We start from the raw sequence: 114,243 nt of genomic DNA, 5'->3' as shown, positions 1-114,243 counted from the left end.
ACCCGTGCCGATCGCGCCCGTCGCACCCGCCCCGCCTCCCCCGCCGCTCCGACCGGACGAGCCGGGAGAGCCGGGAGAGGCGGGAGTTCCGGAGGAGCCGGTCCGCCCCGTGGACCCGGAGCCGGACCCGGACGCGGCCCCTTCCCCGTCCGTCACCCCCACCGCACCGAGGCCGAAGCCGACGCCCACGCCCACGCCGACGCCGGTCACCCTCCCCGCGCCCGCCCCCGTACGTCCGGCCCTCCCCCGGATTCCCGCCGCCGGCCCGGGCGTCGGGCAGGACTTCGGCGGCCTCCCGGTCGTCGGCCGGATGTTCCTCGTCAAGGGCGGCGGCTCCTATTTCTGCACCGCGAGCGTGGTCGCCTCCCCCGGCCGCAACCTCATCATCAGCGCCGCCCACTGCCTGACCGGCGCCGACACCCAGCAGGTGGCCTTCGTACCGCAGTACACGCGGGCCAAGCCGCGGCCGTTCGGCATGTTCCCGGTCCTGCGCACCGCGGCCGGACGCTCCAAGATCTGGATCGACCAGCGCTACCGCACCCAGGGCGTGAACCGCGCGGCCGCCCTCGACGTGGCCTTCGCGCAGGTCGGGCCCGGCCCGAAGGGGTTCCGCGTCCAGGACGTGGTGGGCGGCAACCGGCTGGTCACCGGCGCCGGTTACGCCCACGCGCGGGCCACGCTGATCGGGCACCCGTCCACCGCCGCCCGGCCCCGCCTGTGCGTGAACCGGACGACGAAGTACACCAGCACCGACTCCCGGATCCCGGGCTCGTTCCTGCGCATCGCCTGCACCGGCTACCCGGGCGGCACCAGCGGCGGCCCGTTCCTGCTCCGTCTCGACGGGCGCACCGGGACCGGCGACGTGGTGGGCGTGATCGGCGGCTGGAAGACGGGCGGGGACCGGCCCGACGTCTCCTACAGCTCGTACTTCGGCGCGGACATCAGGAAGTTGTACGAGAAGGCGGTTGCCGGGGCGAAGGCGCCGTAAGGGCCCGTACCCACCGGGTCCGGCGCGGGTTGCCCACCGTACGCGGGGTCGCCGGGAGCCCGTCGCCGGTCAGCGGCTCGGCGGGAGCGAGGCCGAGGCGGCGGCGCAGGTCGGCCAGGGCCGCGTGGACGGGCGCCAGCACGACCTCGGCGCCCGGGGCCGCGGTCGCGAGGGCGTACGCGGTGGTCTCGATCGCCTCCGCGGCGTCCTCGGCGGCGGTCCGGCTCCACCCTCCGGGCGCTCCGGGCCCCCAGGGTGCGACGGTGTCGTAGAGGTGGCAGGCGGCATCGGCCGCGGCGTCGGCCCGTTCCCCGACGCCCGGCGCCGCGATGGTCGGCAGTTCCATACCGGTGCAACGAGCCGCTCCCGCCCGGGGGTACGTCGGCGTTGCTACGGTTCTGCACGCCCGCCGGTCAGGTGGCGACCGTCTGCAGCCAGAGCGGCAGGAGTACCAGCGAGACGAGCGAGGTCTTGATCACGACCGAGGCGGAGAGGCCGACGCCCACGTCGTAGCGCTGGGCGAAGATGAACAGGTTCTGCGGGGTCGGCATCGCGGCGATCAGTACGAGGTACGCCAGCCAGTCGCCCCGCACCCCGAAGAGCAGCCCGCACACCGCCCAGGTCAGCAGCGGGAACACCAGGCACTTGAAGCCGATGAGGGCCAGCTCCTCGCGCGTGGTGGCCCGCAGGTGGAGGCCGACGCCGCCGAGGTGGAGGCCGAGGGCGAACAGGGCCACCGGCGAGGCGCTGTCGCCGACGAAGGCGGCTCCGTCCAGGACGACGGCCGGGACCCGCACCGAAAGCAGGTTGAGCAGGATGCCCGCGTTGCAGGCGAGGACCAGCGGCGTGGCGAGCGAGGCGCCGACCGCCCGGGACAGCCGCCGGCCCGGGCCGGCCCGGCCGCCCCCGGCTGGGCCGGCCCGGCCCAGCTCCATGACGGCGATGACGACCAGGGAGAGCACGCAGACCTGGAAGAGCAGGATCGGGAAGATCGGCGCGGCCGTCCCGAAGACCGTGATGAACACGGGGACGGCGAAGTAGGCGGTGTTCACCTGGACTCCCGCCATCACGCGCAGTGCCACCTCGCGGGGCTCCCGCAGGCCCCGGGCGACCGCCGCCACCGCCACGGCGGCCACGGCGACGCCCGCGGCCGCGGCGTATCCGCCGATCGCCCGCCGGTCGAACAGGGCCGCGAGGTCGCCGGCGTAGATGTTGCCGAAGAGGTAGCAGGGCACGGCGAAGAGGAACGCGTAGTCGGAGAAGGCCTTGGAGGCCTCGGCCGGAACCACCTTGCGGCGTGCGAGGAGGACCCCGCCGCCGAAGGCCAGCAGCACCGGCACCAGCTTCTCCAGCGCGGCCGCCCCGCCCATGCGAACACCTCCCCCATGATCGACTGATGCGCACCCTACCCCTGCGCCCGTGCGGGCCCGCTGGGGCATAGGCTGGGCCGATCATGAGCGACGACGCCCGCGAACGGACCGGAGGACAGCCGGGAGGACAGCCCGGAGGACGGCCCGGAGGGCGGCGGCCCGGAGGGCGGCCCGGACGAGGGACCCCGGCAAGGGGTCCCACCCGCACGGCCGACACCCGGGAGCCCCGCCCCCTGGCTCAGCTCGCCGCGGCCCTGCGCACTCCCGCCGCGGCGGCCCAGCCACTCTTCGCCGAGGCTCCCAAGGCCTGGCAGCGGGCGCTCCCGTACCTCGTGGTCGGACTCTTCGTGGTCTCCCTGCTGCCGACGACCATCGCGGTACTGGCAGGCGACTACGGGATGGACGGCGGCTGGTCGGGGGCGCTCGGGGTGGCACAGACCGTGCCGCTGCTCCTGGCAGTGACGCGGCCGGTGCCCGCGTGGCTGCTCGTCACGGTCGCGGACACCGTCGGCGCGATCCTGCTGACCCAGGCCGACAAGGTGGCCGGGCACCCCTGGCCGTGGACGCCGATGGTCATCGTCGGCAACCTGGTGCTGATGGCCTGCCTGGGGCTGCGCGAGTCCGTCCGGACCCTGGTCGGGGTGTGGCTGGTGACCGGCGCGCTCGGCGCGGTGCTGGGCTTCTTCCAGCCCGCGGACACCATGAACACCGCGGCACTGCTCTTCGTGCTCGGTGGTGTCGTGCTGGCCCTGACGGGCGCGCTGCGCGGGCTGGGCGACGCCCGCCGGCGGATCGCGGAGCAGGAGAGCATCAGCGAGGCCGAGCGGTCCCGGCGCACCCTGCTGGAGGAACGCGCCCGTATCGCGCGCGAGTTGCACGATGTGGTGGCCCACCACATGTCGGTGATCACCGTGCAGGCCGATTCCGCGCCCTACCGGCTGCCGGGCATGCCGGAGCCGGTGCAGCAGGAGTTCGCGGCGATCGCGGCCAGTGCCCGGGAGTCCCTCGGCGAGATGCGACGGCTGCTGACCGTCCTGCGGGCCCCGGACGGCGCGGGTGGCGGCGCGGGCGACGGCGGTGCGGGCGACGGCGGTGCCGGCGGCGTACGGGCTCCGCAGCCGGGGATCGGCCGGCTCCAGCAACTGGTGGAGGCGACCGTACGGGCCGGGCAGCCGGTGGTGCTGTCGCTGGCGGCCGGCGCCGCGAAGGCCGTGCCGCCCGCGGTGGACCTGTCGGCGTACCGGATCGTGCAGGAGGCGCTCGCCAACGTGGTACGGCACGCGCCGGGCGCACCCACCCGGGTCTCGGTGACGGTCGACGACGAGGTGCTGATCCTGGTCGTGAACGGTCCGGCGGCCCGGGACGCGGTGGTGGAGCCGGAAGGGCCGGGCACGGGGCACGGTCTGGTGGGGATGGGAGAGCGCGTACGGTTGACCGGCGGGACGCTGGACACCGGGCCGCTGCCCGACGGGGGGTTCCGGGTCGCCGCGCGCCTGCCGCTGGGCTCCGGTGGCGCGGCCGCCGGTCGGCACGACATGAACGGTACGAACGGGACGAACGACACCAACGAGGAGCGCAGTTGACCATCCGCGTGGTCATCGTCGACGACCAGGCCATGGTGCGGGCGGGGTTCGCCGCGCTGCTGTCCGCGCAGGCCGACATCGACGTGGTGGGCGAGGCGCCCGACGGGCGCCAGGGGGTGCAGGTGGCCCGCTCCACGCACCCCGACGTGGTGCTGATGGACGTACGGATGCCCGAGATGGACGGGCTGACGGCGGCCCGGGAGATCCTCGGCCCGCCGCCCGGCGTGGTGCACCGGCCGAGGGTGCTGATGCTGACCACCTTCGACATCGACGACTACGTGTACGAGGCGCTGCGCGCCGGGGCGTCCGGCTTTCTGCTCAAGGACGCCCCTCCGGCGGACCTGATCGCCGCGGTGCGGGTCGTCGCCTCGGGCGAGGCGCTGCTGGCGCCCTCGGTGACGCGGCGCCTGATCGCGGACTTCGTCCAGCAGCGGCCGGCGCCGCGCAAGGATCCGGCGCTGCGGCTGAACGGTCTGACGCCGCGCGAGACCGAGGTGCTGGAGCTGATCGCGCGCGGGCTGTCGAACCAGGAGATCGCGGCGCGTCTGGTGCTGGCGGAGCAGACGGTGAAGACGCACATCGGGCGGGTGCTGGCCAAGCTCGACCTGCGGGACCGGGCCCAGGCCGTCATCTTCGCCTACGAGGCCGCCCTGGTACGCCCGGGCGACTCGGCCTAACCGGCGGCCCTGCCACCGACTCCCCTTCCCCGTCGGCCCGTCGGCCGGTCGGCCGGTCGGTCGGTGCCACGCGTCCGGCACCCGGCCGCCGTCTCCTCCACCCCCTACCGGGGTATGACATCGGACTTGGCTCCACGGTCCGACGTCCGCGGTGGTGCCGTCTTCCTACCTTCCCCCTCGTCACGAGGAGAGGAGAAGGGGCATGCGCCGCTTCGGAAGGACGCTGGTCACGGCCGCGCTGGCGGTGGCCGTCGTCGGGGGGACCGCCGGATGGGCGTCGGGCGGCAGCCAGTCGGCGGTCACCGGGCCGCCGCCGGGAGCCGTCGCCTGGCGGGCCGACACGGCGTACGGCCGGGCGCTGCCCGATCCGGCTACGGCGACGCCGTCCGAGGTGGCCCGGTTCTTCGCCGGGCTGGACGACACGCAGCGCGCGGCGCTCGTACGGTCCCACCCGCTGGTGGTGGGCAACCTCGACGGGGCGCCGCCGGCCCTGCGGTACGAGGCGAACCGGCTGGCCGTGGCCGCCACGGGTGAGGCGCGGTACGCGTCCCTGGCCGCGCCGGACCGGCGGATCCTGGCCTTCGACCCGCGCGGCCGGGGCCAGGTCGCCGAGGTCTTCGGGGAGCTGGAGCACGCCGCGCACGTGGCGGTGATCGTGCCCGGCAACGACAACGACGCCACCTCGTACGACTCCCGGCGCGCGCCGCACACCGGCCCGGCCGGCATGGCCCGGGCGCTGCACGCGGCGACCGTGGGCGCGGCGTCCGACGGCACGGCAGCCGAAGGGGCCGCGACCGGCGGGCCGGTGGCCCAGGGCTCGGTGACCCAGGGCTCGGTGACCGACGGGCCGGTGGCCCAGGGCTCGGTGACCCAGGGCTCGGTGACCGACGGGCCGGTGACCCCGGGCTCGGTGACCGACGGGCCGGTGACCCCGGGCTCGGTGACCGGCGGGCCGGTGGCCGTCGTCGCGTGGACCGGGTACACCACTCCGGTCGGCGTCGGCCTCGATGCCGCCGACGGGCGGCTGGCCGCGGCCGGGGCGACCCGCCTGGCCCGCTTCACCGCCGGGCTCGACGCGGTCGGCGCACCCGACCCGGTGCTGTTCTGCCACAGTTACGGCTCGGTCGTCTGCGGACTGGCGGCCCGGCACACCGACGCGACCGACCTCGTCGCCCTCGGCTCGCCCGGCATGCGGGCGGACACCGCGGAGGCCTTGCGCACCGGGGCGCGCGTCTGGGCCGCCCTGGGCCCCTCGGACTGGATCGCGGACATCCCGAACGTCCGCTTCGCCGGGCTCGGTCACGGCGCCGACCCCACCTCCGCGGCGTTCGGCGCCCGCCGGGTACCCGCCGCCGACGTACGGGGCCACGCGGGCTACTTCACCCCCGGAACGCAGTCCCTCGCGGTGTTCGCCGCGATCGCGAAGGGAGAGGCCCGATGAGCGCGTCGGCCGTCCTGGCCCCGTTGCGCGAGGCCGCCGAGCGGATCGACCGGCGGACCCCCGCCCACCGCGACCGGGCGGTCGACGGGCTGCGCGCCCTGGCGCTGCTGGCCGTACCGACCGGCCACTGGCTGCTCGGCGGCTTCACGCTCGACGCCGACGGCGGTCTGCACAACGCCAGTCCGCTGTCGTCCCTCGGCGCGCTCGCGCCGGCCGGCTGGGTGCTCCAGATGCTGGGCGTCTTCTTCCTCGTCGGCGGCTACGCCTCGGCGCTCTCCAACCGGCGCCGTCCGGGGTCGGCGGGCGCGTGGCTGAAGGGCCGGGTGGTACGCCTCGGGCGGCCCGTGCTCGGGGTGACGGCGGTGTGGGCGCTGGCCGCGCCGCTGCTGTACCTGGCGGGGGTGCCGGAGGCGTCGCTGCGGACCGGCGCGACGCTGGTCGTCCAGCCGCTGTGGTTCGTCGGGGTGTACGTGGTGGTCACCGCGCTGACCCCGTACTGCGTGCGGGCCGCTCGGCGGCTCGGCGGCTGGGCGGCGGCCCCGCTGCTCGCCTCGGTCGCGGTGGTGGACCTCCTGCGCTACGGGCCGCTCGCGGAGTCCGTGCCGTCCTGGCTGTCGCTCCTGAACATCCTGCCGGGCTGGCTGTTCGCGTACCAGCTGGGCGTGGCCTGGGGCGAGCGGCGGATCGGGCGCCGCGGGGCCTGGCTGCTGCTGGCCGGCGGGGCGCTGCTGTTCGCGGCGCTGCTGGTGGTGTTCCACTATCCGGCGTCGATGGTGGGGGTGCCGGGTGCGGCCCGGACCAACTCGCACCCGCCGTCGCTGCTGGTGCTCGCCCTGGCGGCGGCCCAGTCGGGTGCGGCGATCCTGCTGCGGGACCGGCTGGCGCGGCTGCTGGGCCGGCCGGCGCTGTGGGCGCCGGTGGTCGTGATCAACCTGAGCGCGATGACGATCCTGTGCTGGCACCAGACGGCCATGCTGGCGGCGGCGGTGCCCGCCTCGTTCGCGGGTGGGGTGGCCGGGCTGACGACGGCGCCGGACAGCCTGGGCTGGATCGCGGCGCGGGTGGCGTGGATGCCGGTGTTCGCGGTGCTGCTGGCGGGGATCGCCCGGTACGCGCGGCGGTTCGAGCTGCCGCCGGTGGAGGGCCGCCGGGCCGGCGCGGTGCGCCGCACGGTCCGCGGTGCGGTGGCGGGGCTGCTGGCGGTGGGCTTCGGGGCGTTCGCGCTGGGCCTGGCGTAGGCCGGGGTGGGGTGATGCCCGCGGAGGGGCCGGGTGCGCGAAGAGCGCCGCTCCCCTGACGGAGCGGCGCTCTCTACGCGTACGGGTGCTCCCGCGTCAGGCGATCGACGCGGCCACGATCGCGGCGACGGCGAGGTTGCAGGCGCAGGAGACCCAGACCGCCGGGTGGGGCTGCGGGTCGACCACTATGGCGCCGAGCTTGCCCGGGGTCACCAGGTCGAGCACCAGGAAGGCCAGCGCCATCAGGATCAGGCCGAGGAGCCCGAAGGCCGCCGTCGACGCCAGGCCCTTGCCGAAGTCGTCGTAGGTGGTCCAGATCGACGTGAAGACGATGCCGCCGATGCCGAGGAGCGCGGAGCTGAGGAAGAGGGCCGCGTTGCGGTTGCGCTCCTCCCAGATCTGCTTCGGGAGCTTCCCGGGCGTCAGCACGTCCACGAGGACGATGCCGAGGATCAGCAGGACCAGGCCCAGGGCGCCGTAGGCGCTGGTGCGGCCAAGTCCGTTGATGATGTCGCTCATTGAGAAGCCTGTCTCCGATGGGTGGGAAAATACCTGCCGTGGGGAGGCCGAATCTATCGCACGGCCCTCCCGCAGACCATGGGGAGGTCGGCGAATGGTAAAGGTCAGGGCCGCGCGGGCGGCCGAGGCGGAGGCTCTGACCGGGCTGGTGATGCGGTCCAAGGCGCACTGGGGGTACGACGCCGGATTCCTGGCCGCTTGCGCTGCGGAACTGCGGATCCGGCCCGACGAGGTGACGGCGCGCAGGATCGTGGTGGCCGAGGACCCGCAGCACGGGGTGCTCGGGGTCGCCTCCCTGGAGGGCGCCGCCCCGCTGGCGACGCTGGGGCTGCTCTTCGTGGAACCCGCCGCCATCGGGCAGGGGGTGGGCCGGCTCCTGTACCGGGAGGTGCTGCGGCGGGCTGTGGAGCAGGGGGTGCGCAGGCTGGTCATCGACGCGGATCCGCACGCGGCCGGCTTCTACCGGGCGATGGGCGCCGTCCCGGTACCGGCGGCCGGGCGGGACGCGACGCCCGGACCGGCCGGTACGGTGGCCGGGGGCGGGCCGGCCTCGACAAAGCCCGGGTGGCCGGGGGCCCTGGTGCGGTTCGAGGTGGCCCCGGCCCCGCTCGCCGACTGGGCACGTGCCTGGACGGGCGGCGGGCGGGCCGTGCACGTGGGGAACGTCGCCGAGTTCAACGTGCAGTTCGCCGACTCCTCCCTCGACCGCGAGCAGTCGGCCGCGCACCACTACTCCTGCCTGGCCGCCTTCTACAGCCCCCTCCCGTCCGCCCTGGTCCTGCCCCGGGCGGTGCCGGCCGGCTGGACCGACCTGGTCGGCCGGCAGCTGGGCTGGACCGGGGTCGAGGTGTACGACGGCCTGGTGGAGCGGGGGCCCGGGCTCGCCGACGCGGTACGGGCCCGGCCGGCGCTCGCCGCGCGGCTGACGGGGGCCGGGGAGCCGCTCGTACCGTGGGGGCTCACCCGGCCGTTCGCTCTGCTGACGGGGCGGCCGTGGCGGCCCGGGGAGCTGCGCCACGAGTCGAAGGCCGCGGCGCACGGCCTGTTCGAGCGGATCCTGGCGGACGGCGGGCATCCCGGGATCGTGCTCCCCTCGCAGGTACGGGCCGCCACCCGGTGGGCGGCCGCGCGGCTGCTGACCGCACGGGCGCGAGCGGGGAAGAGCACCGTTGTGAAATCGGAGCACGGGGTCGGGGGTTCGGGCACCACCGTGGTCACGGCCGGGCAGGTCCGGGCCGCGGGCGGCGCCCGCGCCGTCCTGCGGCGGCTGCCGCGAGGGCCGCTGCTGGTGGAGGAGTTCGTCGAGGGGCCGACGGATCCGGGCGCGGCCCGGGACCTGACGTACGACGGTTTCGTGGACCCGGCCGGCCGGGTCCACGAGGTCGGCGCGGCGCTGATGGACGTGACGGAGGGTGCCTACCGGGGGGCCACGGTCGGCCCCGGAGCGGTGCCGGAGCGGGCGGAGAAGCCGCTGCTCGCCTTCGGTGCGGCGGTGGGCCGGGAGCTGGCGTCGTCCGGCTACCGGGGCTGGTTCGACGTGGACTTCGTCGTGGACGCCGAGGGGCGGCTCGCGCCGACCGAGACGAACCTGCGGCTGACCGGGCCGGCGATCGCCTTCATGGTGGCGGCCCGGCTCGACGCCCTGCGGGGCGCGGGTCACCTCGTACGGATCGCCGACCGGGTGGAGCTGGGCGCGCGGCTTCCCGAGGCGCAGGTGGACGAGCTGTGCGCGGACCTGGCGCGGGCGTGCGGGGAGATCGGGGCGGTGTTCGTGCCGGCGATCCCGACGGGCGCCTTCGATCCGGCGCCCTGGCTGGGTGTCCTGGTGGCCGCGCACAGCCCGGAGACTCTGGACGCGGCCGAGGCCCTGGTCCGGTCCGGGGCGGCGGCCGTCGGCGCCCTGTTCGACGCCGCGCCGGCCGCCGCCCGCTGACCGGAGCGCCGGGTCCGGTACCCCGGTGGCGGGGCCGGGTCAGGTCCGGTCCTCGTAGTCGAAGGGTGAGTCCGGTGTGCGGGCCAGGTGGACGGCCACGATGAGGCCCGCGATCATCAGCGGGATGTTGAAGGCGTAGACGAGGAGGGCCTGGAGGGGCCAGTCCTGTTTGGCGGCCAGCCGGTAGGCGTTGTCCTGTGGCCACCAGGCGAGCAGCAGGTAGCTCGCGGCGAGGTGGACGGCCCTGACACGGCCCGCGGGCCGGCCGCGTTCCCGGCGTGCCATCAGCCGGTATCCGGTGAACAGGAACGCGAGGCCCGCTCCGAAGGACAGGCTTTCGGCGAGGTAGAGCAGGAAGAACAGGGCCGCCCACGGGCCGGGCACGGCGGACAGATCGGTGGAGCCGGGCCACACGACGTCGGTCAGGGCGAAGGCGAGGAAGGACAGGACGACGGTCAGACAGCCTGCGGCGACGACGCGCCCGGCCTCCGGGTCGCCAGTGCCGGTGGCGGAGCGGGCGAACTTGCTCCCGTATACGGCGGGCCGTTCGGAGACGGGCTGCGTGGGCAGCGGCAGGGCCGAGCGGTCCTCCTGTCCGCCCCGCCCCCGCGGCAGGGCCCGGAGCCGGACGAGGATGGTCGGCGACTCCTCCTTCGGGACGGTGCCGGCCAGGTGGTTGCGCAGGCCGTGGATCTCGGGCAGCGGCGCGGAGGCGTCCCAGGCCGGGTCGCCGGGCGGCGGGGACACGTAGGCGACGAGCCGCTGCTCCCCGTCCTTGTCGACCGCGGCGACGAGGGCGCCGCCGACGCCCGGGTGGGTGCGGATCGCCGTCTCGACGGAGTGGGGGTCGAAGGAGCAGCCCCGGACGGAGATCCGGTCCCGGAGCCGGCCCGCGTACTCCAGCAGGCCGTCGGGGCGGAGCACGCCGAGGTCGCCGGTGGGTATCGCGTCTCCGCCGCCGGGCGGAGTGAGGTGTATCTCCCCGTTCCGCACGTGGACCTGGCATCCGGCGAAGGGGGTGCCCAGCAGGGAGAGCCGTTCCGGTTCGGCGACGGGTGCGGGCAGGTGCGTGAGTTCGAAGCAGGTGCCCGCTCCGGCGGTCTCGGTGAGGCCGTAGACGTCGAGGATCCGTACGCCGGGACGCAACCGGGTGTGCAGGGCGTCCAGTTCGTCGAGGTGGAGGCGGTCGCCGGTGACGGTGGCCAGCCGCAGCGAGCGCAGTGGCCGGGGGCCGGTCCTGCGGTCGGCCGCGATGGCGGGCCGGGGGCCGTCGACCACCAGCGCGGCGATCCCGGCGGGGTCGGTGTGCAGGACGGTGACCTTCTGGGCTTCGACGGCCGTGCGGATCTGGTGCGGGTGCCCGGTGCGCCAGGAGGCGTCCGGTGGCAGGACAAGAGCGCCGCCGGTGCACAGCACCCGGGTCCAGCCGGCGGCGAAGGAGGTGATGTCCGGGCGGGCGGTGATGAGGTGCCGGTCCTGCGGGGTCGGCCGGGCCAGCTCGGTCCATCCCGCGTGGGCGGCGAGCAGCACGGCCTGGCCGACGGGCACGGGGCGCGGTTCGGCGCTCGCGGTGAACAGGACGGCCGCGCCGCCGGTGGCCGGCCCGCCGGCGGCCGGTGTGGCGCGGCCGTCCGCCGACTCCGCGAGGTCCGGTGCGTAGCCTGGCCGGGCGGCGATCTCGGTGGCGTCGTCGTCCGTCCGGATCGTGCGCAGGCCCGTCCCGGTGTCGAGGGCCGCCCGGTGGGGCGAGTGGGTGAGCAGGGCGAAAGGCTCCAAGGGCTGGAGCGCGGTGAGCTGTTGCCGGCCGGTGCGGGGCGTCTCGGCGTCGACGACGGCGTAGACCCCGCCGGCTTTGAGGACGGCGAGGACGGCGACGAGGCGTTCGTCGTGGCGGGTGGTGCCGATGGCGACGAGACCGCCGGGCGGCAGACCGCGGGCCAGCAGGTGGTGCGCCAGCCGGTTGGCCCGGGCGTCGAGCACCCCGTACGGGAGCCGGTACTTCGGGGCGGCGATGAGGGCGGGCGCTTCGGGCGTGTCCCGTGCCCAGCGTTCGAAGTGGAGCAGGACGGTATCGGTGGTGTCCTTGGTGAACCGGACGGACTCGGATCCCTGCGTCATGGACCGATGATGCCACCGGGCACCGACATCGGAGGGCCCCGAAGTCACCTCCCGTCGAACGCAGTTGCTCCGGTCGAGGGGTCCGGAGCCGAATCCTTGACCTCAAGCTTGGTCGAGGTCCTAGCGTGCGGGTCATGGACATGGAAGTCACCGCTTGGACATCGCTGCACAGCGCGATCAACGCACAGCAGGACCGTCGCCCGCTCTCCCGGGCCGGTCTGCGCCGCGTGGCCGCCTTCGCCCGCCCGCACCGCCGCGGGCTCGTCTCCTTCCTGCTGCTGAGCGTGGTGACCGCCCTGCTGGCGGTGGCCACGCCGGTGCTCGCCAGCCGGGTCGTCACCGCCATCGTGGACGGCCGGGACGGCGCCGTGGTGACCCGGCTCGCCCTGCTGATCGCGCTGATCGCGCTCACCGAGGCCGGGCTCGGGCTGCTGGCCCGCCGGCTCTCCGCCACCCTCGGCGAGGGGCTGATCCTGGATCTGCGGACGGCGGTCTTCGACCACGTGCAGCGGATGCCGGTCGCCTTCTTCACCCGGACCCGCACCGGCGCCCTCGTCAGCCGCCTCAACAACGACGTCATCGGCGCGCAGCGGGCCTTCGCCAACACCCTGTCGGGAGTGGTCGCGAACACCGTGACGCTGCTGCTGACCCTGACCGTGATGCTGAGCATCTCCTGGCAGATCACGCTGCTGGCGCTGGTGCTGCTGCCCGTGTTCGTGCTGCCCGCCCGCCGGATGGGTGCGCGGATGGCGGCGATGCAGCGGGAGGCCTCGGCGCTGAACGCCGCGATGGGCACGCAGATGACCGAGCGGTTCTCGGCGCCCGGCGCGACGCTGGTCAAGCTGTTCGGGCGGCCCGCCGAGGAGTCGGCGGAGTTCGCGGTCCGGGCGGCGCGCGTACGGGACATCGGGATCCGTACGGCGATGGCCCAGTCGGCCTTCATCACGGCCCTCACCCTGGTCTCGGCGCTGGCCCTCGCGCTGGTCTACGGCCTCGGCGGGTACTACGCGCTGCGCGGGACCCTGGACGCCGGTTCCGTCGTCGCCCTCGCCCTGCTCCTGACCCGGCTGTACGCCCCGCTGACGGCGCTCGCCGGTGCCCGCGTCGAGGTGATGAGTGCGCTGGTGAGCTTCGAGCGGGTCTTCGAGATCCTCGACCTGAAGCCCCTCATCGCGCAGAAGCCGGACGCCCGCCGGGTGCCGGAGGGGCCGGTGACCGTGGAGTTCGACCGGGTGTCCTTCGGCTACCCGGCCGCCGACAAGGTCTCGCTCGCCTCCCTGGAGGAGGTCGCGGCCCTCGACGCCCGGGGCGGTACGCAGGTCCTGCACGAGGTGTCGTTCCGCGCCGAACCCGGGCAGATGATCGCCCTGGTGGGCTCCTCCGGCGCCGGCAAGTCGACCATCGCGCAGCTGCTGCCGCGGCTGTACGACGCGGACGCGGGCGCGGTCCGGCTCGGCGGGATCGACGTACGGGACCTGACGGCCGACTCGATCCGCGAGACGCTCGGCATGGTCACGCAGGACGGACACCTCTTCCACGAGTCGGTCCGGGCCAATCTGCTGCTTGCCCGGCCGGAGGCCACGGAGGAGGAGGTCTGGGAGGCCTTGCGCCGGTCCCGGCTGGACGGCCTGGTCGCCTCGCTGCCGGACGGTCTGGACACGGTGGTCGGCGAGCGCGGCTACCGGCTGTCGGGCGGTGAGCGGCAGCGGCTGACGATCGCCCGGCTGCTGCTGGCCCGGCAGCGGGTCGTGGTCCTCGACGAGGCCACCGCGCACCTGGACTCGACCTCGGAGGCGGCGGTGCAGGAGGCCCTGGGCGAGGCGCTGGCGGGCCGGACGGCGGTGGTGATCGCGCACCGGCTGTCGACGGTGCAGGCGGCCGACCTGATCCTGGTGGTCGAGGACGGCCGGATCGTGGAACGGGGCACGCACACCGCTCTGCTGGCGGCGGGCGGGCGCTACGAGGAGCTGTACCGCACGCAGTTCGCCCCGGCGGACACGCCCGCCGACGCGGAATCCGACGGCGTGGCACCGGTGCGGGGCGCATGATGCTGTGATGGACATCAAACTGGAACTCGTCGCCGTCCCCGTCACCGATGTCGACCGGGCCAAGGCCTTCTACGAGAAGATCGGCTTCAACGCCGACCACGACGTCACCGTCAGCGAGGACATCCGCTTCGTGCAGCTGACCCCGCCGGGGTCGGCCTGCTCGATCGCGATCGGCCGGGGTCTCACCCGGATGACCCCGGGGTCCCTCGACAACATGCAGGTCGTCGTGACCGACATCGAGGAGGCGTACGAGGACCTGCGCGGCCGGGGGGTCGAGGTGACGGAGATCCAGGACCTGCCGTGGGGCTCCTTCGTCTACTTCTCGGACCCGGACGGCAACGGCTGGGCCGTTCAGCAGACCACGCCGCGCAAGCCGGCGGAGTAGGAGCCCCGACCGGCGGCGCGGCTGCGGTCAGGCGGTGGGGCTCAGACCTCCGCCGCGGCGTGGTGGTGGTCGAGCTCCCAGGCGTGGTGCTTGAACTCGTGGCGGAAGTCCGCGTGGTCCTCCCACTGGCGGGCGATGCCGCGCAGCACGTCCCAGTTGTGCTCCACGGACTGGTCGATGACGCGGCGCGTGGCCGGTTCGGCGGCTTCCCGCTTCTCGATGAGGCCCTTGACGGCCGAGGCCTCCAGGACGGAGTTGCGCAGTGCGCGCAGCGCACGGGAGGTGTCGTCCATCGCGAAGCCGTGCTCGCTTCCCGTCGCCTCGTCGAACAGCGGGGTGAGCCGCGCCTCGATGAAAGCGGTGATCCGCTCGAAGTGCTGCACGTCCATCGGGGGGCTCCCTCTCCTGCCGGACCACCATGTGCCCCGGCGTCTCCGCTGCTTCTGCCGTTCGCGGTCATTATGCCGAAGCGGCCTGCGTGTGATCCATTGCGAAGCCGGCCGCCCCTCGGCCGTCCGAGGCCGGGGCCCACGCAAGCGGCCGTAGCGATTCCGTGTCGCGGCCGCCCCTTGGGGGCCCGGCGCCGCGCTCCCATACTGGCGCCGTGACCGACTTCGTCAAGCACCTGCCCGAGGCGTCCATACCCGAGGGCGCGGTCCGGTTCTGGGACGTCGTCGGCTGCGTGTGGGCGTTCACCGGGGCGCTGCTGCGCCTGCGCGCCCGCCGCCGGCAGCGTCGGCTCTCCCTCGGAGCGGCCGGGCCGGCCGGTTCGCGCTGCCGTCCCCCCTGCCGGCGGCCCACGCGCGCCGCGGGCTGGTGGGCATCGTCCTCGGCTCCCTGTGCTGCGCCGCGGCGGCCCGGGTCCTCGCGGGGACGGAGGCGGGCCCGGACCCGTACGCCCCGTCCGGCCCCTGGGTGTTCGCCGGTGCGCTGCTGGTCGCCGGTTCGGCGCTGCTCGGCCGGGGCGTGGGCCGCCGCCTGGCGGCGCGGCGCCTGCACGCCGGGCCGCAGCCCGCGCTGCTGGTGGGCGTACGGTCCGCCCCGTCGGGCCACCTCTGGCTGTACCCGGACGCCGTCGGCCGCCCCGGTACGCCGCTCATCGCGTACTCGGCGCTGTCCCGGAACTCCCGCGCCGGGCAGCGCCTGCTGGTGACGGCCACCGAGCACACCCTGCGCACCAGGCACCACGACGTGCACCGCGATTCGGAGCCGGTCGAGGCCGTCCTGTACGGGCCCGTGTACGAGGGGGCCGAAGTCGTCGTCGAATGCGCCGTCCGCGAAGGCAGCACCCGGCTGGTCACACACGTCACCGCAGCCCCGCTGCTCGCGCGCCGCCGCCACGGGCTGCGCCCCTGGAGCCCGTCGGGCAGTTCGTTCCGCTTCACCGTACGGGAGCAGGAGCGGCAGGACCGGGAACGCCGGGACCGGGAACGGCGGGCGGGTCAGGGACGGCGGCCCGAGGGGTCCCGGGGCTCCGGCACCGCGGCGGGCGGCTGCGGAGGCGGCTGCGGTGGTGGGGGGTGCGGCGGCTGCGGCTGCGGCTGACCACGGCTCAGGGGGCCAGGAGGACGTCCAGTTCCTCCAGCGCGCCCACCGCGATCCGCCGGGTCAGCGCCTCGGCGCGGGCGGCGTCCCCCTCGCGCACCGCCTCGGCCACCTGGACGTGCAGGGTGACGGCGGCGGGGTCGGGGTCGTGGAACATCACTTCGTGTTCGGTACGCCCCGTCAGGACCTCGGCGACGACGTCTCCGAGCCGGGCGAACATCTCGTTGCCGGAGGCGTTCAGCACGACGCGGTGGAACGCGATGTCGTGGTGCAGGTAGTCCTCGAGCCGGTGGCCGCGCGAGGTGCGGACCATGCCGAGGGCCGCGGCGGTGAGGTCGGCGCAGTGCTGCGGCGTGGCCAGGGTCGCGGCGAGCCCGGCCGCCACCGGTTCGACGGCGGAGCGCAGCACGGTGAGGGAGCGCAGCTGGCGGGGCCGGTCGGGGCCGGCCAACCGCCAGCGGATCACCCGCGGGTCGTAGACGTTCCACGCGTCGGCCGGCCGCACCGTGACACCGACCCGGCGGCGGGACTCGACCAGGTGCATCGACTCCAGGACGCGGACGACCTCGCGGACCACCGTGCGGGACGCGTCGAAGCGTTCGGCGATCTCGTCCGTGCGCAGGACGCTGCCCGGCGGGTACTCCCCCGCCGCGATCGCGAGGCCGATGGTGTCCAGCACATGGGAGTGGAGCCCCTGGCCGGCGGTGCTTGCGGTACCGCTTCCGGCGCCTTCGGTGGTCATGGCGCAAGAGTACGGTGACACCATCCAGGCAAAAGATGTGATGTTTTCGACCTGAGGCTTGAATACGTAGTACTTAATAGGCTTCAGTGGTGCCGCACGAACCGATGTCGACGAGGACAGCGAGGTGGACGTGAGCACCCAGCGCGTCATTGTGGTGATGGGCGTGGCCGGCACGGGCAAGACGACCGTGGGCCGGCTGCTCGCGGAACGGCTCGGCCTTCCCTACGCGGAGGGCGATGCCTTCCACCCGGCGGCCAACGTCGCCAAGATGGCGGCGGGCCGTCCCCTGGACGACGCGGACCGGTGGCCCTGGCTGGACGCCGTGGGCGAGTGGATCCGCAACCGGGCCGGGACCTGCGGCGGCGTGATCGCGGCGTCCTCGCTCAAGCGCGTCTACCGCGACCGGCTGCGCGCCGCGGCCCCCCGGGCCGTGTTCGTGCACCTCACCGGCGAACGCCCCCTGATCGAGGAGCGGATGGCCGCACGCCGGGGCCACTTCATGCCGGCCACCCTGCTGGAATCGCAGTTCGCCGCGCTGGAGCCGCTCCAGGACGACGAGACCGGGGTCGAGATCGACGTGTCCGGCCCCCCGGAGGACGTCACCGAACGGGCCCTGGCCGCGCTGCGCCGGCTCCCCACCCCCGGGAACTGAGGCGACGTCACCGTGACCAGTCTCAGCGTCCCGGCCCTGACGGCCGCCGCCGGCACCGGACCGATCACCTCCGCGGGCACCGCGCAGCTCGGGATCGCCGTCCTCGCCGCCGTCGCCCTCATCGTCCTGCTCATCACCCGCCTCTCCCTGCACGCCTTCCTGGCCCTGACGATCGGTTCCCTGGCCCTGGGGGTCCTGGCGGGCGCGCCCCTGGCCAGGACGATCACCAGCTTCACGGCCGGACTCGGCACCACCGTCGCGGGCGTCGGCGTGCTGATCGCGCTCGGCGCGATCCTCGGCAAGCTGCTCACGGACTCGGGCGGCGCGGACGAGATCGTGGACACCGTCCTGGCCCGGGCCGAGGGCCGGGCCATGCCGTGGGCGATGGTGCTCATCGCGTCGGTGATCGGGCTGCCGCTCTTCTTCGAGGTCGGCATCGTCCTGCTGATCCCGGTAGTGCTGCTCGTGGCCCAGCGGGGCAACCACTCCCTGATGCGGATCGGCATCCCGGCGCTCGCCGGGCTGTCGGTGATGCACGGGCTGATACCCCCGCACCCCGGACCCCTCGTCGCCGTCGACGCGCTCCACGCGAACCTGGGCGTCACCCTCGCGCTCGGCGTGGTCGTCGCGATCCCGACCGTGATCATCGCCGGGCCGCTGTTCTCCCGGTACGCGGCGCGGTGGGTGGACATCCCGGCGCCGGAGGACATGATCGCCCGGGCCCGCCCGTCGGCCGAGCCGGAACACCGTCCGCGGTTCGGGGCCACGGTGTTCACCGTGCTGCTGCCCGTGGCCCTGATGCTGCTCAACGCACTCGTCGACATCGTGGTCGACGATCCCGCCGACCCGGTGCAGCGCGTGACCGACGTCATCGGCTCCCCGCTGATCGCGCTGCTCGCGGCGGTCCTGGTGGGCATGTTCACCCTCGGCCGGGCCGCCGGCTTCACCCGGACACGGCTGTCGGCCACGGTGGAGAAGTCCCTCGCCCCCATCGCGGGCATCCTGCTGATCGTGGGCGCCGGCGGCGGCTTCAAGCAGACCCTCGTCGACGTGGGCGTGGGTCAGATGATCCTGGACCTGTCGAAGAACTGGGCCGTGCCGACCCTGCTCCTGGCCTGGCTTATCGCCGTGGCGATCCGGCTGGCCACGGGCTCGGCGACCGTGGCCACCATCTCGGCGGCCGGTCTGGTGGCCCCGCTCGCGGCGGACATGTCCACCACCGGGACCGCGCTGCTGGTCCTCTCCGTCGGCGCCGGCTCACTCTTCTTCAGCCACGTCAACGACGCCGGTTTCTGGCTGGTCAAGGAGTACTTCGGGATGACCGTCGGGCAGACCGTGAAGACCTGGTCCGTCATGGAGACGGTCATCTCGGTGGTCGGCCTGGGCTGCGTCCTCCTGCTGTCCCTGGTGCTGTAGGTCCCGCCGGCCGCGGTCCCGCAGCCGTCACGGGCCCCGCAGCCGTCACGGGTCCTGGAGTTGGGTGGCGGCGAGGGCGAGGCCGCCCGCCGCCGTCGCGCAGCGGGCCGCGAGGTTCTCGACCTCGGCGCGCAGGGCCGCGGTCTCCCGGCCCTGCCAGCCCGGCGACCAGGCCGCGGCCCCGCGCAGCCGGACCGCGTGCGCGCGCAGCGCGGCGGCGTGGTCGCGCAGGCTGCCGCCCGCGGGCCGCGGCGCCGGCCGGAGCGGGCGGGGCCGCTGGGGCGGTCTGGCTGCGGCACGGCGCCGGACGGGACCGCTATCGGGTACGGGCCCGGCCGGGGGGCGCACGGCCAGACCGGGGCCCTGGTCGCAGAAGGCCCGCAGGGCGGCTCCGAGGCCGAGGAGCGGTGGTGCCGTCTCGGGCCGGCCGGTGGCGACCTGCCAGCCGGCGTGGTCGTTGAAGGGGTTCGCGTCGGTCAGGGCGTTCCAGGCGAGGATGTCGGCGAACGACGGCGCCAGCAGGGAGAACGCGTGCTGGTTGCCCCGCTCGCGCACGATGTCGCGGAACAGCCGGACGGCCTCGGCCTGGCGGCCGGCCTCGGCGGCCCGCAGCACCGCCGCGGAGCGGGGGTCCTCCAGGAGTTCGGGGCGGCAGGCGCTCGCGGCCCGGATCCGGGCCTTCAGTCCGCAGACGGCGATGCTGATGGCGAGGCTCTCCCGGCCGGCCAGTACCCCGGCGAGCCGGCCGGCCCGGGCCGCGCCCCGTCCGCGCGCCGCCCAGCCGAGGCCCGCCGGGTCGGTGAGGGTGCGCAGCAGCGTGCGCCAGCCGCGTCTGCTGCGGCCGCCCCGGGCGAGCGCCGCCGCGGGCAGGCGGGCGCCGAAGGCCAGGCCGGAGGCGTAGCGGGCGGCCTCGCCGACCGCGTCGGCGGCCTCGGCAAGTGCGCGGCACGGGGCGTCGAGCTGGTCGACGTCCGGGGCGGTGGACGCGGAGGTCGCGGCGTCGGACATGGGTTCCTCGTGGGTTTCGGCAGGGATCTGATGGCGTACGGAGCGGGGCGGAACGGGTGGGGCGGGTACGACGGGTGGCGTCGGCGCGGCGGCCGGCTGTCAGCGGCGGGTGAGGGTGAGCCGGACGCCGTGCGGGTCGAGCGTCACGGGCAGGGGCCCCACGGGGTCCAGGACCGGCCGGGTGCCGGTGATCCGATGGCCGCGCAGGACCTCGGCACAGAAGGCCGCGGTGATCATCAGTCCGAGCTGGTCGCCTGGGCAGCGGCCGCCGCCGTGGCTGAAGGGCGCCATCCGGATGTCCTGGTCGGCACCCGGGTTCTTCCAGCGGCCCGGTACGAAGACATGGGCGGCCGGTACCCGCTCGGGATCGCGCTGGTGGAAGGCGGCGGGCAGGAGCACCGAGGTGCCGGCCGGGTGGCGCACGCCCCGCCATTCGGTCTCGGCGCGGGTGACGCGGACCAGGTCGGGCACTACCGGGTACAGGCGCAGCGACTCCCGGACGCAGGCCCGCAGCCTGGGCAGTTCGCCCCGGGCCGGACCGGCGGCGACCTCGGCGGCCGCTTCGGCCGCGGCGGCGTCCTGTTCGCAGGGGTGCGCGCCGAGCAGGAGCAGGGTGCGCAGCAGGGTGTCGGGCACGGCGTCCATGGCCAGCAGCCAGAGCCGTGCCTCGTCGCCGGGGTCGGCGGCCCCGTCGGTACCGGCGGAGGCGGCGGCGTCGGCCAGGCGGGCGGCGCGGCCGGCGAGGGTGTCCTCGCCCGCGCGGCGGACGTACTCCCGGATGCGGGCGCGGGCCTTGTCGTGGACCGAGCGCGCGGCGCGTCTCGGGCCGCCGCGCAGGCGCTTGTCCTCGGCGCGCAGTTGGGTGAGCCATCCGGCGAGTTCGTCGTCCTCGGCGGCCGGGGCGCCGAGCACGATCCGGCGGGCGGCCCGGCTCACGGCGTGCCGGGCGCGGGCGAGTTCGAGGGTTCCTGCGGCGCTCAGGTGCCGGGCCTCTTCCGACACGACCGTGAGGATCGGCCCGGCAGCGGGGTGCACGGGCTGTCCCGGGGCCAGCACGTCGGCGCTCATCCGCCGCCGCTCGGCGCGCTGTTCAGCGCGGGCGCAGCCGGTGCCGTCCCCGTCGGGGTCGGGCTCGTGCGTGTCCAGGCCCCGGCACTTGCGCGGCGGGTCGGCCGCGAGGACGGTGACGGGTTCGGCGTAGAAGCGGCGCAGGTCCCGCGGGTCGAGGAGGACGAGCAGTGTCTTCCCGGACCGGGTGCGTACGAGCGCGGGCGCCTCCCCGTGGCGTGCGCGCAGGGCGCGCAGGGCGGCGGCGGAGGCGTGCACCTCCTCGGACCGCCGGCGGAGGGTGCGCGGCCGTCCGGTGCCGGAGAGCAGGGCGACGAGGGCGGCGTACACGGTGGTCACGGCCGTGGGGGACACGGCGGGCGCGGTGAGGACGGCGGTACGGGCGGGCGCGGCCGGCCGGCGTCGGAGCGGGGCGGTCACGGATGTCCGCCGGGCGGGGGTGTCCGTGCCCGGCGGCGGCGCGGCCGGTCCGGGGTCCGCGAGCGGCGCTCCGCCCAGGGGTGTGCGGACCGGTCGCTCCGCGGGACGTGGCCGGACGGCCGGTCCGCCGTGCGTGCGTTCGCCCCGCGTGGACCGCACCGGCATCCCGGTCCGTTCCGCGAGGGCCCGTACCCGGGCCCTGAGCCCGTCGAGGGCGGCCCCTTGGACCGTACGCATCCGTGTACCTCCGCGACGGGAACGACGACAACGGCCGGTGACATCGGCATCACCGTACGTCCCGCCCGCGGAGTGCGCGCTCCGAGCGCTACACCCGGGGGATCCCGTCCGGCCGGCCGCGCCGCGCGGATGCGTCCGGGGTGAAGACGGCCTCGCGGAAGGTGGTGCGCAGCGGGCTGCGGACGGCGGGGAGGAGGACGGCCCAGCGGTGGTGGCGCGGGGAGATCCAGACGGCGGGGCCCGGGTCGGCCGGGGCGTGGTGCGTCCAGACGCCGTGGGGCGCGGGGTGCCAGAGGAGCCCCCGGGCGGGGGTGAGTTCGCCCGTGCGGATGCGGAGGGACTCGGCCGTCCAGGCGCGGGTGAGGGGTGCGGGGCGGGACGCGTCGCCGCGAACGGCGGGAGCACTCGGTTCGGCCGGACCACCGGGGCCACCAGGGCCACCAGGGCCACCAGGGCCACCAGGGCCACCGGGGCCACCGGGGCCACCTGAACTGCCGGGGTCGCTCGGTGCGCTCGGGTGCAGGAGGTTCCGCAGGAAGAGGACGAGGTCGGCGAGGGGCGCGCGGAGGGTGCCGTCGGCGGCGAGGCGGGTGCGGGTCATGCCCAGCGGGGCCCAGACGCGTACGGCCGCGAGGTCGGCGACGGTGCTGCCGGAGAGGTGTTCGACGAGGCGGGTGAGGGCGGCCGTGCCACCGGGCTGCGTGAGGAGCTGGTGGGCGGTGGTTCCGGCGGGGGTGCCCGCCGCGGCCTCGTCCCCGTACGCGGCCAGCGGGGTGTGCAGGCTCAGCGCGCCCTCGTCGACGAGGGTCCCGACCGCCGGCCACAGGGCGAGGACGGTGGTGAGGCCGCCGACGTCGAGGACGTCGTCCGCGCCGTCCGAACCGGCGCACGGACCGTCCGGTCCGCCGACGGCCCACACCGCCCCGGGATCTGCGGACTCCACGAGGGCCCGGACGGCGTCTGCCTGGTCGCTCAGGAGCGTCATGGTCGTTCACGCTAACCACCGGCGCCTCGGGCCCGCGGCAGGTCGCGCGGATCCGTCGCTCCCGCCACCCGAATGGGCCGGAAGCCACCGGGCCCGGACCGGAAGCAACCGGCCCGGGACCGGAAGGAACCGGCCCCGGGCCGGGAGGAGGGGGCGGGGCCGGTGGCTGCCCCGCCCCCTCACCGCGTCGGCCGGTCAGCCCTGGTCGGGCCGGTCGGTCACCCGGAGGGTGTTCAGCAGGGGCTTGCCGAATCCGGAGTGCGTCACGAAGCGGACGTTGAGCACCCCGTCCGTGACCGTGACCATGTACGTGCGGGTCAGGGCCTTGTAGGTGCCCGCCTCCAGCGCGATGTCGAGGGAGGGCAGAACCTGTGTGCCCTCGGCCAGGACGTCGAAGACGCGCTTGTTCGGCTTGGTGGAGGAGAGCTCCGCGAAGCCGAGCTCCACCGTGTAGGTGCCGTTCGGCACGTTGTCGAAGCGGTACTCGTACATACCCTCACGGGCGTTGCGGAAGAGCCGCTGTTCGTCCGTGCCGGCGATGGTGCGGCCGGTGGACTGCACGCTGCTGTTGCCCTGGTATCCGTACGAGCCCGCCGTGTACTTGCGGTCCGGGGACCAGGCGTCGCCGAGGGCGTCGGTGGTGCCGTAGCCGGACCCCGCGTCCAGGGCGACCTGGTAGCGGGGGACGACGACCTTGACCGGGACGGTGAGGACCGGGGTGCGGCCGCTCGCCGAGGCGATCTTCAGGTCGGCGGTGAGGACCGTGCCCGGAGCCATGCCGGTCGTGTCGACCGAGAGGGTGAGCGGGACCTTCCCGCCGGTCGGCAGGTCACCGCTCGCCGGTGTGGCCGCCAGCCAGGCCGCGTCCTCGGACACCGTGAACGCCGTGCCGAGGCCCGGGTTGGTGAGGTCCAGGGTCCGCGTGCGCTGCTGGTCGGCCGGGAGCACGACCTCCAGCGCCGGCCGGGAGGCCGTCACCCGGCCGGTGCGCAGGGACTGCGTCACCGTCGTGACGTCGGCGGCCCTGACGTCCACCGTCGCCGTGGCGGCCTGGTACTGCGGCGCCGCGAGGGAGACGCTCCGCGGGCCGGAGGGGCTCTGGACGACGTACCCGCCGTCGGCGGCCGTGGTCGCCGACACGGCGGCGTCGCCGGTGCCGACGGTCACCGTGGCGCCCGCGATGCCGTTGCCGTCGTTGGCGTCGAGCACGCGGCCCGCCACCACGCCGCTCTTGGTGGTGCGGAAGGCGATGGACAGGCCGCCCGTGATGACCGGGGTGTTGAAGGAGTACTTGAAGGCGTCGGTTCCGGTGGCGTTCTCCACGCCGACGGTGGCCGTGGAGCCGCCCTTGATGCCGGTGCCGCCGGTGCCCTTGTAGGAGTAGGTGACGGTGCCGTCCTCGCCGATCGCCGCGGAGAAGGAGAACTTGTCGGCCTGCGCCGACCAGTGGGACACCTCGCGCCACTCGATGACGTAACTGCGGTGCGGGGCGGTGCCGGTGACCGCGGTGAAGACGCCCGAGCCGCTGCCCGCCGCGCCGACGACCAGGTCGTCCCAGAAGGGGTAGAGGGCCGCGTTGGGCGTGGCCGTGCTCGGCAGGTCGCCGTTGATGTCGCCGGTGTGGTTGCCGCCGAAGCTGACCGTGCCGTTCGTGCCGATCCAGGCCTGGGCGTACGTCTTGCCGTACAGCGGCAGCGGGAAGGGCAGGTCGACCCGTTCGGTGGTGTTGTCGCCGGTGAGGGCGAGCTGCCGGCTGCCCTCGGCGTACGGGCGGTCGCCGGCGGTCGCGCAGGCGTAGCCGTAGCCGTCGGTGCGCTCGGGCAGGTTCACCGCGACGGTGGTGTCGCCGCCGACGGTGACCTCGGCGGTGCCGGGGCTGAGGCAGCGGGAGGTGTGGGTGGCGTTCACCCGGTAGGTGCCGTGCGGCAGGGTGACCTCGAAGCGGCCCTGTGCGTCGGCGGTGGCGGTGACCGGGGTGTCCGCGATGGTGACGGCGGCCCCCGCGGCCGGGCCGGAGGCCGAGGCCACGGTGCCGGTCACCTTGCCGGAGGCGGCCTGGGTGAGGCTGAAGTCGCCGGTGGCGGTGGCGTTCTCGGTCACGGTGGCGGTCGTGGTCTGCTGCCCGTAGCCGAACTTGGCCGCGGTCACGGTGTACTCGCCCACCGAGAGGGCCGGGAAGGAGTAGCTGCCGTCGGCGGCGGTGGTGGCGGTACGGTCGATCGGGCCGTCGGCGGTGACCTTCACGCCCGCGAGGGGCAGGCCGTCGGAGCGTACGGTGCCGCCGAGGGCGCCGAGCGCGCCGCGCGGGGCGGCGTTGACGGCGGCGAGGACGTCGAGGCGGCCCTCGCCGAAGACGTTGTTGTCGGCGGCGTTGCCGCCGCACTGGCCGCTGTCGGTGTCCAGGGCGGTGCCGTCGAGGAGGGACTCGGTCTGCGCGATGTCGCCTTCGAGGGCCGGGGCGGCGGACCACAGCAGGGCCACGGCGGCCGCGGTGTGCGGCGAGGCCATGGAGGTGCCGGAGAAGGCCTCGTACGCGCCGCCGGGAACGGAGGAGCGGACGTTCACGCCCGGGGCGGAGATGTTCGGCTTGACGATGCCCCCGGGACCGGCGCCGCGCGAGGAGAAGGACGCGATGGCGTTGTTGATGTCGAAGGCGCCGGAGCTGTAGGAGCTCGCGTAGTCACCGGGCGAGCCGCTGGTGGAGCAGCCGGGTCCGGCGTTGCCGTTGGAGAAGGCCGGGAAGATGCCGGCGGCCCGCCAGGTGTCGACGATCTGCTGGTACCAGCTGTCGCCGCCCGCTCCGCCCCAGGAGTTGTTGACGATGTGCGGGGCGAGGTCGGGGCGCGGGTTCTGGCCGTTCAGGTCCGTCGGGGCGACGATCCACTGGCCGGAGGCGAGCAGTGAGGCCTCGGAGCAGGAGTTGGACTCGCAGCCCTTGGCGGCGATCCACTTGGCGCCGGGGGCCACGCCGATCTTGTTGGCGCCGCCGTCGTCGCCGACCATCGTGCCCATGGTGTGGGTGCCGTGGTCGTTGTTGTCGCAGGGTGCGGCGCCCGCGCACACGCCCGCCGGGTCGAACCAGTTGTAGGCGTGGGAGTGACTGCCGTCCGCGTTCCGGCCGCGGTACTGGCCCGCCACGGCCGGGTGCGTGAAGTCGACGCCGCTGTCGATGTTGGCGACGACGATGCCCTCGCCGCGGACCCCGGTCTGATCCCACACCTGCGGGGCCTTGACCCGGTCGATGTTCCACTCGACGGCGTCGGCGACGGCCTTCTCGCGCGTACCCTCGGCGGGCTTGGGGAGGTCGACCTTGTCGTCGGCGTCGATCCGGGCCACCTCGGGGCGCTGCGCGAGGGTCCCGGCGAGCTTCTCGCTGCCGACGACGCGGACGGCGTTGACGATCCAGTACGAGGTGTACTCGGCCCCGGCGCCTTCCAGGGCCTTGATGACGTCGGCCTGGCTGCGCGCGGCGTGGTCCTTCTTCGTCCTCAGCACGGTCTCGGCCTTGGCGGCGCGGGTCTGCTGTTCACCCGCGGCGGTGAGGTCGGCGGCGCTGTCGAGGTAGACCCAGAAGACGGCCTTGGCGGAGCCGTCGAGCTGGGCGCGGAGCTTGGGTTCGATCTTGCGCTCGGCCGCGCTGGGCGCGCCGGTGCCGGGGTCCGGTGCGGCCGCGGCGGCGCCCGCGCCGAGCGGGAGCAGCAGGACCGAGGTGAGGGCGGCGAGCGCCGTGCGTAAGGACCGTGCGGGCCGGCCCGGCCTTGTGGGCCGTAGGGCTCGTGAGGACCGTTTGTCGCGTCGGACCACGTGTTGTCTCCTCGTACGCCGTGTGCGGGATGTGCGGGAAGGGTGCGCGTGACGTGCGCGGGTCATGGTGAACGCGGCGTCATGTTCATTACAAGAGTGCCTAATGAGCCGTCGTGAGCCGTCGTGAGCCGTCCCGAGCCGTCTTCGCCCCCGCGGACGGGGCGCCCCGCTGGCCCTTCGGCGCGCGGCGGGCCAGCCTGAAGGCATGACCGTGCCCGCCGAGTCGCCCGACGTGCCGCCCGAGCCCGCCGTACCCCTCGCCTCGGCGCGCGGCCGGTGGATCCTGCTGGCCACGGTGCTCGGGTCGACCATGGCCATGCTGGACTCGACCGTGGTGAACGTGGCCCTCCCGCGCATCGGGGAGGATCTCGACGCCGATCTGGCGGTGCTGCAGTGGACGGTGAACGCCTATCTGCTCACCCTGGCCGGCCTGATCCTCGTCGGCGGGGCGCTGGGCGACCGCTTCGGGCGCCGCCGCGTCTTCGTACTCGGCACGGTGTGGTTCGCGGTGGGCTCCCTGCTGTGCGGGATCGCGCCGAACGCCGGGGTGCTGGTGGCCGCCCGGGCCCTGCAGGGCGTGGGCGGAGCGCTGCTGACGCCCGGCTCGCTCGCCCTGATCCAGGGCTCGATCCGGGCCGGGGACCGGGGCCGCGCGGTGGGTCTGTGGTCGGGGCTGGGCGGCGTCGGCGCGGCGGTGGGACCGTTCCTCGGCGGCTGGCTGGTGGACGGGCCGGGCTGGCGGTGGGTGTTCCTGCTGAACGTGCCGGTGGCCGCGCTGTGCGTACCGGTGGCGCTGCGGCACGTACCGGAGTCGCGGGACCCGCAGGCGCACGGACGCTTCGACGTGGCCGGGGCGGTGCTCGGCGCGGGCGCCCTGGGCCTGGTCACCTACGCGCTGATCGAGGCCTCGTCGGGCACCGCACCGGTGATCGCCGCGGCGGTGGGCGGTGTGCTGCTCGGCGCCGCCTTCGTGTGGGTGGAGCGGCACCGGGCCGATCCGATGGTGCCGCCGGACATCTTCGCCTCCCGGCAGTTCACGGCCGTCAACCTCGTCACCCTGTGCGTGTACGCGGCGTTCAGCGGCTTCTTCTTCCTCGTCGTGCTCCAGCTCCAGGTGGTCGCCGGGTACTCGGCGCTGGCCGCCGGGGCCGCCCTGCTCCCGACGACCCTGCTGATGCTGCTGCTGTCGGCCCGCTCGGGGGAGATCGGCGAGCGGATCGGGCCGCGTGTCCCGCTCACCGTGGGGCCGCTGCTGTGCGCGGCGGGGACGCTGCTGACGCTGCGGATCGGCCCGGGGGCCTCCTACGGGGGGGACGTGCTGCCCGCGATGGTGGTGATGGGGCTCGGGATGGTGGCCCTGGTGGCTCCGCTGACGGCGACCGTGCTGTCCTCGGTGGACCCGGGGCGGGCGGGCCTGGCCAGCGGCATCAACAACGCCGCGGCCCGCGCGGCCGGGCTGCTCGCGGTGGCGGCGCTGCCGCTGCTGGCCGGGATGGGGCCGGAGTCGTACCTCTCGGCCACTCAGTTCGACGCCGCTTTCGGACGGGCGATGCCATGGTGCGCGGGCGCCCTCGTGGCCGGCGCGGCCGTGGCCTGGGCGACCGTGCGCTCCCCCGCGCCCGGGGCGTGCCACCCCCAGTGCCACACGCACTGCGCACTGTCCTCCCCGCCGCTCGAACCCCGCGAGCGGGGCGACCGTACGGCGCCGGGCTGATCCCGTGTGCTGGAGCGCGACGGCCGATCTGGTGGCGGGCACGGCCGTCGCCGCCGTCGGCCTCGTGTGCGTGGCCCGGGTGCGCCGGGCCCGCGACCTGCCCGTCGCGGCCCTTCCGCTGCTGCTGGGCGCGCACCAGCTGGTGGAGGCCGCGGTCTGGGGCACGGGCGGCGGCTGCTCCCCGGCGGCCACCGCCTGGGCCGTGATCGCCCTGCCCCTGCTGGCGGTGTGGGTGCCGGCCGGGGTGCTGCTCGCGGCGGCGCCCGCGGCGCGGCGCCGCCTGTGGGGGCCGGTGGCGGTGGGTCTCGCGACCGCCGCGGCGCTCGCGTACGGCCTCGCGAACGGGCCGGTGACCGCCGAGATCCGGGGCCGCACCCTCGGCTACGGCGTGAATGTTCCGTGGACGCCCCTGGTCCTGACGGGCTACCTGTTCGCCACCCTGGGCGCACTGCTGCTCGGCGGGGACCGGCGGCTGCGGACCCTCGGCGTGGTGCTCGCGGTGGGGGCACTGGCCTGCTCAGCGCTGTGGCGGCTGGAATTCGCCTCCACCTGGTGCGCCTTCGCGGCGGTCGCCTCACTGCTCGTCCTGGGCTGGGTCCGGGGCCGGGAACCGGCCGCCGGGGGCCCCTGATCGACCGAAAGTTACCTAGACGTATGTAGTGACTTCACACGCGGGCAGCAGTAGAACTCGTTCCCATTCCATCGAGAGTGAGGAACGTCACATGGGTGACAACACCCTGCCCAAAAAGGGCTCCAATGGAATTTCACGTCGCGGATTCCTGGGTAGAACAGGTTCCATCATCGGGGCTGTTGCGCTGGCCGGCGGCCACAGCACCCCGGCCTCCGCCGCCGCGGCGGCGGAGGCCGGGGCCGGGCCGATCACCGACGGCGCCCGGGTAGCGGCCCTGGTCATCGGCACCGGCTACGGCGGCTCGGTCGCGGCGCTGCGGCTGGCCCAGGCCGGAGTGGACGTGCAGATGGTCGAGATGGGCATGAACTGGGACACCCCAGGCCCGGACGGCAAGATCTTCCCGAAGGTGACCAGCCCGGACTACCGCTCCTTCTGGCTCCGCACCCGGACCAAGGCCCCGCTCAGCAACTTCCTCGGCTTCCCCATCGACAAGGACGTCCCCAAGTACACGGGGATCCTGGACGCCGAGGACTTCGCCGGCATCACGGTCTACCAGGGCCGCGGCGTCGGCGGCGGCTCGCTCGTCAACGGCGGCATGGCGGTCACGCCCAGGCGGGCGAACTTCGCCGCCGTCCTCCCGTCGGTGAACGCCGACGAGATGTACGACACCTACTACCCGCGGGCCAACGCCGGGCTCGGCGTCGGAATGGTCGACCCGGCCTGGTTCGACACCGCGGACTGCTACCAGTTCTCCCGCGTCGGCCGCAAGCACGCCCAGCGCTCCGGCTTCGCGTGGACCTTCGTGCCCGACGTGTACGACTGGGACTACATGAAGCAGGAGGCCGCCGGCACGGCCACCAGGTCCGCGCTGGCCGGGGAGATCCTCTACGGCAACAACCACGGCAAGAAGTCGCTGGTGCAGACGTACCTGGCGCAGGCCAGGGCCACAGGCAGGGTCACGATCTCCCCCCTGCACAAGGTCACCACGGTCTCCCCCGCCGCGGGCGGCGGCTACACGGTCGCCATCGACCAGATCAGCACCACCGGGGACACCGTGGCCACCAAGACCGTCACTGCCGAACGGGTGTTCTTCGCGGCCGGCAGCGTCGGCACAGCCAAGCTCCTGGTCAAGCTGAAGGCGACCGGGGCGCTGGCGAACCTCAACGGCGAGGTGGGCAAGGGCTGGGGAGAGAACGGCAACGTCATGTGCGGCCGCGCCAACCACATGTGGGACCCGACCGGCAAGCTCCAGTCGACCATCCCCTGTTCCGGTATCGACAACTGGGACGCCGGCGGTGCCTTCGCCGAGGTCGCCCCGCTCCCCACCGGGATCGAGACCTACGCCTCCTTCTACCTGTCGATCACGAAGAACCCCCACCGCGCCGAGTTCACCTGGAACGCCGCGGTGGGCAGGGCCGACCTGAGCTGGCAGACGGCCTGGAAGCAACCGTCCATCTCCATGGCCAGGACCATCTTCGACAAGATCAACTCCAAGGAGGGGACGATCTACCGCACCGATCTGTTCGGTGGTAACAGGATCTGGCACGACACCCTCACCTACCACCCGCTCGGCGGCGCCGTCCTGGACAGGGCCACCGACAACTACGGCCGTCTGCACGGCTACACCGGTCTGTACGTGATCGACGGCGCGCTGATCCCCGGAAACGCCAGCGTGAACCCGTTCGTCACCATCACCGCGCTCGCCGAGCGCAACATCGAGAAGATCATCGCCACCGACCTCCCGTAGGGCCGCGTCCTCCCCCCAGCGGCCGGGGCCGTTCGGATGTCCCGAACGGCCCCTTTTTCGTGCCCCGCCCGCGTCCGGGGGCCGCTCAGTGCCCGGGCAGCACGCAGACGCTGTCGAGGCCCAGCACGTGGTTGAGCCGCCCGAAGGCCAGCCAGGACCCGAGGCTCATCGTCAGCTCCACGATCTCCGACTGGCTGTAGTGCGCGGTCATCCGGTCCCAGAACTCCTCGTCGAGCCCGTGGTGGTCGAGGGTGTACCGCTCCGCGTACTCCGCCGCCAGCCGAGTGCGCTCGTCGAACGCCTCGGTGGTGCGCCACTCGGTGACCGCGTCGGCGAACTCCTCCTCGACCTTCTCCCCGTCCCGTTCGGTCCGCCAGTCCAGGCAGAACACACACCCGTTGATCTGCGCGACGCGCAGCCGGGCCGCCTCGAACTCGCGCAGCCCCAGGGTGGTGTGGGCGTACACCGACAGGGAGAAGTTGGCGGCGGCCATGCCGATCCCGGGCACCATGTCGCCCCATACGTACTCGATCGGGTGCTGGCCTTCGGGGATGTCGATCCTCATGACGGTTTCCTTCCGAGTCTGCCGGTGGCGGGGCGCAGCGGGACGTCGAGGGCGTCGTACAGTCCGGGCTCGGCCTCGGTGAGCCAGTCGATGGCGCCGACGAGACGGCCGACGGCGGTGGCGTTGCCCCCGGCCGAGCGGTTCTCGCCCTCGTCGGTGGCCTCGACGGTGACCTCGATACGGGGGCGGCCCTCAATGACGACCCGGTGGGCCCCGTCGCCGCCGTCCGGCACCGCGGGCCAGTCCGGGGCGCAGGAGGCGTGGATGCGGGTGACGTGCTCGATGACGATGCGGGGCTCGCCGGCGACGATGCCCTGGACCTCGAAGCGGATGGCGCCCTGGGTGCCCGCCTCGAAGGTGCCCATGGTGCGGGTGGTCACGGTGGTGTCGAGGGCGCGGCGCTCCGACGTCTCGCGGATCTCGTCGAGTTCGACGCCGAGCGCCCGGGCCATCATCCGTATCTGGCCGCCCCAGACCATGGTGGGGATCGACGGCATGAGCATCATCGGCTCGAAGTCCATGGGGTGGCCCATACCGACGAGGTCGCGGACGGAGTCCGGCTGGTCGTAGGTGGAGTAGTCGAAGATCTCCTGGCAGCGGATGGCGTCGATGGTGGTGCCGAGTCCGCTGAGCAGGAGCGGGAGTATGTCGTTGCCCCAGCCGGGGTCGACGCCGGAGGCGAAGAGCGAGCCGCCGCCCTCCGCGATGGCCGCCAGTACCGGGTCGCGGAACTCCGGCGGGGCGCTGCGGTGGTCGTAGAGCGGGTAGAGGGCCGGGCTGACGACGACCGCGCCCGCCCGGATCGCACGGGTGATGTCGGCGAGGGCCTCGTCGGGCCGGACGTCCCCGGACGCGGCGTACACCAGAGCGCGGGGCCGGCCGGCCAGGACGGCTTCGGCGTCGTCGGTGGCCTCGACACCCAACAGGTGGTCGAGGCCGCCGAGTTCGCCCGCGTCGCGGCCGACCTTGGCTGGATTGTGGACGATGACGGCGGAGAGTTTCAGCGCGGGATGGGCCGCGACGGCGCGGATGGCCAGCCGGCCGACGTTGCCGGTACCCCAGACAACCGTGGGAATCATGCGCGGAGGGTAGCCACCGGCCCCGCACCTTTCCATAGCCGCGCGGCCCGAACTCGTGCGCTCGGGGCGGTTACTGGTTCTGGCCACCCAGGACGAAGAGGAGGTAGACGAAGAAGGCGAAGAGGTGGCCGACGAAGAGGTAGGCGATCAGCCGGATGATCAGGCCGCGCGGGAACTTGGCCTCGAAGCGCGCGCGGACGCCGACGGGCTTGTCCGCAGGGGGCACGGGGGTCATGGGTGGCTCCTCGCCTATCGGTGGTGCGTGGTGGTCGGGGCCCCGCCGAGGCACAGCCCGGCGAGGCTGCTCTGGAGCAGGGTGTGGACGAACAGCAGGTCGGCCCCGCCGGAGGAGGCCGCGCCGATCCGGTGCGGGGTGAGGGAGTCGAAGTGCGCGCTGTCCCCCGGTTCCAGCAGGTACTCGGCCTCGCCCAGGTGCAGGCGCAGCCGCCCCTGGAGGACGTACAGCCATTCCTCGCCGGGGTGGACGCGGACCAGCTCGTCCGGGCCGCGGCCGTACGGGACGTGCACGCGCAGCGCCTGCATCCCGCGGCCGGCGCCGCCCGCCTGCCAGTACGTCCAGCCGTCGGCCTCGCGGGCACCGGGACCGCCGGCCCGTACGATGGGATCGGCGACGGGGGAGGTCTCGCCGAGCAGTTCGGAGACCGTCGTACCGTAGGTGCGGGCGAGCCCCAGCAGGAGCGGCAGCGAGGGCTGCCGCCTCCCGGTCTCCAGACGGGACAGGTGGGCGGGCGAGAGCCGGGCCCGGGCGGCGGCGGCCTCCAGGGTGAGGCCTGCGCGGCGGCGCAGCTCGCGCAGCTGCGGTGCCACGGCGGGCAGCTCGTCGGCCGTGTCGTCGGAGCCGTCGGGGGCGGGACCGGGGTTCATGCCCCCGATTGAGCCAGAGTCTTGCCTTCCTGGCAAACCTGCTTGCCTCTGGGGCAAAAGGTCGGGCGCGCATCGGCCGCGGCCGCCTCGGCTACCACCAGCGGACGGGGTACCGGGACGCCGACCGGTGCAGGCGGGAGGCGGCGAGACCGCCGAGGACGAGGACCACCGTCGCGCAGAAGAGCAGCGGGACGAACCGCTCGGGGGCCGGGGCCTGGAACACGACGACGACGGCGGTGGCGCAGGCGGGTGAGTGCTGGGTCCGGGTGAGGCTCGTGGCGGCGAAGGTCAGCCCGCCGGCCAGGGCCGCGCTCCAGGGGCTGCCCGGCAGGGCAGCGAGGACCGCGTAACCGGCCGCGGCGCCGAGGAGGTGGGCGACGACGACGGTCCGGGGCTGGGCCGTGGGCAGGGCCGGGGTGTAGTGCAGGACGGCGGCGCTGGCGGCCAGGGAGGGTATGAGGACGGGTTCGCCGAGGACCGCGCCGATGGCGGCGATGGCGAGGAGGGCGGCGGCGACGGCACCGGAGCCGCGGAGGACCGCGGCAGCGGCGGCCCGGACCCGGTGCAGGCGCCTGGGCCTCTTCGGGGGCGCTGCGTCGCGGGGCACCTCCGGGCCGGGTGACGGCCGGCGGGTCAGCACGGAGTCGAGGTCCACGATGGCGGCTCCTGGCACGGCGGGGTACGGACACGGGCACGGTCGAGCGGGTGACGGGGGCGGGGGCGGACCCGTCGTGGTGCGTGCCGTCCGACAGGGCCCGGCATGTGGACACCCACCTTGACCCGCGCGTCCATCGCCGTCCTACTACGCTTCCATGACGCGGCCGGCCGGGATCCGGGCCTGCACCGCGGATGTCCGCCCCCGGTGCCCGGCGGGCGGTGGAGCGGCGCTCCGGCCGCCCGCCGGGGTGCGGGGCTTCGGGCACGCCGGACCGCGCCCTCAGGAGGTGTTCCGCCGGCCCAGCACGGTCTCGACCGTGTCGGCCTGCTCCGCCGTCTTGTCCGGGCGGTGCCGCAGCACGCGGGCGAAGCGCAGGGCCACTCCGGCCGGGTAGCGCGGCGAGCGCTGCAGGCCGTCGTAGGCGATCTCCACCACCAGTTCGGGCCGGACCCGTACGGTGAACCCGTCGTCCGAGGTGGCGAGCGCGCGCAGCGCCTCCGTCTGCCAGCGCAGCATCTCGTCCGTGAGGCCCTTGAAGGTCTTGCCGAGCATGGCGAAGGTGCCGTCGGCGGCCCTCGCCCCCAGGTGCAGGTTGGAAAGGAATCCGGTGCGCCGGCCGTGGCCCCATTCGGCGGCGAGCACGACCAGGTCCAGGGTGTGCACCGGTTTCACCTTCAGCCAGTGCCTGCCGCGCCGGCCGGCCGCGTACGCCGAGTCCAGGGCCTTGACCACCACGCCCTCGTGGCCGCGGCGCAGGGTCTCGGCCCAGAACGCCACGGCCTCGGCCTCCTGGGCCGCCGGATCCCGCACCTCCAGGCGGCGGACCCGGGCGGCCTCGGGCACGAGGGCGGCGAGGGCCTCGTACCGCTCGCGGACCGGCAGGTCGAGCAGGACGTCGCCGCCGGCGGCCAGGACGTCGAAGAAGTAGGGGACGACCGGCAGCGTCCGCCGGGCGGCGGCCACGTCCACCCGGGAGCCGACCCGGCTCGCGATCTCCTGGAAGGGGACGGGGCGGCCGTCCGCCGCCTGCCCGATGACCTCTCCGTCGAGGATGAACCGCTCCCCCGGCAGCGACCGGGCCAGTTCCGCCACCTCCGGCAGCCGCCCGGTGATCTCGTCGAGGAAGCGCGTGTAGACCCGTACGTCGTCCCCCTCCCGGTGGACCTGCACCCGGATCCCGTCGAGCTTCTCCTCCACCGCACACGGGCCGAGCGCGGCGAGCGCCTCGGTGACCGATCCGGCGGTGCCCGCCAGCATGGGCTGGACGGGCCGGCCCACCCGCAGGGTCACGGCGCGCAGCGCTTCGGCGCCCTCGGCGAGCACCGCCTCGGCCACCCGGGGCAGGGAGCCGTCCAGCATCACCGCCCGGCGCAGTTCGGCGGCGGGTACTCCGGCGGCCGCGGCCACGCCGTCCAGGGCCACCGCGTCGAGTGCGCCCTGGCGCACCTCGCCGGAGAGCAGGCTGCGCAGGAAGGCCTGCTCGGCCTCGGTGGCCGCGCCCAGGAGGCCGGCGACGAGGGCGCCGCGGCGGGCGGCGGAGCCGGTGCCGGCCTCCGCGGCGAGGGCGCTCACCGCCGCGTCGACGTCGCGGACGGTGAGGGTGGGCTGCGCTGCCGGTGCGCTCTCCTGGGCCAGGGTGCGCCACCCGATGCCGGGCCGGCCCTGCGGCAGACGTCCGGAGAGGTAGGAGATGACCAGCCCGGCCTCCTCGGGCGGGGCGGCGGCGAAGAGTTCCGCGAGCAGCGCGGTCTTTCGGGAGCGGGCGGAAGTGGCGGCGACTTCCCTGGACACGCGGGCGACCTCGGCCAACAGCATGCGGCCATCCTCCCGCCCGGCGCCGGGGTGTGCAGGTCGGACGGATGTACCGCAGGTGCGGTACGCGCCGGAGCCGGAGTACTCCCTGAGAAGGTCCGGAGTTCCGCCTGTGGGTGCTCCGAGGCCGGCTACCGGCCGTTTAGGGTGCCCGTATGAAGCTCCGAATGCCCCGGCGGCGCCGAGACCGACTGCTCGCGGGCGCCGCCGCGCTGGCCGTCGTGGCGGGTGCCGGTACGTGGACGGCCGCGTCCGCGTCCGGCGACACGCCCGCCGTGCACCGCCAGGACCAGGTCCTGAACATGCCCGGTGCCGACATCGACACCTCCTACTTCGTCGCGGGCGGCGGGCAGGACGGTGGGGCGAGACGTCCCGCCGTGCTCCTCGGCCACGGCTTCGGCGGCAGCAAGGACGAGGTCCGCGAACAGGCCGAACGGCTGGCCCGCGACGGCTACGCCGTCATGACCTGGTCGGCGCGCGGCTTCGGCCGCTCCGGCGGCCGGATCGGGCTGAACGACCCCGAGCACGAGGTCAAGGACGTCTCGCGGCTCATCGACTGGCTCGCGGCGCGGCCCGAGGTGCGGCTCGACGCGGCCGGCGACCCGCGCGTCGGGGTGTCCGGGGCCTCCTACGGCGGGGCCGTCTCGCTGCTGGCCGCCGGTCACGACCGGCGCGTGGACGCGATCGCCCCGGAGATCACCTACTGGAACCTCGCGGACTCCCTCTTCCCGGGCGGCGTCTTCAAGAAGCTGTGGTCCGGGATCTTCTTCACCACCGGCTCGACCGGCGGGATGCAGCAGGCCGGGACGGCGCCGCAGGACAGCGGGAACGGACGGCCGCAGGACGGCGGCGGACGGCCGGATTCCACGACCGGAGCGGCCGACGCGAACGCCGACGCGGACGCCGCCGCGAAGGGTGGCGCGACCGGTGCCGGTCCCCAGGACGGCGTCCCGGCCGGACCCGGCTGCGGGAGGTTCACCCCGGAGCTGTGCGCGATGTACGAACGCGTCGCCGTCACCGGAAAGCCCGACACCCAAGCCCGCGAGCTGCTGGAACGGCGCAGCCCGTCGGCGGTCGCCGACCGGATCGAGGTGCCGGCCCTCATCGTGCAGGGCCAGGAGGACTCCCTCTTCCCGCTGGACCAGGCCGACGCCATGGCCGCCGCCATCGCGGCGAACGGCGCTCCCGTGGCGGTGGACTGGGCGGTCGGCGGACACGACGGCGGCATGCGCGAGGCGGACCGGGTGGAGGCCCGGGTGGCCGCCTGGTTCGACCGTCACCTCAAGGGTGACGAGGGCGTGGACACGGGACCTGCGTTCCGGGTCTCGCGTTCCGGCGGCATCGACTCCACCGACGGCGAGGTGATACTGCGCGGCGCGAGCGGCGACCGCTACCCGGGGCTGGCTTCCGGCCCGCGGGAGTTCGCCCTGACCGGACGGGAGCAGACGTTCACCAACCCGGCGGGCGGCGCGCCGCCCGCGCTGTCCTCCCTGCCCGGCATCGGCGGGCAGCTGGCCTCCTTCGGAGCCGGGCTCTCGCTGGACTTCCCCGGGCAGAACGCCCGCTTCGAGTCGGCGCCGCTGGATGAGGACCTGCAGATCACAGGGGCCCCGACCGTCACCCTGAAGCTGAGGTCGACGGCCGCGGACGGGTCGGCCGTGCTGTTCGGCAAGGTCTACGACGTGGGGCCCGACGGGCGGCAGCAGGTGCTGCCCTCCCAGCTGGTCGCCCCGCTGCGGGTCGAGAACGCCCAGCAGGGTACGACCGTGCGGCTGAGGCTGCCCGCGATCGACCACTCCTTCGCGGCCGGACACCGCCTGCGGCTGGTGGTCGCGGCCACGGACCTCGGCTACGCGAGCCCGGCCGCCTCGGCCGCCTACACGGTCTCGGTGGACGGCCCCCTGGCCGTGCCCGTCGCCCCGCAGGTGCGGACCGCCACGGCGGGACTGCCCGCGTGGACCTGGGGACTGCCGCTGGGTGCGCTGCTCCTGGCCGCGGCACTGCTCGGGCTCCGCCGGACGGGGACGGGCTCCGCCGGGGCGCGGGCCGGCGTACCGCAGCCGGATGCGGCACTGGCCGACGTACCGCTCCAGATCACGGGACTGACGAAGCGGTACGCGAAGTCGCAGGACCGGTACGCGGTGCGGGACCTGTCGTTCCGGGTCGAGAAGGGGCAGGTGCTGGGGCTGCTCGGACCCAACGGGGCCGGGAAGACCACCACCCTGCGCATGCTGATGGGGCTGATCTCGCCGGACGCCGGGGAGATCCGGGTGTTCGGGCACGCGGTGCGGGCCGGAGCGCCGGTCCTGTCGCGGGTCGGGGCCTTCGTGGAGGGCGCGGGCTTCCTGCCGCACCTGACGGGCCGCGCCAACCTGGAGCTGTACTGGCAGGCCACCGGCCGCCCGGCCGAGGACTCGCACATGGCGGAGGCCCTGGAGATCGCGGGGCTCGGCGACGCGCTGGAACGCGCGGTACGCACGTACTCGCAGGGCATGCGGCAGCGGCTCGCGATCGCGCAGGCCATGCTCGGGATGCCGGACCTGCTGATCCTCGACGAACCGACGAACGGTCTGGACCCGCCGCAGATCCGCGAGATGCGCGACGTGATGATCCGCTACGCGGCCGGCGGGCGGACCGTCATCGTCTCCAGCCACCTGCTGTCGGAGGTCGAGCAGTCCTGCACGCACCTGGTGGTCATGGACCGCGGGCAGCGGGTGGCGGCGGGCGAGGTAGCCGAGATCACCGGGGGCGGCGACACGCTGCTGGTGACCCTGGCCGAGCCGGTGGACGAGGTGACCGTCGAGAAGGTGGCGGCACTGGAGGGCGTGGGTTCGGTGGTGGCCGCGGACGACGGTCTGCTCGTACGGCTCGAAGGCGCGACGGCGGCCGGGCTGATCGCCGAACTCGTACGGCTGGAGGTGCCGGTGACCGGAGTGGGGCCGCACCGCAGACTCGAGGACGCGTTCCTCACCCTGATCGGAGGTGCGGCGTGAGTACGGCGACGACGGCGCGGGAGGTGGCCCCGGGCTACCGGGCGAGCCGTACGCTGCCGCTGCGCGTGGAGGCGCTGCGGCAGTGGCGCCGGCGGCGGACGCTGGTGATGGGCGGGGTGCTGGCCGCACTGCCCTTCATCATGATCATCGCGTTCGCGGTGGGCGGCGGTCCGGAGGGCCGGCGCGGCGGCGGCAACCGGATCACTCTGATCGACACGGCCACGGCCTCGGGCGCGAACTTCGCCGCGACCTGTCTGTTCGTGTCGGCCGGTTTCCTGCTGGTGGTGCCGGTGGCGCTGTTCTGCGGGGACACCGTGGCCTCGGAAGCGAGCTGGTCCTCGCTGCGCTATCTGCTGGCGTCGCCGGTGCCACGGGCACGGCTGCTGTGGAGCAAGCTGGTGGTGGCGCTGGGCTTCAGCCTGGCGGCCATGGTGCTGCTGCCGGTGGTGGCGCTGGCGGCGGGCACGGTCGCGTACGGGTGGGGGCCGCTGAAGCTCCCGGCGGGCGGCGCGCTGCCGGCCGCGGACACGGTGCCTCGGCTCGCGCTGGCGGTGGCCTTCGTCTTCGTGTCGCAGCTGGTGACGGCGGGGCTGGCGTTCTGGCTGTCCACGCGGACGGACGCACCGCTGGGCGCGGTGGGCGGCGCGGTCGGTCTGACGATCGTCGGGAACGTGCTGGACGCCGTGACGGCGCTCGGCTCGTGGCGCGAGTTCCTGCCGGCGCACTGGCAGTTCGCGTGGGCGGACGCGCTGCAGCCTCAGCTGGAGTGGGGCGGGATGGCCAAGGGGGCGGTGGTGTCGGTGTCGTACGCGCTGGTGCTCTTCGCCCTCGCCTTCCGGGGTTTCTCCCGCAAGGACATCGTGTCCTGACCCGGCGGCGGCCGCCGTCTCGCCCGCGCGACGAGCGCTCCCCATGCCCTGCGGGGCGCGGGGAGCGCTCGTCGGCGTGTACGGCGCTTACGAGGGGACGCCGGGGGCGATCGCGTCGATCTCGGCGAGCAGGTCGGCGTCCAGCGGGCGTTCCCCGGCGGCGGCGTTCGCACGGATCTGCTCGGGGGAGGTGGCGCCGGCGATGACGGAGGCGCAGCCGGGCCGGGCGGAGAGCCAGCCGATGGCCAGTTCGAGAACGGTGCGGTCGTGCTTCTCGGCGATCGCGGCCAGGGCCTCGACCACGTCGAGGCGCTCCTCGGTGAGGTAGGAGTCCCTGCCTTCGAGGCGGGAGCCGGCCGGGAGTCCAGATCGCGGGGTGCGGTGGCCGCGCGTCGAATTCGGCTTCCGGCCGTGCTGTGCGGAATCGTTCATCTCAGCCGCTGCACGCCATCTCCCGCCCCCTCGTGACCGGCTGATGTTCGGAAACGACAAAGAGCCAGCCTAGAACGGCCGAGTGGGGTGCATGCCACCCCACTCCCCCGTTCTGCCGCGTACCTGCGGCCGGATCAGGTCGATCGGTCGCCACCCCTCGGGGACCGCAGGCGACCGCCTCATGGCGCACATTGATCATTCGCCGCGGCAAGGGCGGGCCGGGAGTGTTCAAACCGTCTGGACGGGTGAAGCCCGCTGATCGCCCCCAAGAGAGCAGATGTCCTGATATGGGCTACGGGGTGCACCGGCCGGGCTAGAACAAGTCCCCCACGGCACCGACCGGTCCGCCCGGTCGGCGATTTCGAGAGGACGGCTTCGTGAGCCACTCGCAGGACGACAACCCGATCACTCCGGTCACCGCGGCCCAGCTGAACCGGATCTCCGGGCAGGGCATCTACACCTCGGCCACCTCCGTGGACCCGGACGCCGTCAACGTCGCCGAGGCGCTGGTCGCCACGCTGAACGGGACGGCCGAGACTCCGCTGCTCACCCCCGAACTCCAGCAGCTGACGGAACAGGTGCGGGCGAAGGCGACCTTCGGCTTTCCCCGCATCACCGCCGACGACGGCGTGCGGCTCTCCGCCCACACCATCAAGCTCAACACCTCCGAGCCCCGCCCGGTGGTGATCGTCCCCGCGGGCTGGACGCCGTTCGGCTGGATCATCTTCGAGTACGCCTACCTCCAGCTGGCGCTCCGCGGCTACCACGTCCTCGCCTACACTCCGCGCGGCATCGGCCTCACCGTCCCCGTCGCGGGCGGCTCCTTCATCGACGCGCCCTGGACCTCGGGCGGCACGATCGACGTGGCCGGCCCCTCGGACCGGGCCGACGGCTCCACCGTCATCGACTACGCCCAGGAGTACTTCGAGCCGAGCAGGATCGCCTTCCTCGGCGAGTCCTACGGGTCGGGCATCAGCCAGCTGGTCGCGGCGCACGACCCGGCGGCCCGCGTGGACGCCGTCGTGGCCCTGAGCACGTGGGGCGACCTGGCCGACAGCCTCTACCAGAACGACACCCGGCACCTGAAGGCCGTACAGGCCCTGATCGACTTCACCGGCGGCCCCATCGAGCGGAAGTTCGACCCGGCCACCCGGCAGGTCCTCGAGGACTTCCTGGCCGGCCGGAACCTCGACCGCGTGGTGGCGTGGGGCAAGGAGCGGTCCCCGTCCTCGTACGCCGACCGGACCAACGCCCGCGGCGTCCCCACCTTCATCTCCAACACCTGGCACGAGACGCTGTTCCCGGCCAACCAGACCATCGAGCACTTCGAGCGGCTGACCGTGCCCAAGCGGCTCAACCTCTGGATCGGCGACCACGCCGCGCCCGAGGGCGCCGGCCTCACCATCCCGTTCAGCGGCCCGAATCTGCCCGTCGAGGAGGCGTTCGCCTGGCTCGACCACCACGTGCTCGGGGCCGACAACGGCGTTCCCGGCTGGGAGCCCGTGAGCAGCCAGATCATGTTCACGTACCGGACCGAGCCCGACCCCGGGACCGGCCAGAACGTCATCACCGAACCGGCCGTCCGCGAGACAGCGCCGTCGTGGGCGGACGTCACCACCTCCACCGAGACCTGGTACCTCACCGCATCCTCCACCGACCGCCGTGACGGCGGCCTCGGCACCGCGCCGGAAACGGGCTGGAAGCGCGAGTTCACGGCCGGCCAGATCACGGCGGCCACCGCGGTGGACGCCATCATCACGACGGGCCAGGCGGAGTGGAAGGGCAACCCGAAGCCCTACCCCACGGGCACCTTCGACCGCCGGCACCTCGCCGTGTGGACCAGCGGCCCGCTGCAGACCGGCCGCCGCATCCGTGGTGTCCCCGGGCTCACCCTGACCGTGCGCAGCTCCGCCCCCGCCGCGACCCTGGTGGCGTACCTGTTCGACGTCGCCCCCGACGACACCGCCCGCATCATCACGCACGAGCCCTTCACCCTGCGGGAGCTCTCCCCCGACGAGGACCGCAGGGCCACCTGGCGGCTCCAGGCCGCCGGCTACGACCTCGCCCCGAACCACCGGCTCATGCTCGTGGTGAACAGCCAGGACCAGCTCTACTCCGACGCGGGCGACGGTGTCGCCGCCGCCATCACGTTCACGTCCGCCGAGGACACCTCCGCCCGCCTGGTCCTGCCCCTGGGGTAGCCCCGCGCGGCAGGAGCACGCGACCCGCGCCTCGCTTCCACCGTCCGTCGGGGCGGTGGAAGCGGGGCGCCCAGGGTGACATAGCGTGCCCCCATGGATCAGGAGCACACGGCCGGGCCGGCCGGGGACGGCGCGGGCGCGGGCAGGCGGCGGTTCCTCGCGATCGCCACGGGGGCCGCGACAGCCGCGGGACTCGGATCGGTGGCCGGCTGCGCCGACGGGGACGGGAGCGGGAACCTCCGCGCGAGCGAGAAGGGCGGCACCGCGGCCCCCGACAGCAAACCGCCGGCGGGAGCGGCGCAGGGCTTCGACGTGAAGGCCGAGAACGCCCGCCCGGGCAACCCCGACTGGGCCGTGACGAAGGCCGGCCCGGCCCGGGCCGTCGAGGGCTTCGCCGACAGGGTCAGCGTGCTGCCCGGCGAGTCCTTCGGCCTGTACGTGTCGACGACCGCGCCCCGGTTCACCGTCTCCGCCTACCGGATGGGCTGGTACGGCGGCGCCCGCGCCCGCCTGGTGTGGCGTTCGGAGGCCCTGCCCGGAGTGCGCCAGCCCGAGCACACGGTGGACTCCGACACCCGGATGGTCCGCACCCGGTGGGCCCGTACCACCACCGTCGGGACGAAGGACTGGCCCGAGGGCAGCTACCTGCTGCGCCTGGACGCGCAGGGCGGCGAGGGCGGCCAGCGCTTCGTACCGGTCACCGTCCGGTCGGCGGCGACGGCCGGGCGCACGGTCGTGGTCAACGCCGTCGCCACCTGGCAGGCCTACAACCGGTGGGGCGGCTACGGCAGTTACGACGGCCCCAGTGGCGGCTACGCCTCGCGCTCCCTCGCGGTGTCCTTCGACCGGCCGTACGAATACGACGACGGCGCGGGCCTGTTCCTGGTGTACGAGGCCCCGCTGATAGCACTGGCCGAACGGCTCGGCATACCCCTCGCCTACGCGACCACCACCGACGTGGCGCGGGAGAAGCGGCTGCTGGACGGGGCCGCGGCGGTGCTCTCGCTCGGGCACGACGAGTACTGGTCGCCGGAGCAGCGCGCCCACGTCACGGCCGCCCGCGACGCCGGCACGAACATAGCGGTCCTGGGCGCGAACTGCTGCTTCCGCCGGATCCGGCTGGAGGCCTCCGAGCTGGGGCCGGACCGTACGCTGGTCTGCTACAAGTCCTCCTACGGCCAGGACCCGGGGTTCACACGGGGCCATCCGGCGACGGTGGACTTCCGCTCGGCTCCCGGCGCGGACCCGGAGAGCTCCCTGCTCGGTGTGATCTACGACGGCTATCCGGTGGACGCCCCGTACGTGGTGACCCACCCCGGCCACTGGCTGTTCGAGGGCACCGGCGCGACGGCGGGCGACCGCTTCGAGCACCTGGTCGGAGTGGAGTACGACAAGGTCAACACCGGTTTCACCACGCCCCGGCCGATCGAGATACTGGCCCACTCCCCCGTGGTGTGCGACGGCCGCCCCAGCCACCAGGACACGGCGTACTACACGGTGCCGAGCGGGGCGGGCGTCTTCGCGACCGGCACGATGCGCTGGGTGGAGGCCCTGGACGCGACGGGCGACGGACGCAGCGGGCGCAACCACGGCCTGGACGCGCGCTCCGGGGCGCTGACGACGCGCGTGACGGAGAACCTGCTGCGGGTCTTCGCGGCGGGCCCGGCCGGCCGCTCCCATCCGGCGCAGGACAACGTCAAGGCGGTGTACGGGGGTTCATGATCCCGGTGCGCGGCGGAAAGGGGCTTGGCGCCGCCGCGGTGGGCTGCCTAGGATCGAGATCACGGCATCGCGTGTCGGTCACCGACCGGGTGAGGCATGGAGGTGCCCGTGATGTGCCTTCCGGAGGCATTCACCCATGTCCGTACAGCTGAACCACACGATCGTCCACTCCCGTGACAACCGGGAGTCCGCCGAGTTCCTGGCGCACGTCCTCGGTCTCGAGGTCGGGGCCGAGTGGGGCCCGTTCATCCCCGTCGACACCGCCAACGGCGTCACCCTGGACTTCGCCACCATTCCGGCCGAGAAGATCACCCCGCAGCACTACGCCTTCCTCCTCTCCGAGGAGGAGTTCGACGTGGCGTTCGAGAGGATCCGCTCGGCCGGAGTGCCGTACTTCGCCGACCCGCACGGCAGGTTCCCCGGCGAGATCAACCACAACGACGGGGGCCGCGGCGTGTACTTCACGGACCCCGCCGGGCACGGGATGGAGATCATCACGCGCCCGTACGGCTACCAGGAGCCCGCGGCGACGGGCAGGTAGACGACGTTGGGCGAGCCCGTGTCGGGATGGACCTCGACACGGGCCCGCACCCCGTACACCTCGGCCAGCAGGTCCTCGGTGAGCACCTCCCGCGGGGGCCCGGAGGCCGCGACGCGGCCGCCCGCGAGCACGTACAGCCGGTCGCAGAAGGCGGCGGCGAGGTTGAGGTCGTGCAGGACCAGCAGGCTGGTGGCGGGCAGCGCCCGGACCAGGCCGAGGACCTCCAGCTGGTAGCGGATGTCCAGGTGGTTGGTCGGTTCGTCGAGGGCGAGCAGGCCGGGGTCCTGGACGAGGGCGCGGGCCACCAGGACGCGCTGGCGTTCGCCCCCGGACAGCTCGTCGAAGCGTCGGGCCGTGAAGGCGCCGGCGCCCACGGTCTCCAGGGCGTCCGAGATGCGCCGTGCGTCTTCGGGGCCGTCCTGCTCCCAGAAGCGCTTGTGCGGGCTGCGCCCCATGGCGACGACCTCGCGCACGGTCAGCCCGAAGGTGCCGCTGGCGTCCTGCGGGACCACCGCCACGCGCCGCGCGCGTTCCTTGACGGTGAGTGCGTCCGCGTCCGCGCCGTCCAGCAGCACCCGGCCGGCGGTCGCCCGCAGGGTGCCGTAGACGCAGCGCAGCAGGGTGGTCTTGCCACTGCCGTTGGGGCCGACCACGCCCACCGTCTCCCCGGGCCCGGCGGTGAGGCCGATTCCGTGGAGCAGGGTGTGCCCGTCGGTCTCGTAGCGCAGGTCCTGGACGGCGAGTCCGACCGGCCGCACCGGTCCGTTCGCCTCCGTCATCCGGTCACCCCTTCACTCCGGCCGGCACGGCGCAGCATCCAGAGGAAGAACGGCCCGCCGACGAGTGCGGTGACGACCCCCACCGGTATCTCCTCCGGAGCGGCGGCCGTACGGGCGATCAGGTCGGCCAGGAGCAGGAACACCGCCCCGCCCAGTGCGGCGACCGGCAGCAGCGCCCGGTGTCCGGCGCCCACGACCATCCGGGCGGCGTGCGGAACCATCAGCCCGACGAAGCCGATCGCCCCGCTGCAGGCGACGAGCACACCGATGACGAGGGAGGTCAGGACGAAGACGGCGGCGCGGAAGCGTCCGGTGTCCAGACCCAGGGTGTGCGCGCCCTCCTCCCCGGCGAGGAGCAGGTCGAGCGGCCGGGCGAGGGTGAGCAGCAGTGCGCCGCCGACGAGCAGTGCGACGGCGGGCAGGGCCAGTTCGTCCCAGCGCGCCCCGCCGAGGCCGCCGAGGGTCCAGAAGAGGACGGAGCGGAGCTGGTCGGGGTGCGCGGCGAGCACGAGGACGAGGCTGGTGAAGGCGGACAGGATGTACTGGACGGCCACGCCGGCCAGGATCAGCCGGCCGGTGGTCATGGTCCCGCCGCGCCGGGCCATCGCGTAGACGGCGACGAGCGCGGCGAGGGAGCCCGCGAAGGCGGCCAGCGGCACGCCCATGCCGAATCCGGCCGCGGCCGAGCCGAAGACGATCACGAGGACGGCTCCGGCGGAGGCCCCGGAGGAGGCTCCGAGGAGGAACGGGTCGGCGAGCTGGTTGCGTACGAGGGCCTGGAGCACGGTGCCCGCCACGGCGAGCCCCGCTCCGACGACGGCGCCGAGGAGGATCCTCGGCATCCGCACGTCCCAGACGATGGTGGCGAAGGCCCCGGTGGGCCGGTTCCCCGACAGGCCGCCGATGACGATGTCGACGACGCGGCCGGGGGCGATCCGTACGGGGCCCAGCGCGAGGCCCGCGATCGCGGAGACGGCGAGCGCGGCGGTGAGGACGGCGAGGACCGCGCCCGTGCGCAGCCTCACGCGGGGTTCGGGTGGAGCTGGCCGCCCAGCGCTTCCACCGCGTCCGCCACGCGGACGCCGAGGACGGCCGAGGAGAGCGGCAGGACGACGAACCGCCGGTTCTTGACGGCGGGGACCTCGGCGAGCGCGGGGTCGTTCAGCAGGCGCTGCTTCTTGGCCTCGACGGTGGTGCCGCCGTAGTCGTAGATGAGGACGACCTCGGGCCTCCGCTCGATGACCTTCTCCCAGGCGACGTCGCCGAAGGTGTCGTCGAGGTCGGCGAAGACGTTGGTGCCGCCGGCGAGGGAAATGATCTCGTTGCCCACGCCGTTGCCTCCGGAGGTGGAGGCGGTGGCCTCGCCGGAGTCGTAGGCGAAGACGGTCGGGCGGGGCCGGTCCTTGACGCGGGCGGCGACGGAGTCGATGCGGCGCTGCTCGTCCTCGATGAGCTTCGCGCCGCGGTCGGGTACCCCGAAGGTCCGGGCCACCTCGGTGATCTCGGTCTTGAGCTGGTCGAGGCCGACCTTCCCCTCGGTGCAGTACTCCACGTTGAGACGGGAGTTGATGCCGGCTTGCGCGAGGCCCGCGCGGTCGCGGCCCTGTGCCTTGTCGAAGGCGCTGGCGTAGCCGCCGTAGACGAAATCCGGGTCGGCGCCGAGCAGGATCTCCTTGGAGGGGTACTCCTCGGCCAGCACCTTGATCTTGTCGTAGGCCGGCTTGTAGGCGGGCAGTACGGCGTCGTCGAGGTAGGCGGTGCCGACGACCCGGTCGCCCAGGCCGAGGGCGAGCATGACCTCGGTGGCGTGCTGGTTCATGGTGACCGCCCGCCGGGGAGGGGCCTGATAGGTGCTGCTCACACCGCAGTTGGTGACGGTGTAGGGGAATCCGGGCGCGGGGGCGGCGTCTGGCGCGGCCGTGTCCTGCCCGGTGCCGGGTGAACCGGCGCAGGCGGTCAGGGACATCAGGAGCGCGACGGGGGTGAACGCGCGCAGGGCGGCGCGGGAACGCGACATGGCAGGGCCTCTCCGGGGGATCCGCGTCCCCTGGTCGACGTGAAGGAGCAGAGGCGGTGCGTCAGTGTCTGACTCCCGGCACCCCTCGCGGGGCGACCGGTCACAGTGGCGGGACCGCACCGGAATCGCACCGGTTTCCTGTCCTGCACCGCCTGGTTGTGCGTCCCAGTCTGCCAGAAGCCGCAAGTGGGGCGGGGTGGGGGCCGGTTACGGCCGCGGCCCTGCCGGCGGGCGGGCGGGCGGCGGCGAAGCCCGCGGCGCGGTCTCCCGGCGCCGGGAGTCGTCCGTGGCCCGGCGGTTCGTCTCGCTCGGCGACGTTCCGGCGACGTTCCGGCGTCGTTCCGGCGTCGGTCCGGCGTCGTTCCACCGCGTCCGGGGACGCGGTGGGCACGGCGGCCCGGGCCGTTCACCGGTTCGTGACGGGGCCCGGTGGCAGGGGCGCGTGCGCCAGCACCAGGGCCAGGACCGTGTCATCCGCCCGCCACACCATCGCGCGGCGCAGCCCGGCGAGGAGGGGCGGCTGGAGGCGGAGCATCACGACGCGTCGCGGGGCCTGGCCGAAGACGGAGCGGCGGTCCGCCTTGACCGCCGCCTCCTTCAGGGCCCAGGCGGCGGCCGCGGCCTCGGGCCGGTCCATGCCGATCAGGGAGATCTCCTCAGGTGACAGGACGTGGTCCGCGGCGCGGCGCACCGCAGCGGCCGAGGCCGTCCCGCACAGGTCCACCCCCACCGGTTGCGGTGCGAGGGCAGCCGCCGCATGGCCGACGGTGTGACTGACCGACACGTGCAACCAGGGCGTCGGCACGCCCTCGACCACGACGCGGGGGCTGCCGTCGTCGCGGGGCAGGACCTCCACCGCCTCCGGCGGCACGGCGAGTGCGTCCCCCACCAGGCGCTTGGCGAGCAGCCGGCCCTGCGCCCACTCGGCCCGCCGCCGGGCCGGCAACGCCTCCAGCACCCTCCGCTCCGCCTCCGAGAGGGGCGGTGACCGGCGCAGGTCCGGGCGCCGGGCCACCACGAGTGCCGCTCCGCCCCACCGGTGGACCGGGCCCTGCGCGATCGTCGGGAAGGCCGGGTGCCCGGCGCCGCGGATCACGCGGCGGCCACCGGGTCCAGCTGACGCAGCTCCTGCGCCAGTGCGGTCACGGTGTGCCGGATCTGCCCGGGGGTGTGATCCCGCGTGACGAAGAAGCGCAGCCGCGCCATCTCCTCCGGTACGGCCGGGTGGAGGATCGGATTGACGCTGACGCCCCGCCGGAGCAGGGCCTGCGCCAGACGCAGTGCCTTCAGGGAATCCCCGACGATGCACGGGACCACCGGCGTGCCGTGGCTGTCCCCGGTGTCGACGTCCGCCTCGCGCGCGAGGCGGACGAACAGTGCGGCGTTCTCCGCCAGCCGGGCCACGCGCTCCGGCTCGTCGCACAGCAGCCGCAGCGATGCCAGGCACGCGGCGGTGTCGGCCGGGGTCATGCCGGCGCTGTAGACGAAACCCGGAGCGGTGTAGCGCAGGTACTCGACGACCGGACTGCTCGCGGCGACATAGCCGCCGCAGCTCGCCAGGGCCTTGGACAGCGTGCCCGACCACAGGTCGACGTCGCGGCGGTCGACGCCGAAGTGCTCACCGACGCCGCCGCCCGTCGCGCCGGTCGTTCCGATGCTGTGGGCCTCGTCGACCATCAGCAGCGCGCCGTGCCGCTGCTTGACCGCGACGAGGGCGGGCAGGTCGGCCATGTCGCCGTCCATGCTGTAGACGCCCTCGATGACGACGAGTACGCGCCGGTACTGATGGCGGACCTGCCCGAGCAGGGCGTCGAGGGCGGCCGCGTCGTTGTGCGGGAACGGCCGCCGGGTCGCGCCGGAGAGCCGGCAGCCCTGGAGGATGCTGTCGTGGGCGAGGGCGTCGTGCACGACGAGGTCGCCCGGCCCGACGAGATGGCCGATCACGGTGACGTTCGTGGCGTGCCCGTTGGCCAGGGTGACCGAGGCCTCGCACCCGAGGAGGCGGGCGAGTTCGGCCTCCAGTTCCGAGTGGAGGGGACGGCTGCCGGACAGCAGGCGGCTGGCGGACACCGAGGTGCCGTAGGTGTCGATCGCCTCCTTGGCGGCCTCGCTGACCCGGGGATGCGTAGCCAGGCCCAGGTAGTTGTAGCCGGAGAAGGAGATGAACTCCCGGCCGCCGATGACGGTCGTATCCGTCAAACCACCCTCGTGGACGAGGAAGTACGGGTTGGACAGTCCGGTGCCGACGAGGGCGCCGACGCGCTCGGCGTGGGCGGTGACCTCCGGAAAGCGGTCGATGCGGGTGTGCTCCTCGGGCCGCGGCGTCGGGGCGCCGGGGTCGGCGGGCGGGTCCGCCGCAGGGGGCGGGGGCGGCGGTTCGTCGCCTCCCGCGCGCTGTTCGGGTACGGGCCCCGGTGCGGGCTCCGCGGTGAGGCGCGCGACTCCGGCGACGGCCGCGGCGACACCGCCCACGGTCGGCCGCTCCGCGTCGTGTTCGTCGAACGTCCACTGCGGCCACTGCCGCCGGAGGGCCGTGAACAGGTCGGTCAGCATCAGTGAGTCGAAGCCGAGGTCGTCGGTCAACAGCTGCTCGGGGCGCAGGTGGTCCACGGGGAACGCGGAGATCCGGGCTATCTGCGCGAACACCGATTCGGTGACTTCGACGACGGCGTCGGCGGCGTCGGCGTCAGCGGCGTCGGCGTCGGCGTCAGCGGCGTCGGCGTCGGCGTCAGCGGCGTCGGCCGGAGCGGGCTCCTCGCCGGCCGGGGCGCGGGAGGCCCCGGGGCAGCGGGACATGAGCTCCGCCTGGTCCCGGACCAGCTGCCGCAGATCGTCCATGGGGCGCACCACCGGGCTGTCCACGGGCACCTCCCCGGGTGCCGCCGGCCGGGCCTGAAGCGTCTGGGCCGGGTCCGCCTTCGACGGGCACGCGTGCGAGGGGTCCGCGTCCGCCGGGGCCGCATGCGACGGGTCCGGCGGTGGGGGCGCCGCCTTCGGCGGAGCCGTCCGCCCGGCCCAGTACGGCTGTCCGGCAAGCCTCGCCACCGGCAGATCGACCGGTCGGGCGTCCTCCGCCGGAACCAGCACGCGCGGGTCGACCGGGACACCCAGGACGGCGAGCCGGGCCAGGGCCCGCACGAAGTCCCGCCCGCCGTCCGGCGTCGTGCCGGTCGCGGCGACGACGTGCACGTCCTCCCGGTCCGCGAGGTTGCGGCGGACCGGGTCGAGGAGCGAGGCGCCCCCGCTCACCTGGAGGAACAGGCGCGCCCCCGTGTCGTACGAGGCGCGGACGGCGTCGCCGAACCGCACCGGCGCGGACGCGTGCCGGACCCACAGCTCCCGCAGTTCCTCCGGGTCGGTGCACGGGGCCCCGCTGACGGACGAGACGAACGCCAGGCGGGGAGGGCTCACACGGCGGCCGGCGAGGTCGGCGCGCACGGCCTCCTCGGCGCAGGCCAGCAGCGGTGAATGGAAGGCGTCGGAGACCTCCAGCGCCACGGTGGCGATGCCCGCGTCGGCGCAGACCCGCCGGACGTGGGCGAGACCCTGCGGCGTGCCGCTGAGTACGACCTGCCGGGGGTGGTTGAAGCAGGCGAGCCATACGTCGTCGGTCCCGGCGGCGAGCCTCCGGCAGGTCTCCGGGTCGCTCTGCACGGCGATCATGCCGCCCCGCGGGCCGTTCCCGGCCCGCCGGAGGGCCGCGCCCCGGTGCGCCAGCAGTCGTACGGTCTCCTCGCCGGTGAGGGCCCCGGCGGCCGCGGCCGCGGCGAACTCCCCGACGCTGTGGCCGAGGGTCAGGTCCGGGGCCACACCGCAGTCGGCGAGCAGCCGGGTGGCGGCGATCTGGACGGTGCCGAGGAGCGGCTGGCACACCTCGGTGCCGGTGAGCCGCCGCCCGAGCTCCTCGGCGCTACCGCCGTGGCCGTCGGCGGGCACCGCCCCGCCGTACAGCAGCGCGGCGGGGTCGAAGCCCACTTCACGGCGGACGACGGCGCCGAGCGCGTCGGCCGCGGTCCGGAAGCCGGCGAACCGTTCGTACAGATCCCGCATCATGCCCGGGCGCTGGCTTCCCTGGCCCGGGAAGACGAAGGCGATGCGGCGCTGCGCGGCGGGCAGGGGAGCGTCCGCCGCGAACGCGCCCTCGCCCAGGTCGCCGCGGGCGCCTTCGGCCAGGCGCCGGCGGGCCCGCAGCAGCAGCCGGGCGAACTCCTGCGTGTCGGCGGCCACGATCGCGAGCCGGGCCCGCAGCGGCTCACGACCGCCCAGGGTGTGTGCCAGCGCCGCCACCGGCGTGCGGGGGGCCCGCTCCACCGCGTCCAGCACCTCGCCGATGTGCAGGTCGAGCAGCTCGGCGGAGCCGGCCGAGAGCAGCACGACCTGCGCGGTGCCCCGCGTGCCCTGTGCGCCGCCTGCGGTCACCGGCCGGCCGGGTGCGGGAGCCGGCGCGGGTGTCGGTACGGGAGCCTCCTCCAGCACCACGTGGACGTTCGTACCGCCGAAGCCGAACGAGCTGACGGCGGCCCGGCGCGGAGCGTCCGTACGCGGCCAGGGCCGTACGGTTTCTGCGAACCGCAGGCCCGCGGCCCCGACGCCCAGGTCGGGGTGGGGGGCGGTGCGCGGCTGCGGCACGATCGTGCGGTGGTGGACGACCAGGGCCGTCTTGATCAGCCCGGCCATGCCGGCCGCGGCCAGGGAGTGCCCGATGAGGGCCTTGCCCGCGCCGAGGTAGCAGAGCGAGGGATCGTCGTCGGGGTACTCGGTGCGCAGCCGGCGCAGCGCCTCGATCTCCGCGCGGTCCCCGGCCCGGGTGGCGGTGCCGTGTGCTTCCAGGAAGCTCACGGACGACGGGGGGAGGCCCGCGTCCCGGTACGCCCGGCGCAGTGCGCGCAGCTGGCCCTCGGGCGCGGGAGCGAGCGGGCCCGGGGACGCGCCGTCATTGGCGGAGCCGACACCCTTGATCACCGCGTAGACGCGGTCGCCGGCGGCGAGGGCGTCCGCGAGCGGCCGGATCACCACGGCCCCTGCGCCCTCGCCGAGCACGAAGCCGTCGGCCTCCTCGTCGAACGGGCGGCACACCCCGGTGGCGGACAGCGCGCGCAGCGTGGAGAAGCCGATCAGGCTGTCGGGGGTCAGGTTGACGTAGACGCCGCCGACGACGGCGATCCGGCAGCAGCCCTGGCGCAGCTGGGCCACGGCCTGGTCCAGGGCCACGAGGGAGCCGGAGCAGGCGGCGTCGACGGCGAAGCTGGGACCGCCGAGGTCGAACTGGCGGCTGACCGTTCCGGCCGCCATGTTCAGCAGGCTCCCCGGCAGACTGAAGGGCTGCACGGTGCCGAGTCCTCCGGCGTACTCGCGGACGGCGTCGAGGACGCCGTCGGCGTCGGCGTCGCCGGTCGCGGACCGCCGTGCCCGGTCGGCCAGGGCGATGGCCCGGATCGGGGCCGTCATGACGTCCTTGTAGTCGGACACCGACATCGCGCAGAAGACCCCGGTGTTCTCCCGGTCGAAGTCACCCCGGCCCAGCCCCGCGTCGTCGAGGGCCTCGCGGGTGACGTCGAGCATCAGCCGGTGCTGCGGGTCCGTCGCCCGCGCCCGGGCGGGCGGCATCCCGTAGTGGAGGGCGTCGAAGCGGTCCACGTCGTCCAGGAACGCGACCTGGTCGGTGTAGGCGGCGTGCGGGGCCGACGGATCGCCGGGGTCGTGGAAGACGTCGTGGTTCCAACGCTGCTCGGGGACCGCGGAGAACTGCCGTTCCCCGCTCATCAGGAGCTTCCAGTAGGCGCGGATGTCGTGGGCTCCGGGAAAGCGGCAGCCGAGTCCGACGATGGCGATGTCAGTCATGACGGGTCTTCCTTGTCGTGGTGCCCGGGCCGGACGGCTGCCGGGGGTGGGGGACGGTGCGGGCGGTACGCGCGGCGGCGTACTCACGGGCGGCCGCGGATGCGGGCCGGGGGCCGGGGCCCCCGCAGGGGGGGTGGCGCGGGCCGCGGCACCCCCGCGGCGCCCTGCGGCAGCCGGGCGTTGGGCTCCGGGGCCGGGAGGGACTCCCGGAGCGACGGCGGCTCGGGGTGCGACGGCCTGCGCCGCAGCGGCCACGGCGTCCACCAGTTCAGGCCGCCCGCCAGGCGCATGAGCGCCGGTACGAGCACGCCCCGCACCAGCGTCGCGTCGAGGAGGACGCCCAGACCCGCGCCGATCCCGAAGAACTGCAGGAGCGAGACCCGGGAGGTGCCGAAGCCGAGCAGGGTGAAGGCGAGCAGCGCACCGGCCGTGGTGACGATGCCGCCGGTGCGGGCCATGCCCGAGACGATGGCGGAGGCGTCGTCCTGCCCGGCGTCGTGCGCCTCCTGGATGCGCGCGAGGACGAACACCTCGTAGTCCACCGACAGCCCGAAGACGATGCAGAACAGCAGCACGGGCATGGTGGTGCTGAGCGGGCCGGGGGTGAAGCCGAGCAGGTCCCGCAGATGGCCCGCCTGGAAGATCCACGTCATGGCGCCGAGGACCGCGGCGAGGCTCAGGGCGTTCAGCGCGATGGCTTTCAGCGGCAGCAGCAGGCTGCGTGTGAAGCCGAGGAGCAGCACGAAGGTGGTCGCGGTGATCACGGTGAGGGCCAGCGGGATCCGGTCCCCCACCGTGTCCTTGGCGTCCACCAGTACGGCGCTCGGCCCGCCGACGAGGACGTCGGCGCCGGCCGGGCCGGGGATCGCCCGGATGTCGCGTACGAGCTGCTGCGCGGCGCGTGACTGCGGGTCGACCAGCGGCACCACGGACAGCCGGGCGGGGCCGACGGGGGTACGTGCGGCTCGGGCGGAACCGGCGGAGCCGGCGGAACCGGCGGAGCCGGCGGAGCCGGCGGAACCGGCGGAACCGGCGGAACCGGCGGAGCCGGCGGAACCGGCGGAACCGGGCAAGGGGGCGGGCGCTCCCTCCCGGAAGGTGCCCTCGGGCGTCACGACCTGGGCGACCTGCGGCAGCGCGGACAGCTTGCGGGCGTGGTCCTCCCGGGCCGACGGGGATGCCGTACCGGTGGTGACGACGGTGAGCGCGCCGGCGCCCTTCATGTCGAAGGCGCCGCGCACCAGGTCGCCGGTCTGCCGGGCGGCCGAACCCGCCGGCAGCGCCCGGTCGTCGGGTGTGGCGAAACCGGCGTGGGCGAACGGTCCGGCGAGCAGCGCCAGCAGCCCGACCACCGGCAGTGCCGCCAGCAGCGGCCGGCGTACGACGATCCGCGCGAGGCCCTCCCAGAACCGTGAGCGCGACCCGGCGTGGACCCGGCGGCGCCGGGGGACGGCCCAGGCGTTCACCCGTTTCCCGAGCAGCGCGAGCAGGGCGGGCAGCACGGTCACGGCGCTCACCGCGGCGATGACCACGACGGCGATGCCCGCGTAGGCGAAGGACCGCAGGAAGTACGGCGGGAAGACCAGCAGGGTGGCGAGCGCGGCGGAGACGGTCGCGGCGCTGAAGACGATCGTGTGGCCGGCGGTGCGCACGGTCCGTACGGCGGCGGTGCGCGGTGCGTATCCGCCGGTGAGCTCCTCGCGGAAGCGTGAGACGACCAGCAGGCCGTAGTCGATGCCCAGGCCCAGGCCGAGCGCGGTGGTGAGGTTCAGCGCGAAAACGGACACATCGGTGACGCTGCCGAGGACCTTCAGGGCGAGCAGGGTCCCGACGACGGCGAGGACGCCGATGAGCAGGGGCAGGGCGGCGGCCACGACGCTGCCGAACACCAGGACCAGCAGGATCAGGGTGCCGGGCAGGACGACGGCTTCGGCCCGCTTCAGATCGGATTCCGACAGGTGCTGGAGTTCGGCGTCGACCAGCGCGGAGCCTCCGACCTGCACCGTCAGAGCAGCGGCCTCCGCCCCGGTACCGGACCGGGTGGCGAGCCCGGTGAGCTCCTCCCTCAGTCGCTCGACCCGTGCGCCGAGCCGGTCCCCCTCGCCGTCCACGTGCGCGACGAGCATGGCTGCGCGGCCGTCCCGGCCGCGCAGCTCCGCCGCGCCGCCGCTCCAGTACGAGGTCACCGCGCTGACGTCCGGCTCGGCGGTGAGACGCCTGGTCAGGGCCTCGCCCGCGGCCCGGGCGGCCGGGCTGTCGACGGAGCCGGCGCGTGCCTGCGCGACGACGACCAGGTTGAGCGAGGCCCCCGACCGCCCGGCGGCGAGGACGGCGGCTCGGCTGGACTCGGACCGCGGATCGTCGTACCCCTGGGTCTTCAGCCGGCTGGTCGCGTCGGCGCCGAATACGGCCGACAGCAGCAGGAACGCGAGCGCGGCGAGGAGGACCAGTCGGGGACGACGGGTCACGAAGCTCCCTGCACGACGGAACATCGGCTCCTCCGGTACGGATGGCATGTCGCTCCTGCTTTTCCGCAGGACGGTCGATTGCCACCCTGCCCGGGGCGGGGAAGGGGCCGTAGTCCCGGCATTTCGTCGCTTGACAGAAGACGGGAAAGGGATCCGTTTCGGTGCGGCGGGTGCTTCGGCACGAAACGACTACATGCGCTCTTCCCGGGTAGACGTCGGGCGGGGACGGTGTACAGCCGTTGCAGGGGTACATCCGTTCGCTCCGCAGGACACCTCAGCCGGCCCGGGTCGGCTGTACCCGTTCAAGCGTCTGGGCAGCTCCATGGAGATTTCAGCCACGCCGGTCGAAGCCGGCGCCGCCACAACAGAAGAAGCTCTCGCGTCTCCCGTCGGTTCGCACAACGAATGGGACCCGCTGGAGGAGATCATCGTCGGCAGTCTGGACGGTGCGACGATCCCGTCCAACCATCCGGTCGTGGCCTGCAACATCCCTCCCTGGGCGGCCCGCCTGCAGGGGCTCGCCGCGGGAGCACGGTTTCCCAAGGCCCTGATCGGTCCCGCGCAGGAGGAGCTGAACGGATTCGTGGCCCTCCTGGAATCGCTCGGCGTGACGGTCCGCCACCCCGAGGCGGTGGTGCACCGCAAGCGGTTCGGGACCCCGGACTGGTCCTCCCGCGGCTTCTGCTGCAGCTGCCCCCGGGACAGCATGCTGGTGATCGGCGACGAGATCATCGAAACCCCCATGGCCTGGCCCTGCCGGTACTTCGAAACGCATTCGTACCGGCCGATCCTCAAGGAGTACTTCCGGCGCGGCAGCCGCTGGACGGCAGCGCCCCGACCCCAGCTCACCGACGAGCTGTTCGACCCGGAGTACCGGATCCCGGAGCCGGGGGAACCGATGAGATACATCCTGACGGAGTTCGAACCGGTCTTCGACGCCGCCGACTTCGTCCGCGCAGGCCGCGATCTGTTCGTGCTACGCAGCAACGTCACCAATGCCCTGGGCATCGAGTGGCTACGCCGCCACCTCGGGCCGGGCTACCGCATTCACGAGGTCCGCAGCCGCTGCCGCACACCGATGCACATCGACACCACTCTCATGCCACTGGCCCCCGGCAAGGTGCTGGTCAACCCCGAGTACGCGGATGTGGACCACCTGCCCGAGGCGCTCCGCTCCTGGGACGTGCTGACCGCCCCCGAACCCGACCCCGTCAGGGGCCCGCTGCTCAACCTCACCTCGATGTGCGGGAAGTGGCTGAGCATGAACGTCCTGGCGGTCGGCGGGGGTCGGGTGATAGCCGACCGGCACCACACCGGCATGCTCCGCGCGCTCGAACGCTGGGGTTTCGAGCCCCTCCCCTGCGACCTCCTGCACTACGCCCCCTTCGGCGGCTCCTTCCACTGCGCGACCCTCGACATCCGGCGGCGCGGCACGCTGGAGTCGTACTGCGATTAGAGCGTGTCTCTTTGATCAGAGGCCCGGACAAGGACCAGAGCAAAACGAAGCGTGGCACTCGTGCCAGGCGAATTACGATGGCTGCTGCGGATCTGGAGGGGGACGCGTGGACCAGTCGAACGGCCCGCAACTGGAGCCAGTCTGGTTGGTGGCTGCAAACGTCGTGGCATGGCGCCGATGCGGAGTTGGAGGCCGGGAGCTGCGCCCCGGGACAAAAAGTTTCAAGGGCGGGGCGAAGGTGTACGTCGCCGACGCGTACTGGGGTCCTGGGGGTGATCGGATCACGTCCGTGGGACGCGAGCGGCACACCGGGCGGTGGGTGGTCATCGACATGGCGACGCGCCACCTCCATAGCTTCCGGCCGAAGCTCGTTCACACGCCGCGGGTCTTGCAGCGACTGCAAGAGGCCCGCCGCGCACGTGGGTTCATTTCAGCCGATTACGCAGCTGACATCTCCGCGACGCTGGAGCGGTACGCATGTCGGTACCGAGCCGAAACGGCGCCGTGGGCTCCTCACCCGGACCGATGCCTGTGTCACGCCTGCCTCACCAGTGAGTCTGGGTGACATGCGCTACTTCGCTCCGGCTGCGTTCCGTCTCTGTGGTCAGCCTCGTGCCCAGATGAGGATGGTGGCGAGGTGGAGTGCGGCATGGTAGGCGATGGCAAGCTTGTCCGTTCGCATGGCCAGGCCGCGCCACTGCTTGAGCCGGTTGATGCACCGTTCGAGCGCGTTGCGCTGCTTGTACGCCTCCGAGTCGAAAGTGGGCGGTCGGCCGCCTGCACGGCCTCGCCGTAGACGGTGGCCGATTTGGTCGGAGGGCTGGGGGATGACAGCGCGGATTCCGCGTCGGCGGAGGTGGTTCCGGATCGCGCGGGATGAGTACGCGCGGTCCGCCACGACGGCATCGGGTCGGGTTCTCGGTCTTCCCGGTCCGCTCCGCGGAAAACGGATTGCGGCCATGACGGTTTCGAAGGCCGGGGCGTCGCCCGCCTGGCCTGCGGTGACTCGGAGAGCTAAGGGCCGTGCACGGCTGTCGCTGGCGAGGTGGACCTTCGTGCTCAGGCCGCCTCGGGACCGTCCGAGTGCGTGGTCTCCGGGTTCGGCCCGGCCTGGAGCCCCTTTTCCTGGCCCCGGCGGCGTGCTGGTGAGCTCGGCAGACGTGGAGTCCACCGAAACGGTCCAGCCGATGTCGTCAGCACCCTCTGCCGCTGTCAGGACCGCGGCAAGAATGCGTTCCCAGGTGCCGTCCACGGCCCACCTGATCAGGCGTTTGTGAGCAGTCTGGAATGAGCCGAGCACGTCCGGCAGGTCCCGCCAGGGCGAGCAGGTGCGGTACTTCCACGCGATGGCCTCCAGGGTTCGGCGGTGATCTGCCCACCGCCGACCGCGGACCGGATCGGCCGGCATCAGCGGCTCGATCCGGTCCCACATCGCATCAGTGCTCACTAACCGGACCGACATCTCCGATCAACTGACCAACCGATCAAAGAGACACGCTCTAGGTGTGTTGGCCGGACCGGCTGGTGACCCGGTGGCCGGGCGGTGCGGCGGTCCGAGGCGGCCACCCACGCCCGCACCCGCAGCCGGTCGGTGGCCGCCTCGGAGGACCCGGAGTCCGGGGTGCTATGACGGGCCGGGAACGGCGGGGAGCTCGTCACAGGTCTCGCCCCTGTGCTCTGGTTCACTGAGCTGGTCGCGCAGGTGGTTCCAGACGACGGCGACGAGTGCGGCCACCGGTACGGCCAGCAGGCTGCCCACGACGCCCGCCAGGCTGCCGCCCAGGGTGACGGCCAGCAGGACCACCGCCGCGTGGAGACCGAGGCTGCGGCTCTGGATCATGGGTTGGAACACGTTTCCTTCGAGCTGCTGCACCGCGACGATGATGGCCAGGACGATCAGCGCGTCGGTCGGCCCGTTCGACACCAGCGCGATGAGCACCGCCACCAGCCCTGCGAAGAGAGCCCCCACAATCGGAACGAACGCGGAAACAAAGGTCAGAACTGCCAGCGGCAGGACCAGCGGCACGCCTACGATCCACAGCCCCAGGCCGATGAACACGGCGTCGAGGAGCCCGACAAAGGCCTGCGAGCGGACGAACGAACCGAGGGTCTCCCAGCTGCGCGCGGCCACGACCGGAATGTCGGTGGCGAGGCGGCCCGGGAGTTGACGGGTGAGCCATGGCAGGAAGCGGGAGCCGTCCTTGAGGAAGAAGAACATCAGGAAGAGCGCCAGGACGGCGGTGATGAGGCCGTTGAAGATGGTGCTCACCCCCGTGGCGACGGTCGAGACCGCGCTGCCGACGCTGTTCTGGAGGCGGTCCATCGCGGCGTCGGTGGCGCCGCTGATCTGGTCGTCGCCTATGTTCAGCGGCGGGCCGGCCGCCCATTCGCGCAGTCGTTGGATGCCCTCGGTGACGCCATCGGCCAGTTCACCCGACTGGGAGGCCACGGGGACGGCGATCAGCGCCACGATGCCCGCGGCCGCCAGAAGGGACAGCACCGTCACCGCGGAGGCCGCCGGCGCGGGCCGCCACCCGCGGCGACGCAGGAATGCGGCCAGGGGCCAGGTCAGGGTGGTGAGGAACAGGGCGATTATGAGCGGCCAGACGACCGACCACATCCGGCTCAGAACCCACAGGGTCGAGGCCGCCATGACCGCGACGACCAGCAGTTCGGCGGAAACCCGTGCCGATGTACGGAGTGCGGCAGCGGCCCTTGCGGAACTCGGAATGGCAGACATGACGTCACCCTAGTCACGCCGGTCTCCGCGCCGAGTTCGGCCCCGGGGCGGCGCTGGGATTCGCAGCGGCCGTTCGACTGCCGGGGCAGGGCTCTCACCCGACGGATACTCGTCGCATGGACGGAACGAGGATTTCCTGGGTCAACACCACGCACGACTGGGCCGGCACCGTGGACGCGGCCCATCTCGGCCGGATCCGCCGCGGACCGGCAGAGTTCGCGCCGGGCGGGCCCGAACACCTCGTGCTCGAGATCGTCGCCTACGCCGCTGACGAGGCGGCGAGCCGGGGCGGAGGACGATGTGTGGTCACGCTGCATCCCGACGGCTCGGTGTCGGTGGAGGACGACGGCCGGGGAACCGACACCCGGGTCGACGAGCACGGCCACGTGGTGAAGAAGCCCGTCATGGCGACGAAGGATCTCCGGTTCTTCGACCTCCCGGAGACGGAGCGTCTGCCGGACGGACATCCGCGTCGCGGCATGTCCGTCGTCGCAGCGCTCAGCGAGTGGCTGACGCACACCAACCGCCGTCTCGACGGATCCTGGACCCAGCGCTACGAGCACGGCATCCCCGTGACCGGACTGCAGCCCCTCGAGCCCGACGGGAGCACGGGGACCTGTGTCCGCTTCCTGCCGGACGAAGCCCTGCGTACGCGCTGGTCGTTGACCGATGGCGATGTGTTGCGCTGGTCCGGGCACTGGCCCCACCTGACCGCCCGCCTCGACGACCGGCGCGAGGGCGGGCACCCGGATGGACTCGTCCGCTTCGACAGCACGGCCGGCGCCTGGCAGGCCACAAGCCCGCGGTGCGCCCGTGACGGTCTCTCCTGACCCGGCCGGCGTCCTCAGGGGGCGGGTGGGGGGCCGGGGTGGGAGGGGAGGGTGGCGATGATGGTTTTGCCGTTGCGGTGGGAGCGGACGAAGGTACTGGGGGCGAGGGTCTTCACCACCCGCCATCCGAAGCCGCCGGGCGTGTGCGGGGAGGCCGGACGCAGGTGCGGCAGGAGAGCGGAGCCGTCGGACACCTCGACGACGACCCGGCCCGCCCGGGCGGTGACCCGGAAACCCGTGACGCCACCTGCATGCCGTACGGCGTTGGAGACGAGCTCGCTCACCACGGTCAGCACGTCGGAGACCAGGTCCGGCGGGAAGTCCTGCCCCGCCAGGACGCGCCGTGCGGTCTCCCTCGCCTGTGCACACGTCGTCGCGGTCGGCTGACTCGGTGTACCGGTTAGGGGGCTCATGCTCCTCGGCTTCCCCAGCCGCCGCAAGAGATTCCGGCCCTGCACCCCCCATTGGTTCATCCTGCGTGCTCGATGGTGTCGCAGATCTCGAACAGGGGCAGCGCACCCGTCATCTGCATCATCCTGTGCAGCTGGTTCGGGAGCGGGCCCAGGAGGGCCAGCCGGCGGGTGTTGCGGAGCCGGATCAGGGCGTTGAGGAAGCTGGAGTCGCCGAACGTCACCTGCCGTACATCGACGACGAGGAGGTCGGCCGGCATCGGTCTGACGTCGCAGGCGTCGACCAGCAGTCCTGTGGTGTCCAGGTCGAACTCGCCGGAGCAGACGACCACCCGCACACCGTCGGCCTCGGCCCTGACCGCCACCTGGGGTTCCTGCACCCTGCCTCCCGGAACACGAACGGATCTGACCAGGGTGACCGTACGGGCCGCCCGGCCGGCTCCGAAAGTCACCAAACGAAGATCCAGAGGTTCGCTGAACGGATCACGGAGCGACCACAGGCCGGATGCGCGGGACAGCCCTCAGGGTCCGGCGCAGAGCGTGAACAGGGAACGGGTGCCGGTGAGGTCCAGCAGGCGCAGGGCCTGGTCGGGCAGACCGTTCAGTTCCAGCGTTCCGCCTACGAGGCGGACGCGGTGGCGAAGGGCGAGAAGCGCGTTGAGGCCGCAGGAGTCGACGAACGTCACGGCCGACAGGTCCAGGGTCACAGTCCGGCCCAGGTCGAGCGGGTCGACGGCTTCGGTGAGGCGCGGCGCGCTGTCCATGTCGAGTTCACCGGTGACGGTCAGGACCGTCCTGCCGGGTCGCACGGCAACGCCGAGATCCAGAGTGGGGTACACGGTGTGACCGCCCTTTGAGGGATCGGAGCCCATTACGGTCGGCTCCCCGTTTTCGGGGCGGAGAAGGCCGTCAAGCGCGCGGCATACAGGGGCCGCGCACAGCCGAGCGAGACCACCCGCACTCTCCATCGACCACCAGGAGTGATCACTCAGTAGCGCGGGGTCTCTCACCGGACCAGGCTGGCAACTCTTCGAGCGTGTCATGTTCCCGCTCCGGACGCCAGAGGTGCCGGTCGGCCGACGGCCGGTCGGGGCCCGTTCCCCCGTTGATCACGCCGGGGGACCTGCCCTTCGGCCTGGTACGGGCGATGGGTGCGGGGGGGCAGCCGCCCGTTTCAGGAAGTGCCCCGGCGGTGGCCCTTTCCGGGGTCCAGCGGGCGTCGTCGCTTGCCGGCCCGCGCAGGTGAGGCGTCTTCTCCGTGGTCGGCTGCGGTGAAGAGGGGCACTTCCTCGGCGCTCATGTCCAGGCGGAGCCGTTTGAAGCGCACGGGGTGGCGGTGGACACCGCCGCGGTCGATGGCGGTGTCGGCGCTGATCTCCGCGACGAGGTCGGGGTGGACCAGGGTCACGTCCAACGTTTCGCGGCCGGCCCAGGCCGAGGCGAAGCGCATGTCCGTCCAGGGGTGCGTCGGGCCGGCGGCGGTGAGGTTCTCCGCCACCAGGCGGGCGGCTTCGGGCCGCAGAGGTGCGGTGCGGCCGGTGGGGCGGAGGACGCCGCCGAGGTCGCGGCGGCCCAGCAGGAGGAGCTGGGGGCGGATCAGGGTGCCGGTGATCGCGCCGATGATCGCTTCGGTGGTGTCCCGGCGGCGGAGTTTGTACCAGCCCCGGTGCCCGGGGCGGTAGGGCTGGTTCATGGCCTTGACCACGATGCCCTCGAGGCCGGGTATGTCCGTCCAGGATTCCAGCCACTGCTCGGCCTTGAGCAGGTCCGTTGTCATGGGGCACAGCGTCCAGGGAGCGGCCAGCCGGCGGGTTGCGAAGAGGCCTTCCAGCCGGAGGCGGCGCTGCCGGTAGGGGTGGTGCAGCAGCTCGGTGCCGTCCTGCTGCAGGACGTCGAAGGCGACGAAGCAGGCGGGCAGGGCCGCGGCGAGGCGCCGCGCGGTGGCGCCGCGGGCGGCGGTGCGGCGCTGCAGGCCCTCGAAGGAGAGCCGGCCCGCGGCCGTGTCCCAGGTGAGGAGTTCGCCGTCGAGGACCAGCCCGTCCGGCAACTGCTCGGCGGCGGCCACGAGGTCGGGGAAACGGTCCTGGACGTGCCGCCCGCGCCGGGTCTGCAGCACCAGCCGCTCCCCCGTCCGGGCGGGGGTGAACAGAAGCACCCGGTAGCCGTCGAATTTCTGCTCGAAAGCCAGCTCGCCCAGCACGCCGGGCCCGGGCACCGCCTCCACGGCCTGCGCGAGCATCGGCTCCACCGGCGGCCGCAGGCTCATTCCGGGGGCCCGCCCTTCCTGCTCATGCCGCCTCTCCGCCCCTCATGCCGGCCGGCCTTGTCGCCGGTGGGCTTCGGGCTCCGGGCGCGCTCCAGTTGCCGTGCAGAGGCCCACCGGCAGGCTGACCAGCCCGAACGACACATTCCCGGCCCACACGGGACGAGCCATGATCGCCCACCTCCGTTGCTCGGCCCTCCCTTCCGGTCGACTGCTTCTACCCTCCGCCTGAAGGTGTAGTCGCCGCCGCAAGCCGCTCGGCTCGGCCCGCACGAACCGCTGGGAACGAGCGCTCCCATCCGCAGCCGGGGCAACGGCGGGACGGTGCCCGGGCTGGAGCATGGCTCGCTGAAGCCGCTCCCCGAACCGCCGCGGCTCTGACCGTCATCCTGCTCGACGACAAGTCACCGTGGGGGGCGATCCGCCGCAGGAAGATCGCACAGCGGCTGACGGGCGCCGGGTTCTTCTCGGTGCGCGACGAACAGGGCAGCCGGCGATTCCTGCGCCCCGGGCAGCAATGGCCCGGCCACGCCATCCCGTTCGTGGCCTGAAGCCCCAACCTGAGGCGCGGGCAGGGGCTCACGCCCTCTCCAGGACGAGAGCCGTTCGGGTCACTTCCCTCGTGGCAGGGGCGGCAGGATTCGAACCTGCGGCCTACGGTTTTGGAGACCGTTGCTCTGACCAGCTGAGCTACACCCCTTCGGTGGGACCAACCATGGCACGGCCGGGCCGGGTGACCAAGTGAATTACCGGCGCGCCGCGCCGGACGGCATCAGCGGCAGAGTTCCGTGATCATGTCGTCGAAGCCGGGGAACTCCTCGGCCGCCCGCTCGACCACGGCGGCGGCCGTGCTCCGCGCGTCCGGTGCGCACCGGACCGCGACGGCAGTCAGGGCCTCGTCCGGACGCGAGGTCCGGTCGGCCCCGTACGGCGCGGCCGCCTCGTACGGACCGCACCCGTCGGCCAGCAGCCACAGAAAGTCGCCCAGATCGCGCGCCACGACGCCCGCCTCCCCCTCGGACCCGGGGAAGACCACGGGCTGTTCGGCCGCTGGCCGCCCGGGGTGCACCGGCCAGAACGACTCGCACACATTACCGAGGTGCGTCCGCAGGGCGCCGAGTTCGGGCTGCCCCCTTGACCCAGATGGTCCAGACCAATAGTTTCCGGCATGCACCGCCGCACGCGCTCACGCCCACTCCTCGCATCCTCGAAGGAAGCCCATGCGCCGCAGCATGCTCGGCAGACTGGCCGTAGCCGCCTGTTCCCTCTCCCTGCTGACCGCCTTCGCCCCGGCCGCCGCCGACGGTGCGGACAGCGGCGCCGGCCGCTCGTACAAGAAGGTCGGCTACTTCACCCAATGGGGCGTCTACGGCCGGGACTTCCAGGTCCAGGACCTGGAGGCGAACGGCTCCGCCGGCAAGCTCACCCACATCAACTACGCCTTCGGCAACGTCAGCGCCGAGGGCACGTGCTTCACCGGGAACGTCCCCGGCGAGGCCGACGCCTGGGCCGACTACGCCCGCCCGCTCGACGCCGCTGACTCCGTCGACGGCGTCGCCGACACGTGGGACCAGCCCCTGGCCGGCAACTTCAACCAGCTGAAGGAGCTCAAGGCCAAGCACCCCGGCCTCAAGGTGCTGATCTCGCTGGGCGGCTGGAGCTGGTCCACCCACTTCTCCGACGCCGCGCTCACCCCCGCCTCCCGCAAGGCCTTCGTCGCCTCCTGCATCGACCTGTACATCAAGGGCAACCTCCCCCAGGACGGCACCCGCGGCGGCGCCGGGGCCGCCGCCGGTGTCTTCGACGGCATCGACCTCGACTGGGAGTGGCCCGGCTCGGCGGGCGATACGGACACCACGTACCGGCCCGAGGACAAGCGCAACTTCACGGAACTCGTCAAGGAGTTCCGTACCCAGCTCGACGCGTACGCCCGCACCCAGAAGCGGGGCACGAAGTACGAGCTGACCGCCTTTGTCCCGACGGCGCCCGCCAAGATCGACGCGGGCTTCGACGTCCGCCGCATCATGCGCGACCTGGACTTCGTCAACCTCCAGGGCTACGACTTCCACGTCTCCGGCGAGCCGAGGACCGCACAGCAGTCCGCGCTGTACGCCCGCGGCGACTTCAGCGTCCACGGCACCGTGGAAGCCTGGAAGCGGCGCGGCGCGCCCGCCCACAAGCTCGTGATGGGCATGCCGTTCTACGGGCAGGGCTGGACCGGCGTCACCGGTGGCGGGGACGGCCTGGGGCAGCCCGCCGCCGGCCCGGCCCCGGCCACCTGGGCCGCGGGGTACGAGGACTACAAGGCCCTGAAGAAGCTGGCCGGCTCCGGCGCGTACCAGATCCACCGCGACCGGCGCGGCGGGCACGCCTGGCTCTTCGACGGCACCACCCTGTGGACGTACGACGATCCGCAGGTACTGCGCGCCAAGACCGGCTATGTCCGTGAACACGGCCTGGGCGGCGCGATGTTCTGGTCGCTCGACGCGGACACCGCCGACGGCGAGCTGGTGACGGCCGTCGACCGGGGCCTGCGCGGCCGCTGACCGGCGCCGCCGGGCCGTGGAGATCCGTCCGGCCCGGCGGCGTCCCTCCACGTACGCTCCCCCGCATGACGACGACGAAGACGAGCGGGACAACGGTACGAGCGGTCAATCACCTCAGCACGCGCTGGGCTTCGCGGGCCGCTTCCGGCGCCGAGGGCACGGTGTTCACCGCGGCCGGGGTCTGGCCGCTGCTCGCCCTGCTCGCGGACGGCGCGGGCGGGCCCGCCCGCGAGGAGTTGACGCAGGCTCTGGGCATACCCGCCGAGGACGCGGCCGGGGCCGCCCGGGAGCTGCTGGCAGCACTGGCCGGCGTACGGGGGCTCAGCGCGGCGACCGGCCTGTGGACCCAGGCCGACCTGCGGCTGAAGGCCGGCTGGTCGGCGAAGCTCCCGCCCGGCACCCGGGGAACACTGACCTACGACCTGGCCAGGGACACCAAGGCCCTGGACGGCTGGGCGTCGGACCGGACGGGGGGCCTGATCGAACGCATGCCGGTCAATCTGCAGCCGGACACCCGCCTCGTCCTCGCCTCGGCGCTCGCACTGACACTGAAGTGGAAGGAACCCTTCAGGGAGTTCCCGGGCCGGGTGTCCGACGGCCCCTGGGCGGGGCGCGCCGTGCGGCAGCTCTCACGCACCACGCCCTCGCTGGACCCGGTCCGGGTGGCCGAGGGGCCCGCCGGGCCGGTCACCGTCCTGGAGGTCACCGGCGCGGCGGACACCGACCTGGACGTGCACCTGCTCCTCGGCGGCCCGGCGGCGCCCGCCGCCGACGTACTGGCGACCGGTGTCGCCGCCGCTACCGGTACCGGCCCGCTGGTGGGCGGCGACGCCCTCGCGGACGGGGCGCCGGGCCCCGGGCTGACGATCGGGGCGGTGCGGGCCTTCAGCCCGCAGCCGCAGCTGTCCGTGTCCACGGTGGCCTTCTCGCTGTCGGCGGAGCACGACCTGCTGGAGGACGCGGCACTGTTCGGGCTCCTGACCGCGACCGACCACAACTACGGCCACTTCCCCGGCATCAGCACGCAGCCACTGGCCATCGGCTCCGCACGGCAGTCGGCCATGGCCCGCTTCCACGCCGCGGGGTTCGAGGCGGCGGCCGTCACCGCCGTCGCCGCCCGGCCCGGCGGTGCCGCGCGGCAGCCGAGCCACCGGGCCCGGCGGGCCGAGCTCCGCTTCGACCGGCCGTTCGGGTTCCTGGCCGTGCACCGCGCCTCCGGGCTGGTCCTCGCCGCGGGCTGGGTCACCGAGCCGGAGGCCGCGGCGCAGGGTCGGCCCGGAGCGGCCGGCCTGCTCGCTCCGCCGCCCTTCCCCGGTGTGCGGCCGCCAGTGCCGCCGTCTCACTGAAGGCCGGGACCCGCCCGGTGCCGCCGCGGCCGGACACCGACAGGGAGGCGGCGGCGGTGGCGTGCGCCACGGCGTCCGCGAGGGTGTCGCCGAGGACGATCCGGGCGGTGGCGGTGCCCGTGAAGCAGTCGCCCGCACCCGTCGCGTCGACGGGCTCGGGGTTCACCGGAACCGGGTGGTACTCCGCCCGCGTGCCGTCGTCCAGCAGGAGCCGGCCGGCCCCCGCCGTGACGGCGACCGTCCGGGCCCCGAGCGCACGCAGGCGGGCGGCGGCCGTGCGCGGGTCGTTGGTGTCGACGAGGGCCTGCGCGTCGGCCGGACAGGAGGTCTTGAGCAGTCCGGTCAGCGGCGCGATCCGGGCGAGGAGGTCCCGGGCCTCGGCCCGGCCGGTGAGCCGGGGGCGGAAGTTGGGGTCGTACGTCACATGCCCGCCCGCCGTGTGGACGAGGCGGGCGGCGGCCAGGACGGCGGCCCGGCTGCTCGGCGCCAGGGCGCCGGTGATCCCGCTGGTGACGAGGGCCCCGCAGCGGGTGAGCAGGTCGCGCCAGGAGCCGACGTGCCGGGGGCCGAGGGTGGATCCGGCGCTGCGGGTGCGCCAGTAGACGAACTCCCGGTCGCCGTAGGGGTCGGCGGAGAGCAGGTAGGCGCCGTTGGGGTGCGGGGCGCGGCGGACGTGGGAGACGTCCACGCCGAGTTCGGTCGCCCGCCGCAACAGCGGGACGCTGAGCTCGTCGTCGCCGACCACGGCGAGCAGGGCGGTCCGGGCTCCGGCAGCGGCGGCGGCCGCCGCCGCGTTGAGGGTGTCGCCGGAGTAGGAGATGCGGGCCCGGGTGCCGTCGGCGGCATCGCGCAGCGCGGTTCCGGTGTGGATCTCGACCAGGACCTCGCCGAGGACGAGGACGTCGTAGGCGGTGGCTGTCCGCCCGGTCACAGCCGCTGCTCCGGCGCGGCAACGGCGCGGTCGGCGGCCTGCACCGCGGGCTGGTCGGCGGGCCGGACGGCGGCCTGGGCCCCGGCCTGGACCGCGGCTTGGGCGGCGGGCCCCCGCTCGCCGGGGGCCCCGCGACCGGGGCCGCAGGCCGGATCGGCGAACAGGGCGGCGAGTTCGGCCGGGTCGGCGGGGAGGCCGTCGCCGATGCCGACGGCGGTGGCACCGGCGGCGATCCAGGCGGGCACCTCGTCGGGCCGGATGCCGCCGGTCGGGACGAGCACCGCGTCCGGGAGGACGGCCCGGAGCGAGCGGACGAACCGCGGGCCGCCCACATGGGCCGGGAAGACCTTGGCCGCTCCGGCGGCCCGGACGGCCGAGGCGATCTCCGCGGGGGTGAACCCGCCCTCGATGAAGACGGCTCCGCGCCGCCCGGCGATCTCGCGGACCTCGGGCGCCGGGTACGGGGAGACCAGGAAGGCGGCGCCCGCGTCCAGGGCGGCCGCGGCCTGCGCGGCGGTGGTCACCGTACCCACGCCGATCAGGGCGCGGCGCCCCCGCACGTCCTCGAGCCCGGCCGTGCGGGCGACGGCCGCGGCCCAGCCGGGGGTGGAGGTGGTCAGCTCCACGGCGCGGCAGCCCGCGGCGAGCAGGCGGATGGCGGCGCGGACGGCCTCGTCGGCGTCGGCGTTGCGCAGCACCGGAAGGAGACGCTGGGCGGCCAGCACCGCGTACGGATGGGCGGGCGTGCCGGAGCTACCGGACATGGAGGACACGGTGGACATGAAACCCTCCTCGTTTGTTCCACGTAGTGGAACTGCGTATCGTCTGGCGGAACGATGTGGTCCAGACCTTATGCACAGCGGGAGTTGCCGTGCAGCCGAATGCCGGGGAATCCCCGAAGGACGTGCGCGCGGGACGGTCGTCGGCGGCCGGTTCGGCGGCGGAGAAGTCCCTGCGGGTCCTGGAGGCGGTGGCGGTGCCCGGCGGCCCGCACCGGCTGACCGACATCGCCGCGGCCGCCGCCGTGCCCAATTCGAGCACGTTCCGCATCCTGGCCTCGCTGGTCGACCAGGGGTTCGTGCGTCAGGAGCCCGAGAGCCGGTACGCGGTGGGGCCGCGCCTGCGCGCGTTGTCCGCCCTGGTCGACGGCGGGGAACCGGCCGGGATCGGGCGCGTTCTCGGCGAACTGCGGCGGACCACCGGCCAGACGGTCCACCTCGCCCTGCACAGCGGGGCGACGATCACCTGCATCCGCAAACTGGAGGGCGACCAGCCCTTCCGGACGGCCTCCCGGGTCGGGATGCGCATGCCGCTGCACACGACGGCGATCGGCAAGGCGGTCCTGGCCCACCTGCCCGCCGGGGAGGTCGCCGAACTCGTCGCCGCCACCGGACTGCCGCGCCGGACGCCGAACACCCTCACCACCCCGCAGGCGTTGCACGACCACCTGGAGGCGGTGCGCTCCCGCGGCCACGCGCTCGACGACGAGGAGAACGAGCCCACCATCCGCTGCATCGGCGCGGCGGTGCTCGGCCCGTCGGGCCGGCCGGTGGGCGGGGTGAGCGTCACCACCGTGACCTTCCTCGTGCCCCGGGAGGAGATCGAGTCGTACGCCCCCGCCCTGCACGCCGCCGCCCGCGCGCTGGCGCCCCTGCTGTGACGCCCGACCGACCCCGATGGCGGCCTCGAACAGACCCCCGGGAAAATTCTTCCGATTAACTGTTATCGAGGCCCCCCTGCACGGTCTCCCATGTATCGGGCATCATCGACCGCCGGTACGGACAGGGACATTCACATGACTACTCAGCACACCGCAGCGCTGGTGGCAGCGGCTCGCACGGGCGATCCCCGTGCACAGGACGAGCTCGTCGGCGCTCACCTCCCGCTCGTCTACAACATCGTCGGGCGGGCCCTGGGCGGCTCCTGCGACGTGGACGACGTGGTGCAGGACACGATGCTGCGGGCCCTGGACGGGCTGGGCGGGCTGCGCGCGGACGAGTCGTTCCGGTCCTGGCTGGTGGCCATCGCGATGAACCGGGTGCGGGCGCACTGGCGGGCCCGGCAGAGCGGTTTCGGCGAGAGCACCCTGGAGTCGGCCTGGGACGTGGCCGACCCGGGCGCGGACTTCGTCGACCTGACCGTCGTACGCCTCAACCTGGCCGGGCAGCGGCGTGAGACGGCCCGGGCGACGCGCTGGCTGGAGCCCGAGGACCGGGCGCTGCTGTCCCTGTGGTGGCTGGAGTGCGCCGGTGAGCTGACCCGGGCGGAGGTGGCCTCGGCGCTGGAGCTGTCCCTCCAGCACACGGCGGTCCGGGTGCAGCGGATGAAGGCGCAGCTGGAGTCGGCGCGGGTGGTGGAGCGCGCCCTGGACTCCCAGCCGGCGTGCGAGGAGCTGCGGGGCGTGCTGGCGGGCTGGGACGGAAGGCCGTCGGCGCTGTGGCGCAAGCGAATAGCCCGTCACGCGCGGGAATGCGTACGGTGTTCCGGCCTGTGGAGCGGGCTGGTTCCGGCGGAGGGGCTGCTGGCCGGTCTGGCCCTCGTGCCGGTCTCGGCGGCGCTGCTGGCGGGCATGCGGACGGCCGGGACGGCCGGCTTCGCCCCGGTGGCCTACGCGGACGGCGCGCCCTTCGCGGACGGCGCCGCGCACGCGGACGGCGCGAACGGCGGGGCGGGGGCCCACGGCGGGTCGGCGGGCGCCGACGCCGGGTTCGGTGACGCCGCGACCCAGCTCACTCCGGTGGCGAACACGGGCACCGGCGGCCGGGGCGCACTGCGCAAGCGCCGGCAGAGCCGCCGCCGGGTGGTCGGCGGTGCGGTGGTCGCCGCGTGTGTCGCGGGCGGCGGCCTGGTGTACCTGGGCGGCCTCCCCGGTGCGGGCGACGCCAAGGACGACACGGGTGCCACCGCGGCGCCGCTGGCCGCCCTCTCGGCGACGGAGTCCGCCGGGGTCCCCTCGCCGTCGGCCTCCGCCTCGCCCTCCGTCTCCCCCTCCCCGTCCGCCTCGGCCTCGGCCTCGGCGAGCCCGTCGGCCAGCCCGACCCCCACGCAGAGCCGGAGCAGCTCGCCGAGCCCGCGCCCCTCGGCGCCCAAGCCCGCGCCCGCTCCACCGGGCATCGCCGGCCAGGTGGTGGCGCTGGTCAACACCGAGCGGGCGGCGGCCGGCTGCGGCCCCCTCAAGGAGGACTCGCAGCTGCGGGCGGCCGCGCAGGGGCACTCCGACGACATGGCCGCGCGGAGCTTCTTCGACCACACCAACCCCGACGGCAAGGACCCCGGGGAGCGCACGACGGCGTCGGGCTACCGCTGGTCGACGTACGGCGAGAACATCGCGAGGGGCCAGCAGACGGCGCAGTCGGTCATGGACTCCTGGATGAAGAGCCCGGGCCACCGGGCCAACATCCTCAACTGCTCCTTCAAGGACATCGGTGTCGGTATCCACCAGGGCGCGGGCGGACCGTGGTGGACGCAGAACTTCGGCGCCAAGTAGGAAGCGTCCGCCGGGCGGCCGGGCCCGCGCTGCGGCCGCCTCAGCCACGGCCGAGTGCGCGCAGCCCATCGACGCAGTCGGGGCGGCCCGGGGTCCGGCCCAGCTCCGCCTTCGCCTTCGCTTTGAACACCCGCCTGTTCACCGTGAGTGGCGAACACCTCGGCGACCGTCCGGACGTGCGCGCCGAATACCCGCGGGACCGCCGGCCCGGCGGGGATGCGGCACCCCTGCGTCACGGCCGCCTCCCCCGGACGGCCCAGGCGCGGGCGGTGAGGTGGACCGACCCGTCGGGCCCGGTGGGCAAGGTCGCGGCGAGCCGGGTGTGCAGCCGGTCGCGGGCGGCGGCGTCGAGACCGGCGACGTAACCGGGTGCCGGTCCCTGGCCGGAGAGGAAGGGCTCCCAGAAGTCCTCGAACCCGCTGAAGACAGTGGGCACCTCGATGGCGGCGACCGTCACGTCGACCAGCCCCGCGCCGCTCCAGAGCGAGCGCAGCGGACCGGGCCGGCACAGCGCGAACCGCCGGCCCTCGTCCAGCTCGGCGGCTGCCGGGTCGAGGGCGGCCGCCGCGTCCCAGAAGCGGCGCAGGAAGGTCATGCCGTCGGCGTAGTCCCACACGTAGGCCGCGACGAGGCCGCCCGGCCGGACCACCCGGGCGGCCTCGGCCGCCGCCCGTGGCGGGTCGAGGAAATTGAGGGACAGCCCGCTGACGACCGCATCGACCGCCGCGTCGCCCAGCGGCAGGGCCGACGCGTCGGCCACGGCGAAGAGGGCAGGCGCCGGCGCGGCGGCCCGGGCCACGCGCAGGAAGCCCGGGGAGCGGTCCAGTCCCAGCACGGCCTCCGGCCGGTACCGGGCGGCGACGGCCGCGGTCAGCGCCCCGGTGCCGCAGCCGATGTCCAGCCAGCGCAGGCCGGCCGGGCCGCCGAGCCGGGCCGCGAACACCTCGGCGACCCGGCGGCTCCACCGGCCCATGTACCGCTCATAGGCGTCACCCTGCGCCCACACGTCGGCGGGACCGCCTGTGCCCATCCGGCTAGTGGTGGAAGCCGGAGCGGGGGGCGGTGGCCGGGGCCGGCGGGGGTGAGGTCGTCAGGTGTTCGACCGCGCGGCGCAGGTCCTCGACGAGCAGGGCGATCTGGTCGCGGGTCACGCCGTGGCGGACCAGGACCCGCTGGATGACGGTGTCGTCGCGGTCGGCGGGCAGTGGGTACGAGGGCACCTGCCAGCCGCGCATCCGCAGCCGGTCGGAGAGGTCGTAGAGGGTGAAGGGGGAGGCGTCCGGGTCGGTGAGCGTGTAGGAGACGGCGGGCAGGGCGCCCTTGCCGTCGTAGAGGAGGGTGAAGGGGCCCATGTCGGCGATCTGCCGTGCCAGGTACTGGGCGGTGTCGGCGCAGGCCTGCTGGACCCGGGTGTAGCCGCCCCGGCCGAGGCGCAGGAACAGGTAGTACTGAGCGATGATCTCACCGCCGGGGCGGGAGAAGTTGAGGGCGAAGGTCGGCATGTCGCCGCCCAGGTAGTCCACCTTGAAGACGAGGTCGTCGGGGAGCATGTCGGCGGAGCGCCAGATGATCCAGCCGACGCCGAGGGGCGCGAGTCCGTACTTGTGGCCGGAGGTGTTGACGGAGGCGACGCGCGGCAGCCGGAAGTCCCACACCACGTCGGGGTGGAGGAAGGGTGCGACGAAGCCGCCGCTGGCGCCGTCGACGTGGATGGGGATGTCCCAGCCGTGCTCGGCCTGGATCCGGTCGAGTTCGGCGGCGAGTTCGGCGACGGGCTCGTAGTCGCAGGTGTAGGTGACGCCGAGGATGGCGACGACGCCGATGGTGTTCTCGTCGACGTACTGGGCGAGCTGATGCGGCTGCAGGCCGGTGGCGCCGGGCTCCAGCGGGACCTGGCGCAGTTCGACGTCGAAGTAGCGGGCGAACTTGTCCCAGCAGATCTGGACCGGCCCGCAAACCAGGTTCGGGCGGTCGGTGGGGAGCCCCGCGGCTCGGCGGCGTTCCCGCCAGCGCCATTTGAGGGCGAGGCCGCCGAGCATGGCGGCCTCGCTGGAGCCGGTGGTGGAGCATCCGGTCGCGGGGGTGCCGGCGGGGGCGTTCCACAGGTCGGCCAGGATGTTGACGCACCGGGACTCGATCTCGGCGGTCTGCGGGTACTCGTCCTTGTCGATCATGTTCTTGTCGAGACAGACGTTCATCAGGCGGTGCACACCCTCGTCCGACCAGGTGGTGCAGAACGTCGCGAGGTTCTGGGCGGCGTTGCCGTCGAGAAGGAGCTCGTTGCGGAGGAGCTCGTAGACGACCTCGGTGGGTGAGTGGTCCTCCGGGATCCGGTACTTGGGGAGGATCTGGCCGCTCAACGTGGACGCGAACACGTCCGTATCGGCGTCCTGGCGGGATACGTCCTTCGTCTCATGCAGAGCCATAGCGGGACTATAAGTGATGAGATGTCTCATTTATCCGCAGAACGGACCTCGGCGCGGGGTGCGGCCCGAAGGCCGTCGGCGGGCGGAGCCACCGGGGAGGGCCGGCCGCCGCGGCCCGACCACAGGAGGGCGGCCGCCAGGAGGGCACCCGCTCCCAGCAGCCAGGGCAGCGGGCCCGGCGGGAGGAGGCCCGCGAGCGCACCGGTGAGGGCCGCCGACAGCTGCAGGGCGAGGGACTGCACGGACAGGGCCGTGGCCCGCCCCGATCCATCGACACGGCGGTGCAGCAGCTCGCCCTCGTTCGGGCCCGCCGCACCGAGGCCGAGGTAGACCAGCCCGAAGCCGGCGGCCGCGAGGACCGCCGGGCCCACCCCGGTGGACGCCGCCGTGGCGGCCAGCAGGAGCAGCCCGCCCGCCCCGGCGCAGAGGCTCACCAGGACGGCGCGCTCCCCGCCGCCGGCCCACGCGGCGGTGCGCGGGGCGAGATGGCTGCCGACGGCGGAACACGCGAATCCGGCACAGGCGAGCAGCGCGAAGAGCACCGCGCCCGACTCCGGCGCACCCGTCAGGGCCGCCGTACGGCCCGGGGTGAGCAGTTCGACCACGGACAGCGCGCTGCCGGCGCCCGCCGCACCCAGGAGGACCCGCCGGACCAGCGGGTCGCGCCCGCCGAGGCGCAGCCCGCCCGACACCGTGGCCGGGATGCCGCGGAGCACGCCGCGCAGGGTGGTCGCCGGCCGGGCCGGCTCGGTCAGGGCGGCCAGGGCGTGAAGGACGAAGGCGACCGTGACCGCCGCGCCCAGCAGCAGCGGCACGGAGAGGGGCAGCACCAGCCCGGAGGTCGCCGCGCTCAGCCGGGCGCCGAGGTCCGGCCCGAGTCCGAGCAGCCAGGGCAGGGCGCCGCCCAGCAGGGTGCCGCTCGCGAGCGCGGCGGACTTCGCCGAGGAGCCGCGGGCCAGGCCGGTGCGCAGTTCGGCGCCGGGACCGGCCGAGGCCTGGACGGTGTCGACGTACCAGGCTTCGGCCGGTCCGCTGGACAGGGCGCGGCCCGCGCCCAGCAGCGCCATACCGAGTCCGAGCTGCCAGGGGGCGGTGCCCAGGGCCACCAGGGTGAGGGCGGCCAGGTTGGCGACGCCGGCGGCGGCCAGGACGCCGCGACGCCCGAGGGCGTCGGACAGTCCTCCGGTGGGCAGTTCCAGCGCGACGACGGTGAGGGAGTGGGCGGCGAAGCAGCCGGCGATGGCCGCCAGCGTCAGGCCGCGCTCGGTGAGCAGCAGGATCAGGGGGGCGATCGTCAGCCCCAGCGGCAGCCAGAACAGGACGCAGACGGTGACGTAGCGTCGGAGTGCGGTGGTCCGGTCCGGCATCGTGCTCACGAGGCGCCCCCGGCGGCTCCGTCCGGGGCGGCCCCGGTCTCGCGCGGCGCCAGCGGCAGGCCGGCGGTGAGGAGTACGACCTGCACCGCGCGCGGGTCGCCCGCGTCACGCGCGGCCAGTTCGCGCAGGCGCCCGCCGAAGCACTCCCACAGTTCGGTGAGGGACTCGGGGGTCAGCCTGGGCATCCGGTCGCTGATCCCGGAGGGCTCCACCCATTCGCGGCCGAGCCGGCCGTCGGCGAGGTCGGCCTCGTGCCGGAGGAGCGACTCCTCCAGGTGCTGGATCTGCACCCGGCGGGAGAGGGTGACGTAGGCACGGCTGCCCGGCGTGGCCTCCATGGCCCGGTTGCTCCAGCAGGTCAGGGCGTGCACCGCCCGCCAGCGGCGCTCCCGCCCGTCGCGGTGCTCGGCCTCGGCGACGAACGCGTACTTCGCCAGGACCCGCAGGTGGTAGCTGGTGGAGGCGGACGACTCCCCCGTCCTGACCGCCAGTTCGCTGGCGGTGGCGGGGCCGTCCTGCCGGAGCATCCCGAGCAGCCGGATGCGCAGGGGGTGCGTGAGGGCCTTGAGCGCCGCCGCGTCCTGTTCGGGATCGAGAACGCGCTTGTGATCTTCGCTGGGCATGAGGGGGAGGATAGGGCGGCCCGCACACTCTCCAAAAGCATCTTTGCAGAAGTTTTTTGGGAGAGTTCGCACGATGCCCGGTGCGCGGTACGCATTGCGGTGCGCGGTACGCATTGCGGTGCGCGGTGCGCAGTGCGGTGCGCGGTACGCGACGGCTGCCGGGCCGTCAGGTGCGGGCGTGGAGGTACGCCTCCAGCCCGGCCGCCCCCGTGAGCAGTGCGCGGCCGCGGGAGGACAGCCGGTCGCGCCAGGTGTGCAGGGCCGCCTCCAGAGGTTCCGGTCCGCCGGCGGCCCGGACTTCCGTGAGCAGCGGGGCGATCTGCTCCAGCAGATAGCCGCCCCGCCTGAGCTGATGGGTCAGACGGGCGTCCCGTACGGCCGCCTCGTCGTAGACGCGGTAGCCGGTCACCGGGTCGCGGCGCGGGTGGACGAGTCCGGCCCGTTCCCACACCCGCAGGGTGGCGGGGCGGATCCCGAGCCGGTCCGCGAGGGGCCCGATGAACAGACCGCCGGGGGCGGACGCGAAGGCGGGTGTCGGCCCGGCGAGCGCCAGGTCGTGCAGGGCGTCCTCGACGGCCCGGAGGGTCCGCCGGTCCTCCAGCAGCTGCGCGTGACTCTCGTCGATGAGGCGGAACGCCTCCTCGGCCGAACCCTCGTTCACCGCCCGCATGATCGACGTCGCCGTCCGGTGGCCGTGGCCGGGCACGAGGGCGAGGAAGGCGTCCAGGGCGTGCGCGTGGAGCGGGGTGTAGGTGCGATGGCCGTGGGGTGTGCGGTCGGCGGGCGGCAGGATGCCCGCTTCCTCGTAGTTCCTGACGGCCTGGGTGGACAGGCCGTGCCCGCGCGCCAGGTCGACCGGCCTCAGCCGCTCAAGGGTTTTAAGGTTTTTCCCCATCAGCCCCACGATATCGCGCGAAAGTCTCAACTGCGGTTTCAACGATAGCGTTGAAGGCATGGCTACCGACATCAAGAATGCCGTCCATGCCGTCCATGCCGTCGAGGCCGCCGCCGTCATGGGCCTGCTTCCGACCCGGCCGCGGGTACTCGCGCTGGGCGAGCCCACCCACGGCGAGGACGCGCTGCTCGACGTGCGCAACGAACTCTTCCGGCAGCTCGTCGAGGAGGAGGGCTACCGGACGATCGCGATCGAGAGCGACTGCCTGGCGGGGCTGCTCGTCGACGCCTACATCACCTCCGGCACGGGCAGCCTCGACGAGGTCATGGAGCGCGGGTTCAGCCACGGCCTGGGCGGGTCCGAGGCCAACCGCGAACTCGTGCGCTGGATGCGGGCGTACAACACCGGCCGGCCCGCGGCCGACCGGCTCCGCTTCGCCGGCATCGACGGCCCGCTGGAGATGGCCGCGGCGGCGAGCCCCCGGGAGGCCCTGACCTCGCTCCACGGATACCTCGCCCGCCACGTCGACGCCGACCTGCTCCCCTGCACCGCGCCCACCCTCGACGGCCTGCTCGGCGCCGACGACCGGTGGACCGAACCGGCCGCGATGACCGACCCGTCCGCCTCGACGGGCCGGTCCGCCGAGGCCGGGGAACTGCGGCTGATCGCCGACGACCTTGTGGCGCTGCTCGACGCCCAGACGCCGCACCTGGGCACGGCGCCCTCCCGGGAGGAGTGGGAGCGGGCCCGCCTGCACGGGCGCACCGCCACCGGCCTGCTGCGCTACCACTTCTGGATGGCCGACACCTCCCCCGGCCGCCTGACGCGGCTGACCGGCCTGCGCGACCTGATGATGGCCGACAACCTCCTCGCCCTCGCCGAACGCGGCCCCACCCTGGTCCACGCCCACAACAGCCACCTCCAGCGGGAGAAGAGCTCGATGCGGATGGGCGGCCTGCCACTGGAGTGGTGGGGCGCCGGTTCGATCGCGAGCGCCCGCCTCGGCGAGGAGTACGCCTTCTTCGCGACAGCCCTCGGCACGATCCGGCACCGGGGAGTGGACGCCCCGCAGCCGGGCACGCTGGAAGGGGTGCTGTACGCGCTCCCAAACGACCTCTGCGTCGTCGACTCCCGCGGCCTCGGCGCCGCGCTCGCCGACACGCTCGCCGCCCCCCGCGCGTCCGCCTGGTTCGGCTACTTCCCGTTCGAACCGTCCCACTTGGCGGCGACCGACGGGCTCGTGTTCATCAAGGACATCCCGCAGAGTCGGTCCGCGTCCATCCGGCCACCGAGCTGACGCTCCGCTTCCGGCCGACTCTTCAGTGTGACACCGCTCATACGACCCCCAGTCGCCGAAAGAAATTACTGCCCAGTAGACTCATTGCCGCAGATCTTCCTGCCCAGATCACAGGAGCCGGTCCGGACAGGAAGATCACCCAACTTGTTCTACCGGCAACTTATCCGCCGATGTCCGGATACCGGCCAAGCTCTTTCCGAGCGCTGATACCTCTTCGGCCATGAACAAGATCACCCGCCGTCAGGCTCTGGGGACAACTGCCGGTGCACTCACCGTCCTCGGCCTGACGGCCGCAGCAACGGGCGTCGCCACGAGCGCCGCCGCGACCCCCGCCGCGCCCACACCCCAGGGCACGGTCGACGAGGTCTACCAGGGCCGTCGCATCCAGATCACCGCGGGCGGAGGAGGCCACCACGGTGGCCACCACTCACCCGGTCAACCCACCGTCCGCATAGACGGCAGAGAACTCCACATCATGCGGAACGCCGACGGCAGCTGGATCAGCGTGATCAACCACTACGAGACCTTCACCGAGCCCAGACTGCTCGCCCGTGCCGCCGTCCGTGACCTCCAGGGCGCTCCCCTCGTCCCCTTCGGAGGTGCGGCATGACCGTCCGCAAGAACCAGGCCACGCTGACCGCCGACGAGAAGCGCGCCTTCACCTCGGCCCTGCTGGAGCTCAAGCGCAACGGCAGCTACGACCGCTTCGTCACCACCCACAACGGCTTCATCATGAGCGACACCGACTCGGGCGACCGCGTCGGCCACCGCTCCCCCTCCTTCCTGCCGTGGCACCGCCGCTTCCTGCTGGAGTTCGAGGAGGCACTGCAGAAGGTCGACGCGAGTGTCGCGCTCCCCTACTGGGACTGGACCGTCGACCGCACCACCCGCGCCTCCCTCTGGGCCCCCGACTTCCTCGGCGGCAGCGGGCGGGCCCGGGACGGGCAGGTCATCGACGGCCCCTTCGCCTACTCCACCGGCCGCTGGAACATCGACGTGCGCGTGGACGGCCGCCCGTACCTGCGGCGCGCCCTCGGGGCGGGCGTCGCGCAGCTGCCGACCCGCGCCGAGGTGGACTCCGTACTGGCCATGCCGGTCTACGACATGGCCCCCTGGAACAGCTCCTCGGGCGGCTTCCGCAACCACCTGGAGGGCTGGCGCGGGGCCAACCTGCACAACCGGGTGCACGTGTGGGTCGGCGGCCAGATGTCCACCGGCGCCTCCCCCAACGACCCGGTGTTCTGGATGCACCACGCCTTCATCGACAAGCTGTGGGCGGACTGGCAGGCCAAGCACCCGCAGTCCACGTACCTGCCGGCCGCCGGCACGACGAACGTGGTGGACCTGAACGACACCATGCGGCCGTGGAACGACGTGACCCCGGCGGACATGCTCGACCACCGCAAGTTCTACACCTTCGACACCGAACCGGTGGCCTCCGCCAGCCACCGGTAGTGCAGTTCGGGGCGGCCGACCTGGCCGTACCGGGGGGTCCGGTCCGCGCGGCCGGTGTCCACCAGGTGCTCCAGGTAGCGGCGGGCGGTGATCCGGGAGATCCCGGCCGCCTCGGCCGCCCCCGCCGCGGTCAGCCCCTCGGACGCGGCCCGCAGCAGGGCGGCGACCCGGTCCAGGGTCGGCGCGCTCAGCCCCTTGGGAAGCTCGGCCGGGCGGGGCGCGCGCAGGGCGGCCATCGCCCGGTCCACATCGTCCTGGCCGGAGGCCTCGCCCGCCGCCTGGCGGAACTCGGCGTAGCGCAGCAGCCGTTCGCGCAGCGTCGGGAAGGCGAAGGGTTTCAGGACGTACTGGACCACCCCGAGCGAGACGCTCTCGCGGACCACGGCCAGGTCCCGGGCGGAGGTCACCACGATCACGTCGACCGGATGCCCGGCGGCCCGCAGTCCGCGCGCGAAGCGCAGGCCGTGCCCGTCGGGCAGGCCGAGGTCGAGCAGCAGCAGGTCGACCCTGGTGCGCTCCAGCACCCGGGTGGCCTCGGCGAGCGAATGGACGGCGCCGACGGCGGTGAAGCCGGGCACCCGGTCCACGTAGAGCGCGTGCGCGTCGGCGGCGACCTGGTCGTCCTCGACCACGAGCACGCGTACCTCGGCGCCGCTCATCGCAGGTCCCCCGCGGCCGGGGCCCGCTCCGCCGCCCGCTCCGGCGCCACGGGCAGCCGTACGGTGAACTCCGCACCGCCGCCCGGTCCCTGCGAGGCGACCACCGCGCCGCCGTGGCGCTGTGCGACCTGGCGGACGAGTGCGAGGCCGAGGCCGCGGCCCTCCCCCTTGCCGGACCAGCCCCGGCGGAACACGTCCACCCCCTCGGGCAGTCCGGGTCCGTTGTCCGCGACCCGCAGCAGCAGGCCCTGGCGCTCGGGCCGCAGGGTGACCGCGATCCGCGCGCCCGGCACGGCCGTCACCGCGTCGACGGCGTTGTCTATGAGGTTGCCGAGCACGGTCACGAGGTCGCGGGCCGGCGGCACTCCGGCCAGGTCGGCGAGGCTGCGGCTGTCGGCGGTGACGACGAGTTCGATGCCGCGCTCGTGCGCCTGGGCGGCCTTGCCCAGCAGCAGTGCGACCAGTACCGGCTCGCCCACGGCGGTGACCACCTCGTCGGTGAGGGCCTGGGCCAGTTCCAGCTCGGCGGTGGCGAACTCCACCGCCTCCTGGGCGCGGCCGAGCTCGATGAGGGAGACCACGGTGTGCAGCCGGTTGGCCGCCTCGTGGGCCTGGGAGCGCAGCGCCTGCGTAAAGCCCCGCTCGTGGTCCAGCTCACCGGTCAGTGCCTGCAGTTCCGTGTGGTCGCGCAGGGTGATCACGGTGCCGCGGCGGCCACCGCCGGCGACCGGAGCGCTGTTGACCACCAGCACCCGGTCCGCCGTCAGGTGCACCTCGTCCACCCGGGGCCGGTCGGCCAGCAGTACGCCGGTGAGGGGGGCCGGCAGCCCGAGGTCGGCCGCCCCGGTGCCGGTGACGTCGGCCGGCAGGCCCAGCAGCTCCCGGCCCGCGTCGTTGACCAGGGTGATCCGGCGCTGCCCGTCGAGCATGAGCAGCCCCTCGCGGACGCCGTGCAGTGCTGCCTGGTGGTAGTCGTACATCGCGCTGAGTTCGGCCGCGTTCATGCCGTGAGTGTGGCGGCGCAGTCGCGCGTTGACGACGTACGTGCCCACGCCGCCGAGGGCGAGCGCGCCGCCCGCGACCCAGACGAGGGCGGAGAGCTGCGCGCCGAGCCGGTCGCTGATGGCGCGGACGGTGATCCCCGCGCTCACCAGGCCCACGATCCGGCCGCCGTCCTCCAGCGGGGTGACCACGCGGATGGAGGGGCCGAGGGTGCCGGTGTAGGTCTCGCTGAAGGTCTCGCCGCGCAGGGCCGCGGCGGTGTTGCCCATGAAGGGCTCGCCGATCCGGCGGGGGTCGGGATGGGTCCAGCGCCTGCCGTCCGGCGCCATGATCGTCACGAAGTCGACCCCGGAGTCCACGCGGACCTTCTGCGCGTAGGGCTGGAGCTCGACCGACGGGTCGCTCCCGCGCGCCGCTCCCCGTACCGCCTCCCGTACGGAGGGCGAGTCCGCGACGGCCCGCGCCACCGCTCCGGCCTGGCGCCGGGCGGCCTCCTCGGCCTGGCCCCGGGCGGTGGCGTAGGCGAAGACGGCGCAGCCGGCGACGACCACGGCCACCAGCAGGACCTGCATGGCGAAGAGCTGGCCGGCGAGGCTGCGCGGCGGACGAGGGAAGCGGAACATGGCGCTCAGTGTGCACCGGGTCGTGAACTCAATGAACGCAAGGGTGACCGGGGTCACAGCCCTGGGTGATGGTCTCCCCGGACGACTTCACCACCAGGAGGCATCGTGGCCGCCAAGCGCGACAGAACGCACTATCTCTACATCGCGGTGATCGCCGCGGTGCTGCTCGGCATCGGGGTCGGGTTCGCCGCGCCCGGCATGGCCGTGGAGCTCAAACCGCTGGGCACGGGCTTCGTGAACCTCATCAAGATGATGATCTCACCCGTGATCTTCTGCACGATCGTGCTGGGGATCGGCTCCGTGCGCAAGGCCGCCAAGGTGGGAGCCGTGGGCGGACTGGCCCTCGGCTACTTCATGGTCATGTCCACGGTGGCGCTGGCCATCGGTCTGCTGGTCGGCAACCTGCTGGAACCCGGCAGCGGGCTCCAGCTGACCGAGGCGGCGCGCAGCGCGGGTGAGGCGCAGGCCAAGGCGGGCGGGGCCGAGAGCACCCCGGAGTTCCTGCTGGGGATCATCCCGACCACGATGGTCTCCGCCTTCACCGGCGGTGAGGTGCTCCAGACGCTGCTGGTGGCCCTGCTGTGCGGGTTCGCGCTCCAGGCCATGGGCGCGGCGGGGGAACCGGTCCTGCGGGGTATCGGACACGTGCAGAAGCTGGTGTTCCGGGTGCTCGCGATGATCATGTGGGCGGCTCCCGTGGGCGCCTTCGGAGCGATCGCGGCGGTGGTCGGGGCGACCGGCATCGACGCGCTGAAGTCCCTCGCCGTCATCATGATCGGCTTCTACACCACCTGCCTGCTCTTCGTCTTCCTGGTGCTGGGCACCCTGCTGCGCGTCTGCACGGGCGTCAGCATCTTCGCCCTGCTGCGCTACCTGGGCCGGGAGTTCCTGCTGATCCTCTCGACCTCCTCCTCGGAGTCGGCACTGCCGCGGCTGATCGCGAAGATGGAGCACCTGGGCGTCTCACGGCCGGTCACCGGTATCACGGTGCCGACCGGGTACTCCTTCAACCTGGACGGGACCGCGATCTACCTGACGATGGCCTCGCTGTTCGTCGCCGAGGCGATGGGCACGCCGCTGGCCCTGGGTGAGCAGATCTCGCTGCTGCTGTTCATGGTCATCGCCTCGAAGGGCGCGGCCGGGGTGACCGGCGCGGGCCTGGCCACCCTCGCCGACGGCCTTCAGTCGCACCGGCCGGAACTGGTCGACGGCGTCGGCCTGATCGTGGGCATCGACCGGTTCATGAGCGAGGCCCGGGCTCTGACGAACTTCGCGGGCAACGCGGTCGCCACGGTGCTCATCGGGACGTGGACGAAGGAGTTCGACCGCGACCGGGCCGCGGAAGTCCTCGCGGGGCGCGTCCCGTTCGACGAGAAGACGCTGGTCGACGACGGACACGGGACGGAGCCGGTCGAAGCGGACACGGCCGCGACCACCGCCGCCGACCCGGCCGCCGTGCCGGTCCCGGCGCACAACCCCAAGGACGGCGTACCGGTCTAGCCACCTCCTCCGGCCGGTCCGCCCCTACGGGCCGGCCGGGCAGGGCTCGCCCCCACGGTGCCCAGCCCGGCCGGCCCGCCGCATTCTCCGCACTTGCACCCATAGTCGGTATTCGGCCACCGATAAACGAACCCCCGTGCTGTAAAAGGTACTTCCGTAACCGGCCGCGTGCATGACATCTTGCGTCCACCACTTGTTTCGTACGACCCGGCCTGACCACCGGGTCTTCGGAGGACGCATTGATACCCCACATATCCAGCCGACCTCGACGTACCCTCGTGCTGGCCGCCACGCTCGGCGCGGCACTCGCCTTCGGGGCCCCCGCCGCGCTCGCCGGCACCGCCCCGGTCTCTCCCTCCGGTTCCGCCGCCTCCGCTCCCGCGGCGGCGCCGCAGGCCGCGGCCCCGTCCTCCCAGAGTGCGACCTGGGTTGCCGGCACCCGTGCCTACCTCGTGATCACCGCCCCCGGTGACACCACGGCGGTCCGCAACGCGGTCACCGCCAACGGGGGAACGGTGTTCCAGTACTACGACGCGATCGGCGTCATCACCGCCCACTCCGCGTCCGCCTCCTTCGCCGCCACCATGCGCGGCGTCAGCGGGGTCCAGCAGGTCGGCGCCACCCGCACCTCGGACGTGCCGGCGGACGCCTACAACCCGGCGCTGCCCGCCAACCCGGCGCAGTCCACCACGCCTTCGGGCGAGCCGGTCCGCGCCGACATGACCCAGATCAAGGCCGACCAGGCCTGGGCGGTCACCACCGGCTCCGCGTCCGTCAAGGTCGGCATCCTGGACACCGGTGTGGACGACCAGCACCAGGACCTGGCCCCGAACTTCAACGCCGCGGACTCCGCGTCCTGCGCGTACGGCAAGCCGGACACCCGTACGGGCGCCTGGCGCGACGTCGGCACCCACGGTACGCACGTGGCCGGTACGGTCGCCGCCGCCAAGAACGGCAAGGGCGTCATCGGCGTGGCCCCCGGCGTGAAGATCTCCTCGGTGCGCATCGCCGAGCCGAACTCCTCGCTGTTCTTCGCCGAGAACACCGTCTGCGGCTTCATGTGGGCCGGTGACCACGGCTTCAAGGTCACCAACAACAGCTACTACACGGACCCGTGGCAGTTCAACTGCCCGGACAACGCCGACCAGGCCGCGATCATCGAGGGCGTCAAGCGCGCCCAGGAGTACGCGGAGAGCAAGGGCTCGCTGCAGGTCGCGGCGGCCGGCAACTCCAACCTCGACCTGGCGAACAAGACGACCGACACCGAGAGCCCGAACGACTCGACGCCGGTCACCCGCACCATCACCAACGCATGCCTGGACATCCCGACCGAGCTCCCGGGCGTGGTGACGGTCTCAGCGATGGGCACCACCGCGAAGGCCTCGTACTCCAACTACGGCCTGAACGTCGTCGACATCACGGCCCCCGGCGGAGACGCCACCGGCATCTACAGCACCCTGCCGGGCGGCAAGTACGGCTCCATGAGCGGCACCTCGATGGCCTCGCCGCACGTCGCCGGTGTGGCGGCGCTGCTGGTCAGCACCAACCCGGGCATCACCCCGGCGCAGCTGCGCGACAAGCTGGCCACCCAGGCCAACGACGTCGCCTGCCCGTCGGACAGCCGCTGCAAGGGCACCACGGCGAAGAACGGCTTCTTCGGCGAGGGCCAGGTCGACGCCCTCAAGGCGGTCGGCACCACCCCGCCGCCCGGCAAGTTCTTCGAGAACACCGCGGACGTCGCCATCGGTGACAACACCACCGTGGAGAGCTCCCTCACCGTCAGCGGGGTGACCGGCAACGCCCCGGCCACCCTCAAGGTCGGCGTGAACATCGTCCACACCTACATCGGTGACCTCAAGGTCGACCTGGTCGCGCCGGACGGCTCCGTCTACACGGTGCACAACCGCTCCGGCGGCAGCACCGACAACATCAACCAGGTCTACACCGTGAACGCCTCCTCCGAGGTCGCGAACGGCACCTGGAAGCTCCGGGTCAACGACAACGCCGGCGGCGACACCGGCAGGATCGACTCCTGGAACCTCACCTTCTGAGGTCCCAGGACCCGGTAGGACGAGACACGCTCTAGCGCCGCAGGACGTCGGCGAGCCAGTCGAAGACGACGTCGCAGTGCTGCTGCGGGGCCATCGGGGAGCAGTGCAACTGCGCCCCGGTGGCCTTCGTCAGTTTCACGTACTCCCGCCGTGTGCGGAGCAGTTCGTACATCTGCCGCGGCTGCCCCGGGTAGAACTGCTCGAAGTCGTAGTCCAGGACCAGCGTCGGGGCCTTGATCCGCCCGACCACTTCGGTGATGTCGAGGCCGATGGCGACCTGGGCCGGTGTCCAGAGGTCCGTGAGGACCTTGCCCTCGCGCGCCTGGCGCAGCGCCTGCCGGTCGAAGATCTCGAAACGCTTCTTGACGGTGAACGCCAGTTGCGGGGTCAGTTCCGGAACGACCTCCTCGTTCCACACCCGGTTGGTCTCCGCCTTGTCGGGCGTGACGATGGCGCGGAGTTCCTCGTCGAAGCCCAGCCAGGGGCTGAGGCAGCCAGGCATGGCCGCCACGGCGGCGAGCCGGTGCTCGAAGGCGGCCGCGCGCGGGGCGAGGTTGCCGCCCATGCTGAGGCCGGTGAGGGCGATCCGGTCGCCGTCGACGTCCTCGCGCCGGAGCAGCCAGTCGACGATCGGACGGACCACCGTCTCCCAGCGGGTGGTGAAGGGGATCTCCTCCACGAACAGCAACTGCCCCTGGCCGGGGCCGTCGTAGACGAGAGCGTTCCAGCCCCGGTCGAGGGCCGCGGACACCCCGTAGGTCCACATGTCCACGTTCTGCCCGTCACTGCCGTTGGTGAGGATGACGGTGGGGCGCCGCTCGGCGGGACCGTCCGGGCGGAAGAACCAGAGCGGGAGACGGGTCCTGCCCCACGGGACCGTAGCCGTGACGGCGGCGGGCGTGCAGAGGCGGGCGAAGGTGTCCCAGGCGTCGCGTCCCTCCCGGTAGACCGCCTCCTCGTCGGCCGGCCGGTCGGTCCCGAGCACGTAGAACAGCGCCTGGGCGTAGTACTGGGCCGCGCGCAGCGAGCGGAAGCGGCGGGTCTGCGAGGGCGTCCCGCGGCCGTCCCGCCCGGCCGCCGGAGGCGCGGCGAGCCGGTCGCCCCAGGACCGGAAGGTGTCGGTGTAGGTCTGCTCGGAGAGACCGGCCGCGTTGATCGTGTTGACCGCGGTCAGCACCTCGCCGACCTCGGAGGCACGCATGCCGGCGGCGCCGAGCGCGAGCAGCCCCGCGAAGTTGAATCCGGGATCGGCGAAGAGCCTCATCGCGCCCGGTGCCGGATCCGAGGCCGTCGCGGCCGGCACGGACGGTGCGGCCGACTCGGGCGGCGTGGGGGTGGCCGCCGCGGTGCGGGTGGTGCTCGCGACGGCGAGTGCCCCGGCTCCCGCGGCCAGCCCGGTCAGGGCGGCACGTCGGCTGAGGGAGGCGGGCCGGTGCGGTGTGCTTGCGCTCATGCGGGGGACGCTACGGCGCACTCGCGCGTACGGCGCCGCGCCGCGCCCTCCTCTGCTCCGAACGGGCCGCGCGGCCCGACGGGCGGCCCGACGGGCGGTTCACGCGCGGTCCGCTCAGCGCCGCCGCGTGCGCAGCACGCAGTCGCCGCACAGGCCGCCGCCGGGGACCCGGTAGTACAGGCAGCAGCTGCGCCGTACGAAAGCCACGCCGAGCCCCTCCTCGTGGAGGAACGTGCCGGTGCCCGCGAGCGCGCCCCCCTCGGCCAGCAGGGCGCGTACCGTCTCGACCGCCGCACCGCCCGGGACCCGGTCGATCAGCACCCGCAACGCGCCGACCAGGCCCGACGCGGCGTTGCCCCGCAGGACCGTCGGGGAGACCCCGTACCGCTGCCGCAGGCCCGCCTCCAGCACGGCCAGGTTGCCCAGGACCGACTCCCCGAGCCCGTCGACGGGACGGGCCCCGGGCTCGGGCAGCCAGAGCTGGAGCGAGCCCTCCTCCGGCAGCCGCCACCACACCCGGTCGGCGGCCAGGTCCGGCACCCGCCCGTCCAGGGCCGCGCACCCCAGCCCGACCGACCACAGCCGGGAGGCGATCCCGAACTGCGCGGTCGAGGCGGCCACCCTGCCGGGTCCGCTGCCGATCCGGCGGCCCACCTCGGCCACGTACGGCCCGAGCTGCTCGCCGTACAGCGCGGTGAGGGGACGGAAGCCCGGCCCGGGCGGCTCCGGCCCGTAGGGGACCGCGAAAAAGGGCCCCACGGCGGCCAGTCGCAGCAGTACGTCGTCCATACCCGGAATGATCTCAGGCCCGCGCCTGGACGTGCTCACGTCAGCGTTTCCGGGGCGTCCGGAGCAGGGGTCGCACCGTGAGGATCCCCACGCCCGTGGACACACCACCGACGGCCATGCGTTCGAAGCCCGGACCGGCGGGCAGGCCGCGGGATCACCGGCGCGGCCGATGGGCGGGTGGCTGCTCGGCCGCGCTGCGGATCTCACCGCATCACCGCAGGTCAGGGGCGATCGTGCGGTGTCCGGGGCCCGTGCGGGCGGCCGTCCGGGGGGCCTGCGCGGTGCAGGGGAAGGGATGTCCGGGGATCAGGATTACGGGCGCTGCGCCGCGGGGACCCAAGTCGGCGAAAACCGGCGTCACACCATTGCCAAATTGGGGCTTCATGGAAGGACTTTAAGGGGCTACATTGAGCCACTCGCGTTCACCTGACAGCCGGTCGCCTTTCACCCGTGTTTTGCACGGGGGGCGACGTCATGGACGCAGACTGTGCAACCACCCCACCGCCCAGAAGGACCGAAGGCTCCGTGCCCGTACCCGTACACCTCGCGGGCCGCACCGTGCGGCTCGAGCCCCTCGCACCCCACCACACCGAGGCCCTGGCCGTGGCCGGTGCCGAGGATCGTACGACTTACGCCTTCACCCCCGTACCCCACGGGGTGCAGGCGTCACACGAGTACATCGACCGTGCCCTCGCCGATCAGGCTGCGGGTCGATCGCTCCCGTTCGCCATCGTCAGAGCCACTGACGGGCGGGTGGTCGGTTCGACCCGGTTCCTGGAACTCGACTACTGGCAGGGGCCGCTGGTGTGGCCCGCCGTGCCCGGCGTCCCGTTCGGCGATCCGGCGACGGCGATCCCCGATGCCGCCGAGATCGGCAACACCTGGCTGTCCCCGACCGCCCAGGGCACCGGCATCAACACCGAGGCGAAGCTGCTCATGCTCCGCCATGCCTTCGAGACCTGGGGGGTCCGGCGCATCTCGCTGCGCGCCGACGCGCGCAACGGCCGGTCCCGGGCCGCGATGGAACGTCTCGGCTTCACCTGCGAGGGGGTCCGCCGGGCCCATTCGCGGGGGCTGGACGGCGCCGTCCGCAGCACCGCCTTCTACTCGATCCTCGACGAGGAGTGGCCGGCCGTACGGTCGATCATCGAGCTGAGGCTTTCGGCGGGGGCGCAGCGCAAGCGCCGCCGCAAGACCCTGATCCCTGCCTAGGCGGTCGGAAGAACGGAAAAACGGTCCTGCCCGGCCCTCGTCCCGGCCCCTCATCCGAGGAAGGCCGGGGCGGGGGCCGAGTCCATCAGCCGGACGGGGGCACCGCTCCCGTCGGCCGGCACGGCGAACAGGTCCCCGGCGGCATGTGCGATGACCAGGCACGGAGGGCCGGGCAATGGGCTGCCCCAGGGAACCCCAAGAGAAGGGAAAGTGCGGAACCCCTGACGCACTTACGTTCATCTTCCGAACGGAAGAACCGAGTCGTCGGACCACCCGCCCCCGTGGGGGCAGCACCAGCCGGAGAGCCACCGCACATGTCGTACGCACCCCAGGGGCAGCAGCACCAGCCTTACAGGCCGGAGGGGCACACCCCGCAGCCGCCCTACGGCGACCAGTACGGCCGGCCGTACGAGCAGCCGCAGGGCCACTGGGATCAGGAAGAGCCCGAGCGGCCGCGCCGCAGGGGCCGGCGCCTGCTGATCGCCTGCGTGTCCGTCCTCGCGCTCGCGGGCATAGCCGCCGGCGTCATGACCTACTACGAGATACCCCCGTTCACCGACAAGGGCTCCTCGGTGTCCTTCGGGCAGAACGGCGGCGGCAAGGGCTCCGGCCAGGGCGGTTCGGGGGCCGCCCAGCAGCCGGCGAACTCCAGGATGCTGATGCCGACGGGGCCGGCCGCCGAGTTCAAGAACTCGATGACGCTGCCCGACGGCACGCACGTGGCCGTGACCACCCTGGACGGCAAGAAGTCCGGCTTCAAGGGCAAGGTCTGGGTCTGGGCCCCCAAGGAGTACGACGACCCGAAGTTCGCCAAGAGCGGCTTCCCGGTCATGATCGCCCTGCCGGGCGGCGCGGGCTACCCGAGCAACTACTGGATGGGCACCGACCTCGGCCTCCAGACCAGCATCAGCAAGTGGTACGCGGAGGGGAAGAGCAAGCCCTTCCTGCTGGCCATGCCGGTGCTCAACCCCGGGCCGGACGACAAGGGCGTCTACTGGGACGGCTCCGACATACCCGGCCAGCCGAAGATGGGCACCTGGCTGACCGAGGACGTCCCGGACCTGATGAAGGCGAACTTCCGCACGGTGAAGTCCCGTGACGGCTGGGCGTTCATGGGCTCCTCCACCGGTGGGTTCGCCGGGATGAAGGCCGTGCTGAAGCACCCGGACAAGTTCAAGGCCGTGATCGCCTCCGGCCCGGACATCGTCCCGGACTCCTCCCTGTGGAAGGGCCACGACAAGGAGAAGGCCGAGAACAACCCGGAGCTGCTGGCCAAGCAGCTGATCGACACCAAGGGCCCGGACGTCTACATCGCCTTCCAGGTCGGCGACAACGAGAGCAACAAGAAGACCCTGCCCGATGTGCAGAAGTTCGTCGCCACCTACGGCAACAAGGGGCCCGTGCACACCAGCCTGCGGGTGATCCCGGGCGGCCAGCACAACGCCAAGACCTATGTCCCGAACATGGGCGAGGGCCCGATCCAGTACATCAGCAAGGTCATGGAAGGACCGGTCGAGTAGCCGCCGGCGCCTCCGTCCACTCGCGCTCCGGCCCGCCGAACACCTTCGGCGGGCCGTCGCCGTTCCAGGGCGCCCAGCCCGGGGAGCCGGTCGTCGCGAACCGCACCCATGCCGCGTGCATCTCGTCGGCCAGCGCCTGGGGGGCGGCCGGCCCGGCCAGCGAGGCGGCCTCGGGCACGGACAGCGTGTCGAAGACGAAGCCGAGCTCCAGGGCGTGGCAGGCGCCGAGCCCCGGGACGCCCGAGCACCAGGCGAACTCGTACAGGAAGCTCGGCGCCGTCCGCCGTGCCGCCGCGAGCCTGCGCAGCGGGTCCCGCAGGAGCCGGTCGGTGAAGAGCTGCCCGGCCAGCTCGGCCGGACCGGCCCCGGGCAGTGCGTCGCGCAGAGCCTGGACGGCGGCCCGGTCCTTGCCGGTGCGGGCGCGGGCCAGCGCCACGGCGAGCGACCCCATCCGGTCCAGGAGCCGCATCCCGCCGGTCGGGGCGAGCCAGAGGCGGTACTCCTCGGTGGTCCATCCGAACAGCAGCGGGATCTTGTCGGAGGCCGGGTCCGTGTCGGCGGTCAGCGCGTCGAGCGGGTCGACGGGCAGCGTGTCCGGGTCGACGACCAGGCCGAGGGCGGGGCCTCCGAGGAGGGGACCCGATCGGCGCAGGACGGCCGCCTGGGCGGCCAGCAGGTCGGGCAGGGCGGTGGCGGTGAAGGCGCCGGCGGTGGCCTCCACCTTCAGCAGCGAGGCCATCCGCCGGACGATGGCGCGCACCCGGGGGCGCGGCAGGGCCTCGGGGGCTCCGCTCTGCAGCACCGCACGGTGGAAGAGTCCGGCCGCGCGCGGGGCGGCCAGGAGGGCGCCGATGCTGATGGCCCCGGCGGATTCGCCGAAGAGGGTGACGCGGGCGGGGTCTCCGCCGAAGGCCGAGACGTTGTCGCGGACCCATTCGAGGGCGGCGATCTGGTCCAGCATGCCGCGGTTGGCGGGTGCGTCGGGAAAGAGCCCGTACCCGAGGACTCCGAGGCGGAAGTTGAAGGAGACCAACACCACGCCGTCCCGGGCGAAGGCGGCGCCGTCGTAGACGGGCACGGCCGAGGAGCCGCGGGTGTGCGCCCCGCCGTGGATCCACACCATGACCGGCAGCCCGGCCCCGGGGGTCGGGTCCGGAGTCCACACGTTCACGTTCAGACAGCCGTCGCCGGGGATGACCGGGTCGGTCAGCAGGGCCGCGAACGCGGGCGGGTAGGGCACCTTCGGCGCGGTCGGGCCGAAGGACACCGCCTCGCGCACGCCGTCCCAGGCGGCCGGTGGCGCGGGCGGTGCGAAGCGGAGGGCGCCGACGGGCGGGGCCGCGTACGGGATGCCCAGGAAGACGGAGATCCCGTCGGCCCGGGTACGGCCCTCGACCACGCCGGCCCCGGTCCTGGCCCGGGGCCGGCCCCCGTCGCCGGCGACGCCCTCTGTGCTCATCCCGTCCTCCTGCCGCTGGTGCCGGTCCCGCACGGTCGCACAGCCGTCCAACGGGTGACAAGGCGTGACCGGGCCGGGGACCGGCCCGGTTGGACGGGCATGCGAATCCTGCGTATCCACCACACTCTGCCGGTCCTGCTGCTCGCGGGCATCTCGTGCGCCGCCGGTCCGGCCCACGCCGCGGGGCCGGATTTCCAGTACGTCGGCCAGGACGACCGGGTCCACGGGCTCACCGCGCCGCGGGGCTGCGTGGCCGCGGAGGGCGGCGGCGGCCGTGCGGTCACCAACGCGACCCGGGGGACGGCGATCCTGCACCAGGGTCCCCGCTGTACGGGCCGGGTCGTCGGGACGTTGCGGCCCGGAGAGGTCGCTCAGGTGCGGCCCTACTTCGCCTCCGTCGATTTTCCCGTCACCGGGTAGGCGCACGGGCCGTGACCCCTTGGCCCTCTCCGCGTTGTATGCCATGTCAAATGCCACAGATTCTGTGGCGCCCCACATCTCACGAGGAGATCTTGATGTCGCGTATCGCGAAGGCATTCGCCATCACCGCTGTCACCGGTAGCGCCGTGGTCGCCGGTGCGGGCCTGGCTGTCGCCGATGCCGGAGCGCACGGTGCGGCGGTCGGCTCCCCCGGTGTCCTGTCGGGCAACCTGCTCCAGGTTCCGGTGCACGTCCCGGTCAACGTCTGCGGCAACACCGTGAACGTCATCGGTCTGCTGAACCCGGCGTTCGGCAACACCTGCGTCAACGCCTCGGGCGGCGGCGCCGACCACCACACCGAGGGTGGCGACTACGGTCACTGATCACCTGCTCGGCCGAAGGGCCCCCGCCGTGCGGCGGGGGCCCTTCCCCTGTGTCCTTCCCCTGTGCGCCCTTCCCCTGTCCGCGGCTGCCGGCACCCGCGCACCCGCGCAGGCGGGCAGGGGGGAGGACGGGTCATTCGTAGCGGTACTGGCCCTGGTGGCCGAGAACCTCGCGCGGGGTGACGTTCCACGGCGGCATCGGCTCGTCGAGGGCGATCACCCGGCCGCGCTGGAGGTCGCCGAGGGGCAGGGGCGCCGCCGGCAGGTAGCCGGAGCGGGGGTGCTTGCGCTGCCAGCGGTCCCAGATCAGGTCCACGAAGGCGTGGTGCAGCCAGAACGCCGGATCGTTGGGCGCCGTACCACCGGTCATGTGGCCGCCGATCCACTGGTGGACCTTGTTGTGGTTGCGCCAGCGCTCGCTCCTGGGGGCCGCCCAGCCTTCCAGCTTGTTGCGGAAGCCGCCCGCCGTGGCCGTGGAGTCCCAGGGCGAGACATCGTAGACGGGATCGTCGATCGCCCACTGGAGTTCGGCCGGTGTGGGCAGGGCGATCGGGTTCTGCGGCCGGCCCAGGTTGCGGGTGAGGAACGCGGACTCCGTGATGCCCACGGTCACCGTCCAGTCGCCCTTGTCGTAGGCGAACGGCCCCGTCATCACCTTGCGGTCGGTGGCGCGGCCGGTGCCGCCGAGGAAGTCGTCCGCCCAGAGCGAGGAAACCGGGCTGGTGTCGGTGGTCCAGTCCCAGTACGGGACGGACACGCTCGGGTCGATCTGCCGCAACTGCTTCTCGAACTCGAGCAGATAGAGCCGGTGCCAGGGGAAGAAGGACGGCGACATGTGCCCGACGCGCAGCTTGCGGTCGCGGTCGGGCACGAAGTACTTGTCGTGGGTGCGCACCAGGGCGTCGTAGGCACCACTGCGCTTCAGCTCCAGTACCGCAGCGGTGAACCGCTTCTTCTGGGCGCTGGTGAGGTTCTTCTGGTTCTGCCGGACGTGCAAAGCGGGGGTCCTCCCGTTCCCGTGTCTCTGTCAGCCGCCGTGGTGCGGGGCCGCGAACGCCAGCTGGGCCGTGCCCAGTTCGTCGACGGCGGCCCGGGCCAGTTCCAGTGGGGTCGGATAGGACTGGAAGTGGTTGATCCCGCTCAGGTAACTGCCGTCGGCCCGGCGCATGACGTGCAGCGGACGGCCGTCGATACGGACCCCGGCGACGTCCACGGCGATGTGCCGGCCGCGGTAGGTCTCCTCCTCGGCGAGCGGCGCCGGGGTGAGGGTCTGCCGGGGGCGCCGGGCGCGCAGTACGGGGGCCAGGGCCGCACCCGTACCGGCCAGCACGGCCGCGGTGAACGCCGTGCGCAGGAGCGCGCGTCGGGTCAGTGGTGCGGCGGCGGTTGCTGCGGACATGCGGTCTCCCTCGCTCGGTCTCCGGCGGCTACGGGTCTAACGCCGCGCGGCGGGCGAGGTCACCCGCCGGTGCCCGGCAGCCGTTTGTAGAAGAGGGTGGTGGGGTGCAGCCGGCCCGCCGGGTCGGTGGCGTAGTCCGGGATGGTGCCCGCCTCCGTCCAGCCCGCGGAGCGGTAGACGTGCTCGGCGCCGCTGCCGGTCTCGGTGTCCAGGCACAGCAGCAGCACTCCGGCGCGGGCGGCTTCGCTCTCGGCGCGCGCGAGGAGGGCGCGGGCGGTGCCGCGGCCCCGGCAGCCCGGGTGGACCATGAGCTTGCGCAGCTCGGCGCGGTGGCGGCCGTTGGGCTTGGACTCCCGGTACCAGCTGACGGTGCCGTCGAGGGGGCCGTCGGCGCCGGTACGGGAGACCCACAGGGCGAGGGACCCGTCCTCGACGGCGGGCAGCAGGGAGTCCCACCAGGCGGCGGCGTCGGCGTGGCCGAGGCCGGCGAGGAAGCCGAGCGAGGAGCCGTCGGCGACCACGGCGTGCAGGAGGGCGGCGAGTTCGTCGCGATGAGCGCGCAGTCCGGCGGCGGACAGCCGGGTGATCACGGTGGTCATGCGGCGAGCATAGGGATCAGCCGGGAACCCGCCGGAGGCGGGGCAGCTGCGGGTCCCGAAGGACCAGAGCCGTGGCGTGGACGCCGGTCCCCCGCCGCCCGGGCAGGCCGGGCGGGCCCGGGGGTCGCGCAGACCGCGCAGGCCCCGCAGGCCCCGCAGGCCGGGCAGGCCCAACGGCCGGGGCGGCGGGGGGGGGAACGCCCCCGCCGCCGCGGCGGGCCGGCGCGGACGACGCGCCGCGGGCCCGGCCTGACCGGCACGGCACCCCCTACGGCGCCGGGAGTTCGGCGAAGTCGGCTACCAGGCCTCGGTGGTGGCCCGCTGTGCCGAGGGCGAGGGAGTCGGCCTTGGCCCGCTTGAGGTAGAGGTGGGCCGGGTGTTCCCACGTCATGCCGATGCCTCCGTGGAGCTGGACGCACTCCTCGGCCGCGCGGACGGCCACACCCGAGCAGTAGGCCTGGGCGACGGCGACCGTCAGGGGTGCGTCGGGGGCGCCGGCGGCGAGGGCGTCGGCCGCGGCCCTGGCCGCCGCGCGGGCGGAGGCCACGTCGAGCCAGAGCCGCGCCAGCCGGTGCTTGAGGGCCTGGAAGGAGCCGACGGGCCGGTTGAACTGGTAGCGGCCTCTGACGTGCCCGACGGTCTCGGTCAGGCACCACTCGGCGAGCCCGACCTGCTCGGACGCGAGCAGGCCCGCCGCGCAGAGCAGTGCTCCGGCGACGGCCGCCCGGGCCGTGGCGGGGTCCGCCAGGCGGGTGCCCGGTGTCGCCTCCAGGGTGACGGTGGCGAGCGGGCGGGTCAGATCCAGCGGGACCAGCGGTGTCACGACGGCCTGCGCGGCCGGGACCGCGTAGAGCCCGGTGTCGGCCAGGACGAGCAGGACGTCGGCGGCCACCGCGTCCGCCACGGCGCTGACCGTGCCGGTCAGGATCCCTCCGCCGGCGTCCCGTACGGGGGCCGGCAGACGGGCCCCGGGGGCGAGGGTCAGCGGCACGGCCGGGGCGCACACCGTGCGCCCCGACGCCAGCTCCGCCAGCAGCGGGGCCGCTTCGGCGGTGTCGCAGCCGAGCAGGATCTCCGTGGCGAGCACGGCGCTCGTGAGGTACGGGACGGGCGCCACGGCGCGGCCCAGCTCCTCCAGCACCACGGCCGCCTCCCTGTGGCCCGCGCCCAGTCCGCCGAGCTTCTCCGGTACGAGGAGCCCCGCCGTGCCGATCTCGACGGCGAGCGTGTGCCACAGGGCCGGGTCGTGCGGCCGGCCGCTCTCGGCCCGGGCGAGGATCCCCTTGGCGTCGCACCGGTCGGCGAGGAGCGAGCGTACGGCGGCGCGCAGTTCCTCCTCGGCCTCGGAGTAGAGAAGGTCGGCGGGGGCCGCCGGCGGGGTCGGTGGCGTCGGTGCCGTCATCGGGAGAGGTCCTTCCACGCGAGGTCCTTGTCGTCGCGCGGCTCGGGGGGCAGGCCGAGGACGCGTTCGGCGACGATGTTGAGGAGGATTTCGCTCGTGCCGCCCTCGATGCTGTTGCCCTTGGCACGCAGGTAGCGGTAGCCGGCGTCGCGGCCGGTGAAGTCGACCAGTTCCGGGCGGCGCATGGTCCAGTCCTCGTACAGGAGGCCCTCCTCCCCGAGGAGTTCGACCTCCAGTCCGCTGATCTCCTGGTTGAGCCGGGCGAAGGTCAGTTTCATGCCCGAGCCCTCGGGGCCGGGCTGGCCGGCGGCGAGCTGCTGGCGCAGCCGTTCCCCCGTGAGGCGGGCGACCTCGGCCTCGACCCACAGTTCCAGCAGCCGCTGGTGGAGGGCGTGGGTGCGCAGTTCGGGGCGCTCTCGCCAGGCCGCGGCGACGGGTGCGATCATGCCGCCTTCGCGCGGGATGCGCATGCCGCCGATCGAGACGCGTTCGTTCATCAGGGTGGTCCGGGCGACGGCCCAGCCCTCGCCGACGGCGCCGAGCCGGTGGGTGTCGGGGATGCGGACGCCGGTGAGGAAGACCTCGTTGAACTCGGCCTCGCCGGTGATCTGGCGCAGCGGCCGTACCTCGACGCCGGGGTCGTGCATGTCGCAGAGGAAGTAGGTGATGCCCTGGTGCTTGGGCAGTGCCGGGTCGGTGCGGGCGACGAGGATGCCCCAGCGGGCGTTGTGGGCGCTGGAGGTCCACACCTTCTGGCCGTCGACGGTCCACTCGCCCGCGTCCTCGTCGAGGACGGCGCGGGTGGCGAGCGCGGCCAGGTCGGATCCCGCGCCGGGCTCGCTGAAGAGCTGGCACCAGACCTCCTCGCCCACCCACAGGGGCCGCAGGAAGCGCCGCTTCTGTTCCTCGGTGCCGTACGCGAGGATCGTGGGCGCGGCCATGCCGAGGCCGATGCCGATGCGGCGCGGGTCGTTGTCGGGGGCGCCGGCGGCCTCCAGTTCGGCGTCGACGACGGACTGGAGGGAGCGGGGCGCGCCGAGTCCGCCGAGGCCCTCGGGGTAGTGCACCCAGGCGAGTCCGGCGTCGAAGCGGGCGCGGAGGAACTCGGTGCGGCCGGTCCCGGCGGGCGGGTGGGCGGCGAGCAGTTCCCGGGTGCGGGCGCGCAGTGCCTCCGCGGTGGTGGGGGTGGTGGGGGTGGCTCCGGTGGTCATCGGGCGGCTCCGTCCAGGCCCGGTACGACGACCAGGCGGCCGGTGGTGGTGCCGTCGGCGAGGCGCTGCACGGCGTCGGCGGCGGCCGTGAGCGGGACGCGTTCGCTGACCAGCGGTGTGACGGCGCCTTCGGCGGCGAGCCGGGTGAGTTCGGTGTGGCAGGCGAGGACGGCGGCGGGGTCCTTGGCCGCGTACAGGCCCCAGTGCAGGCCGAGTACGGAGTAGTTCTTCACGAGGGCGTGGTTGAGGGCGGGTGCGGGGACGGTGCCGCTCGCGAAGCCGACGACGACGATCCGGCCCTCGAAGGCGACGCATTTCGCGGAGGCGGTGTAGGCGTCCCCGCCGACCGGGTCGTAGACGACGTCGGCGCCGCGTCCGCCGGTGAACTCCTTGACGCGGGGGGCGATCTCCTCCGCGGTGCGGTCGATCACCAGGTCGCAGCCGAGTTCCTCGGCGGTGCGGGCCTTGTCCTTGCCCCCGACGACGCCGATGACGGTGGCTCCGGCGGCCTTGCCGAGCTGGACGGCGGCGCTGCCGACCCCGCCGGCGGCGGCGTGCACGAGGAGGGTCTCGCCGGCCCGGAGGCCGGCGCGGCGGTGCAGGCCGAACCAGCCGGTCTGGTAGCCGATGTGGAGGGCGGCCGCCTCGGCGTCGTCGAGGGTGTCCGGGGCCGGCAGCAGGGCGCGGGCGGGTGCGGTGACGTACTCGGCGAAGCCGCCGTGCGGCAGGCTCGGGTTGGCGATGACCCGGCGGCCGTCCTCGGTCTCGCCGCAGATCTCGACGCCGGGGGTGAAGGGCAGCGGCGGTGTGATCTGGTACTGCCCGCGGACGAGCAGCGCGTCGGGGAAGTTGACGTTCGCGGCGAGCACCCTGAGTTTCACCTCGCCCTCGCCGGGGACCGGTTCGGGAACCTCTTCGAGGCGCATGGCCTCGCGGGGCTCGCCGGGGGTATGTACTCGCCATGCCTGCATCCGGGGCCTCCAGCCGCCGTCGAGGAATCACGCTCCGGGCGCATACTAAGCGGTCGCTTGCCCTTCTGTGAACCGCCGACGGGCGCGGGTGCCGCCCGGCTCGAAACAACACGCGTCATTTCAGGCCACATTCGCCACACCATCAGGCAGGATGTGGCGTGCACGTGTCATGACTCAACGGGGAACAGCACCTGTCCAGGGGGGACCACCACATGAGAAGAAGCATGTCCGCGGCCGGAGCCGCCGTCGTTCTGGCGGGCCTGATCACCGCGGCGGGGCCGGCCGTGACGGCCGGCGCGGCGACCGGTGCGACCGGCGTGAAGTGCACGCCGAAGATCCAGGTGCTCGGTTCGATCGGGGACGAGTCCTACATGCGCGACATGCAGCGCAGCCAGGGCGTCTTCGACTTCGGCTCGGGCGACCTCGCCGTCGGCGTCTCGGGGCACAAGCCCGTCTACTGGACCGGCACCACCGTCCACCGGGTCCCGCTGACCGACCCGAACCAGACGGGGCAGGTGCTCGCCGTCAACGCGCACGGCCTGATGGTGGGCGTCCTCCGCGGCTTCGGCGGCACCTCCCTGTTCACCTACCAGGCGGGTGCGGCGGCGATCACGGCGCTGCCGGACAGCTACGGCTCGGACCTCGAGGCCGACGTCAACGACGCCGGGTACGTGGTCTCCCGCACCGGCAGCGGGCCCGGGGCCGTCTGGAAGGACGGCCTGAAGGTCCGCGACCTGCCCGTCCCGGCCGATGCGGGCCCGGGCACCCGGATCACCATGGTCACCGGCATCAACAACCGGGGCGACATCATCGGCATGGCCACGCAGGACCACGAGGTCCCCGAGACCGGCGAGCACCTGGAGAACACCTACCCGGTGCTGTGGCCGGGGGACGGCACCGCCGCCCGGCTGCTGGCGCCGTCGGGGAACGACAGCTACGTCCAGGACCTCGACGAGAGCGGCCGGATCGTCGGCTACGACTGGGCCGGGCCATGGCACGAGTACCGCACGTGGGTCTGGGAGCCCCCGCTCACCGGCCCCGGCACCACGCCCGGGGGACTGAGCTCGCACCCGTACGCCACGTTCGAGGCGATCAGCCCGACCACGAACGTCAGCGTCGGCACGGCCAAGTTCCACCCGGAGGAGATGACCCTGCCGGACCAGGCGCTGCTGCGGGCCGGCTCCGGCCCGGTCAAGGCCCTGCCGCGGCTGGCCGCCGGGCAGGCGAGCATGGCCGACGCGGTCTCGGACGCCGACCGGGTCGGCGGGGCGGCGGTCAACGCCCAGGGCAAGCTCAAGCCGGTGATCTGGACCTGCGCGACCCGGCAGGCGTACAACTCGGGCAGCTAGAGAGCTTCCGGGGCTCCACGAGGATGGTGATCTGAGGGTCCGCGCGCTATCGATGGGCGCATGGAGAACCCTCTGCGCGGCCTGCCCGCGCCGCCGCCGCTCGGTGCCGCCGCCCTGCCCCCGGATACGTACGCGGGGCAGGTGGTCCTCGTGACCGGCGGCGGCACCGGGCTGGGCAAGGCCGTGGCCACCGAGTTCGCGCGGCTCGGCGCCGACCTGCTGATCGCGGGCCGGCGCCCCGAGCGGCTCAAGGCGGCGCAGGACGAGCTGGCGGCGGTGCCGGGCGCGGGCCGGGTGGCCGCCGCCGTCTGCGACATCAGGGACCCGGAGCGGGTCGCGGAGGTCTTCGACGCGGCGCAGGCGGCGCTCGGGCTGCCGGACGTACTGGTCAACAACGCGGCCGCCAACTTCCCCTCCCCGGCGGAGGACCTGACGCCGAACGCCTGGCGGGCGGTGGTCGACATCACCCTGACCGGTACGTGGTTCATGACCCGCGAGTTCGGCCGCCGCCACCTCGCCGCGGGCACGCCCGGGTCGATCGTCAGCATCGGCGCCTCGTACGCCTGGACGGGCGGGCCGGGCTTCGCCCACAGCGCCGCCGCCAAGGCCGGGGTCAAGAACCTCGTCGAGACCCTCGCCGTGGAGTGGGGCCCGTACGGCATCCAGATCAACGGGCTGGTCCCGGGCCTGTTCCCGCACTCCGACATGACCGCGGACATCCGCGGCGGCCTGGAGCGGGCCGCGCCCGGCGCGCAGGACGTCCGCCAGCCGGCGCTGCGGGTCGGGGTGCCGCGCGAACTGGGCTGGGCGGCGACCTTCCTGGCCTCGCCGTACGCCCGGTTCGTCACCGGCCACACCCTGGTCGTCGACGGGGCCAACTGGCAGCGCCGTACGGTGGCCGGCCCCGAGGTGGTCCCCGTACGGGAGCAGCTGGGGCGCGGCCCCTTCAGCGCCGGGCCGGGCGGCGCGTAGGAACCCACGGGCCAGGGGTCAGCCTCCGGTGAAGCGGGGTGGGCGGCGCTCCGCCTTCGCGGTGTAGCCCTCGCGGGCGTCGTCCGAGGCGAGGGTGAGGGCCGCGGTCATCGCCACCCGGTCGAGGGCCGCGGGGAGAGCGGCGTCGGCGTAGGCGTCGATCGCGCGTTTGATGCCCTGGACCGCGAGGGGGGCGTTGGCGGCGATCTCCGCCGCCAGGGCGCGCGCGACGTCCTCCATCTCGGGCGGTTCGACCACGAGTTGGACCAGGTTGAGCCGCTCGGCGGTCGCCGCGTCGATCCGGCGGCCCGTCAGGGCCAGGAACTTCGCCCAGCCCGCGCCCGCCTCGCGGGCGATGCGCAGGTCGCCGCCCGCGTCCACGGCCACACCCAGCCGGGCCTCGGGCAGGGCGAAGACGGCGTCCCGTGCGGCCACCCGGACGTCGGCCATCAGCGCCAGTTCGAAGCCGAAGCCCAGGCAGTATCCCTGGACCGCGGCCACCACCGGCTGGGGCAGGCGGGCCAGGACCGCGAAGCGCTCGTGGATCCAGCGGATGCCCTCGTAGTAGTTGCGGGTGCGTTCGGCGGCGGTGCCGCCGGTGATGGCACCGCCGGGGGCCGTCACGTCGATGCCCGCGCAGAAGGCCCGGCCCTCGGCCCGCAGCAGCACGGCCCGCACCGCGGGGTCGAAGCGGATCCGGTCCACGAGCAGGCCGAGCTGGCGGCTGGACTCCCAGCTCCAGCCGTTGAGCTTGTCCGGGCGGCAGAGGGTGAGGACCGCGACGCCGTCCGCTACCTCCAGGCGGATCCGCTCCTCGCCCTCCGCGATCTCCGTGGAGATGGTGTCGATCACCTTGTCCCGCACCCCCGGTCCGACGGCCGGCCACGAACTGACGAGTCGTCAGACTAGGGGTGGGAGGGGTGGCGGCGGAAGAGGGCCGGCAGGAGAAGAGGTCAGCGGGGGAGAAGGTCAGCGGGGGAAGACCTCGAACGCGACCGCCGGACGACCCCCGAACCGGGGCGCCACCCGCTCGGCGTTGCCGGTGAGGAAGGTACGGACATACTCCTCGGGGTCCTGGTCCGTCAGTGCCGCGATGTAGGCCTTGTGCTCCAGCAGGGACAGCACCGAACGCTCCAGCCCGGGACCGGCGTCGGCCGCGTGCGTGGGCGTGCTGGTACCGGCCACCGCCACCCAGCGGACCCCGTCCCACGGCTCCAGGCCCTGCTCGGAGATGAGCTCCGGGAAGATCCACCGGTTGCCGGCATCGGCGGCGGCGTCCAGGGTGGCCCGGCCGACGGCCTTGTGGTCGGGCGTGTTCCAGTAGCCGCCGCCCTGATCCCCGCCCCACGTGTCCCGGTGGTTCAGGGTGATGACCAGCTCGGGCCGGTGCCGGCGGATGGCCGCCGCGATGTCCCGGCGCAGGCCGAGACCGTATTCGACGACCCCGTCGCGGTGGTCGAGGAACTCCACCGCGGACACCCCGACCACGGCGGCGCTCGCACGCTGCTCGGCCTCGCGCAGCGAGGCGCAGGCGTCGGGGGCGACGGAGTCGATGCCCGCCTCACCGCGGGTGGCCAGGAGGTAGACCACCTCCCGGCCGCCGTCCGTCCAGTCCGCGACGGCCGCCGCGCACCCGTACTCCAGGTCGTCCGGGTGGGCCACGACGGCGAGGGCGCGCCGCCAGTCGGTGGGCATGGGCTCCAGGGACGGCTGCTGATCACGTTGTTCGGTCATGCGTCGCACCATAGGCGAACAGTCCGTCACGGACGGGCGGCAGCCCCTCGTGGACTCCGGCGGAGGCCGGCGCCCCCGGCGCCGGGCCGGACCCGCCGAACGCGGGTGCCGGTCCGGCCGGTTGACGCGTGATCAGCCGATGGGGCGCGGGGTCGCCTCGATTCCGGAGGCCGTCGCACGGAACCAGACGGCCTTGCCGTCGGCGCCGACGGCGGCCAGGTCCGCGCGCCCGTCGCGGTCGAGGTCGCCCGCCGAGACCAGCGTCGGGTACGCGGCGCGGCCGAGGCCGGAGCCGATCTTCACGTGCTCTGCCGTGGCCCAGCCCGTGGGGTCGAACCGGCCGGCGGCGTCCTTGGCTCCCCGCACGGCGAAGAGGTCGCCCGAGGCGTCGTCGCGCACCCACAGGTCGGTGGCGCCGTCACCGTCGGTGTCGCCCGGGACGATGACCGAGACGGCGTCCCAGCCGCCGTCGCCGACGAGGACCGGGGCGCCGTTCATGTCGAGGTAGCCGGAGCGGCTGCCCGTGTAGGCCCAGAGCTTGGCGCCCTGCTTGACCAGCAGGTCGGGCTCGCCGTCGCCGCCCAGGTCGCCCGCGTCGACGATGTCCTGGGCGTCGGACCAGTGGTCGTTGCCCTGCACCGGGTCGCTCTCGAAGACGCTCAGAACCATGCCGTCGTGCGGACGGACCGCGCCCAGGCCGGTGTTGGGGAGGACCCGGATCTGCTTGGCTCCCAGTCCTTCGACGGTTTCCAGCACCAGCAGGTCGTTGTATCCGTCCTCGCCCCAGTCGCCGCCGGCGGCGATCCGGCTGCCGGGGGCGAAGGACGCGCCGCCGTCGACCGGCGCGGCGAAGGTGCCGTCGGCCCGGCCGGCCGAGAAGCGGAGCCTGCCGTCGGCGTCCAGGGTCCACAGGTCGCGCAGTCCGTCGCCGTTCAGGTCGCCGGCCGCGTCGCGGACCCCGCCGTTGCCGAGGGCCCAGAACCGGTACACGGCCTGGTCCGAACGCTGCCCCGCCCGGTCGACGCTGTACGCGTAGATCATGTGGGGTCCGGATCCGGTCGGCGTGATCACGGCATTGGCGCCCGGCGTCACGGTGACCTGCCGCGGGTCGAAGTCCGACCAGTACACGGTCTTCTCGATGTTGCCGGCACCGCCGGTGCCGAAGGTGAACGTGCCCGGCGTACGCGCCTTCCCGGTCACGGCGGGAACCCCGTTCGAGGCGTCGGGGAACTCCGGGGAGCTGATCACGGGCGGGGCCGGGCGGCCGATGGTGGTCTCCAGCTTCGCGCTCGTCGGGGCGAAGCGCTTCCAGGCCGAGGCGTCGGACTCGTCGGAGGCGAACAGACCGACGGTGACGGAGGTCCGGGACGCGGCCGCCGCCTCCTTCACCAGCGCGGTGGCGTCGAACTCGAGGTCGCCCGCCGCGCAGCCCTCACTGCCCTTGGCATCGGTCACCGTCGCCAGCCGGATGCCCTTGGCCGGCTGGAGCTTCCACGTGGTCTGCGCCGAGACGGCGCCCACGCTCCACAGCTCCACCGGACGGCCCGTGCAGGACGCGGACCCGGTGTTGGTGATCCGGAAGGTCGCCCTGGAGACGGTGGCGCCCCGGAGCGCGGTGGTGTCCAGGGTCAGGTAGGCGCGGGAGAGGCCCTGGGTGCCGCCCTCGTTGCCGACGCGGAGGTCCTCGGCGGTGTTCCAGTAGGACCGGTTCGGGGTCTTCTTGGACACGCGGGTCCAGGCCAGTGCGCCGACGGGGGTCTCCCCCGTCCCCGCGGCGCTGACGGCCGGCGCGGCGACGGCGGCCGGTGCCGCTCCTGCCGCCACGCCGGTCACGGCCAGTCCGCCGGCCAGGGCCAGCGAGACGGCGCTCGACATCCTTCTCGACATGCACGCTCCACACATGGGTCGGTTTCTCGGGGTCGAGAGCCACCCTAACCATGTGATCAACTTCTGCGAGAACGATTATTCGAGGCCCTCATAGCCCCGGTGACCTGCGAGGACGTCGGTCAGGCCTCGTCACGTACGAGGGCCAGCAGGCGGTCCAGGACGCGGGGGCCGCCCGCGCGCAGGCCGTCGTGCTCGAACTCGTCCGTCACCCAGGTGCGCAGGCCGCGGATGGCGCGGGCCGTGCGCAGGGAGTCCTCCACGTCCACGTACATGTCGTCGTGGTAGACCGCGGCCGCCACCGGGACCTCGTTGGCCGCGAGCCGCTCCGGGTCGTAGAGCGGCTGCCATCCGGTACGGGCGGCCAGGAGGTCGGCGGTCTCGCGCAGCGGAGCGAGGGCCGGGTCGGTGGTGAAGTGCCAGGGGTGGATGGTCTCGCCGGTGAAGAGCAGGGGCTCGTCGCCCGCGAGGGCCTTGCGGGCGTCGAAGCGGGCGTGTTCCGCGCGCACGCGGTCGGCCGCCCATGCGGTGGGCGCGGCCGGGTCCTGGGCGTAGATCGCCTCGTGGACCAGCGCGTAGAGGGGGTGTCCGGCGAAGGAGAGGAGGGCGCGGGCGCCCTCCAGGAAGGCGTCGGAGAGGGCCGGTCCGCCGGGGGCCGGTACGAAGGCGTCCTCCAGCAGGTAGTGCAGCTGGTGGCTGCCGTCGCCGCCGCCGAGGAGGATGCCGAGGGACTGGAAGGCCTCGACCGTCAGGACGTGCCCGCCGGGCAGTTCGGCCGGCTGCTCCGCGAGGTGGGCGGCGATCCGGCGGGCCCGCTCGACGTCCATGGGGTAACGGGCGTAGTGGGCCAGGTTCTTGCGCTCCATGCGGGGGTAGGCGGCCCGGTACACCTCGTCCGCGGTGGCGGTCAGCGTCGGGAGGCCGCCGGTGATCAGGGCGGCGGTGAGTCCCTCGGGGGCGCTGGAGAGATACCGGACCGTGCAGAAGCCGCCGAAGCTCTGGCCGAGCACGGTCCAGGGGGCGCCGCCGGTCAGCCCGGGCCGGATCGCCTCCGCGTCGCGCACGATGGAGTCGGCGCGGAAGTGGGCGAGGTACGCGGCCTGCTGGGCGGGGGTGCCGCGCAGGGGCAGCGTCTGCCGGTTCGCGGGGGTGGACCGGCCGGTGCCGCGCTGGTCCAGCAGCAGTACCCGGTAGTCCTGCAGGGCGCGCTCCAGCCAGGCCTGCCGGCCGACGAAGCGGCGGGCGCCGAAGCCGGGGCCGCCCTCCAGGTACAGCAGCCAGGGCAGGGTCTCCGGGTCCTTGCCGGTGGCGACGACCTCGCGGCCGTACAGCTCGATCCGCTCGCCGTCCGGGTGCGCGTGGTCCAGGGGCACGGAGAACCGGTGGTCGGTGAGGACCGTGCCGGGCTGACGGTAGCTGTGGACGACGGTCACGGAACGGCCCCCAGGGGTGCGAGGTACGGAAGGCCCGCGCCGCGGCCGGGTGGGGCGCGGGCGGACGCGGCGGTCCGCCCGAGTCTAAGAGGTGGGCCCGGGCGCCCGGGCTGCCAGGGCACCCCGGCTGTCGGGGTGCTCCGGCCGCCGGGGCGCTCCAGCTCGCGGGGCGCTCCGGCTCGCGGGGTGCTCCAGCGGGCCGGGCCCGACGTGCCTTCCGGCCAGCGGGACGTCGGAACGTCGGGACCCGGTGAATTCCTCCGGCCGGGTTTCGCGGGGCCTTCGACGCGGGGATCGTGACAACGCCGTTGGTCTGGACCTGCTTGGGGGAACGATGCGGAACACCACCGTCGCACCGGGAACGCCCTGCCCGGCGCCGCCGCGCCCCGGGGAGCCACCCCTGCACCGCCTGGAGCTGGCCGGGGGGCCGGGCGCGGTGCCGTTCGCCGCCGGACCCTTCGACGAGCTGGGGCCGCTGTCGCGGTCCGACCGCCCGCACCGCCACACCTTCTACGAGATCGTCCACATCGCCGCGGGGTCCGGCACCCACGTCGTCGATCTCGCCGGGCACCCCGTACGGCCGCGCCAGCTGGCCGTGGTGCTGCCCGGGCAGGTCCACTACTGGCGGGACCAGCGTGGTCTCGACGGCACCCTCGCACTGTTCACCGAGGACTTCCTGGTGGACCATCCCGGCGACCGTGCGCTCCTGCGGCGGATCGGGGACACCTGCTGGTTCGACCTGAGCGAGGCCGAACACGAGGGCACCGCACGGCTGATGGCCGACCTGACCGCCGAGTGCCGGCAGCGGGCCCCCGGCCACGAGAGCGTGCTGCGCGCCCTGCTGCACGTACTCGTCGTCCGCATGGCACGGCTCCCGGCCCCCGGCGGCGGCCGCCCCGGCGGGCCCGGCGAACCGGCCCGGCTCCGCGGCCCCGCGGCTCCCGGCACTCCCCCGACGGTGGCGGAGGCGTTCGTCCGGCTGGCGGCCCGGCCTGTCGCCTGGTCGGTGCGCGAGTGCGCCGAGCGGCTCGGGGTGACGCCGGGCCACCTCACCCGGACCGTCCGCGCGGCCACCGGCCGCAGCCCCGGCCGATTGCTGAACGAGGCCCGTGCGTACCAGGCACAGCGCCTGCTCGCGCATACGGAACTGCCGGTACGGCAGGTCGCCGCCCGCGTCGGATTCGCCGACCCCGCGTACTTCTGCCGGTTCTTCCGGCGGGAGACGGGCACCAGCCCGGGCGAGTTCCGAAAGCACCACAGCAGCCGTCTCCCGTCCATCGATACGAGCGGGGCGTCCGCCTAGGTTCGATGCCGAATCCACCAGTCCACCAAGGAGGCAGGCATGCGCGATCCGGGCAGGGACAGCGACGACGCGTTACACCCCGCGGACCCCGAACGGCCCCGCCGCATCACCCGCAAGGCGGTGCTGCGCGCGGCCCTCGCGGCCACCGCGGCGGTCCCCGTCGCCCTCATCGGCGGCCCGGCCCTGGCCCGTACCTTCACCCCGGACGCCGGGCCCGTACCGCTGACCCCGGCGTGCGACGACGGCGACCACCCCACCCCCGAGCAGACCGAGGGCCCCTACTTCAAGCCCGCCTCGCCCGAACGCACCAGCCTGCTGGAGCCCGGTATGCCCGGCACGCGGCTGACGGTGACGGGTTATGTCTTCGGCCGGGCCTGCCTGCCGGTGACGGGCGCCCTGCTGGACTTCTGGCAGGCCGACGCGAACGGCGCCTACGACAACGTCCGCTACCGGCTGCGGGGCCACCAGTACACCGACTCGCGCGGCTCCTTCGCGCTCACCACGATCGTCCCGGGGCTCTACCCCGGCCGCACCCGGCACATCCACGTCAAGGTGCAGGCGCCGGGCCGTCCGGTGCTGACGACACAGCTGTACTTCCCGAACGAGCCGCGCAACAACACCGACGCGATCTTCGACGCCCGGCTGCTGATGGCCGTGCGGGACGGCGGTGGCGGGCGGGAGGCGGCCTTCGACTTCGTCCTGGATCTTCCCCAGGAGCCCGGCCCGGGTCCCACGCCGACCGGCACGCCTCCGCCGGGCGGCGCCTGGACGGCGGGGACCGCGTACCGGGCGGGCGAGCGGGTCGTCTACGGCGGCCGCGGCTACGTCTGCCTCCAGCCGCACACGGCGCAGCGGGGCTGGGAGCCCCCGTCCGTACCGGCGCTGTGGCGGGCGGCCTGACCCCTCGGGCCGCACGGGCCCCGGACCGGGCGGAGCGAACCGGACCGGACCGGGGCCTGCGGGCCTTCGGGGCTGCGGGCCCTCGGGGCTGCGGGCCTTCGGGCCCTCGGGGCTGCGGGGCTTCGGGCCTGCGGGGCTTCGGGGCTGCGGGGCTGCGTCAGAACTCGACGACCGAGCGGAGCACCTCGCCGCGCTCCATCCGGGCGAAGGCCTCCTCGACGCCGTCGAGAGGGATGGTCTCCGAAACGAAGGCGTCCAGGTCGAGCCGGCCCTGCAGATAGAGGTCGATCAGCAGGGGGAAGTCCCGCTCGGGCAGGCAGTCGCCGTACCAGGACGACTTCAGGGCGCCGCCGCGGCCGAAGACGTCCAGGAGGGGAAGTTCGAGCTTCATCTCCGGGGTCGGCACGCCGACCAGGACCACCGTCCCGGCGAGGTCGCGTGCGTAGAAGGCCTGCTGGTAGGTCTCCGGGCGGCCCACGGCGTCGATGACGACGTCGGCACCGTTGCCGCCGGTGAGACCCTGGATCGCCTTGACGACGTCCTCGGTGCGGCCGTTGACGGTGTGCGTCGCGCCGAGGCCGCGCGCCCATTCCAGCTTCCGGTCGTCCAGGTCCACCGCGATGACCTTCGAGGCGCCCGCGAGCCTGGCACCGGCCACGGCCGCGTTGCCCACTCCTCCGCAGCCGATGACGGCGACGGAGTCGCCCCGCCCGACATTGCCGGTGTTCAGGGCCGCGCCGAGGCCGGCCATCACCCCGCAGCCGAGGAGTCCGGCGGCGGCGGGAGCCGCGGACGGGTCCACCTTGGTGCACTGACCGGCCGCGACCAGGGTCTTCTCGGCGAAGGCGCCGATACCGAGGGCCGGGGAGAGCGGGGTGCCGTCCTCCAGCGTCATGGGCTGGGTGGCGTTGTGCGTGGCGAAGCAGTACCAGGGGCGTCCGCGCTTGCAGGCCCGGCAGTTCCCGCACACCGCACGCCAGTTGAGGACCACGAAGTCGCCCGGGGCCACGGAGGTGACGTCCGCGCCGACGGACTCGACGATTCCGGCGGCCTCGTGGCCGAGCAGGAAGGGGAACTCGTCGTTGATCCCGCCTTCGCGGTAGTGCAGGTCGGTGTGGCAGACCCCGCAGGCCTGCACCCGGACGAGGGCCTCGCCCGGTCCCGGGTCGGGCACGAGGATCGTCGTCGTCTCCACCGGTGCGCCCTTGCTCCGGGCGATGACCCCTCGTACGCGATGTGTCACGTCGTACCCCGTTCTGTTCGATCGGTCTGGATCAACGAACGTACACGGACGGCGCCCGGTAAGGGAGTTGTGTCACGCTTCGGCGCGCGACCCGGCCAGATCCGGCGGTACGGCGGCGCGAAGTGCCGCGCCGAAGGCGGCCACGGCCGGATGGGCACCGGCCCCGCTGCGGAAGGCCAGGCCGGTGCGCCGCTGCATCACGAGCCGGGTGAGGCGCACGGCGGGGTCGGCGGGCACCGTGGCACCGAGCTGGGGAACGACGGCCACGCCCTGGCCCGCCGCGACCAGCGCGAGCACGGCGCCGAAGTCGTCCATCCGGTGGCGGACCCGGGGCGTGAATCCGGCGGCCTGGCAGGCCCGGACCGTCATGGTGTGGCAGAGGGTGCCGGGCGTGGCGGTGATCCACGGTGATGCGGCGTGCGCGCGCAGGGCCGCGCCCTGGTCGGGCGGCGGGCCGGCCTCCGCGCCGGGCGCTTCGGAGGGTCCGGGTGCCCCGGGCGCTCCGGCCGCAGCGGACGCTCCTCGCGCGGGCTCGGCCAGGTACATCGCCTCGCCGTACAGGGGCTCGGTGGTCAGTCCGGGCTCGCGCTCGGCGGGTACGAAGTCGTACGCGTGGACGAGTGCGACGTCGAGGTCCCCGGCCCGCAGGGCGTGGGCGACCGCCGCCGGGTCGGTCTCGCAGACCATCGGCTCCAGCCCCGGGTGGCGCCGGGCCAGGGCCACCAGGGCGGCCGGGACGATCGTGCGGGTGGCGGTCGGGAAGGCGCCGATCCGCAGGGCCCCGGAAAGGCCTCCGCGGGCCTCGGCGAGGTCCGCGTCGGCCTGCTCCAGCCGCTCCAGTACCGCCTCCGCGTGGCGGACCAGGTTCTCCCCGGCCGGGGTGAGCCGGACCCGTCGCCCGGTGCGCTCCAGCAGGGGCAGGCCGGCCTCCCGCTCCAGCACGCCGAGCTGCTGGGACACCGCCGAAGGGCTGAAGGAGAGCGCTTCGGCCACTGCGGCGATCGTGCCGCGGTGGGCGAGTTCGCGCAGCAGGCGCAGGCGTCGTACATCGAGCATCGGCTCAGCTTACGGGTTGGGTAAGAAACATGAACTGGATTCGGCGCTCGGAGTGGGTGAGGCTCGTCCTCATGGCACAGGACACGGCACGCGGCACGGCACAGGACACGGCACGCGGCACGACACAGGACACGACAGGGAACATCACGGAGGACCCTGCGGGGACGCCCCCGCTCCACGGCATCCACATACCGCTGGTCACCCCGTACGCGCCCACCGGGGAGATCGCCGCCGGGGCACTGGAGGCGCTCGCCCACGAGGTGCTCGACGCGGGCGCCACCGGGATCGTCGCCCTCGGCACCACCGGAGAGGCGGCCTGCCTCGACGAGGCGGAGCGCGACCTCGTCACCGACGTGTGCGCCCGGGTCTGCCGGGAACGGGGCGCCGCGCTGACCGTCGGCGCGGGGGCGGCCGGCACCCGGGCCGCGGAGGTCTCGCTGGCCCGGCTGACGCGGTGGCCGCAGGTGGGGGCGGCACTGGTCACCGTTCCGTCGTTCGTACGGCCCTCGGCTGCGGGCGTGGCGGCGCACTTCGAGCGGCTGGCCGGGGTGAGCCCGGTACCGCTGATCGTCTATCACGTCCCCCACCGCACGGGGCAGCCTCTGGACGCCGGCGCGCTGCGGGCCCTCGGTTCGCTGTCAGGGGTCGTGGGGGTGAAGTACTCCTCCGGCGGGCTCGACCAGGACGCGGTGGAGCTGCTCGGCGACCTGCCGGCCGGCTTCCATGTGCTGACCGGGGACGACGTGTACCTGTCGCCGATGCTGGCGCTGGGTGCGTCGGGCGGGATCCTGGCCTCGGCGCACCTGGCGACGGAACGGTTCGCCGAGCTGGCGGCGGCCTGGCGGGCGGGGGACGCGGTGCGCGCCCGGGCGCTGGGGCACGCGCTGGCCGGACTGGCGGCGGCGGTTTTCGCCGAGCCCAATCCGGCCGTGGTGAAGGGCGTCCTCCACGCCCAGGGGCGGATCCCGACCCCTGATGTGCGCCTTCCGCTGCTGCCGGCCTCGAAGGCGGCGGTGGCGGCCGTACTGGAGCGGCTGGCGGCGCTCCGCGAGGCCTTCCCGGCGTAGGGGACCGTACGGGGAGGAAATGCACGCCGGAAAGAGTCCTGGATGGGCGATTTGACCTCTACGTGCGAGTCGCCCGAATGAGCCCATCAGGTACCGGAGTTGCCCCTATTGACCCCCGAGCCCCCGCCTCGTGACGTCAGTCACGCGGGACCCCTCAACATCATTTCCCGCACGAGGCCGATTCCCTTTTACCGGAAAGGGAATCGGCCTTTTCGGCGAGATGTCCACAAGGTCATTTCCGGGGCGGATTGCGGGATGTCGATCTATCGGTGGAATTCGGGGCTTGTTCCCGCCCGGCGGGCTCACCTACGGTCACCTCACTCCAGATGGCCAGGCGGCCGAATGCGGCCCCGCCACCCGGGTCTCCGTCCCCCCACGTGAGGAATTCCGCCATGCCTGCAAAGGGTAAGCACCGTCGGCCGAAGCAGAACCCGATCACCCGTAAGCTGGCTCTCGCCGGCACAGGTGGCGCGGCTCTCACGCTCCCGCTGATCAGCGCGACCACCGCAGGCGCGGCCGGGACGGGCGCACCGGCGGCGGTGACCGCCGTCACCGCGGCCACCACCGCCGTCAACGTGGCGACGGCCCCTCCCACCACGTATTCCGTGGTCGTGGGCGACACCCTTTCGGAGATCGCCGCGGACCACTCCGTCAGTGGCGGATGGAAGCAGCTCTACGAGGCGAACCGTGCCGTGGTCGGCGACAACCCCTCGGTCATCCGGCCCGGCATCAAACTGAACATCGGCACCCAGGTGAAGGCCGCCACGGCCGCCAAGCCCGCCGTGAAGGCCGCCAAGTCGGCCGCCTCGTACGCGAACAATCTCGACGGGTGGATCCGCGAGTCCCTCGACGTGATGGCCAAGCACGGTATTCCCGGCACCTACAACGGAATTCACCGCAACGTGATGCGGGAGTCCTCGGGCAACCCCAGGGCGATCAACCTCTGGGACATCAACGCCCGTAACGGAATCCCCTCCAAGGGGCTGCTCCAGGTCATCGACCCGACCTTCAAGGCCTATCACGTACCGGGCACTTCGACGGACTCCTACGACCCGGTGGCCAACATCACCGCGGCCTGCAACTACGCGGCCGCCCGCTACGGGTCGATCGACAACGTCAACGGCGCGTACTAGTCGGGCGCCGGGACGCCTTCCGGGAGGCCGCGGCGCGGAGGAGGATCCGCAGGGGCGCCGCGAGACCGTACCCGACGTCCCGGCGCAGGGCGCCGGCCCCGGCCCGCTCGACGGCCGTCAGCTGGTGGGCCATGAGGTCCGCCATGGTGGCGATGACGGGGCGCAGGCCCGGCTCGGCGAGGTCGAGGATGCCGTGGGTGGCGTCGAGTGCGGCGCGGGCCCGCCGGCTCTCGGCCGCGAGGAGGGCGCGCACGGCAGGGGTGTCGCGCGCCCGTTCCAGGTCGGCCCGGGTCACGGAGTGCTCGTCCAGGCGGGCGAGCGGGATGCAGAGCCGGCCGTCGGCGAGGTCGCCGTGCAGGTCGGCGAGGAAGTCGACGCGCTGGGCCGCGTCGACGAACCGCCGCCAGCCGGCGGCCTGTTCGGGATCCGGGCCGCCCTGGTACTGCAGTCCGGTGAAGACCAGCACCCCGGGCCAGGCGTACGCGTCGAGGTAGGCCTGGAAGCCGGCCTCGTCGGCGAAGCCGTCGAAGCCGGCCTCCGCCGTGGCGGCGCCCGCGAGGAACCGGGTCACCCAGTGCCCGGGCAGGCCCCGGGAGTCCACGGCGTGGGCGTAGGCCCGCACCACGGGGTCGGGGCTGTCCCCGGACTTCAGGGCGGTCCCGACGCGCTCGGTCAACGCGGCGAGACCCGCGGCCCGTTGCTGCGGGGTGCCGGTCTCGGCCACGTCGTCGACCAGGTTCATGAAGGCCAGGCCGGCGGCGAGGTACGGCACGAGGGGCGGCGCGGCCAGCAGCCGCAGCGCGAGGTACGGCGCGGGTTCACGGCGGAGCACCCGGCGGGCGGCGTGGGTGTAGTCCTCCCGCAGCCGGGTGCCGGATATCCCGGCCGTCGTGAGGGTGGTGCGCCAGCTGGGCATGGTGGTCGTGCTCCTCGAAGTACGCATGGGCGGGGTCCGGTACGGGCCGGTGCGGGCCGGTGCGGGCCCGGTGCGGGGCGGTGAGGGCCCGGGATCAGGTGGCGGTGACCTTCCTCAGGCTCCCGTCGGTCTTCCACAGGACATAACCGCCGCGGCCGTACTCGTCACTGAGGTAGGTGCGGATCGAGGGGACCTGGTCCATCATCCAGGGGTCGACGATGACGTGGCGCGAGGTCGGCTTCTCGACCTTCAGGTCCTTCTTGGACTGTTCCAGCATGCCGGGCAGCGCATCCCAGTTGACCGTGGCCATGTCGATCAGCGGCTCCCCCTCCTCGACCGTGCCGTCCGGTCCCGTGCGCGAGGCGGCGCCGTCCCGGTACTGCCAGGAGTCGACGGTCTCGGCGCCGGCGGCGGTGGGGATGGAGGCGAGGATGTAGCCGTCGTAGAGCGTCATGTCGACGAAGGTGGTCGTCCCCGTCTCCTTCTTGAACGCCTCCAGGGCGGTGCGGACGTTCTCCGGCGTCATCATGCTGCCCTTGGGCGCGTCCGCCTTCTGCGCGCTCGCCCTGGGGGCCGGGGCCGAGGAGGCCGTCCGCACGGGCGGGGCGGCCGAGGAGGTGGTGTCGCCGCCCTTCGCCTTGTCGTCGCCGGCGTTCCCGTCGGGCAGCAGCTGGACGATGCCGAACACACCGGCCGCCAGGACCGCGGTGAGCGCGGCGCCGATCAGGACGGGGCGCCGGCCCGGGGCGGACCCCACCGGGACGGGCCGGGTGGGCGCCGCGTACGGGGAGGCGCCGGAGCCGTACGGCGGCGGGGTGTTCGGGCTGCTGTTCGGCGCGTACGGACCGAACTGCCCGTACGGGCCGGGCACGGACGGGGAGCCGACGGCCGGGGCGGCCACGGACGCGGCGGCGGCGGCCGGCGGGGTGACCGGCGCGGGACCGGACGAGCCGGGGCCCGCACCGTGGCCGCCGCCGGAACCGAGAGCGGCGCTCGCCTCCCGGAGCAGCTGTTCCAGCTGTGCGCCGTCGGGGCGTACGGCCGGGTCCCGCACCAGGAGCCGTTCCAGTACGGGCCCCAGCGGGCCGGAGCGCACCGGGGCGGGGATCGGCTCGTCGAGCACGGCGACGACCGTGGCCAGGCTGGTGGCCCGGCGCAGCGGGCTGACCCCCTCCGCGGCCACGTACAGGAGCATGCCCAGCGACCACAGGTCGGAGGCGGCCAGCCCCTCCTCCCCGCGGACCCGCTCGGGCGCGATGTACTCGGGCGAGCCGATCAGCACGCCGGTGGCGGTGAGTCCGGTGGAGTCGTGCAGGGCGGCGATGCCGAAGTCGGTGAGCACCGCGGAGCCGTCCTGGCGCAGCAGCACGTTGGCCGGCTTCACGTCG

General features: G+C 73.8%; 95 protein-coding genes, 1 tRNA gene, 1 pseudogene and 1 riboswitch (2 of these 98 only partly in view). Of the genes and pseudogenes, 40 read left to right on the top strand and 57 right to left on the bottom strand.

Going from position 1 to position 114,243, the window contains the following annotated elements; translation table 11 throughout:
• Positions 1-988, top strand: the 3' portion of a protein-coding gene (locus NRK68_RS32320; protein WP_257857529.1) for a trypsin-like peptidase domain-containing protein. The gene continues 275 nt to the left of window position 1, outside the view; 988 of the gene's 1,263 nt are visible here — the last part of the coding sequence; its start codon lies off the left edge, out of view; it ends in the stop codon at positions 986-988.
• On the opposite strand, the gene NRK68_RS32315 is transcribed toward NRK68_RS32320, so the two are convergent.
• Complete coding sequence (locus tag NRK68_RS32315; RefSeq protein WP_183064714.1) at positions 942-1,334, bottom strand: hypothetical protein; 393 nt, start codon at positions 1,332-1,334, stop codon at positions 942-944. The two genes, NRK68_RS32320 and NRK68_RS32315, sit on opposite strands and share 47 nt — an antisense overlap.
• 67 nt (positions 1,335-1,401) lie before the next feature.
• Positions 1,402-2,358 (bottom strand): AEC family transporter, encoded by a 957-nt coding sequence (locus tag NRK68_RS32310; RefSeq protein ID WP_183064713.1) that lies wholly within the window; start codon positions 2,356-2,358, stop codon positions 1,402-1,404.
• 83 nt (positions 2,359-2,441) lie between these two features.
• On the opposite strand from NRK68_RS32310, the gene NRK68_RS32305 reads away from it, so the two are divergent.
• From NRK68_RS32305 to NRK68_RS32290, 4 genes are all read left to right on the top strand, one after another.
• Entirely contained in the window at positions 2,442-3,941 is a 1,500-nt protein-coding gene (locus tag NRK68_RS32305) for a sensor histidine kinase (RefSeq protein ID WP_257857528.1), read from the top strand.
• Positions 3,938-4,618, top strand: coding sequence for a response regulator (locus tag NRK68_RS32300; protein WP_257857527.1), 681 nt, complete (start codon positions 3,938-3,940; stop codon positions 4,616-4,618). Before NRK68_RS32305 ends, NRK68_RS32300 begins: the two co-directional genes overlap by 4 nt.
• Before the next feature lie 202 nt (positions 4,619-4,820).
• Positions 4,821-6,059, top strand: a complete 1,239-nt coding sequence (locus tag NRK68_RS32295) for an alpha/beta hydrolase (protein ID WP_257857526.1) — start codon at positions 4,821-4,823, stop codon at positions 6,057-6,059.
• Positions 6,056-7,297, top strand: coding sequence for an acyltransferase family protein (locus NRK68_RS32290; RefSeq protein WP_257857525.1), 1,242 nt, complete (start codon positions 6,056-6,058; stop codon positions 7,295-7,297). The genes NRK68_RS32295 and NRK68_RS32290 overlap by 4 nt, the downstream gene beginning before the upstream one ends.
• Before the next feature lie 96 nt (positions 7,298-7,393).
• Here the strand turns inward: NRK68_RS32290 and NRK68_RS32285 are convergent, their stop codons facing one another.
• Positions 7,394-7,816, bottom strand: coding sequence for a DUF350 domain-containing protein (locus tag NRK68_RS32285; RefSeq protein ID WP_030959496.1), 423 nt, complete (start codon positions 7,814-7,816; stop codon positions 7,394-7,396).
• Between the two features lie 94 nt (positions 7,817-7,910).
• On the opposite strand from NRK68_RS32285, the gene NRK68_RS32280 reads away from it, so the two are divergent.
• Positions 7,911-9,749: a GNAT family N-acetyltransferase gene (locus NRK68_RS32280; RefSeq protein WP_257857524.1), complete on the top strand. Its 1,839-nt coding sequence runs from the start codon at positions 7,911-7,913 to the stop codon at positions 9,747-9,749.
• A gap of 39 nt (positions 9,750-9,788) precedes the next feature.
• On the opposite strand, the gene NRK68_RS32275 is transcribed toward NRK68_RS32280, so the two are convergent.
• Positions 9,789-11,867 (bottom strand): AMP-binding protein, encoded by a 2,079-nt coding sequence (locus NRK68_RS32275; RefSeq protein ID WP_257857523.1) that lies wholly within the window; start codon positions 11,865-11,867, stop codon positions 9,789-9,791.
• A 134-nt stretch (positions 11,868-12,001) separates the two neighbouring features.
• Between NRK68_RS32275 and NRK68_RS32270 the strand changes: the two genes are divergently transcribed.
• Both NRK68_RS32270 and NRK68_RS32265 read left to right on the top strand, forming a co-directional pair.
• On the top strand, positions 12,002-13,915 hold the full coding sequence (locus NRK68_RS32270) for an ABC transporter ATP-binding protein (protein WP_257857522.1): 1,914 nt from the start codon (positions 12,002-12,004) through the stop codon (positions 13,913-13,915).
• 7 nt (positions 13,916-13,922) lie between these two features.
• Positions 13,923-14,300: a VOC family protein gene (locus NRK68_RS32265; protein WP_183064707.1), complete on the top strand. Its 378-nt coding sequence runs from the start codon at positions 13,923-13,925 to the stop codon at positions 14,298-14,300.
• A 41-nt stretch (positions 14,301-14,341) separates the two neighbouring features.
• On the opposite strand, the gene NRK68_RS32260 is transcribed toward NRK68_RS32265, so the two are convergent.
• Positions 14,342-14,689: a hypothetical protein gene (locus NRK68_RS32260; protein ID WP_183064706.1), complete on the bottom strand. Its 348-nt coding sequence runs from the start codon at positions 14,687-14,689 to the stop codon at positions 14,342-14,344.
• Between the two features lie 427 nt (positions 14,690-15,116).
• Between NRK68_RS32260 and NRK68_RS32255 the strand changes: the two genes are divergently transcribed.
• The gene (locus NRK68_RS32255; protein ID WP_257857521.1) at positions 15,117-15,845 is read left to right on the top strand and encodes a hypothetical protein; all 729 of its coding nucleotides are present in this window, start codon (positions 15,117-15,119) and stop codon (positions 15,843-15,845) included.
• A 7-nt stretch (positions 15,846-15,852) separates the two neighbouring features.
• Here NRK68_RS32255 and NRK68_RS32250 read toward each other — a convergent pair whose 3' ends face one another.
• A complete protein-coding gene (locus tag NRK68_RS32250) occupies positions 15,853-16,587 on the bottom strand; it encodes a FadR/GntR family transcriptional regulator (protein ID WP_257857520.1) in 735 nt (244 codons plus the stop codon).
• A gap of 130 nt (positions 16,588-16,717) precedes the next feature.
• Between NRK68_RS32250 and NRK68_RS32245 the strand changes: the two genes are divergently transcribed.
• On the top strand, positions 16,718-17,239 hold the full coding sequence (locus tag NRK68_RS32245) for a gluconokinase (protein ID WP_183064927.1): 522 nt from the start codon (positions 16,718-16,720) through the stop codon (positions 17,237-17,239).
• 12 nt (positions 17,240-17,251) lie between these two features.
• Positions 17,252-18,655 carry a GntP family permease gene (locus NRK68_RS32240; RefSeq protein ID WP_183064703.1) on the top strand — a complete coding sequence of 468 codons (1,404 nt, stop codon included), beginning with the start codon at positions 17,252-17,254 and terminating at the stop codon, positions 18,653-18,655.
• 45 nt (positions 18,656-18,700) lie between these two features.
• On the opposite strand, the gene NRK68_RS32235 is transcribed toward NRK68_RS32240, so the two are convergent.
• From NRK68_RS32235 to NRK68_RS32220, 4 genes are all read right to left on the bottom strand, one after another.
• On the bottom strand, positions 18,701-19,663 hold the full coding sequence (locus tag NRK68_RS32235) for a hypothetical protein (protein ID WP_183064702.1): 963 nt from the start codon (positions 19,661-19,663) through the stop codon (positions 18,701-18,703).
• A 99-nt stretch (positions 19,664-19,762) separates the two neighbouring features.
• Positions 19,763-21,388, bottom strand: a complete 1,626-nt coding sequence (locus NRK68_RS32230; RefSeq protein ID WP_183064701.1) for a cytochrome P450 — start codon at positions 21,386-21,388, stop codon at positions 19,763-19,765.
• An 88-nt stretch (positions 21,389-21,476) separates the two neighbouring features.
• Positions 21,477-22,373: a serine hydrolase domain-containing protein gene (locus NRK68_RS32225; RefSeq protein ID WP_183064700.1), complete on the bottom strand. Its 897-nt coding sequence runs from the start codon at positions 22,371-22,373 to the stop codon at positions 21,477-21,479.
• 195 nt (positions 22,374-22,568) lie between these two features.
• Positions 22,569-26,177: a S8 family serine peptidase gene (locus NRK68_RS32220; RefSeq protein ID WP_257857519.1), complete on the bottom strand. Its 3,609-nt coding sequence runs from the start codon at positions 26,175-26,177 to the stop codon at positions 22,569-22,571.
• A 205-nt stretch (positions 26,178-26,382) separates the two neighbouring features.
• Here NRK68_RS32220 and NRK68_RS32215 point away from each other — a divergent pair, with 205 nt between their 5' ends.
• From NRK68_RS32215 to NRK68_RS32205, 3 genes are all read left to right on the top strand, one after another.
• Positions 26,383-27,891 carry an MFS transporter gene (locus NRK68_RS32215; protein WP_183064698.1) on the top strand — a complete coding sequence of 503 codons (1,509 nt, stop codon included), beginning with the start codon at positions 26,383-26,385 and terminating at the stop codon, positions 27,889-27,891.
• A gap of 4 nt (positions 27,892-27,895) precedes the next feature.
• Complete coding sequence (locus NRK68_RS32210; protein WP_257857518.1) at positions 27,896-28,522, top strand: DUF6629 family protein; 627 nt, start codon at positions 27,896-27,898, stop codon at positions 28,520-28,522.
• A gap of 91 nt (positions 28,523-28,613) precedes the next feature.
• Positions 28,614-30,269: a GMC oxidoreductase gene (locus NRK68_RS32205; RefSeq protein ID WP_257857517.1), complete on the top strand. Its 1,656-nt coding sequence runs from the start codon at positions 28,614-28,616 to the stop codon at positions 30,267-30,269.
• 85 nt (positions 30,270-30,354) lie between these two features.
• On the opposite strand, the gene NRK68_RS32200 is transcribed toward NRK68_RS32205, so the two are convergent.
• The 6 genes from NRK68_RS32200 to NRK68_RS32175 form a co-directional block, all read right to left on the bottom strand.
• Positions 30,355-30,834: a carboxymuconolactone decarboxylase family protein gene (locus NRK68_RS32200; RefSeq protein WP_257857516.1), complete on the bottom strand. Its 480-nt coding sequence runs from the start codon at positions 30,832-30,834 to the stop codon at positions 30,355-30,357.
• A complete protein-coding gene (locus NRK68_RS32195) occupies positions 30,831-31,913 on the bottom strand; it encodes an NAD(P)H-dependent amine dehydrogenase family protein (protein ID WP_257857515.1) in 1,083 nt (360 codons plus the stop codon). Before NRK68_RS32195 ends, NRK68_RS32200 begins: the two co-directional genes overlap by 4 nt.
• A gap of 70 nt (positions 31,914-31,983) precedes the next feature.
• Positions 31,984-32,148 (bottom strand): DUF6126 family protein, encoded by a 165-nt coding sequence (locus NRK68_RS32190; RefSeq protein WP_183064694.1) that lies wholly within the window; start codon positions 32,146-32,148, stop codon positions 31,984-31,986.
• A 14-nt stretch (positions 32,149-32,162) separates the two neighbouring features.
• Complete coding sequence (locus tag NRK68_RS32185; RefSeq protein WP_183064693.1) at positions 32,163-32,798, bottom strand: helix-turn-helix domain-containing protein; 636 nt, start codon at positions 32,796-32,798, stop codon at positions 32,163-32,165.
• Positions 32,799-32,889: 91 nt separating this feature from the next.
• Positions 32,890-33,453 carry an HPP family protein gene (locus NRK68_RS32180; RefSeq protein WP_257857514.1) on the bottom strand — a complete coding sequence of 188 codons (564 nt, stop codon included), beginning with the start codon at positions 33,451-33,453 and terminating at the stop codon, positions 32,890-32,892.
• A 282-nt stretch (positions 33,454-33,735) separates the two neighbouring features.
• Positions 33,736-35,271, bottom strand: a complete 1,536-nt coding sequence (locus tag NRK68_RS32175) for an ATP-dependent DNA ligase (protein WP_257857513.1) — start codon at positions 35,269-35,271, stop codon at positions 33,736-33,738.
• Between the two features lie 152 nt (positions 35,272-35,423).
• Here NRK68_RS32175 and NRK68_RS32170 point away from each other — a divergent pair, with 152 nt between their 5' ends.
• Positions 35,424-38,261, top strand: a complete 2,838-nt coding sequence (locus NRK68_RS32170) for an alpha/beta fold hydrolase (RefSeq protein WP_257857512.1) — start codon at positions 35,424-35,426, stop codon at positions 38,259-38,261.
• A complete protein-coding gene (locus NRK68_RS32165; RefSeq protein ID WP_183064690.1) occupies positions 38,258-39,130 on the top strand; it encodes an ABC transporter permease in 873 nt (290 codons plus the stop codon). Before NRK68_RS32170 ends, NRK68_RS32165 begins: the two co-directional genes overlap by 4 nt.
• Before the next feature lie 87 nt (positions 39,131-39,217).
• On the opposite strand, the gene NRK68_RS32160 is transcribed toward NRK68_RS32165, so the two are convergent.
• The gene (locus NRK68_RS32160; RefSeq protein ID WP_257857511.1) at positions 39,218-39,562 is read right to left on the bottom strand and encodes an aldo/keto reductase; all 345 of its coding nucleotides are present in this window, start codon (positions 39,560-39,562) and stop codon (positions 39,218-39,220) included.
• A 377-nt stretch (positions 39,563-39,939) separates the two neighbouring features.
• Here NRK68_RS32160 and NRK68_RS32155 point away from each other — a divergent pair, with 377 nt between their 5' ends.
• The 3 genes from NRK68_RS32155 to NRK68_RS32145 all read left to right on the top strand — a co-directional run bounded on the left by NRK68_RS32155 (position 39,940) and on the right by NRK68_RS32145 (position 44,026).
• The gene (locus tag NRK68_RS32155; RefSeq protein ID WP_183064688.1) at positions 39,940-41,763 is read left to right on the top strand and encodes a CocE/NonD family hydrolase; all 1,824 of its coding nucleotides are present in this window, start codon (positions 39,940-39,942) and stop codon (positions 41,761-41,763) included.
• A 93-nt stretch (positions 41,764-41,856) separates the two neighbouring features.
• Positions 41,857-43,485: a N,N-dimethylformamidase beta subunit family domain-containing protein gene (locus tag NRK68_RS32150; RefSeq protein ID WP_257857510.1), complete on the top strand. Its 1,629-nt coding sequence runs from the start codon at positions 41,857-41,859 to the stop codon at positions 43,483-43,485.
• Between the two features lie 136 nt (positions 43,486-43,621).
• Positions 43,622-44,026 carry a VOC family protein gene (locus NRK68_RS32145; RefSeq protein WP_030959538.1) on the top strand — a complete coding sequence of 135 codons (405 nt, stop codon included), beginning with the start codon at positions 43,622-43,624 and terminating at the stop codon, positions 44,024-44,026.
• Here the strand turns inward: NRK68_RS32145 and NRK68_RS32140 are convergent.
• The 6 genes from NRK68_RS32140 to NRK68_RS32115 all read right to left on the bottom strand — a co-directional run bounded on the left by NRK68_RS32140 (position 43,996) and on the right by NRK68_RS32115 (position 55,131).
• On the bottom strand, positions 43,996-44,805 hold the full coding sequence (locus NRK68_RS32140; protein WP_183064687.1) for an ABC transporter ATP-binding protein: 810 nt from the start codon (positions 44,803-44,805) through the stop codon (positions 43,996-43,998). The genes NRK68_RS32145 and NRK68_RS32140 overlap by 31 nt on opposite strands.
• Entirely contained in the window at positions 44,802-45,830 is a 1,029-nt protein-coding gene (locus NRK68_RS32135) for a FecCD family ABC transporter permease (RefSeq protein ID WP_183064686.1), read from the bottom strand. The genes NRK68_RS32140 and NRK68_RS32135 overlap by 4 nt, the downstream gene beginning before the upstream one ends.
• A complete protein-coding gene (locus tag NRK68_RS32130; RefSeq protein WP_183064685.1) occupies positions 45,827-46,822 on the bottom strand; it encodes an ABC transporter substrate-binding protein in 996 nt (331 codons plus the stop codon). The genes NRK68_RS32135 and NRK68_RS32130 overlap by 4 nt, the downstream gene beginning before the upstream one ends.
• 62 nt (positions 46,823-46,884) lie before the next feature.
• Positions 46,885-46,963: riboswitch (cobalamin riboswitch) on the bottom strand.
• A 265-nt stretch (positions 46,964-47,228) separates the two neighbouring features.
• A complete protein-coding gene (locus tag NRK68_RS32125; RefSeq protein WP_257857509.1) occupies positions 47,229-47,918 on the bottom strand; it encodes a 4'-phosphopantetheinyl transferase superfamily protein in 690 nt (229 codons plus the stop codon).
• Positions 47,915-52,663, bottom strand: a complete 4,749-nt coding sequence (locus tag NRK68_RS32120) for a type I polyketide synthase (RefSeq protein WP_257857508.1) — start codon at positions 52,661-52,663, stop codon at positions 47,915-47,917. The genes NRK68_RS32125 and NRK68_RS32120 overlap by 4 nt, the downstream gene beginning before the upstream one ends.
• 83 nt (positions 52,664-52,746) lie before the next feature.
• On the bottom strand, positions 52,747-55,131 hold the full coding sequence (locus NRK68_RS32115) for an MMPL family transporter (RefSeq protein ID WP_257857507.1): 2,385 nt from the start codon (positions 55,129-55,131) through the stop codon (positions 52,747-52,749).
• A gap of 322 nt (positions 55,132-55,453) precedes the next feature.
• On the opposite strand from NRK68_RS32115, the gene NRK68_RS32110 reads away from it, so the two are divergent.
• Positions 55,454-56,587 (top strand): amidinotransferase, encoded by a 1,134-nt coding sequence (locus NRK68_RS32110; protein WP_183064682.1) that lies wholly within the window; start codon positions 55,454-55,456, stop codon positions 56,585-56,587.
• A 676-nt stretch (positions 56,588-57,263) separates the two neighbouring features.
• Here NRK68_RS32110 and NRK68_RS32105 read toward each other — a convergent pair.
• Together NRK68_RS32105 and NRK68_RS32100 are read right to left on the bottom strand one after the other, a co-directional pair.
• A pseudogene (locus tag NRK68_RS32105) lies at positions 57,264-58,019 on the bottom strand (IS5 family transposase); the annotation flags it as partial.
• 192 nt (positions 58,020-58,211) lie between these two features.
• Positions 58,212-59,327, bottom strand: a complete 1,116-nt coding sequence (locus NRK68_RS32100) for an AI-2E family transporter (protein ID WP_257857506.1) — start codon at positions 59,325-59,327, stop codon at positions 58,212-58,214.
• Between the two features lie 116 nt (positions 59,328-59,443).
• Between NRK68_RS32100 and NRK68_RS32095 the strand changes: the two genes are divergently transcribed.
• The gene (locus NRK68_RS32095; RefSeq protein ID WP_183064680.1) at positions 59,444-60,157 is read left to right on the top strand and encodes an ATP-binding protein; all 714 of its coding nucleotides are present in this window, start codon (positions 59,444-59,446) and stop codon (positions 60,155-60,157) included.
• Positions 60,158-60,171: 14 nt separating this feature from the next.
• Here NRK68_RS32095 and NRK68_RS32090 read toward each other — a convergent pair whose 3' ends face one another.
• The 6 genes from NRK68_RS32090 to NRK68_RS32065 form a co-directional block, all read right to left on the bottom strand.
• Positions 60,172-60,570 carry an ATP-binding protein gene (locus NRK68_RS32090; protein WP_257857505.1) on the bottom strand — a complete coding sequence of 133 codons (399 nt, stop codon included), beginning with the start codon at positions 60,568-60,570 and terminating at the stop codon, positions 60,172-60,174.
• A 56-nt stretch (positions 60,571-60,626) separates the two neighbouring features.
• Entirely contained in the window at positions 60,627-60,947 is a 321-nt protein-coding gene (locus NRK68_RS32085) for an STAS domain-containing protein (protein WP_183064678.1), read from the bottom strand.
• Between the two features lie 141 nt (positions 60,948-61,088).
• Positions 61,089-61,406: an STAS domain-containing protein gene (locus NRK68_RS32080; protein ID WP_257857504.1), complete on the bottom strand. Its 318-nt coding sequence runs from the start codon at positions 61,404-61,406 to the stop codon at positions 61,089-61,091.
• A gap of 335 nt (positions 61,407-61,741) precedes the next feature.
• Positions 61,742-62,833: an ATP-dependent DNA ligase gene (locus NRK68_RS32075; protein ID WP_257857503.1), complete on the bottom strand. Its 1,092-nt coding sequence runs from the start codon at positions 62,831-62,833 to the stop codon at positions 61,742-61,744.
• 620 nt (positions 62,834-63,453) lie between these two features.
• Positions 63,454-63,530 (bottom strand) — tRNA-Trp (locus NRK68_RS32070).
• A 72-nt stretch (positions 63,531-63,602) separates the two neighbouring features.
• Entirely contained in the window at positions 63,603-63,830 is a 228-nt protein-coding gene (locus NRK68_RS32065) for a hypothetical protein (RefSeq protein ID WP_183064675.1), read from the bottom strand.
• A gap of 220 nt (positions 63,831-64,050) precedes the next feature.
• Between NRK68_RS32065 and NRK68_RS32060 the strand changes: the two genes are divergently transcribed.
• Together NRK68_RS32060 and NRK68_RS32055 are read left to right on the top strand one after the other, a co-directional pair.
• Positions 64,051-65,376 (top strand): glycoside hydrolase family 18 protein, encoded by a 1,326-nt coding sequence (locus tag NRK68_RS32060; protein WP_257857502.1) that lies wholly within the window; start codon positions 64,051-64,053, stop codon positions 65,374-65,376.
• Between the two features lie 65 nt (positions 65,377-65,441).
• Positions 65,442-66,722 (top strand): serpin family protein, encoded by a 1,281-nt coding sequence (locus tag NRK68_RS32055; RefSeq protein WP_257857501.1) that lies wholly within the window; start codon positions 65,442-65,444, stop codon positions 66,720-66,722.
• Here the strand turns inward: NRK68_RS32055 and NRK68_RS32050 are convergent.
• Together NRK68_RS32050 and NRK68_RS32045 are read right to left on the bottom strand one after the other, a co-directional pair.
• A complete protein-coding gene (locus NRK68_RS32050) occupies positions 66,619-67,653 on the bottom strand; it encodes a PfkB family carbohydrate kinase (protein ID WP_257857500.1) in 1,035 nt (344 codons plus the stop codon). The two genes, NRK68_RS32055 and NRK68_RS32050, sit on opposite strands and share 104 nt — an antisense overlap.
• Complete coding sequence (locus tag NRK68_RS32045; protein WP_257857499.1) at positions 67,650-68,435, bottom strand: bifunctional 4-hydroxy-2-oxoglutarate aldolase/2-dehydro-3-deoxy-phosphogluconate aldolase; 786 nt, start codon at positions 68,433-68,435, stop codon at positions 67,650-67,652. Before NRK68_RS32045 ends, NRK68_RS32050 begins: the two co-directional genes overlap by 4 nt.
• An 89-nt stretch (positions 68,436-68,524) precedes the next feature.
• Between NRK68_RS32045 and NRK68_RS32040 the strand changes: the two genes are divergently transcribed.
• The gene (locus tag NRK68_RS32040; RefSeq protein WP_257857498.1) at positions 68,525-69,313 is read left to right on the top strand and encodes an IclR family transcriptional regulator; all 789 of its coding nucleotides are present in this window, start codon (positions 68,525-68,527) and stop codon (positions 69,311-69,313) included.
• Positions 69,314-69,448: 135 nt separating this feature from the next.
• Positions 69,449-71,140 carry a sigma-70 family RNA polymerase sigma factor gene (locus NRK68_RS32035; protein WP_257857497.1) on the top strand — a complete coding sequence of 564 codons (1,692 nt, stop codon included), beginning with the start codon at positions 69,449-69,451 and terminating at the stop codon, positions 71,138-71,140.
• 232 nt (positions 71,141-71,372) lie between these two features.
• Here the strand turns inward: NRK68_RS32035 and NRK68_RS32030 are convergent, their stop codons facing one another.
• The 5 genes from NRK68_RS32030 to NRK68_RS32010 all read right to left on the bottom strand — a co-directional run bounded on the left by NRK68_RS32030 (position 71,373) and on the right by NRK68_RS32010 (position 76,460).
• Positions 71,373-72,170 carry a class I SAM-dependent methyltransferase gene (locus NRK68_RS32030; RefSeq protein ID WP_183064669.1) on the bottom strand — a complete coding sequence of 266 codons (798 nt, stop codon included), beginning with the start codon at positions 72,168-72,170 and terminating at the stop codon, positions 71,373-71,375.
• A gap of 4 nt (positions 72,171-72,174) precedes the next feature.
• Complete coding sequence (gene gad / locus NRK68_RS32025; RefSeq protein ID WP_183064668.1) at positions 72,175-73,566, bottom strand: glutamate decarboxylase; 1,392 nt, start codon at positions 73,564-73,566, stop codon at positions 72,175-72,177.
• Between the two features lie 26 nt (positions 73,567-73,592).
• A complete protein-coding gene (locus tag NRK68_RS32020) occupies positions 73,593-74,933 on the bottom strand; it encodes an MFS transporter (protein ID WP_257857969.1) in 1,341 nt (446 codons plus the stop codon).
• 5 nt (positions 74,934-74,938) lie between these two features.
• Positions 74,939-75,565: an ArsR/SmtB family transcription factor gene (locus tag NRK68_RS32015; RefSeq protein ID WP_183064667.1), complete on the bottom strand. Its 627-nt coding sequence runs from the start codon at positions 75,563-75,565 to the stop codon at positions 74,939-74,941.
• A 166-nt stretch (positions 75,566-75,731) separates the two neighbouring features.
• Positions 75,732-76,460: a TioE family transcriptional regulator gene (locus NRK68_RS32010; protein ID WP_257857496.1), complete on the bottom strand. Its 729-nt coding sequence runs from the start codon at positions 76,458-76,460 to the stop codon at positions 75,732-75,734.
• A gap of 58 nt (positions 76,461-76,518) precedes the next feature.
• Between NRK68_RS32010 and NRK68_RS32005 the strand changes: the two genes are divergently transcribed.
• From NRK68_RS32005 to melC2, 3 genes are all read left to right on the top strand, one after another.
• Positions 76,519-77,757 (top strand): erythromycin esterase family protein, encoded by a 1,239-nt coding sequence (locus tag NRK68_RS32005; RefSeq protein WP_257857495.1) that lies wholly within the window; start codon positions 76,519-76,521, stop codon positions 77,755-77,757.
• A 220-nt stretch (positions 77,758-77,977) separates the two neighbouring features.
• The gene (gene melC1, locus NRK68_RS32000) at positions 77,978-78,367 is read left to right on the top strand and encodes an apotyrosinase chaperone MelC1 (protein WP_257857494.1); all 390 of its coding nucleotides are present in this window, start codon (positions 77,978-77,980) and stop codon (positions 78,365-78,367) included.
• Positions 78,364-79,212, top strand: coding sequence for a tyrosinase MelC2 (gene melC2 / locus NRK68_RS31995; protein WP_257857493.1), 849 nt, complete (start codon positions 78,364-78,366; stop codon positions 79,210-79,212). Before melC1 ends, melC2 begins: the two co-directional genes overlap by 4 nt.
• On the opposite strand, the gene NRK68_RS31990 is transcribed toward melC2, so the two are convergent.
• Positions 79,167-79,871, bottom strand: coding sequence for a response regulator (locus NRK68_RS31990; protein ID WP_183064662.1), 705 nt, complete (start codon positions 79,869-79,871; stop codon positions 79,167-79,169). The two genes, melC2 and NRK68_RS31990, sit on opposite strands and share 46 nt — an antisense overlap.
• Positions 79,868-81,496, bottom strand: coding sequence for a sensor histidine kinase (locus NRK68_RS31985; protein WP_183064661.1), 1,629 nt, complete (start codon positions 81,494-81,496; stop codon positions 79,868-79,870). Before NRK68_RS31985 ends, NRK68_RS31990 begins: the two co-directional genes overlap by 4 nt.
• Positions 81,497-81,601: 105 nt before the next feature.
• On the opposite strand from NRK68_RS31985, the gene NRK68_RS31980 reads away from it, so the two are divergent.
• Positions 81,602-82,996 carry a cation:dicarboxylate symporter family transporter gene (locus NRK68_RS31980; protein WP_257857492.1) on the top strand — a complete coding sequence of 465 codons (1,395 nt, stop codon included), beginning with the start codon at positions 81,602-81,604 and terminating at the stop codon, positions 82,994-82,996.
• A gap of 278 nt (positions 82,997-83,274) precedes the next feature.
• Positions 83,275-85,047, top strand: a complete 1,773-nt coding sequence (locus NRK68_RS31975) for a S8 family peptidase (RefSeq protein ID WP_183064659.1) — start codon at positions 83,275-83,277, stop codon at positions 85,045-85,047.
• Between the two features lie 31 nt (positions 85,048-85,078).
• Here NRK68_RS31975 and NRK68_RS31970 read toward each other — a convergent pair whose 3' ends face one another.
• Both NRK68_RS31970 and NRK68_RS31965 read right to left on the bottom strand, forming a co-directional pair.
• Entirely contained in the window at positions 85,079-86,500 is a 1,422-nt protein-coding gene (locus tag NRK68_RS31970; RefSeq protein ID WP_183064658.1) for an alpha/beta hydrolase family protein, read from the bottom strand.
• Between the two features lie 114 nt (positions 86,501-86,614).
• Positions 86,615-87,289, bottom strand: coding sequence for a (2Fe-2S)-binding protein (locus tag NRK68_RS31965; protein ID WP_183064657.1), 675 nt, complete (start codon positions 87,287-87,289; stop codon positions 86,615-86,617).
• 525 nt (positions 87,290-87,814) lie between these two features.
• Between NRK68_RS31965 and NRK68_RS31960 the strand changes: the two genes are divergently transcribed.
• Together NRK68_RS31960 and NRK68_RS31955 are read left to right on the top strand one after the other, a co-directional pair.
• Positions 87,815-88,501: a GNAT family N-acetyltransferase gene (locus tag NRK68_RS31960; RefSeq protein ID WP_030820224.1), complete on the top strand. Its 687-nt coding sequence runs from the start codon at positions 87,815-87,817 to the stop codon at positions 88,499-88,501.
• A 314-nt stretch (positions 88,502-88,815) separates the two neighbouring features.
• Positions 88,816-90,021, top strand: coding sequence for an alpha/beta hydrolase (locus NRK68_RS31955; protein ID WP_257857491.1), 1,206 nt, complete (start codon positions 88,816-88,818; stop codon positions 90,019-90,021).
• On the opposite strand, the gene NRK68_RS31950 is transcribed toward NRK68_RS31955, so the two are convergent.
• A complete protein-coding gene (locus NRK68_RS31950; RefSeq protein WP_257857490.1) occupies positions 89,999-91,480 on the bottom strand; it encodes a carboxylesterase/lipase family protein in 1,482 nt (493 codons plus the stop codon). The genes NRK68_RS31955 and NRK68_RS31950 overlap by 23 nt on opposite strands.
• A gap of 99 nt (positions 91,481-91,579) precedes the next feature.
• Here NRK68_RS31950 and NRK68_RS31945 point away from each other — a divergent pair, with 99 nt between their 5' ends.
• Both NRK68_RS31945 and NRK68_RS31940 read left to right on the top strand, forming a co-directional pair.
• Positions 91,580-91,900 (top strand): hypothetical protein, encoded by a 321-nt coding sequence (locus NRK68_RS31945; protein ID WP_257857489.1) that lies wholly within the window; start codon positions 91,580-91,582, stop codon positions 91,898-91,900.
• 95 nt (positions 91,901-91,995) lie between these two features.
• The gene (locus NRK68_RS31940) at positions 91,996-92,283 is read left to right on the top strand and encodes a chaplin (protein WP_046775886.1); all 288 of its coding nucleotides are present in this window, start codon (positions 91,996-91,998) and stop codon (positions 92,281-92,283) included.
• 133 nt (positions 92,284-92,416) lie between these two features.
• Here the strand turns inward: NRK68_RS31940 and NRK68_RS31935 are convergent, their stop codons facing one another.
• From NRK68_RS31935 to NRK68_RS31910, 6 genes are all read right to left on the bottom strand, one after another.
• The gene (locus NRK68_RS31935) at positions 92,417-93,280 is read right to left on the bottom strand and encodes a tyrosinase family protein (protein ID WP_183064653.1); all 864 of its coding nucleotides are present in this window, start codon (positions 93,278-93,280) and stop codon (positions 92,417-92,419) included.
• Positions 93,281-93,310: 30 nt separating this feature from the next.
• The gene (locus tag NRK68_RS31930) at positions 93,311-93,682 is read right to left on the bottom strand and encodes a tyrosinase family oxidase copper chaperone (protein WP_046775884.1); all 372 of its coding nucleotides are present in this window, start codon (positions 93,680-93,682) and stop codon (positions 93,311-93,313) included.
• Positions 93,683-93,741: 59 nt separating this feature from the next.
• A complete protein-coding gene (locus NRK68_RS31925; protein ID WP_183064652.1) occupies positions 93,742-94,281 on the bottom strand; it encodes a GNAT family N-acetyltransferase in 540 nt (179 codons plus the stop codon).
• A 268-nt stretch (positions 94,282-94,549) separates the two neighbouring features.
• The gene (locus NRK68_RS31920; protein WP_257857487.1) at positions 94,550-95,683 is read right to left on the bottom strand and encodes an acyl-CoA dehydrogenase family protein; all 1,134 of its coding nucleotides are present in this window, start codon (positions 95,681-95,683) and stop codon (positions 94,550-94,552) included.
• Complete coding sequence (locus tag NRK68_RS31915) at positions 95,680-96,894, bottom strand: acyl-CoA dehydrogenase family protein (protein WP_183064650.1); 1,215 nt, start codon at positions 96,892-96,894, stop codon at positions 95,680-95,682. Before NRK68_RS31915 ends, NRK68_RS31920 begins: the two co-directional genes overlap by 4 nt.
• Complete coding sequence (locus tag NRK68_RS31910; protein WP_257857486.1) at positions 96,891-97,865, bottom strand: NADPH:quinone oxidoreductase family protein; 975 nt, start codon at positions 97,863-97,865, stop codon at positions 96,891-96,893. The genes NRK68_RS31915 and NRK68_RS31910 overlap by 4 nt, the downstream gene beginning before the upstream one ends.
• Before the next feature lie 212 nt (positions 97,866-98,077).
• Here NRK68_RS31910 and NRK68_RS31905 point away from each other — a divergent pair, with 212 nt between their 5' ends.
• Both NRK68_RS31905 and NRK68_RS31900 read left to right on the top strand, forming a co-directional pair.
• Positions 98,078-99,214, top strand: a complete 1,137-nt coding sequence (locus NRK68_RS31905; protein ID WP_183064648.1) for a hypothetical protein — start codon at positions 98,078-98,080, stop codon at positions 99,212-99,214.
• Between the two features lie 60 nt (positions 99,215-99,274).
• Entirely contained in the window at positions 99,275-100,186 is a 912-nt protein-coding gene (locus tag NRK68_RS31900; RefSeq protein ID WP_257857485.1) for an SDR family oxidoreductase, read from the top strand.
• Positions 100,187-100,204: 18 nt separating this feature from the next.
• Here the strand turns inward: NRK68_RS31900 and NRK68_RS31895 are convergent, their stop codons facing one another.
• From NRK68_RS31895 to NRK68_RS31880, 4 genes are all read right to left on the bottom strand, one after another.
• Entirely contained in the window at positions 100,205-101,038 is an 834-nt protein-coding gene (locus tag NRK68_RS31895; RefSeq protein WP_257857484.1) for an enoyl-CoA hydratase/isomerase family protein, read from the bottom strand.
• A gap of 117 nt (positions 101,039-101,155) precedes the next feature.
• Complete coding sequence (locus NRK68_RS31890) at positions 101,156-101,920, bottom strand: PIG-L deacetylase family protein (RefSeq protein ID WP_183064645.1); 765 nt, start codon at positions 101,918-101,920, stop codon at positions 101,156-101,158.
• Between the two features lie 132 nt (positions 101,921-102,052).
• Positions 102,053-103,807: a DNRLRE domain-containing protein gene (locus NRK68_RS31885; RefSeq protein ID WP_257857483.1), complete on the bottom strand. Its 1,755-nt coding sequence runs from the start codon at positions 103,805-103,807 to the stop codon at positions 102,053-102,055.
• A gap of 119 nt (positions 103,808-103,926) precedes the next feature.
• Positions 103,927-105,237, bottom strand: a complete 1,311-nt coding sequence (locus NRK68_RS31880) for an alpha/beta fold hydrolase (RefSeq protein ID WP_257857482.1) — start codon at positions 105,235-105,237, stop codon at positions 103,927-103,929.
• Positions 105,238-105,571: 334 nt separating this feature from the next.
• Here NRK68_RS31880 and NRK68_RS31875 point away from each other — a divergent pair, with 334 nt between their 5' ends.
• Together NRK68_RS31875 and NRK68_RS31870 are read left to right on the top strand one after the other, a co-directional pair.
• Positions 105,572-106,540: a helix-turn-helix transcriptional regulator gene (locus tag NRK68_RS31875; protein ID WP_183064642.1), complete on the top strand. Its 969-nt coding sequence runs from the start codon at positions 105,572-105,574 to the stop codon at positions 106,538-106,540.
• Positions 106,541-106,579: 39 nt separating this feature from the next.
• The gene (locus NRK68_RS31870) at positions 106,580-107,440 is read left to right on the top strand and encodes a dioxygenase family protein (RefSeq protein WP_257857481.1); all 861 of its coding nucleotides are present in this window, start codon (positions 106,580-106,582) and stop codon (positions 107,438-107,440) included.
• A gap of 157 nt (positions 107,441-107,597) precedes the next feature.
• Here the strand turns inward: NRK68_RS31870 and NRK68_RS31865 are convergent, their stop codons facing one another.
• Both NRK68_RS31865 and NRK68_RS31860 read right to left on the bottom strand, forming a co-directional pair.
• On the bottom strand, positions 107,598-108,683 hold the full coding sequence (locus tag NRK68_RS31865; protein ID WP_183064640.1) for an S-(hydroxymethyl)mycothiol dehydrogenase: 1,086 nt from the start codon (positions 108,681-108,683) through the stop codon (positions 107,598-107,600).
• Between the two features lie 72 nt (positions 108,684-108,755).
• Positions 108,756-109,739 carry a LysR substrate-binding domain-containing protein gene (locus NRK68_RS31860; protein WP_257857480.1) on the bottom strand — a complete coding sequence of 328 codons (984 nt, stop codon included), beginning with the start codon at positions 109,737-109,739 and terminating at the stop codon, positions 108,756-108,758.
• 71 nt (positions 109,740-109,810) lie between these two features.
• Between NRK68_RS31860 and NRK68_RS31855 the strand changes: the two genes are divergently transcribed.
• A complete protein-coding gene (locus NRK68_RS31855) occupies positions 109,811-110,806 on the top strand; it encodes a dihydrodipicolinate synthase family protein (protein WP_257857479.1) in 996 nt (331 codons plus the stop codon).
• Positions 110,807-111,198: 392 nt separating this feature from the next.
• Entirely contained in the window at positions 111,199-111,939 is a 741-nt protein-coding gene (locus NRK68_RS31850; RefSeq protein WP_183064637.1) for a LysM peptidoglycan-binding domain-containing protein, read from the top strand.
• Here the strand turns inward: NRK68_RS31850 and NRK68_RS31845 are convergent.
• Together NRK68_RS31845 and NRK68_RS31840 are read right to left on the bottom strand one after the other, a co-directional pair.
• The gene (locus NRK68_RS31845) at positions 111,923-112,855 is read right to left on the bottom strand and encodes a squalene/phytoene synthase family protein (protein ID WP_183064636.1); all 933 of its coding nucleotides are present in this window, start codon (positions 112,853-112,855) and stop codon (positions 111,923-111,925) included. The two genes, NRK68_RS31850 and NRK68_RS31845, sit on opposite strands and share 17 nt — an antisense overlap.
• A 94-nt stretch (positions 112,856-112,949) precedes the next feature.
• Positions 112,950-114,243 carry the 3' portion of a serine/threonine-protein kinase gene (locus tag NRK68_RS31840; protein WP_183064635.1) on the bottom strand. Its footprint extends 443 nt past the window's final position, so only the last 1,294 of its 1,737 coding nucleotides appear in the window; its start codon lies beyond the right edge, outside the window — the gene reads right to left on this strand; it ends in the stop codon at positions 112,950-112,952.

It is taken from the genome of Streptomyces yangpuensis, assembly GCF_024666385.1.
Lineage (GTDB): Bacteria > Actinomycetota > Actinomycetes > Streptomycetales > Streptomycetaceae > Streptomyces > Streptomyces yangpuensis.
Note: the sequence above shows the minus strand (reverse complement) of the source record. Positions and strands in the feature narration are given on the sequence as shown.

Coding starts and splice junctions, on each gene's coding strand:
- NRK68_RS32315 (WP_183064714.1), bottom strand. CDS start 1,334: ATGGAACTGCCGACCATCGCGGCGCCGGGCGTCGGGGAACGGGCCGAC.
- NRK68_RS32310 (WP_183064713.1), bottom strand. CDS start 2,358: ATGGGCGGGGCGGCCGCGCTGGAGAAGCTGGTGCCGGTGCTGCTGGCC.
- NRK68_RS32305 (WP_257857528.1), top strand. CDS start 2,442: ATGAGCGACGACGCCCGCGAACGGACCGGAGGACAGCCGGGAGGACAG.
- NRK68_RS32295 (WP_257857526.1), top strand. CDS start 4,821: ATGCGCCGCTTCGGAAGGACGCTGGTCACGGCCGCGCTGGCGGTGGCC.
- NRK68_RS32290 (WP_257857525.1), top strand. CDS start 6,056: ATGAGCGCGTCGGCCGTCCTGGCCCCGTTGCGCGAGGCCGCCGAGCGG.
- NRK68_RS32285 (WP_030959496.1), bottom strand. CDS start 7,816: ATGAGCGACATCATCAACGGACTTGGCCGCACCAGCGCCTACGGCGCC.
- NRK68_RS32280 (WP_257857524.1), top strand. CDS start 7,911: ATGGTAAAGGTCAGGGCCGCGCGGGCGGCCGAGGCGGAGGCTCTGACC.
- NRK68_RS32275 (WP_257857523.1), bottom strand. CDS start 11,867: ATGACGCAGGGATCCGAGTCCGTCCGGTTCACCAAGGACACCACCGAT.
- NRK68_RS32270 (WP_257857522.1), top strand. CDS start 12,002: ATGGACATGGAAGTCACCGCTTGGACATCGCTGCACAGCGCGATCAAC.
- NRK68_RS32265 (WP_183064707.1), top strand. CDS start 13,923: ATGGACATCAAACTGGAACTCGTCGCCGTCCCCGTCACCGATGTCGAC.
- NRK68_RS32260 (WP_183064706.1), bottom strand. CDS start 14,689: ATGGACGTGCAGCACTTCGAGCGGATCACCGCTTTCATCGAGGCGCGG.
- NRK68_RS32250 (WP_257857520.1), bottom strand. CDS start 16,587: ATGACCACCGAAGGCGCCGGAAGCGGTACCGCAAGCACCGCCGGCCAG.
- NRK68_RS32235 (WP_183064702.1), bottom strand. CDS start 19,663: ATGTCCGACGCCGCGACCTCCGCGTCCACCGCCCCGGACGTCGACCAG.
- NRK68_RS32230 (WP_183064701.1), bottom strand. CDS start 21,388: ATGCGTACGGTCCAAGGGGCCGCCCTCGACGGGCTCAGGGCCCGGGTA.
- NRK68_RS32225 (WP_183064700.1), bottom strand. CDS start 22,373: ATGACGCTCCTGAGCGACCAGGCAGACGCCGTCCGGGCCCTCGTGGAG.
- NRK68_RS32215 (WP_183064698.1), top strand. CDS start 26,383: ATGACCGTGCCCGCCGAGTCGCCCGACGTGCCGCCCGAGCCCGCCGTA.
- NRK68_RS32205 (WP_257857517.1), top strand. CDS start 28,614: ATGGGTGACAACACCCTGCCCAAAAAGGGCTCCAATGGAATTTCACGT.
- NRK68_RS32200 (WP_257857516.1), bottom strand. CDS start 30,834: ATGAGGATCGACATCCCCGAAGGCCAGCACCCGATCGAGTACGTATGG.
- NRK68_RS32195 (WP_257857515.1), bottom strand. CDS start 31,913: ATGATTCCCACGGTTGTCTGGGGTACCGGCAACGTCGGCCGGCTGGCC.
- NRK68_RS32190 (WP_183064694.1), bottom strand. CDS start 32,148: ATGACCCCCGTGCCCCCTGCGGACAAGCCCGTCGGCGTCCGCGCGCGC.
- NRK68_RS32185 (WP_183064693.1), bottom strand. CDS start 32,798: ATGAACCCCGGTCCCGCCCCCGACGGCTCCGACGACACGGCCGACGAG.
- NRK68_RS32175 (WP_257857513.1), bottom strand. CDS start 35,271: ATGCTGTTGGCCGAGGTCGCCCGCGTGTCCAGGGAAGTCGCCGCCACT.
- NRK68_RS32170 (WP_257857512.1), top strand. CDS start 35,424: ATGAAGCTCCGAATGCCCCGGCGGCGCCGAGACCGACTGCTCGCGGGC.
- NRK68_RS32160 (WP_257857511.1), bottom strand. CDS start 39,562: ATGAACGATTCCGCACAGCACGGCCGGAAGCCGAATTCGACGCGCGGC.
- NRK68_RS32150 (WP_257857510.1), top strand. CDS start 41,857: ATGGATCAGGAGCACACGGCCGGGCCGGCCGGGGACGGCGCGGGCGCG.
- NRK68_RS32145 (WP_030959538.1), top strand. CDS start 43,622: ATGTCCGTACAGCTGAACCACACGATCGTCCACTCCCGTGACAACCGG.
- NRK68_RS32140 (WP_183064687.1), bottom strand. CDS start 44,805: ATGACGGAGGCGAACGGACCGGTGCGGCCGGTCGGACTCGCCGTCCAG.
- NRK68_RS32130 (WP_183064685.1), bottom strand. CDS start 46,822: ATGTCGCGTTCCCGCGCCGCCCTGCGCGCGTTCACCCCCGTCGCGCTC.
- NRK68_RS32120 (WP_257857508.1), bottom strand. CDS start 52,663: ATGACTGACATCGCCATCGTCGGACTCGGCTGCCGCTTTCCCGGAGCC.
- NRK68_RS32110 (WP_183064682.1), top strand. CDS start 55,454: ATGGAGATTTCAGCCACGCCGGTCGAAGCCGGCGCCGCCACAACAGAA.
- NRK68_RS32100 (WP_257857506.1), bottom strand. CDS start 59,327: ATGTCTGCCATTCCGAGTTCCGCAAGGGCCGCTGCCGCACTCCGTACA.
- NRK68_RS32095 (WP_183064680.1), top strand. CDS start 59,444: ATGGACGGAACGAGGATTTCCTGGGTCAACACCACGCACGACTGGGCC.
- NRK68_RS32090 (WP_257857505.1), bottom strand. CDS start 60,570: ATGAGCCCCCTAACCGGTACACCGAGTCAGCCGACCGCGACGACGTGT.
- NRK68_RS32075 (WP_257857503.1), bottom strand. CDS start 62,833: ATGAGCCTGCGGCCGCCGGTGGAGCCGATGCTCGCGCAGGCCGTGGAG.
- NRK68_RS32060 (WP_257857502.1), top strand. CDS start 64,051: ATGCGCCGCAGCATGCTCGGCAGACTGGCCGTAGCCGCCTGTTCCCTC.
- NRK68_RS32055 (WP_257857501.1), top strand. CDS start 65,442: ATGACGACGACGAAGACGAGCGGGACAACGGTACGAGCGGTCAATCAC.
- NRK68_RS32045 (WP_257857499.1), bottom strand. CDS start 68,435: ATGTCCACCGTGTCCTCCATGTCCGGTAGCTCCGGCACGCCCGCCCAT.
- NRK68_RS32035 (WP_257857497.1), top strand. CDS start 69,449: ATGACTACTCAGCACACCGCAGCGCTGGTGGCAGCGGCTCGCACGGGC.
- NRK68_RS32030 (WP_183064669.1), bottom strand. CDS start 72,170: ATGGGCACAGGCGGTCCCGCCGACGTGTGGGCGCAGGGTGACGCCTAT.
- gad (WP_183064668.1), bottom strand. CDS start 73,566: ATGGCTCTGCATGAGACGAAGGACGTATCCCGCCAGGACGCCGATACG.
- NRK68_RS32020 (WP_257857969.1), bottom strand. CDS start 74,933: ATGCCGGACCGGACCACCGCACTCCGACGCTACGTCACCGTCTGCGTC.
- NRK68_RS32015 (WP_183064667.1), bottom strand. CDS start 75,565: ATGCCCAGCGAAGATCACAAGCGCGTTCTCGATCCCGAACAGGACGCG.
- NRK68_RS32010 (WP_257857496.1), bottom strand. CDS start 76,460: ATGGGGAAAAACCTTAAAACCCTTGAGCGGCTGAGGCCGGTCGACCTG.
- NRK68_RS32005 (WP_257857495.1), top strand. CDS start 76,519: ATGGCTACCGACATCAAGAATGCCGTCCATGCCGTCCATGCCGTCGAG.
- melC1 (WP_257857494.1), top strand. CDS start 77,978: ATGAACAAGATCACCCGCCGTCAGGCTCTGGGGACAACTGCCGGTGCA.
- melC2 (WP_257857493.1), top strand. CDS start 78,364: ATGACCGTCCGCAAGAACCAGGCCACGCTGACCGCCGACGAGAAGCGC.
- NRK68_RS31990 (WP_183064662.1), bottom strand. CDS start 79,871: ATGAGCGGCGCCGAGGTACGCGTGCTCGTGGTCGAGGACGACCAGGTC.
- NRK68_RS31985 (WP_183064661.1), bottom strand. CDS start 81,496: ATGTTCCGCTTCCCTCGTCCGCCGCGCAGCCTCGCCGGCCAGCTCTTC.
- NRK68_RS31970 (WP_183064658.1), bottom strand. CDS start 86,500: ATGAGCGCAAGCACACCGCACCGGCCCGCCTCCCTCAGCCGACGTGCC.
- NRK68_RS31965 (WP_183064657.1), bottom strand. CDS start 87,289: ATGGACGACGTACTGCTGCGACTGGCCGCCGTGGGGCCCTTTTTCGCG.
- NRK68_RS31955 (WP_257857491.1), top strand. CDS start 88,816: ATGTCGTACGCACCCCAGGGGCAGCAGCACCAGCCTTACAGGCCGGAG.
- NRK68_RS31950 (WP_257857490.1), bottom strand. CDS start 91,480: ATGAGCACAGAGGGCGTCGCCGGCGACGGGGGCCGGCCCCGGGCCAGG.
- NRK68_RS31945 (WP_257857489.1), top strand. CDS start 91,580: ATGCGAATCCTGCGTATCCACCACACTCTGCCGGTCCTGCTGCTCGCG.
- NRK68_RS31940 (WP_046775886.1), top strand. CDS start 91,996: ATGTCGCGTATCGCGAAGGCATTCGCCATCACCGCTGTCACCGGTAGC.
- NRK68_RS31930 (WP_046775884.1), bottom strand. CDS start 93,682: ATGTCCGCAGCAACCGCCGCCGCACCACTGACCCGACGCGCGCTCCTG.
- NRK68_RS31925 (WP_183064652.1), bottom strand. CDS start 94,281: ATGACCACCGTGATCACCCGGCTGTCCGCCGCCGGACTGCGCGCTCAT.
- NRK68_RS31920 (WP_257857487.1), bottom strand. CDS start 95,683: ATGACGGCACCGACGCCACCGACCCCGCCGGCGGCCCCCGCCGACCTT.
- NRK68_RS31915 (WP_183064650.1), bottom strand. CDS start 96,894: ATGACCACCGGAGCCACCCCCACCACCCCCACCACCGCGGAGGCACTG.
- NRK68_RS31910 (WP_257857486.1), bottom strand. CDS start 97,865: ATGCAGGCATGGCGAGTACATACCCCCGGCGAGCCCCGCGAGGCCATG.
- NRK68_RS31905 (WP_183064648.1), top strand. CDS start 98,078: ATGAGAAGAAGCATGTCCGCGGCCGGAGCCGCCGTCGTTCTGGCGGGC.
- NRK68_RS31900 (WP_257857485.1), top strand. CDS start 99,275: ATGGAGAACCCTCTGCGCGGCCTGCCCGCGCCGCCGCCGCTCGGTGCC.
- NRK68_RS31890 (WP_183064645.1), bottom strand. CDS start 101,920: ATGACCGAACAACGTGATCAGCAGCCGTCCCTGGAGCCCATGCCCACC.
- NRK68_RS31885 (WP_257857483.1), bottom strand. CDS start 103,807: ATGTCGAGAAGGATGTCGAGCGCCGTCTCGCTGGCCCTGGCCGGCGGA.
- NRK68_RS31875 (WP_183064642.1), top strand. CDS start 105,572: ATGCGGAACACCACCGTCGCACCGGGAACGCCCTGCCCGGCGCCGCCG.
- NRK68_RS31870 (WP_257857481.1), top strand. CDS start 106,580: ATGCGCGATCCGGGCAGGGACAGCGACGACGCGTTACACCCCGCGGAC.
- NRK68_RS31860 (WP_257857480.1), bottom strand. CDS start 109,739: ATGCTCGATGTACGACGCCTGCGCCTGCTGCGCGAACTCGCCCACCGC.
- NRK68_RS31855 (WP_257857479.1), top strand. CDS start 109,811: ATGGCACAGGACACGGCACGCGGCACGGCACAGGACACGGCACGCGGC.
- NRK68_RS31850 (WP_183064637.1), top strand. CDS start 111,199: ATGCCTGCAAAGGGTAAGCACCGTCGGCCGAAGCAGAACCCGATCACC.
- NRK68_RS31845 (WP_183064636.1), bottom strand. CDS start 112,855: ATGCCCAGCTGGCGCACCACCCTCACGACGGCCGGGATATCCGGCACC.